Genomic DNA, 115,343 nt, shown 5'->3' with positions numbered 1-115,343 from the left:
GAAAGGCATTGGCCATGGCGGCTGGCGTGAAATTTTTGGCCTGTACAGTGAAGAGTTTGCCCACGATTTGAATCGTAAAGCCACTAGTTATGCCTGCCTGGCGCTGCTGGTGATGCTATTACTGGCTCATGTGCTGGCCGACCCCATTTTTCTCAGTAAGCTCGGTACCACCATGCAAGCTATATTCAGCCTGAATAATTTTAGTTTGTTGCTGTTGTTAGTCGCCGGAGTGGTGTGGGCTGTAACTGTACTGCTCAACCTGCGTGATGAGGCTGAAGATTAATGGATGAATTAACCAATCAAATTGCGCTGTTAAGAGCAGGGCGACAGATCTCACAAACAGAGCTGGCCGAAGCAATTGGGGTGTCACGCAAAACCATCAGTACTGTAGAAACGGGTCGGTTTACCCCTTCAGTGGTAATAGCACTAAAACTGGCGCAGTTTTTTGCAGTACCTGTAGAGCAGATTTTTAGCCTGAATAGCAATGAATAAGCCAAAAACAACAATGCCAGTTCGAAAACTGGCATTGTGCTATTGCGGCAAGGCTGCGGTATTAGCCGACTATCAAACCATAATCACGGCCCAAAACCTCAATGATTTCAGCTTTAGGGTTGGCGGCTAATTCAATTTTGCGCCCTGTTACTTTTTCCGCTATGCCAAGGTAAGTGCGGGAAATATCCATCATTACTTCCGTAGGCAGAGCGTTGTCGCGGGCTAAAGCGGCGCGCTCTGGCATACGATCTTTATTCAGCAAAATATCCGGATCCGGGAAGTTACTCAGCAGCCACTGGCGGAAACCTTCTTTTGATTGCTCGACAATGCTGCCATTGCGCCAGCTGGCGCCATCCCAAATACGTGAGCTGTCTGGTGTGCCCACTTCGTCCATATAAATCAGTTTGCTTTTACCGTTAGCATCGTTGACATAACCAAATTCAAACTTGGTATCAACAAACATCTGATCCAGCGCGGCCAGGGCGTCACTTATCACGCCAAAACCTTGTTTTAACAGGGTTTCATACAAACTGATATCGGATAACTGTTCAAAACCAAAGGCAGTACTATGGCGTTCAATATCGGTGCGGGAGATGTTTACGTCGTCTGCTTCAGGCACACCGGCCAGGCCAGTCAGAATACCTTTGGTAGACGGAGTAATTAAAATTTCCGGCAGTTTTTGATCTTTTTGCAGGCCTTCAGGCAAGGTAATGCCACAGAATTCGCGTTCGCCTTTGCTGTAAGCGCGCCACATAGAACCAGTAATGTACTGACGGGCTATGGCTTCAATTTTCAACGGACGGGCTTTTTGTACTATCCACACCAGCGGGTGCGGAATATCCAGAATATGGCTGTCGGCCAGGCCATGTTGTTTAAACAAAGCAAACCAGTGATTGGAAATAGCGTTTAGCGCCGCGCCTTTGCCTGGCACACCATTTAAGCCATTTTCGCCATGCCAGATGCAGTCAAAAGCCGAGATGCGATCGCTGATCACCATAATGGCCAGCGGCGTGTCTGGTGCTACAGGGTAATTTTTTTCCCGGATCAACCGCTCGCTGTCAGCGGCAGTCAGCCAGTACACACTGCGAACTTTGCCTGAATGAACAGGTAAATCTGTACGAATGGGCAAGTCGTCATTGACCGCCAGGACCTGAGTTGCAAGAGTCATCTTCACTTCTTCTGTGGCTGAAAAAAGGCGGGGCAGAGTTTAACAGAAACTGTGGGTGAACTGAATCGGCTTAGCTGCACTGGCCGCAGTTAAATCGGTGATGCAGGGCTAAGAAGTTCGCACTTTGCAAACTAAATGGTAAAAACGAGCTTTGGTGCTGTTCAGCCCAAGCTGAGTCGCTAAGCAGCTGCATGGCGTTATGGTGTGTAGGATGTGTAGGATGTGCTTTATTCTACCGCAGGCCGTGTTGCTGTCAGGGTCAACCCACGTCTTAACTTCTGCTATGATCCACCGTCTTTTTTAGTGCAGGTGAATCATGCAGTTAATCTCCTTACGTGAACGGCCAGAAGCCATACCCCTGATAGCACAGTGGCATTTTCATGAATGGCATGCTTTATTTCCTGGCCGAACTGAGGCGGACTTTGCGGCCGAGCTAGCTTTATGTTTAGGCGATGCTAAAGTGCCGCAAACCTGGTTAATGCTGGACGAAGCAGCTGAGGTAGCTGGCACTTGTTCGTTGCTGGTGCACGATATGACCATACTGCCACAGCTGATGCCCTGGCTCGCCAATATTTATCTAAGGCCGGATTTAAGAGGTAAAGGGCTGGGCCAGCAACTGGTGCGGCATGTGATGGCCGAAGCGGCCAAACTGGGTATTGCGACCTTGTATCTGTTTACCGAAGACCAGCAGACCTTTTATCAGCGTTTGGGTTGGCAACTCTGGGCTGTGCAGCAGTACGAAGGCCATCAGGTCAGTGTGATGTGTTTTCCCAAAGCTGATCCATTGTTTCCGGCTCTCGGGGCAGCGGATGCACTGTAAAACCATCTAAAGGGATTTCACCACAGTGGTTACAGGCCTGGGAAGCTATGCAAACTGCAGCCTGTCAGTGACTGAGTCTGCTGCATTGCTGTGCAACTTTGGTTTGGTGTTTAACACTTAAAGCATTAACGCCGCTCTTCTCGCAGCAGTTCTCCCTCACCGTTTAACACTATAGTGGCAGGAAAGAAGAAACATCTGAGTTCTGGCTCATCGCAGATGATTTTTAAACGCCCGCCGCAGTCATGCTGAAAGTTGTAAGTGAGCCGCTCTTCTTTAGTAAAGCTCAATGGAGTTGTGTTATCTGACCAGCAGTTTAGGCAGCGGGCTTTGGCTTTGCGGCTTTTTAGCAGCTTGAATAAGTCATTTATCTGTTGGATCTGATGGTCCAGTGCTGCCAGTTCACGCTGTATTTCGCGTATTTCAAACCAGTTCCACAGCTTGGCAAAGAGCCCTTGACTGGAAGCGTGCAGCCGCTGCTCTGCGTTCAGCCTTTCGTTTTGCGTGCCTGCTAATTGTTCGCCCCAGTTTTGTGGATCAAGCTGTTTTATACCCAAGTAACTTCAAGATGCAGAATTCAGCGGGAGATAAAAGCCCTTTAGGCAAGGCAGCTGTTGGAAGCTTTAGTGGCTCTAAAGCGACAACAGTTAACGCGGCATAAAGCGCTTTTAAGCCCGCCCTTTGGGAGTCGCAGGGCGATTGCACTGCCGTGTTAGCCTGTCTCGCAAGGTATCTACATTGCTTCGCCAGGCTGCCTTGCATTGCAAGCGCCCTGCGGCTCTGAAACTCGCATCTTGAGGTCACTTGGGTATATGTCTGCGTAGCCAGCACAGTGATAACACCATCCTTTACTGCGATAGCTTTTGATGATGTGGCCGTCGCTGGTTTGGTATTCCAGCGATAGGGGCCGAAACGGCTCAAATGTTTGGTAATTGCACCCGGTGCAGATAATTTTTGCCGCATCCATCGACATATGAATTTCCTTTTTATAACTGGGGTTGAGTTGAGACTGGGTATGACGCAAAGTCCATACCTAAGATTTTGATCTTGTTTAATGAGTCGCGCCGAAGTTTCAAAATAACAAGGTTCGTGGTTATTCCGCTATATTTTTGTAGGGGTAGACCACAAACTTACACGAACGCACAAATAACTTAGCTTTATAGTGCGAAGGCCAGACTCCGCGGCACAGCACAAGGCATTGAAAGGCACAGCCACAGAAAACCTATATAAGCCCAAAACAGCTACTCACGGGACAAATTACTGTTTTACATCTTTTTTTTATCACACTAAAGGAGTAGTTTGTCTGGCGATATTTTAATGCTGTATTTGTACTACTATGGTAGCAGCTAAGTGCAATTCTATTGAAGCATGGACTAAATGGAGTTTTTATGCCTGTCAATGATGACGTGATCAGCAGAAATAATGTCAAAATAATAGGCTCGGGGCAGCAGGTTATGTTGATGGCTCATGGGTTTGGCTGTAATCAGCTGATGTGGCGTTTTCTTACTCCAGAGCTGAGCAGTCAGTACAAAATTGTGCTGTTTGATTATGTGGGATCAGGCGCGTCCAACCTGGCTGCCTACTCCAGACAAAAGTATTCAGACCTGGAAGGTTATGCCCAGGACATTATTGATATTTGTATCGCCCTCGATTTACAAAATGTGGTAGTGGTTGGCCATTCGGTCAGTAGTATCATCAGTTTAATTGCCGCACAGCAGATCCCGGAACGGATCCACAGCCTGGTGATGGTGTGCCCATCGCCCTGCTTTTTAAATGATCCTCCGCATTATATGGGTGGTTTTAATCGCGAAGATTTAAATGAACTCATTGATCTGATGGATAAAAACTACATCGGTTGGGCTCAGTATCTGGCGCCTCTGGTCACTGGCACTACAGAGAAAAATCTGGTGACCGCTGAGCTGACGGACAGTTTTTGCAGCACCAACCCTATTACCGCTAAAAACTTTGCCAAGGCGACATTTTTTTCTGATTATCGCAGCTTGTTGCCTCTGAATAGCCACCCTGTGTTGTTGTTGCAAAGTGAAACCGATGCGCTGGCTTCGTTGTTTATTGGCGACTATATGCACAAAAATACGCCAAAGAGTTGTTTGCAAGTGGTGCCGGCCAAAGGTCATTGCCTGCATATGACGCATCCAGAAAAAGTGGCCCGGCATATTCACGATTTTATGCAGTCGGTTCAGGCTGGTGAAAGTATTTTATGACAGCCGAATTTCCTCTGGACAACTTTCCTTCTGGTCTGGTGGTCACCACAGTGGAAGATCGTCAAATCCTGTTTGCCAATCAGTACTTTTATAAAGTAAGCCAGCAAGAGCCACAAAGTGTGGAGCGTATTGGTCTGATATTTACGGCTGCATCCAAAATTGTGATTGAAAGTTTTGTCATGCCTATGCTGTTGCATCAGGGGCATTGCGAAGAAATACAATTAACTCTTGAAACCAAATCGGCTGGACGAGTGCCGGTATTGGTCAATGCCCGTGTTGCGAAAGGCGACAAAGCTGTCATTTATTGGGTTATCAGCACAGCACAGCAACGTGATGCTTTGTATCAGGAGTTGGTGAATCTTCGTAACGACTTAGAACAAAGAGCCGAAAAGCTGGAAGTCTTATCGCAAACCGATGAGCTGACCGGCTTAATGAACCGAAGGGCTTTTGTTGCCAGAGCTACAGCTATGATCAAACAAGCGCTGCGCAGTAAAATGTCGTATTCGTTTTTTATGCTCGACATCGACCACTTTAAGCAAATCAACGATCAACACGGTCACGATGTGGGCGATGAAGTACTGCAGGAAATGGGAAAAATTCTGGCGAAAAACAGCAGAGAAAACGACGTGCTGGCACGCATTGGTGGTGAAGAGTTTGCAATTGTTACCATAAATCAGGCCAGCGATTCACCTGTTAAATTTGCTGAAAAACTGTTGGCAGCAATACGCGCCGAAAAAATCCACGGTGTGGATATTACCCTAAGCCTGGGCCTTGCCATATCGGCAAAAGCATCCTTTGAGCAATTGTACAAAGGCGCAGATATTCTGCTGTACGAAGCAAAAAATCAGGGGCGTAATCAGCTGGTTTGCAGGGATATTGATCAGAGTTGATCCTGTTTTTGCGTGCCAGTGGTATGTTGTTTTTTTATTGAGAAATCACTCATACATAATTAATGTCGAAGATTAAATTTTTGATATTTAAGCTATTTTTTTGTGGTGTGGGTTTACATGTTGTTATAAATACAGTTGAATGCTGTGGAGATTCATTGCGGCCGGGGCACGTCACAGTACAGGCGCTGATTGAAGAGTTGATTGCATTTATGCACCTGAAAACTATAGTTTCCAACTAAGTTAACTGTAATAAGTAAGGTTGAGTCACTAAGCCATCCCACAGTATGGCAGATTGAATCAGGTTAAAGCGCTATCAGTGAAAAGCCGTACATTTAATCCAGTCTGTTCTGAGCTGAATCTTTATTCAGTGGAGCAGATAAAAAACTGCCTGAGCTCGATGATAAGTAAATGCAGAGATAGGACAGATAGAAGATATAGCTTGTAAAAAGCTGTTCAATAAAAATGCAATCTGAAAGGACTTGAACATGGTGGACAACAGATGGTTTTGTATCCCTCGTCCAGTGAGGCAACCAAAACTACGACTATTTTGCTTCCCTTATGCTGGTGGCAGCGCAACAACCTATTATCCGTGGGCAGCTATGCTTAGTTCGGAAGTGGAGTTGGTTGCCATACAACCACCCGGACGCTCCAGCAGAATAAACGAAACGGCCTATAGCGATATGCGCCAACTGGTTGATAACTTGATTGAAAATATCGTGCCTTTGTTGAATGTGCCCTTTATCTTTTTCGGTCATAGTTTGGGTAGCCGGGTTGCTTATGAATTGGCCACCAGATTAAAGGCGCGCCAACTGCCGACGCCGATGCAGTTTTTTGCTTCTGGTAGTCGCGCCCCTCATATAGCCGGGGAGAAAAAACAGCTTTATGATTTGCCAGATGATGCATTCATCAGTGAATTACAAAGCTTAAACGGAACACCGGAAGAGGTGCTGCAAAATAGAGAGCTGATGCAGTTGTTCTTACCTTTATTAAGAGCAGACTTTCAGATTGCCGATACCTATGTATCAGACAAGACCGTTTTGAATTGTCCTATTACTGTTCTGGCTGGTACAGAAGATGTGGGCATTAAGCCTGGCCATTTAGAGAGCTGGAAAGAACTTACATCCTGTGCTGGCGAGATCCATTACGTTCCGGGCGATCATTTTTTTATTGAAAAAAATAAGCAACTGGTTTTCCATATCCTATCTGAAAAAATAGAGTCTACTCTGACAAAAAGTGCACCAGGAATGCTGGCCGGTTCTGTAGCTAGCCAGCCGAAGATGGCTACGAATCATTGAAAAATGTTATTTGTGACTGGTATACAAGAGTTCTCAGAACATAGTGGGAGTCACTAAAAGCCATGTCTTTTTTTACCCGATCAGAATCTCTTGTTGTCCCTGATGGTGCAGAGCATTTTCTGTTGTCCGTAAACATGGAGGTATTGGGGCAGAACTTTTATTTGGTGTATTGCCAATTTAACCCTGAGGGGTTCAAGCCAGAGATGCATCAGTATCTGCAGGTTGCAGCAGAGCCATGCTTAAACAAGGCTGTGCTGAAACGCCGGTCTGAATTTCTGGCCGGGCGTTATGTTGCATGCCTTGCATTAGAGTATTTAAATATCCGGTCTTTTGAGCTTGGTATCGGCCAACATCGTCAGCCTTTGTGGCCTGCGGGAGTGGTTGGAAGTATTTCTCATACCAATACCCTGGCTTTGTGTGTGGTTTCTCCTTCACTTTGTTATCTTGGCATTGATAGTGAATTACAGTTGGCACCTGAGCAGGCAAGGGAGATTTCTACCAGTATTGCCACTATGGGGGAGTATCAAAAAATCACTGAAAAGGGGATGGAGTTTAGTCTCGCGGTAAGCCTGCTGTTTTCTGCAAAGGAGAGCTTGTTTAAGGCGATTTTCCCCCGAGTAGGCCGTTATCTGGACTTTTCTACCTCAACACTGGTTGATATTGACACAGAAAAAAGACGGCTCAGACTGCGACTGCAACAAGATTTACAGCAGGAAACTGGTTTTTATCATGATTTTGACTGCCATTACCTTGTGGGATCTGCTGATGTGTTGACACTGGTTTATGGGCCAGACTGATGTCAGAAATCAGGGGGTAAAATTAGTTTATTAAAGTGGCACAGATCAACCTTTAAGGTTTTTCTGGCTTGAATTTTGAACATCCCGACTCTCCTGCCAAAGGAGGTATGGCAGTAAGCATCGTTATGATGCCCTTGCCCGAATTGTCTTTCGGTGTTATAAGACAATTTTAGTTTATAGGTGGTATCAATCCCTTGCAGTCAATACCTTTAGAGCTACAGCTATCTGCAGCGTTAAACACCGATGAATTTGACGGTTTACTGATTGATCAGCAATACGACTATAAATCTATCTTTATTAGTAAAATACTGCCTGATGAAAGCAATCCACGGTTTTTTCCCTGTGTCATTATCTCTGATTTGCATGCTCACCAGTTGGTGACCAGAAAGTTGTCTAAAGCACAGCTTGTTGCTTTATACGATGCAAAAGACAAAGTGGCCATTGGTAAGTCTTGTCTTGTGAACTGTTTCACTCAGAATACTCAAGAATGGAAAAAAGCGAATCGTAGTATTGAGTCCATACTGGATCTGGCCCGCAATGTAGCTGTATCTGAGATTATACAGGTGCCCACAATCTATCCTGAACATAATGGTACTTACAGAGTACTGACTGGTCATCGTAGATTTTTTGCAATGGTGTACGCCAATGGCATTAATGGTGCAGCTTATTTTAAGGTGTACAACGAAAAACCTATATTGCCGAAAACAAAGCAATTTCAGGAAAATGCCAGTCGGGAAGATTTACCTCAATACGGAAAATTGCAGGCTTTTCAGGATGCAATGATGGAAGTGGAGACGTTGTCTACCAGCAGAATACGTTTAGGTAAAAAACAACTGACAGTCAGGGAGACTGCTAGCATGTTGGGCGTATCTATGGGGGCTTATGACAACTACAACGTGTTAGTTCGTTATCCTGCAGTGATGGATGCGTATAGCAATGGCAACACCTTGCCATTTTTGAAAATGAAAAATATCGTTCTTACCACTGAGGCGAACTACAAAAAAAAGAAAGGGTTGGCACTGCTGTCGAACGTTCACAAAAGAGCAATTAACGCAGAAATCAAATTGTTGTTGCAAGGTGACAAGCTTGCGAAAAACACCGGAGTAAAACCTTACAAAATTGGCGCTATTAAATCGCCGCAGGTGCTTAAACAGTTACTGACAGCCAATGTCACAGAGCTGGATACAGGGGTGGACTGGGAGTCACTGGATTGGGAGTCAGCTTCTGATGTGAATCAGGCATTGAGTCTGGTTCTTAGTTATTTGGAAAGCAAGGCAGAATAAGTGATGCTTAGTGAGCGACTAAACAAAGGTTAAAGCATGTTGATACGTATGACCTATAGAATTTGAAGAGGTCCGGGGACGTTATGAATCAACAAAAGAACCCCATCAGGCATAAAACGATAAGCTTGAATTAAAGCTAAGAAGATTGAAACGATCATCTGTGATAAACAGCCATTTACTGGAGCAGGTACATCACTTTACGTACACAGATGTACCCTTTATGCTTAATTTGGTGGATTGATTTAATCATACGATATTAAAAATCAGGAGGTTAGTGGAGGTCGGCAGCTTTTTCCCCAGGATTGGGGGCGGATAAAAAAGCTAGCTCAGATAATTTTGTTGCAATATTTTGGTCAATTATAAAGCGGTCTAGGACTAACTTAGGCTCTATGTAGAGTCCCTCTAATCCATCTTCCCTGCCTTGCAGATAAGCGGCTTTGTATACTTCATTTATAAAATATGTAAGATCTTTCATTTTCCTACCTTAGAAACTGCGAATTTATTTTTTGCTACAATTACTGAAATCAAAATCAAATATGCGCCTTCCAAGCTCTCAGCGCCGAGAGAGAGGCTAGGCAGGTCAAATTGAATGTATCTGATTTTTAGTAATAAATTCGTTAATATTTGATTATCATTGTGTGAGATAAGGTAAATAAAGTTAAGTTTTTTGTCAATATTAATGGGTTTATTTCTTCAAATATCTTTAAAAGTTGTTTCTGGACTTCCTGTCTGGCAGCATATCTTGCTGCTTAAAATTCAACCAGTCTGGGCGTTGAAGTTTGATTGTGTTTCGTTATAGTGAAAAACGTAAACGGCAGATTTTGAAAAAATTATTACCTTCTCCGAATAAGACTATTACTGAAGTATTCAGCAGCGAAGAGATGGGGCTGTAAACTTTGTATAAGTGGCGGGACAAAGCCAATCAACAAGGTCGTCCTGTGTCCGGAAGTAAATCAACACCAGAGCCATGGTCCGCAGAAGCTAAGTTTGCCACAGCGCTTGAAACCGCCAGTTTAAACGAAGCTGCCGTGAAAAGGCTTCTATGTTGAATAAGTGAAAGTCAGGAAAGCGGATGTGCTCAGAGGCTTGATGGGCTCCACTTAATGGAAACAGGAAGCCAAACGGCAACGACAGGCCGACCCTAGAGAAATCGAACAATAAAAACGTGAGATTCGGGAAAAAGGCACTGGTAGAAACCGCAGCTATCCTGGTGCTCAGAAAAAAGTTAAATGAGCTTTGGGAAGGTGACCACGAGGACGATTAACCTCAGTCCTGCCGACGATCGATAAAGCGACAGGGCCTGGTCAGGTATTTTGCTGGGATATCAAATGCTTAAACAACAGGGTGCGTGGACAGTTTTGCTACCTGTACATACGGGAAGATTTGTTCAGCCGCGAGAAGTCTTTACACTGTGGTGATATTGCACTCAGATAACGGTGCGCCTGTGTGACCTGCAACGCTGAATCCGGAAAAACAGCCCACCTAAAACGATTTATGGTTACAACTAACTTGGAAAACGCCGACTTCACTTAACTTAGACTTACTTGTAAGGGGATTTACGCTCACATAAGGTAGTCATTGATTGGTATGATAAACAGCTACTTACACTAAAAAATTTTATAGTTTCCACTTGTTGACTATTTGAATGGTGACTGTGTAGAATCCGGAAACTCGAAATTGTTCTCACGTATGAGACGATTATTTCGCACATGACACTAAAGCTTTTGTCTTGGTACTGAAGAAATTTTGTTGTGTGAACATACATAACTCATTTGTCTGGCTTGACTAAAGAGGATGGCTTCGGCAGGTAGCAAGGTTAACGTCCCAAGTTGTACAGTAAGAGGTGGGTATCCACTTTAATCTTAAGTTTGGCGCATGAGCAATAATTTACCCATTGTGTTCCGGGAAAGTTTAAAAAGCAGCACTGGTAATCCAGAAGCATCACTTTATGTTGCTATTAACGATCTAAAACCCTTGGCAGGCGCTAGCTGAAGCAATAACGTGAGCCCATCAATTTAAGAAGGGTGATGATGAAATGGACACATTGTGCCATTTTATTCATGCTGCAATACCGTCTTCCAATGACAAATATTGCTTGATATAAGTGCACTACATTTCATAGCGTTTATTTTTTCTAGAATTATGAGTATTGATATTTTTATCCGGCCGCAATGCAGTTTTTTTTCCGGCCTGGTTGAAAACCAAAATCAGTGAGTTCAGGGTCTTGAACACTTTGACCGCATTGGAATGTTCTCTAATGCCATATATTGAGTTTGCAGGACGTAGTCAGGTCCAAAATCGTTATTGTTAGTCTAATAGTTTTATATCTTTTTTGTAATCATTTAGTCTATGTAGATGGCTGATAAAACGGGCCAAATGCAAAAGGAAAAAATAATGCAGAACATTAACTTGTTTGAACGACAAGAATCACGTGTCAGATCATATTGCCGCACTTTCCCCGTTGTATTTTCAAAAAGTAAGGATAGTCAGTTATTTGACGAGAATGATAAAAGTTATATAGATTTTTTATCAGGTGCCGGTGCTTTAAATTATGGGCATAATAACGATGTGATCAAAAATGCAGTATTAGAATACCTTGAGTCCGATGGTATTTTAATGAGTCTTGATTTGCATACAAAAGCCAAACGAGATTTTTTACACGTCTTCCAAAACAACATTTTGAATCCTCGCGATCTTCATTACAAAATACAGTTTACTAGCCCCACCGGAACCAGTGTGATTGAGTCTGCAGTGAAGCTCGCCCGCAAATTTACCAAACGCGAGAATATTATTTGCTTCACCAACGCTTTTCACGGCATGACTGGGGTTTCATTAAGTCTTACTGGAAGTAATCACCATCGTCAGAATCATGCATATTCACAGGTATCACGGTTCCCCTTCGAGGGTTATCTTGGCAATGAGACGGATTCCATAGCCTATTATCGAAAATTATTAACGGACCCAAGCTCTGGCATTGACTTACCCGCAGCTGTGATTGTTGAGACGATTCAGGCTGAAGGTGGTCTGAATGTTGCCAGTGTAAAATGGTTGCAAGAGCTCAGAAAAATGACCGAAGAGTTGGGAATATTATTGATAATCGATGATATCCAGGCTGGCTGTGGGCGCTCAGGGGCTTTCTTTAGCTTTGAAAGAGCGAGTATCAAGCCTGACTTAGTTTGTTTGTCCAAATCAATCGGTGGTATTGGCATGCCATTTGCCATCTTGCTAATTGATGATAAATTGGACATCTGGTCTCCTGCTGAGGATAACGGAACATTCCGGGGTAATAATCTTGCTTTCGTTGCTGCAACATCAATGATTAACCACTACTGGGGCGACACCAAATTCGAAGTGCGTTTAAAAGAGTTTTCTGAGTATATAACCCAGCGCCTTGATAACATTGTGCATAAATACCCTTTGCTGCTGGTACAACGCAAGGGGATAGGTTTTATGCAGGGTATGCAGTTTAGAGAGCCCGCAGTGGCTGAATATGTGGTTAATCAGTGTTTCGCAGCAGGCCTCGTAATAGAGCGTTGTGGTCCCATAGATGAAGTGCTCAAGTTAATGCCCGCTTTAACCATTTCAAAAGAGCTTCTGGATAGGGGTATTGATATTGTTGAAAGCACATTAAAAAAATTGGTTATCCAGACACCATCACAAATCGAAATAGCAGACTGCTAAGGGCACCTGAAGGTTTAGCTTATGTTTATAAAGGAATTGACAGCGACGGAATTTGCTAAAGATCCTCGTTTGACCGCTGATTCTGTGTTACTGGTGAAAGATGCTATTAGTCATTGGCCTGCAGTAGGGCGGTGGACACCGTCCTTTTTTGCCAGGCAGTGCGCAGACATTAGGGTTACCGTTAAGTATTTTACCAGTGCGGGTATCACCAGTCAGTTTCTTTCAATGAAATATTTTGTTGAGTTGCTGCAGGCTTTTAATGAAAACCCTGAGAACAGAGATATAGCGCCATACTGTCATGACGTGCCCATTTTTTTGCAAAACCCAGATTTGATTGCTGATATTGAGGCCTTTCCTAGTCATTTGTTGCCTGAGTTTTACCGCGCAAATTGGTGGGAATATGTACAGTTCTTTATTTCACCGTCAGGCGCCACCACCCCTCTGCACTTTGATACCCTGCGGACACATAATTTATTCTTTCAAGTAATGGGTGATAAGGACTTTTACCTCATTCCATGGCAAGATCGCAATAAATGTAAGCGCAGAGGTTGGCGCTGGTTTGATTGTGATCCCTCAGCTTCGGAAGACTTGTGTCAGCTGGAATCTTCAGGAGTTACAGTAAGGAAAGTTAAAGTGAGTGCCGGAGACATGTTTTATATGCCCGCAGGTACTCTCCATCATGTGAAGAGTAATGCTGATTGTATTTCATTTAACTTAGACTTTCATAATAAGACATCTGTACTTAAAAGTTTTATGGGGATAAAAGAGGGGATGCCCCGAACCAACTTATTTTATAACTGGTTGACTTTCAGAGCCTTATTTTTGGGTATGGATAGAAGTGAATTTTTTAAAAAGTATAGGTCCTACTTAAATTTTATTTCCTGAGAATATCAGAGTCGCTCGTAGACGCGTGGCTTTAAAAGATCTCTGATACTCAACCACATACAGCAAGAACCGTATGAATCGATATAGTGCATAGTTCTCTGATTGTTGGCGAGTAACGTCAGCCAGGTGATTAGGAGATGGATACGGTTTAAGCGAAACATGGTACGGGTACAGTGATTGGAGTCTGATAGCAAGCAGTACTGATTGCGCACTGTTATTGCAAAAAGAGCTGTAAAAGCCCGATAGGCAAAAACTAGTGCAGTATGGTGTCATCTTTGAAGCGTGTTACTACTTTATTCGAAGGTAGTTGCGTTGAGTTCTGTAAGAGTGGCCAGCTTGTAAGAATGCAAAATACGCTTGTTTGCTTTGCTAATCCTTTTGCAAGATGGGCTGTTGTAATTGAAGACTTTCGAAAGGTAATCCAATGAGCAAGTTACGCACTTCGGAGTTTAATGCGCGAATAATAGAAGCCGCAAATGTCCGATATGAACACTGTCTGGCATCAAATCGGTTGCATAAACTAGGATAATTTAATGCTAATTGAAGATCAAAAATCCAATCTTATCCCTCTCACTCCACAGCAACGAGAGATTTACATAGACCACATCAACAAAGGTGAGACTCCGGCTTACAACATAGGTGGTTATGTTGATATAAAAGAACTCGTTAATATCGCCAAAATGGAGCAGGCGATCCAACTGAGTTTGCGCCAGAATAAGATATTAAATTGCCGTTTTCCATTGGGTCTCAAGGATATTTGTCAGGTTGAACAACTATCTGAGTTCAATTTGGAGATGATAGACTACTCGTCTCTGACCGAACCTCAGCGAGTTGCAAAAAGCAGGGTGCAGGAGATTTTCCAAAAGCCATTTCGACTGGATACTGAATCATTGTTCAGGATAGGCTTAATAAAAATCTCAGAACAGCATTATTGGTTATACTTTATCTCTCACCATATTGTTATTGATGGTTGGGGCTATGCAAACTGGATCCGCCAAATCTTTTCCATCTACGCCAAACTGTGCCGTGAGGAATCTTTAGACTTCGAACCTTTGCCTTGTTTTCTTGAAATAGCCCGGAGTGGTGAACTTGTTACATCCCCGGATAAAATTGAAAAATCCAAGGAGTTTTGGCAGGAGATCTTTAGTGATATTAAAGGGTCTATGTTGCAACAACAGTCAGGAGGGGACAGTTTTAGCACTAAATTAATTAAGTTCATCACTCCAGAGCAATATCAGAGGTTTCTTAGCAAAGCCAACGAAAACAAACTCGCAGTTTTACCTTTATTCATGACAGCACTCAGTCTGTTGTGCTGTAGTATTGCCAGAGGCTCAGGTATCACTTTGGGAACCCCATTACACAATCGCGCCACAAAAAAGCAACGCGCTGTGGTGGGGGTATTTATGTCCATGCTGCCAGTGCGCATCGAATACCAGGCAGCTGACACTGTGGCTGATGCTGTTGCTAGAGTTACCAGGGATCTTCAACGCTCTTTCAGACACAAGAATTATCCGGTAAGTCGTATATTCAGTGATGCTTTGACACATAATAAGCAGCTAAGCAAACTGTTTGAGGCTGCATTTAATTATCAACAAATTGATTTCGATTTTCGTGAACAAGGTATTAATGCTGAAACCTGTTATTTAAACCATGAACAGGAAACGCTCCCTTTGATCGCAACATTGTGTGAGTATGGAGAGCAGCAATCCACTCAATTGCAACTGGATTTCAGGCATGATTATTTCAATGAGTATCAGGCGCAGAATTTACTTGAGTCTCTTTGGTGGCTGGTAAATCAAATGGTGGAAGCCCCTCAGAGTCGATTGGACCAGTTAACCCTTATTTCTGACCATTTACCTCTTCCAGACACAAAGAGCAATGTTGAACCGGTACTAACCCTGTTTGCGCAACAGGTTAATCGCGTCCCAGAGCATACTGCGATTGAGTTTGACGGGCATACTGTGACCTATCAGCAGTTGGACCAATTGAGTGATGCATTAGCAATCGTCTTGCAGCAGCAAGGTTGCAGAAAGGGGAGTCTGGTTGCAATCTGTTTGCCTAGAAGTATTGAGATGGTGGCTTACATCCTGGCGACCCTGAAAGTTGGAGCAGCTTATGTTCCGATTGACTATGAGTATCCGAAAGATAAAATTCACGCCATGTTGCAGGATATTGCTCCTCAACTATTGGTCATTCTGGAGGACGAAAAATCCCAACTGACAGATCTTGCCGATAAGCTACTGAGTGCGTCAGATTTTAGCTTACAAGCATTGTTGGGTCAGGCGCCAGTGACCAAATTTCAAAGGGCGGAGTCTGCACCTGATGATCTGGCCTATATTATGTTTACCTCTGGTAGCACAGGGCGTCCCAAAGGCACTATGATTGAGCATCGTTCTCTGAGTCATTTTGTAACAAATATTAAGGGCACTTATCAACTGACCTCCGATGACAGGATACTGCAATTTTCTACATTCAGTTTTGATATCTTTGTGGAGGAGTGTTTTGGTGCTTTGTGTCATGGTTGCACTCTGGTGCTGCGGTCGCCTGAAATTACTAGTGATGCTGACGCTTTCTGGCGGTTTATTGAGGATAAGTATATCTCCGTGATGAGTTTGCCAACGGCATTCTGGCACCAACTAGTAGCAAGCTCTGCGATTGTGTTACCTGAGTCTTTGCGACTGGTGATCTTGGGGGGGGAAGCGCTAAAAGCGGAACTGGTAAAACGTTGGTTTAACCTGGAGTCTGCACCAGTACTTGTCAACACTTATGGCCCCACAGAAACGACAGTTACCGCGACAACCTATCTCATCAGGAATAATGACGATGTTGTATCACCTTTGCCGATTGGTAAGGCCAATCCTCAAACCGAGCTATATATCCTGGATGCGGATAAGCGTCGGGTTCCACGTGGATGCGTCGGAGAGTTATATATAGGCGGTATATCTCTTGCCAGAGGTTATTATCAAAATCAGCAGGACACAGGTAAAGCCTTTAGTGACAATCCATTTGCACCGGGACGTCTTTATAAAACCGGTGATTTGGTTTGTGAACAGCCAGATGGTAATTTGCAATTTTTAGGGCGTATTGATAATCAGCTGAAAATCAGAGGTTTTCGTGTAGAGCCAGATGAAGTTGCAGAGCACCTTATGCAATGTGGTGCAAAAGAAGCGGTGGTAACAAGTTTTCAGAGCGACTTGAAAGGCAAGCAACTGGTTGCTTACGTTACAGGAATTGCTAATACGCAACAGCTGCGGCAGAGAATGAAACAGCGGGTTCCTGCCTACATGGTGCCAGCAGCGATTATTGCTTTGGATAGCTTACCCCTTACCAGCAATGGTAAAACAGATTTCCGGCGTTTGCCTGAACCAGGTATCACTGCTCAGGAGCAAGGTTTATATGTAGCACCTAGTACGCCGGAAGAAACTGTATTGGTAGAAGTTTGGCAGCGTTTACTGAGTGTGTCCCAGGTGGGGGTGCACGACAATTTCTTCGAGTCTGGTGGCTTCTCTTTGCTTGTGATTGATATGATGAGTCAGTTGCGAGACCAAGGTTATCAGATGCAGGTGGCAGATCTGTATCGGAGCGAAGTGCTAAAAGATTTTGCTCTGACTTTAAAGAGGCTTGATCATAAAGTTGTAAATACAGTAGTGACGGAAGATCGCTTCTCTGTTTCTGCGGATTGCAGGCAAACTATTAGCCAACGTATTCCTGGTTCAGAGCAAAACATTCAGCGTTTGCTTCCGTTGTCACCCTTACAGGAAGGGATTTTCTTTCATCATCGATTGAATCAGACCAATGACCCTTATGTTATTCCTGTGTTGCTGGAGTTTGCTGACAGCAACGACATTAGTAGTTTTTTTGATGCCTTGCAGGTCACTATCAACAGGCATGAAGCCTTGCGTACAGCTATTGTTTGGAAAAATCTGGATTCGCCTGTGCAGGTGGTATGCCGACAGGCGAGTATTAACCCTGTTGTCCGTACTTTTGACAATCATGAGCAAGCCAGAGAGTTTTGCCAGGCACAGCTTAAAGGTCAGCGATTCATCTGCCTGGAGGAAGCGCCTTTAATCGAATGTATTCAGGTAAATGTTGCTGGGCAGCAGCGTGGCTATGTGATTTTTAAACAGCACCACCTCATTAGTGACCACGTATCTATTCTATTGCAAATTCAGGAAATTACACGTCACATGGCTGGCGAAGTTGCAGATGCAGCTAATCCATACCAATATCGGGATTTTGTAGATCATTGCCTCAACATCGCTGATTTGCAGGGTGCCACAGAGTATTTTGCTAGCCTGCTCAAGGATGTTACCGAGACGGTTGCTCCATTTAGAATGTTAGATGTACATGGTGATGGCAGTGATATTGAGATTTTGCGGCAACGCATCAACCCTGCGTTTTCGCAACAGATCAAGGATGTTGCCAGTAAGTATAATTGCAGTCCGGCGGTGTTATTTCACATGACTTGGGCGCTGCTGGTGGCCAAGACTGCCAGAACCAACAAAGTGGTGTTTGGTACTTTGATGTCTGGTAGGTTACAGCCAGTCAAAGGAATTGGTTCAATGCTGGGGCTGTTGATTAATCAATTGCCCTTTGTTTTGTCTATATCAGATGAATCTGTCGCTGCCATATTGAAAAAAGTGGATGTGGCTCTGGCAGAGCTGGTTAACTATGAGTTTTTCCCTCTTTCCGCGGCGCAGGCTCTCAGCGATATTCCGGCGGGTAGACCACTGTTTACTAGTATTTTGAATTATCGTCACAAAGGCGAACAGCATTTTGTTGATGGTGGCAACCGATTCAAGCTGAAAGAAGTGATCGAATATACTAACTATCCTTTGGAGATTGGCGTAGATGTTGAGGATAAGTTCTTTGAGTTGGAGGTACATTCTCACAAGTTAATTGGCGCTAGACTGGTTTTAGAGCTGTTTGAACAAACACTGTATAACCTTGTGCACACCTTACAACATGCGCCAGGAAGTAAATTTTTGAGCATTGACATTCTGTCTGAATCTCGTAAACAGCAAGCTGTGGCTCTAAGTACAGGTAAATCAGTGCTCTACCCAGGAACTCAGCTGGTACATCGCCGTTTTGAGCAAATGGTTAATAAGTATGCCGACAATATCGCAGCGGTATGTGGTGACCAAACCATTAGCTATCGTGAGTTGAATAGCAGAGCTAACCGACTGGCCCGATATCTGATAGAAAATGGTTTAAGCCAAGGTAATCTGGTAGCAATACATTTGCCGCGTTCGATAGATTTTCTCTGTGCTATTTTAGCCACGCTTAAAGCTGGTTGTGCCTATGTGCCGGTAGACAACAACTGTCCGGATGAGCGGCTGACCTTTATCCTGCAACATTCCAGTGCACAATTTGTGCTGGTAGATGACAGGTTTAATACTGAGCTGACAGCGCCATTGGCAATCAACGTAATTACCAGTGAAAATGTGTACACCGGACTGGCGGATTTTCCTGAGCATAACCTGGATGTGCAGCAAGAGGCTGGAAGTGCAGCCTATATGATTTACACTTCAGGTTCCACTGGCAAACCCAAAGGGGCTTTGGTACATCATGCTGGCGCTCTGAATCACATTGACGCAGAGTTCGATGTGCTTGGCTACCTGACACAGGATTTGTCGGCAACACCCAGGAACTTCTTACAAAGTGCTGCAGTGTCGTCAGATGTGTCAGTATGGCAATTTTTAGCGCCAGTTCTGAGTGGCGGGAAAACTGTTATTTTGCAGGAGGTCACTGATCTAAAAGCATATCTGCAAACCTTACAACATGAAGATGTAAACCTTATTCAAACTGCACCATCGGTATTAGGCTTATTGATTGAATATTTACAAACTTTATCTCCACAGGAACGACAGTTGCCAGCGTTGCAGTGGTTAATGATTATCGCTGAACCTTGCCCTGTTAGACTGGTAAATCAATGGCTTGAAATGTACCCGAGAATTCCGGTGATGAATGGTTATGGGCCATCAGAAGCCTCCGATGATATAACCTGGTACATTATTGATAAAGCACTCGATGAAAACTGGAAAACTGTGCCGGTGGGGACTGCCCTGCCGAACTTATCTATGTATGTCGTTGACGACAACTTGTGTTTGATGCCACCCAATGTCGTTGGAGAATTGTGTGTGTCAGGTGTGGGGGTTGGCCTTGGATATTGGCAAAATCCTGCCAAAACTGAAGCTGCTTTTAAAGCTAACCCATTTATAAAATATGGCGGTCATGGTGAGCGTTTATATCGCACGGGAGATCTGGGCAGAATGTTACCTTGTGGCACCATCGAGCTGCTTGGGCGTACTGATAACCAGATAAAAATCCGAGGCTTCCGGGTTGAGCTTGGAGAAATAGAAGCTGCATTCACTGCTCTGGATGTCGTAAAAGATGCCGTTGTGCTGTTGCGAACAGACAATATTGGCAACAAGTTCCTCGCGGCCTGGTTGGTATTGCACCATCAGACAGATGCTTCCAGTAAGGTTATGGTGGGCGAAATACTGCAGGAACTGAGACAGCAACTTCCTGACCATATGATCCCTGCTCACGTAGAGCTACTTGACGCAATGCCATTAAATGCCGCAGATAAGATTGATCGTAAAGCGCTACCGGAGATTAAATTAAACAGACAGCTGTTGGATGACTTCGAAGCTCCCGAGTCAGTGCAGGAACGCCAGCTCGCGGTAATTTGGTCAGAGTTATTAGGTCCTGAACTTATCAGCCGCAATGATAACTTCTTCCAACTCGGCGGCAACTCCCTGTCGTTGATGAAGCTGGCAGCCAGAGTCAACAAAGTGTTTAAGGTAGAATTGCCAGTAAAATCAATGTTTGACGCGACCAACCTGGCGGAACTGGCGTTACTGGTACAACAGGCTCCGGCGGCAAGAATTGAAAGAAGTGAAAATCGAATTCCTGAAAACTGCCGTCTAATTCATCCAGAAATGCTGGATCTGATGCAGTTGAATGACGCTGAACTCGCTACACTGGTGATGCAGGTCCATGGCCGGGATCAAAATATTCAAGATATTTATCCCTTGATGCCTCTACAAAAGGGCATGTTGTATCAGAGCTTGCTGGATGGTACGTCGGATACCTATATCGAACAAACGCTGTTAACATTTGATTCATACAGCAGATTCCAGGAGTTTTTAGCGGCTTTCAATCGTTTGCTGATGCAATACGATGTGCTCAGAACCGTATTTATCTGGGAAGGACTCAAAGAACCGGCTCAGGTGGTTCTGCGTAAGGCCGAGTTAAAAGTGACTCAGTTGAAAGCAAGTAGTTCAGAAACAAGTTTGCAACTAATGCAAGACTTGCTGGCATCAGGTGCGACTGCAATGGACCTTGCTACAGCGCCGTTAATTGAGGTGGTGTACTGCACAGATGGTACAGGATGCAATGCGCTGGTGAGAACGCATCATTTATTGCTGGACCATGTTTCCACAGAAATCCTGTTTTCCGAACTTGCGCAACAATTGGCGGGTAAACAGCCGGCTATCCCCACAGCTGGTAAGTTCCGTGAGCAGGTTGCTGCCTATTTGAGGACGCATGATAACAGCAGCGCTATGGCGTTTTATCAGGAAAAATTAGGTCAGATACAAACGCCAACTTTGGTCTTTGAAGGATTCAACGACGCCGCCGCTCCGATTCGGCAAACCGAACACAGTGATATGCTGGATACTCAGGTTGTTGCGCAAATAAGGCAAGTGTGCCGACAACTTAAAACTACCCCTGCGACTTTGTTTCATGCCGCATGGGCTGTGGTGCTGGCAAAATGTACCCGACAGCAGCAGGTGACCTTTGCTACAGTATTGTTGGGCCGAATGCAGGCGACGGATTTCTCGGAAAACGTACTGGGTATGTTAATTAACACATTACCAGTGCATCTGATTCTTGAGCAAGCATCAACGCTGGAGCTGGTGCAGCAAACCCATCAGTATTTATCAGATATGATGACATGGGAGCATGCTTCACTAAGCGAAGTGCTCAGGCTTACTAATATTCCGGCCGGTACTAAGCTGTTTAACTCATTATTAAATTATCGAAATATTGAGGTTCAGGCCATCCAGACAGGTGGGGCTGAACTGGCTGACGGCATCAGGTTGTTAAAAAAGCTGGACAACAGTGAGTATGATGTGGATGTCAACGTTAGTGATCTTGGTGGCGATTTTCAACTGCATATCGCCTCCGCGACAGTCATGCCAGCCAGGGTGTTAGTAGGACTGTTGCAAAATACCATCAACGATCTGGTCAATACCCTGCAGAATGAATCAGGAAAATCCTGGAAGTCTTTGTCTATACTAACGGAGCAGGATGTCACTCAGCAGTTGCAAGCCTATCAGTATCCACAACGTCAGTGGTGTATTGAAACCACATTGCATCAGCGTTTTGAAGCCATGGTTTTGTCTTTCCCGGATGAAGTGGCCGTGGTCCATGGGCAACAAGAACTTACTTATCAGCAACTTAACTTTAGAGCCAATCAACTGGCTGACTATTTGCGCGCCAATGGAGTGGCTGAAGGCCAGAGAGTGGGCATATATATGCCTCGTTGTTGTGATTTTCTGGTGAGTATTCTGGCAATTATGAAAGCTTCGGCGGCCTACGTGCCTTTTGACCCGGTAAACCCCAAAGGTAGATTAGAAACTATGCTGGCTGATGCTCAGCTGTCAGTATTGATCACTCATCAGGCGCTTGACGGAACAATTGTTACCACTGATGTACCCTGCGTTTTGCAGTACTCAGCATCTGAGTTGCAAGATTACAATGGCGAAAATGTGCCTCACAAACTGGCGGCTACAAGACCTGCTTACATGCTTTACACTTCGGGCTCCACGGGCAAACCCAAAGGTGCGCTGGTGCATCATGCCGGGGCGATGAACCATATCTTTGCAGAGTTTCATGTGCTTGGATTTATCGATGATCAGGGGCAGCCGCAGGCAAAAAACTTTTTACAGACTGCTGCTTCGTCTTCCGATGTTTCAGTGTGGCAATTTCTGGCCCCTCTCATGTGCGGTGGTAAAACGGTTATCATAGACGACACTAGCGACATAAAGGCCGTGTTTAACGCGCTGTATGAGCATCATATTCACTTGATTGAAGCCGCTCCGGTTGTTATTGGATTGATGTTGGATTACGTTCAGTCTGACCAGATAAATACCGAAAGCTTGTACTTACAATGGTTGATGACCACAGGGGAGGCTACCACGTCAGCTCTGATCAAACGATGGTTTGAATGCTTCCCTCAAATCCCGGTTGTCAATGGCTATGGGCCGACGGAAGCTTCTGATGATATTACTTACCATATTCAGCGGGATGCGCTTGCAGAGGGTTACGAAACGCTGCCTATTGGCATTGCTTTACCAAACCTGGCGGTATACGTCATGGACGAGCAGCAACAGTTACTTCCGCTGGGTGTGCCAGGCGAAATATGTGTTGCTGGCATAGGAGTGGGTCTTGGCTACTGGAAAAATGAAGAGAAAACCAGACAGAGCTTTGTAAACAACCCTTATGCCGATGGTAATATACAGGGAGAAGTACTGTACCGCACTGGCGATTTAGGACGTTGGGAAACTGATAATGAGGGGCAAATAAAACAATTGCACTTTATTGGTCGATTTGATGATCAGGTTAAAATCCGAGGATTCCGTATTGAACTGGGTGAAGTGGAATCAGCGTTAGCGAAAATCCAAGGTGTGGGCAGCGCAGCAGTTATTGTTGTGGATGATCATCAAGGACAGAAAGCGCTGGCTGCTTATCTGGTGGGCTTGCCGGGCAGTAATTTGCAGGTTAAAGAGGTACGCAGTACGTTATGTGACATGTTACCGCCCCATATGATCCCTGCCAACTTCACTGTGTTGCAATCCATGCCCATGAACGCAGCAAATAAAATCGACAGGCGAGCTTTGCCTGTGCCTGACTTCAGTGTTTTTGATGAGCCGCTCAGCAAGCCTGAAAGCGCCATGCAGATCACTATTGCAAGAAGCTGGTCAAAACTTTTTGGTATAGACCAAGCTGGTCTGGGACTGGAAAGCAATTTCTTTGAGTTGGGTGGGCATTCCATTCTGGTGGTACAGCTGTTGTCGGAATTACGCAGCCAACTAGCACTGCAATTAACTGTGTCTGAAGTTTTTGTTAATCCAACGATTGGACAGTTGTCGGAACTTTTAGAAGAAAAATTAACTTATGTGCAGTTAAACGAAAAACAACGCACGACTGAAATACTAAGTGAGGGTGTACTGTGAACATTGCCGGACTAATCAAAAAAGCAACGAATGCAGGCGTGTTTTTACACATCGACAATGGCAATTTACGTTTTAAACTTTCGGTTACTGAATTTCCAGCGGATCTCAAAGCTGATATTCTGGCTAACAAAGCCAAGATCATAGCGTTTTTATCCAGACAGGATGTCGCAGCTGTGGCTTCAGAGGCTGAGACTATTAGTCCCTTTGAGGGAGACCGAGAAACAGCTCCGCTATCTTTTTCTCAGAATCGTTTGTGGTTTATCGATGAGCTACAATCGGGTCACTCTACCAATTACAATATGGCTATAGCGTTTGATGTGACAGGTCCATTTGATGTCAAAAAAGCGGAAACGGCCATACGAAAGATCATTGATCGCCATGAGGTGCTGCGAACCAGCTACCGGAAAGATGAAGGACAGCCGATACAAATTATTCAAAAGGATGTTCTGTTTAATCTAACCTGTGAAGATGTTTCTCACCTGGATGGGCAGACACAGCAGCGGTATATCGAATCGCTTATCAAAGCTGATATTAATACCCCGTTTAATCTTCAAAGAGATCTGATGATTCGGGCAAGCTGGCTAAAAATTTCATCCGTCAATGGTGTCTTGCTGTTTAATATCCATCACATCGCTTCTGATGGCTGGTCGGAGAAGGTTTTGTGGGGTGAGTTCCAGCACTTTTATCAATCAAAATCGGGTGACCAAAAAGCTACTCCGTTGCCTTTGACAATACAAATTCAGGATTATGCTCGCTGGCAACGGCGACTCGAAAATAAGCCGAACTGGCAAACGCAAAAACAGTTCTGGGCGGATTACCTGACTGGAATTCCAAATGTGCATCAGTTGCCCCTGGATTTTCCAAGGCCTGCTGAGTTTAATCCGCAAGGTGGTCTGGTTATTCATCAGGTGCAACAGGTTAGTAGCAATCAGTTGACTGCGTTTGCAGCGCAGCAGGGTAGTACCCAATTTATGATGTTACACGCTGTGTTTGCTATTCTGCTGGCAAGATACAGTGGTCAGGCTGATATTGTTATGGGCACACCAGTTGCAAATAGAGCTATCCCAGAACTGACTGGGCTGATTGGCTGTCTGGTGAACACGGCTGTACTTCGCACTCAGGTAGAGGCTGATACAGACGTAAGTTATTATCTGAACAGTGTGACGCAAAGCGACAGCGAGGTAATCACTCATCAGTCCTTTCCTTTCGAGAAACTGGTGGAAATTTTAAATCCAGCCAGAAGCAACAGCTATCATCCTGTGTTTCAGATCATGTTTAATGTTGAAAATGAAGACGATGATGGCGTAGCGACTGTTGACGGTGTTTCATTTACAAAACGAACCCGAAATACAATTCAGGCGCAGTTTGATCTATCCCTCACCATCAAACTAGGGACATCTGGCATAGTGCTCTCTTTCGAATACTGTGCTGCGTTGTTTAATTCACAAACCATCAAGCAAATGGCGAAACACTTTGAACAGTTGTTGCTGGGTGTTGTCAGCGGTGCCAGCGGCAGTGTTGCTGAACTTGAAATGCTAACCCCTGAAGAAAAACAGGCGCTCATTTTCGATATGAACAAGACAGAGGTTGCTCTGCCAGAAAACGAGAATGTGATCTCCTTGTTTGAACGTCAGGTGATTGCAACCCCTGACGCAGTGTCTTTGAGGTTTGAGAGCAGCTCGCTAACTTATCGGCAGTTGAACGAAAATGCCAACAGAATGGCCAACAGGCTACGGCAACTAGGCGTCAAATCCGGGGATAAGGTAGCTTTACAGTTGCCCCGTAGTTTTGAACTTGTGGTTGCAATATATGGAGTTCTTAAAGCCGGTGCCGCTTATTTGCCATTGGATCTCACTTTACCTCCAAATCGTCTGCAATACATTCTGGAAGATGCCCAGCCTGCGCTGCTGATCAGCAACAATAAAGCATACGAAACTAAACAAGCTGAGGTCTTACACTTTGACAGCCTAGATCAATTGCAGGCCTGGTCACCTGAGTTTCAGACAGACACAATGATCAAAGGCGAAGATCTCGCTTATGTCATTTATACTTCTGGTTCCACCGGGCAACCCAAAGGGGTACTGTGTCACCACTTAGGTTTATTTAACCGTATTCACTGGATGCAGGAAGCTCTGCGACTGCAAGCAGATGACGTGGTACTGCAAAAAACTCCTTATTCCTTTGATGTGTCTGTGTGGGAATTCACCTGGCCACTTATGTATGGCGCCACCTTGGTCATCGCTAAGCCTGAAGGTCACAAAGATCCTGAATATTTACAGCAGCTTATTGCCAGGGAAGGTGTGACAACTCTGCATTTTGTACCCTCTATGTTGTCGGTGTTCCTGGAATCTCAGAGTCATCAAGATACTGTTAATCTAGCGTCCCTGAAACGCGTCATTTGTAGTGGTGAGTCCCTGAGTAAGGAGCTGGAAAAGAATTTTTTCAACTCAGGTTGCTCAGCGCAACTGATCAACCTTTATGGCCCTACAGAAGCCGCGATAGATGTAAGTTATTGGTTTTGTCAGAATGATAAACAACACTTTGTACCCATAGGTAAGCCTATTCAAAATACCCAGCTTTATGTGGTAAACGAACAGTTGCAACTTTGCCCTGTGGGTGTTCATGGCGAGCTTCTCATCTCAGGAATGGGAGTGGCTCACGGCTATCTAAATAAGGGTGAGCTTACAAAAGAAAAATTTGTCCCTCATCCCTTTATTGATGGTGCAATAGCCTATCGCACTGGCGATCTTGTACGCCGCTTACCTGATGGCAATATTGACTATATTAGCCGCATAGACCATCAAGTTAAATTACGTGGTTTCAGGATTGAATTAGGGGAGATTCAATATGCTCTGGATCAGCATCCACAGGTAAAGGAATCGCTGGTTATGGTGCGAGAAGACATGCCAGGATGTAAAGAACTGGTGGCTTACCTTGTGACCTCCCATGGCGCTGACTTGTCGGTGACTGAACTCAGGCAATTTCTGACCTCATCGTTACCTCAGTATATGCTGCCCGGCGCGATCGTATTTATCGACGCCTTTCCAGTCACTGCTAATGGTAAGGCAGATCGCAAGGCGTTGCCTGCTCCAGATGGTAAAAGTTATCTGCAAAAACAATACAGGGCACCTGAGGGTAAGCTGGAAGAGATACTTGCTGAGGTATGGCAGACGCTATTGCCGGCACAACAACCTGGTAGAGATGATAACTTTTTTGACTTGGGCGGCCACTCATTGTTGGTGACAAAAATGATTAGCTTGCTTGCAGCACAAGGCTATCAAATGAAAGTAAGCCAGCTCTTTAACTCTCCGGTACTTAAGGATTTAGCCTTACAACTGCAACTACAGAAAGTCCTGTCTACACCAGAAAAATCAGCGGCGTTTTTGCCGGATAAATCCCAGTGTTTGGCCGCATTAAATGGCGCTGAGTTAGAACGCATTCGTCACAGTATTAATGGTGGCCTGGATAACCTTCAGGACATTTATCCTCTGACACCACTGCAGCATGGTATTTTGTTCCATCATACTCTGGTAAAGAATTCCGACCCTTACATTACAGTACTGCCTTTTACCTTTAATTCCCGGGAAACCATGCATCAGGTACTGGCAGCTTTGCAAAAAGTGGTGGACCGCCATGATATCTTGCGTACCAGCTTTGTCTGGAATGGTCTGGCAGAACCATTGCAATTGGTTTGGCGGCAAGCCCCCTTGAGCATCAATGAGCTGGCCCGAACCTCTGAGGTCAGCTTCGATGAGCAGATTGCTGAGCTGTCCAGTTCCGATAACCTCACAATGGATGCCAGCAAAGCTCCTATGTTAACTGCGGAGTATTTGCTGGATGATGGCTCGCAAAAATGCGTATTGTTCTTAAAAATCCACCACTTGGTGCATGACAATATTTCGTTGCAAATCATAGAAGCAGAATTACTGGCATTTCTAACCGGAGAAGAAGAGCGGTTACAAGAACCTATTCCGTTTAAAAAGGTTTTCGAAAATGGACTGGTGAGCAAAGAACTCAGTGTTGAAGCCAAAGACTACTATGGCACATTATTATCTGATTTTTCAGAGGTGACAGCGCCTTTTGGTTTAACCGATACTCTTTCTGATGGCAGTAGCTTGGTGGATGATACCCATGTTCTTGATCAGATGTTGGGGCGTGAAATCCGGCAGTTGGCTATTGCTCACAAAATCTCTCCAGCAGCTATTTTTCATCTTGCCTGGGCAATAGTGGTATCCCGTTGCAGTGGTGAAAATGATGTTGTTTTTGGCACTGTTCTATCCGGGCGTCTTGGAGGGATAGTAGGGGCGGAACAAATGCCTGGCATGTTTATAAATACCTTGCCTATACGCATTGATGTGAGTCAGCAAAAGGTGCATAGCGCCTTACAGCAAATATTCCAGCAAATCATGGAGCTAACCCGCTTTGAAAATGCCTCATTATCTGACGTTCAACAATTAAGCTCAATTGAAAGCGGCACACCTTTGTTTACTACCATGCTCAATTATCGCCATAACCTGCAGCAGAACAATTATGCTGCGTTAGATATTTATCAGCAAATGGGCATAAAGCCAGTCGAGGTATCTGAGCGTTCTAACTTCCCTTTTGCTATGTCCGTGGATGATGAGGGTGAAGAATTCATTCTTACCAGCCACATTCATCATGATATTGCCGCTTCGCGAATTACCCAATACATGGTTAATGCTTTGATTGGGATAGTAGCTGCCTTATACAAATTGCCTTATAACCTTGAACATGCCGATTCAGCGCAAGGCGTTTCTTTACTTGATATCAATATACTGCCGCAACAGGAACGTAACTGGTTGGTTGAAGGGGCCAATAACTCAGCTCGTGTGCTACCACAGGGACTGTGTGTGCACCAAATGATAGAACATTACGCGCACACTCAGCCATCGCATCTGGCGATTCTTGGGCACGATGCCAGTGCAGAAACACAAAGCCTGACGTATGCGGAGCTCAATCAAAAAGCCAATAGTCTGGCGCAGACACTGATTGTTCAGGGAGTGGTTGCCGATAGCTTGGTAGCTGTGCGTCTGCATCGAAGTATCGATATGATGGTGGCGGTACTGGCGATTCTGAAAGCGGGTGGTGCTTATTTGCCAGTGGACCCGAATTACCCAGAGGATCGCCAGCAGTTAATCATTGAAGATGCTAAACCTAAAGTGATTTTGAGCGTCTCTGATATTCCTGCCTCGGACAGTCTCTGGCAGTGTGCCACACTGAATCTGGATACCTTTCCGTTTGAACAGGTAACTGAACTGAATCCAGTGCACGTCAATGAGGAGCATCTGGCTTACGTTATGTACACTTCTGGCTCTACCGGTAAACCTAAAGGTGTGATGGTGGAGCACCGTAATCTAGTGAATTTGGCGTTTGCGCTGAGGGAGTTTTACGAGTTTACTCCCGAAGATAGGGTATTGCAGTTTGCTTCCCTGAGCTTTGATATGTCTGTGGAGGAAATCTTTGGTGCCTTGTGTAATGGCTCCACACTGGTGTTGAGGAACGAGGACTGTATCGGCGACGTGAGAAGTTTCTGGGACTTTATCTCTTCCCATCAAGTTTCTGCTATCAATATACCAACAACTTTCTGGCATCAGATAGTGGCGGCTGAACACCTCAGCATCCCGGGGTGCTTGCGGCAGATAAGTGTTGGTGGAGAGCAGTTAAATCCTGCAAAGATTAAGGCTTGGTATGAACGAAAGGGCCACCTGCCAAAACTGCTGAACGCCTATGGACCGACGGAGTGCACAGTTAATGTTTCCGTTGGCGACAACCTCTATGAACGTAGGTTATCCATTGGTGAGCCAATTGCCAATATGCAAATGTTTGTGCTTGATGCACAGGGCGCTTTATTGCCTAAAGGAGTGACAGGCGAATTACATTGTGCCGGGGCAGGTATCGTCAGAGGGTATTTAAACCGCCCGGAATTAACAGCAGAACGTTTTGTTAACAGCAAGGCGTTGGATGGCCGACGTCTTTACAAAACCGGAGACCTGGTAAGATATGGCAAACACAATAGTCTTGAATATCTTGGACGTAACGACAGTCAGGTAAAAATACGCGGTTACCGTATAGAGTTAAGTGAAGTTGAAGCTGTTCTTGGCAATGTGCCACAGATAGAGCAGGTTGCAGTTATTACACATAAGACCTCAGAGGGGCACCTACAATTACTTGGCTACTACACCGCTGAAGCTAAGTTAGCTAGTGATACTGTGAAACAGCAACTGAAACGTAATTTACCTGACTACATGATTCCGGCCTTTCTGATACAGTTGGCGTCTTTCCCAAAGACGCCCAATGACAAAATTGACCGGAAAGCTCTGCCATTACCTTCGGCACAAAACATTCAGACTGATAATTATCAGGCCCCTATAGGTGAGACTGAATCTGTTCTGGCTGATGCATGGCAAGAAGTATTTAAGTTGCCAATACCAGTGAGCCGGGGAGCACACTTTTTTGAATCCGGTGGCCACTCATTACTGGTGATGCAACTTGTTTCTCAGGTATCGATGCGTGGCTATAAACTGTTGGCCAAAGACGTATTTCGGTATCCTGTATTGCTAGATTTGGCAAAAACGCTTAACAGCAGCTCACCTCTGGCAGAAAAAGCTAATTCACTAATCCCTGAAAACGCCAAGGTCATAACTTCTGAAATGGTGCCATTGCTGTCTCTGTCAAATGAAGAGTTGCAGCAACTTGTAGCACGTGTGCCGGGAGGCTCTGCAAATATTCAGGATATGTATCCTTTAGTGCCGCTTCAGAAGGGGCTGCTGTTTCATCACATGATGAATGAGTATTCGGATATTTACGTAACTCCGATGCTATATCGCATCGCTTCTGAACAGCATCTTGCGGACTTTATATCAGCTTTTAAGCAGGTTGTTGAGCGTCACGATGCTTTGCGAACCGCAATTTACTGGCGAGATTTGGCTGCACCAGTACAAGTGGTGATGCGCCGGGTTGAAATCCCGCTTACCTATAAAACCAGTGAATCTGTCGGGCAGCATCAACACATCATTGATGAGCTTATGTCCGTACAAAAACAATGGTTGGACGTGGAAAAGGCACCTATGATCGCAATGACCGTGGTGCAGGGAAGTGACGATATTCACTTGGTTATACAAGAGCATCACCTGATTTCGGATCATGTATCTTTAGATGTAATCCAGCAGGAGCTGGTATTAGCTTTACAGGGTAAATTGCAACAGCAGCCTGAAGCTGTGCCTTATCGAACCTTTGTGGAGAATTTAAACCAGAAACAGGATGAAATCCAAGGCAGACAGTTTTTCCGCGAGCTACTGTCGGATGTGACCGAAGTTACCTCGGCATTTGATCTTGCCGATGCCCGCAGTGATGGTACTGCTAATATTGAACTGCAAACTCTGCTACCAGAGTCTGTCACTGAAGCGGTTAACAGACTTTGCCAGCGCAGCGATATTAACTCCGCTGGATTATTCCATCTGGCCTGGGGCATTGCGATGTCTCACTGGAGCAATCGCGATGATGTTGTGTTTGGCACAGTATTGTCTGGTCGAATGCAAAGCATAGCGGGTGCTGACCGTCTGGTGGGATTGTGTATCAATACCCTTCCTGTGAGGATCAAGTTTCATCAAAAACCACTGCAACAAGTGCTTCAAGACGTGCAATTGCAGTTACAGGAGTTGGTGGCTTTTGAACACCTGCCTGCCATGATTGCGGAAGATGAATCTGGTCTGGTTTCAGGTAGTCCTTTGATCACATCTTTGTTTAACTATCGCCATTCAGAGCATGAGCATGAAGACAGTAAAGCCCTGATTCAATGGCAGGAGACAGGCATCGAACTGCAGAAAATCTATGACCGCACCAATTATCCGGTGAACATTTCTGTGGATGATTTAGGACAAAAATACAATCTAACGTTTCAGGTTGATGCTGCTGTGGATGTGCAGCGGTTGAGCCAGCACTTCTTGCATATATTCGAAGTTTTATTGTCCGAACTGGAGCAAGGGGGGGCTAAACATAGCGAGCAGTGCAAATGGTTGTTGCCCTCAGAAGAGCAGTACATAGACTCCCTCTTGTCCGGAGAATTGACAGTAACTGATACACAAGATTCGGTCTCAGAAAATCTGGCTTCCCAAGTGGAAGCCACCGCGAAGCGCATGCCAGATGCTATTGCGGTATCTTTCGGCTCTGAAACTCATTACTCCGAGATACAGGATTCCGTTTCTCTGAAGAACCAGAAGCTTAGCTATCAACAGCTAAATTCTCAGGCTAACCAACTGGCCAGGCTGCTTATAGAGCGGGGAGTAAGCCCCGGCAACAGAGTTGCCGTGTGTTTGCCTCGTTCTGTTGAGCTGGTGGTGTCTATTTTAGCCATATTTAAAGCCGGTGCCGGATATGTTCCTCTGGATGTAACCCTTCCAAAGGCTCGACTTAAGGCTATTGTTGATGACTTACCGGCCTGTCTGGTAGTTACCCGGAGCAGTTTACAGGCACAATTACCTGTGGATCCTATAAGACTGGTTTTACTGGATGATGCCGAAACTATCGCTCAAAAAGATGATCAAGCGGATAACAATCTGGAACTGGCCTTGCCACAAGGTTTGCCTGGTTATGTGGTTTATACCTCAGGCTCTACCGGAATACCCAAGGGCATAGATATGCCACAAAAGGCACTGGTGAACTTGCTTGCTGCGACAAAAAATTGCGAACCAGAACTTACTCAACCGAGACGCTGGTTACAGTTCTCTTCTATTGGCTTTGATATCAGTTTTGTGGACATATTTTTACCGCTGGTGACAGGTGGTACTACATGTCTTATTCCGCAATCTTTACAGCGTGACATTGCATCCCTGGTGACGTTTATACATGGGCAAAACCTGGAAGTACTGAACCTGCCATATGCCGTATTGGAAGCTATGGCTGAGTATTGCAATTCTGCCAATGAGTTGCTGCCCGGGGTTAAGTTGATTATTTCCACAGCGGAAAGGCTCAAAGTGACGCCCGCTATCAGGAAATTCTTTATCAATCATAAACATATTCGATTTAGCAACCAATATGGGCCTGCCGAAACTCATGTTGTGAGTGCTTATAGGCTGAATGATGATCCCCTTAGTTGGCCAGAATTACCCTCAATCGGAGAGATGCTGGCGGGAACCAAAGGGTATGTTCTTGATGCTGCCATGAGAAAAGTACCTCATGGAGTTGCCGGAGAGTTATATATTGGCGGAGTCTGTGTTTCCAACGGTTATCTGAATCAGCCAGAACTTAGCCAACAAAAATATTTGGATAACCCCTTTTTACAGGGCTCTAAGATTTACAAAACCGGTGATTTGGTGAAGCTGAATACTAGTGGACAACTTCAATACCTGGGGCGTAATGATGAGCTGGTGAAAATTAGAGGATTTAGAATAGAACCGGGTGAAGTAGAGTCGCAAATCAGCAATATTCGCGGTGTAACACGCGTAGCCGTTTTGCCGAGGCAAAATCCTGCTGCACAGAGTGTTCTCGTGGCGTATATTCAGTGTAATAATGAGCTGAATGCAACCGAGATAAGATCCTTTCTACGCAGCAGAGTGCCAGAATATATGATCCCCGGGCACATTGAATTTCTGACGCAAATGCAGTTAACGGTGAATGGTAAAATTGATCGAAAAGCACTTCCGCAGCCTCAATGGAAGAATAGCTTTGAAGCGCCACAGGGTGATATTGAAACCCGCTTGGCTCAGCTGTGGCAGGAACTATTAAATATCGCTGAGATAGGGCGAACTGATAACTTTTTCATGTCTGGTGGTCATTCTTTGCTGGCTACCAGATTACAGTATCAGATCAAACAAACCTTTAATCTTGATATTCCTATCAACAACATATTTGAAAAACCTGTGTTGCTTGAGTTAGCAGCCTGGTTGCACGAAGAGCAAACCGTAGCAAATTTAGAACATTTACAAAATCAAATTGGATCCAGCTCTGAGGCTGAAGAATTGGTATGGTAAACATGGACAAGATTAAATCTTTCATCAATACGATGCATGCTCAGGGTGTGCTGGTGACACTGGACAATGGCAGCCTCAAAACCAGAGGGGCAATTGCTACCATTAATTCAGATCAGGCTAACTTTATTCGCGCCAATAAAACTGAAATTGTTGAGTTTTTGTCAGAGCTTAACGCTCGCAAACAAAGGAATGCGCAGATTGAGGCGCTAAATCAAAGCAGCGGTCCCTTGTCCTATGCACAACAGCGGCTTTGGATGATGCAATCACAGGATAAACAGAGTAATCAGTACAACATAGCCTTTGGTTTTGAAATCAAGGGGGATTTCTTCCCGGATATCGCAGAAAAGGCACTGCAGCAAATCATTAACCGGCATCAGATTTTGCGCACCAATTATGTGATTGAGCAGGACAAGCCAGTACAAAAAGTACGGGACAAGGTAGAGTTTAGCTTGTCTGTGATTGTCATCAGCGAGCAATCGGAAGGACTTACTCAGAACAAGATTGCGCAGCTCACCAGAGAGTTTGAATTAGCAACCTTCGATTTAAAACAGGATCTAATGGTAAAGGTGCAATGCCTGCAAATGTCAGAAGAGTACCATGTACTGCTTTTCAATATTAATCATATAGCCTTCGATGGCTGGTCCGCGGGTATCTTCCAGCAAGAGTTTGAAGCAATTTATAATGCAACCCGGCAAGGCCAGACAGCGCAATTGCCGCAGCTCAATATTCAATATTGCGATTATGCCAACTGGCAATTGACCCAGTCTGAACATAGCAAACAGCAGCAGGCCATTAAATATTGGACTCAACAGTTGACTGGTATGCCGCTGGTGCATAGTCTGGTGCTGGATAGACCTAGATCGGCAAAGCAAAGCAGTAACGGTGATTTGGTTAACTTTGATTTCGACACCAGACTGAGTACGCAAATTAAGCATTTTTGCCAGCAGCAAGGTTTGACCACAGCCATGTTTTTACAAAGCGCCTTTGCACTGTTAGTGGCGAAAAAGTCTCATCAGTCGGACGTGGTGCTTGGTGTGCCGGTGGCCAACCGGGAACATCAGGATCTGCAACCCCTTATCGGTTTTTTCGTCAATATGTTAGTTATGCGCAGTAACTGTGCTGCTGAACAATCTGTGGCTGAGTTTTTGGCACAGGTCAAAAATAATACGGTTAATGCCCTGAAATATCAGAATGTACCTTTTGATCAACTGGTTGAAATTATAAACCCGACGCGCAACAGAGCAATTGCACCCTTAGTGCAGTTGGTGTTTTCAATGCATCAGCGCTCTTCCTCAACACTGAATCTTGGCAATGTGCAAGTGAAGAGTCTCGATTCAGATCTTGTGCGCAGTCAGTTCGAACTGCTAATGAATGTAATTGAAGGAGATAACTTCCACGTTTCTCTGGAATTTAATACCGATTTGTTTAACAAAGATACAGTCCAGACCCTGTTGGCTCAGTATCAGGAAACCGTACAATTTTTACTTCAGGACAGCACAAAACCTTTATCTGATTGCGTTTATGCTGCATCTTCGGTTGGAAATAAAGCTTGGTCTGTATGGACAAGCGGAACTCAACCTGCCGAGGTAACGCAAAACGAATTACCCAATGTGTTACAGCTATTTGATGCAAGGCTGGCCTCAGATCCAGAGCGCATCGCGCTGATATTCAATGAGCAGGCATATAGCTACCAAAAGGTGGATGAACTATCCAGGAAATTAGCTGGACAGCTGGTTAGCAAGGGGGCAAAGCCCGGTGAATTGGTAGCCTTGTACGGCACTCGCTCAGCATGGCAGATTATGGCAGTACTTGCTATTTTGCGCAGTGGTGCGGCCTATTTACCAATGGATGAGTCATGGCCCTTGGGACGGGTAAAGCAGGTACTGGGATTATCTTCGGCCTGCTGCATTGTTGCTGACCTGAATAAATTGGAAAGTATCGAACATATTGGCGTGCCTGTAATTGGCTGTGCACCTGAGCAGTGGCAGCAAGGTGAGATTTTTCGGGATGCGGATACAACAGATCCCAAGCAGCCCGCCTATGTTATTTATACTTCAGGCACCACAGGTGAACCTAAAGGAGTGGTTATTTCCCATAGAAGTCTTGCCGACTATGTTAAGACTGCAACCGACTTGTATTATCATGATGTGGTAGGTGGTGTGATCTGCACATCTCTGAGTTTCGATGCCACGGTGACCAGTTTGTGGTTGCCTCTGTGTAACGGCGGAAAAGTGATCATAGTGCCAAAGACAGGTGATGAAATTTCCTTGTTGCAACAACTGTTGCAAAACTCCGACTCTCAAAACTGGCTATTTAAGCTAACACCTTCTCATCTTAAGGCACTACACCAGACCATGTTAGGTAGCAGTCTTTCTGCTCATATGCAGCACCAGATAGTGGTGGGCGGGGAAGCGCTGGCGGTAAGAGATGTTGAGCTATTAACAGCTGATTCGTTGCAGCACAGCCACATTTATAATGAGTACGGTCCTTCTGAGGCCACGGTTGGCTGCACTGTTTACAAAGTACCCCGGCAAAGTATCTCAGGGGATAGCTTACCAATAGGTATCCCAATGAAAAATACTCAAGTCAGGATCATGAATGAGCAGGGTATTCTTGTTACGCCAGGAGAAATAGGAGAGCTTTACGTGGCGGGGGTTTGTCTTGCTACTGAATATCTCAATAATCCTGACAAGACCAGTTCATCTTTTGTGAATGTGACTACTGAGTCAGGCAAGGCTGAGAGATTTTATAAAACGGGTGATTATGTTCGCTGTCTGGAAGATGGAAATCTGATATTTATTAACCGTATTGACGAACAGGTGAAATTTAACGGTTACCGTATAGAAACAGCCGAAATTAAACAGGTGGTTCTGAAAAACAATGCCGTGTTGGACTGCGTAGTAGTTCCTGAAATAGTGAATGGACAGATCAATAAACTAGTCGCTGCTTGTATTTTGACGACAGAAGCTTCAGAGCCACAAACAGTACTGCGGGAAAGGGTAACAGAGCAACTGGTCAAGCAGTTAAAACACTCGCTGCCTGCCTATATGGTGCCGGGAGTGATAGGTTTTGTGGAGACATTTCCTATGACTATCAATGGTAAATTGGATAAAGTCCGTTTACTGCGAGATATACAGGTGCAGACGAAAGTACACATTGCTCCTGAATCAGAAGAAGAAACAAAAATGCTGACGCTTTGGGCGCGACTATTAAATCAGCAGCCGGAGGCCATCAGCACCGATGCCAGATTCTTCGAAATCGGTGGACATTCGCTGTTGGCGGTTTCGCTACTGCATGGAATAAAGCTGGAATTCCAGGCGGAAGTGGGCCTTGACACCCTGTATGACCTGACTTTGAGAGAGCTATTAGGTGAGATATTTAAGTTACGGGTTACTCAGTCATTGGATGCTGCTGAAAAAGAATCGGGTAGACCTATGTTTGAAATGGAAATTTAACGATGTTTGATACTCACGCATTCATCACCGAACTGGCTGATGCAGGTATTCAATTGTCACTGGTTGACAGTAATTTAAAGTTAACCTCAGCAACTGGTGCTCCACCTGACAGTCAGTTACTGGCCCGAATTAAGCAGCAAAAACAAGTTATTATTGGTTATTTCAAAAGCTTAGGCGGGTTCAATTATTCTGAACCTGTGGTGGAAAAGGTTACCCTCGCGGAAGGAGCCCTACTGAGAGAAGAAAAGCTACAAGAACAAGATGGGCAGCAAAACCAGTGGGCAAACATGCAGCTGAAGCAGTTAAGCTCTGATTCTGCAGCACTGCTTATGGTTACTCCAGCAGTAGAGGACATCTCAACCGGGAATACATGGCAGCTTTCACCTCCGGAAAAAGAACACTTGCTATACAGGCTTTCCCGCCATGGTGCATTATTGTTTCGGGGAACAGGTCTGGACAGTCCGGAGAAAGTCAAACAGTTTGCTGAACAGTTTATTACTGAACTCTATGTGAGTAATACAGAACATCAGGAAATCGCTAACATAAAAGGAGTACAGTCTCCGGTAGAGTATGCTAACGAACAATTTTTGTTGTGGCATAACGAGAATACTTTTAATCATAGCTGGCCTTCAAAAATCGCCTTTAGCTGTCTCAAGCCTGCACCGCTAGGTGGGCAGACGCCCTTAGTGGATACTCGACAGTTTTGCGCCAGATTGCCGGAAGAGTTATTGAGCAAATTTGCCGAACTTGGGGTGATGTATGTGCGTCATTATCACAAGACTGACAAGTTTGGACTGGGGTGGCAAACGGTATTTAATACTGATGATAAAGAGGAAGTGGAAAAAAAATGCCAACAGCAGGGAATCGTTTATCAATGGCGTGATAATTGTCGCCTGATTACCAAAGCTGTCAGACCCGCATTTATGGAGCACCCTGTTACCAGGGAAAAATGCTGGGTGAGTCAGATTACTCATTGGCATCCATTGTGCCTTCCACAACAGGTGTTGGGATCCATGCAGGCCATGTTTGCGGTAGACGAGTTCCCCAGAAACTGTCTATTTGGTAATGGTGAACCCATATCTGGCGAAGATATTGCTTTGATTGTAGATGCATACATGCAGGCACAGTTTGCCTTTGACTGGCAGGCTGGTGATTTTCTATTGGTGGACAATATTGTAATGGCCCATGCCAGAGCGCCCTTTGCAGGAGATCGCAAACTCTGTGTTGTTATGGGCGATATGGTGACTTTCTAACAATTAACTATTTTGTTTTATTCACCCGTAGAGGGGGTAAAGCAGCGACGTTTTAAATATTAACTTATTTAACCACACAAACCCTCAAGGACGAGATTGTCATGGAAACAGATATGTCTAAAAAAATTGCGGATTTTCTAAAGCAACTGTCAGAAAACGGAATACTTGTCTCGTTAGAGAACGGGAAATTAAAAATCAAATCTCAACATAACGATGTCCCCACAGAGATACTTGAAAAACTTAAGGCTCAAAAGTCAGATATAGTGGCTTTTTTATTGCGTTACTCTGTCGGCAACGATAGTACCAGTGAGTTTGCGATCACCCCTGTGCAACGACACTCAGATGAGGGGTATCCTCTGTCTTTTGCTCAGGAGCGTATGTGGACGTTGAATCAACTGGAGGGTGATGAGGCCGTATATAGCATTCATCAAGCATTTACTGTTTCTGGTGACATCAATCTGGATCACATTGAAACCGCTATTGCCCGCATCGTGGAGCGCCACGAAGTATTACGCACAGTTATTAAAAATACACCTGCCGGCCCCCGCCAGTTTGTTAAAGACGACGTTAAATTTCATCTTAACAGACAAGATCTGAGTCATCTGAGTTTGCAACAGCAGCAGCAAGAAGTGATGCTCAGAATCCAAGAAGATGCCACCAGACCATTTGATTTAAAGAGAGATCTTATGGTGCGCGCGACTTTTCTTAGCTTAAAAAACGGCAGCCAGCAACAGCAGGGTGTACTGTTGATTTGCATGCACCACATTGCCTCTGACGGTGTGTCCGGTAACTTGTTAGTGACAGAGTTTGCACATCATTATCAAAACTTAAAGACAGGACAGGAAACAGAACTTTCCCTGTTGCCTTTTCAGTACCTGGATTTTGCGGTAAGTCAGCGTCATCATTTTAATGAAGCTCAATTGCAAAAAAAAATAGACTACTGGCGTCAGCAGCTGCAAGACGCACCGGTTTTGCATACTCTGCCAACAGATTACGAACGTCCGGTACATGCGTCTCATAAAGGAGCTGTGTACAGTGGACAACTGGATAAGGAGCTGAGTCAGAACTTACATGCTCTGGCACTCCAGCAAGGCGTCTCTATGTTCATGTTGTTTCATGCTGCCCTTAGCCTTCTGATGGCACGTCTTGGTGAATCTGACGACATTGTGATCGGGACGCAACTTGCTAACAGAACTAACGCTAAAACCCAGTTTCTGATTGGCTGTTTTGTGAATACTATTGCATTGCGCTGCCAGTTAGATCAGAACTGGACATGTGCAGAACTGTTGCAGCAAATTCGACTTATTAACCGGGATGCGCAGATTCATCAGGATTTGCCTTTTGCCACCTTGGTGGAAAAACTGAATCTTTCCAACAATCCGACTCATAATACCTTGTTCCAGGTGGAGTTGACTTTGGAAAGCGAAGGAGATCAAGCGCAAAGTGAGCTGCAGGGCATTCATATAGAGCCTCTGGATACAGAAGAAAATACCGCGCTATTTGATTTCTCTTTAGACGTTTTACTGAGCCAGGAACAGATTAAATTCAACTGGATATACAATGTATCCTTATTTAAAGAACAAACAATCAAGACTTTTGAGTGTTATTTAACGGCTCTGTTAAAGGCATTTGTGAGTTCACCAGATAAGCCGCTCAGTCAGATAAAAATGTTGTCTGATGATGAAATTAAGAGTTTGCTGATAGCCAGCAATAACAGCCATGAAACGCCTGAGTTAAAGGCTGATACTTTGGTCGACTGGTGGCAAAAGGTGTCTCTGGCACATCCCAACAAACAAGCCATTGTTGGGCCAGGTGGACGTTTGAGTTACCAAGTGCTGGAAGAAAAGGCTAATATTCTGGCGATGCATCTTGTGCAGGTCAGAAATGTTACTCAAGGAGAACGGATCGGTGTTTGTATGACGACCGATGTCGAGTTTTTCATTGCCATGTTTGCGATATTTAAGGCTGGGGCGGCACTGGTGCCATTGGATCCTAACAGCCCTATTGAACGCATTACAGATATAGTAACAGACAGTGAAATGCGCTTGCTTATAAGTCAGTCTAATGTTTACGGGCTGGAACAGTTGCAAGACTGTGAAGTACTCAAACTGGACCCCACCTTCTTACCTCCGGTTGCTGTGGGTAAGGTGTCAATGCCAGTTGTGCAAGGTTCTGATATCGCTTATGTGATTTATACGTCAGGTACCACAGGTAAGCCCAAAGGTGTACTGGTTGAGCATCAGGCTATTTGTGAACATATAGCGGCAATAATCAGTTATTTAGGTATTAACGAAACTGATCGCGCCTTGCAATTTACATCCCCTGCATTTGATGCATTTTATGAGCAATGCTTTGCGGTGTTATTTTCTGCTGGCACCCTGTGCTTACGGAATCAGTCATTACCTGGACCGGCCGAGTTTTTTGAGCTTCTGAAGCGTTATGAGGTTAGCATTACCGACCTTTCTCCGGGTTATCTGGAACAGTTGATCAATGGTTCAGAAGAAGGCATGTGGCAAAATAGCGGATTGCGTCATATCGTCATCGGTGGTGAAGCGCCAGCACCAGAATTGTTAAAACGTTGGCTGCAGCTTACGTATAGCAAGCAATGCGCTTTATACAATGCTTATGGCCCCACAGAAGCTGTAATAACCAGTACTATCAAGAAAATTGACTATAGCGATATTGGATCCGTTCAACTGGGACAGCCTCTGGGGAATCGTAGGCTCTTTATTGTAGACCGCTACAACAATATTTGTCCTGCGGGAGTGCCTGGTGAGCTACTGATCGCTGGCAGTCCATTAGCCCAGGGTTATCTGAATTTACCCCTATTAAGCAGTGACAAATTTATCGATTTTGAGGGAGCCGGAAAGCCTGCACAGCGCTGTTATCGCAGTGGTGATAAGGTGATACAAAACTGCAATGGTGAACTCACCTTCGTCGGACGTATTGATAACCAGGTTAAGGTGCGAGGCTACCGTGTGGAGCTGACTGAAATTGAGAATAAGCTTACCATGTACAAGGGAATTTCCTCAGCACTGGTACAACTGGTGACCACTAAGGAAAGTTCAACACAGGGCTCTAACTCGCAACTGGTGGCTTGGCTTATTACCGAAAGTGAAAAACAAGTATATGTGGGTGAGCTGGCGCGTCAACTCAAAATATTCTTAAAGTCTAATCTGCCAGATTACATGATTCCCAAAGCTTTTGTATTTATGAGTAAATGGCCTTTAACCCTGTCAGGAAAGATTGATATTGAAGCCCTACCTCAGCCTGACATGTTAGCGTTGCAAACGGGTTATGTTTGTCCTTGCAATGATATTGAGGCACAACTGGTAGGCATTTTTGCGAAGTTATTAAAAATTGATAGTAGCAAGATGAGTGTCACGGAGAGCTACTTTGAATTAGGGGTGCAATCTTTGATGGCAATTCAGTTAACCGTCGCCATCAATAAGGCATTCCATATTCAACTTGATGTCAGAAAACTGTTTGAAAACACCACGGTGAGAGAGTTATCGTCGGTGATTAGTGATTTGTTAATGCATCAGCATCTGGTGAACAACCTGGAAAATATGAATAAAGAAGAGCTTGATGAGGTAGAACTATAATGAACATGGAACAGTTGATCAGCCATTTGGCCAAAGATGGTATTATCGTTAGTCTTAATGAAAGCAAGCTTAAAGCTAAAGCGGCTAAAGGAGTATTGTCAGAAGATAAACTGGCCCTTATCAAAAGTTATAAAGAAGAACTTATTGTCTGGTTGCAGGAAAACCCGCCAATCGCAGCGAGCACCAGTAGTCAAAAAGCAATAGTGCCTCGCGAGCAAGATCTGCACATCCTGCCGCTTTCGCATGCGCAGCAGCGTATGTGGTTGATGAGTAAGATGAACCCTGAGTCATCGGAATACACTATGCCAATGGCCTTCACTGTTAGAGGTGACTTTGAACACGCCATTGCCCAAAAAGCCCTTAGAGAGATTATTGCCCGCCACGAAATCCTGCGCGCTCGTATAATCGAAACAGATGGCGAACCTACCCAACAGATACTTAATGATAGTGAGTTTCAACTGAGGTATCTGGACTTGTCTGAGTCGCCAGAGGGCACGGACTCTGAAGCGTTTAAGCAGGAACTGAACAAAAATGCAACCAAGGTGTTTGATTTTAGTAGTGGGACATTATTGCGGGCTACTTACATAAAACTTAAGCCTGTTCAGGAATCGTCCGGCCAGTATTATCCTTATGGGGCCTTGTTGTTCAACATACATCACATCGTCTCTGATGGCTGGTCAATGGGACTGTTAATTCAAGAGTTTGTGGCATTGTATCAGGCGTTCTTATCCGGAACTGCTTCTCCGTTGCAGGAACTTGCTATTCAATATGGTGATTATGTGATGTGGCAGCGCCATGCTCTGACTCATGATAAGCTGCAAAAACAACTGGATTACTGGCATCAGCATTTGCAAAATGTGCCAACATTGCATTCTATTCCTCTGCAAACCAACAGACCGAAAATCAGAAGTACCAGCGGTCGCATTGTCGAACGCACCTTGAGCCTGAGTCAAACCGAAGGCGTCAGACAAACCGCCCAACATTATGAACTTACGCCATTTATGTTGATCCATGGGGTGTTTGCTTTGGTGCTGGCAAAACATGGTGGTAACAATGATTTGGTTATCGGAACGCCGGTGGCAAACCGTCAAAAACAGGAACTGTCTCAGTTGATTGGCTTGTTTGTCAACACCCTGGTGCTGCGCAGCAATACAAATCACCTTTCCTGGGGAGACTACCTCAACCATATTCGTCAGATTAATCTGGATGCGCAAGCTAATCAGGATGTCCCCTTTGAACTGCTGGTTGAACTGTGCAATTTACCCAGAGACAAGTCACATACACCGCTGTTTCAGATCATGTTGAGTATGGATGATACCTTAAGTGAAGAGGGCGATTTACAAGGACTGGAGTTACAACCTCTGGAAGAAGACGAAGCCACAACCCGCTTTGATTTAGATCTTACCGTTGAATTTACCAGAGAAGGTTTGTATCTGGAGCTGCTTTATGATCATGGTTTGTTTGATGAGCACCGTATGGCAATCATGATGGATAACATTTGTCATGTGCTTACCAACCAGAGTCTGACAGCCCAAACACCAATGTCGGATATATCTCTGTTAAGCGGCCTTGAACAGAAACAGGTAATTTTAAGATCTCAGGGACACCATCATGATATTGGTGAAGTTAAGAGTGTGCTTGAACTGATAGCCGCCAATGCTATGCAAGCACCACAACAAATCGCTGTGGTGTCAGAATCTGGGCAGTTAACTTATGCAGAGTTACTGCATCAGGTGAACATTCTGGCACAGAAAATAACAGAGCATGGCGTCTCAACAGAAAGCATAGTTGCCATTTCTATGGGGCGCACTCTTGAAAGGATTATTGCTACCCTTGCGGTGTTGCAAGCCGGGGCTGCCTTTTTACCGCTGGATAGTATTTTACCGACTCAGAGACTGGACGACATACTGTCGGATGCACAGCCGCAGTTGTTATTGCTGGATGCATCAGCACAGCAAAATTTTGTCGACTTTAAGCTACCTAAAATGCTGCTTCAGCAGAATGACTTTGAGCAGGCAACAGATGAAGCATTACCAGAATTGCAAACTTCCGTTAGTCGTAACGATCTTGCTTACCTGATGTATACCTCTGGCACAACAGGAAAGCCCAAAGGAGTGCAGGTTGAACATGGACAGCTGCTGGATTTTGTCGTAGGCATCACAAAAGACTACGGCCTGATACCCAGAGATTCAGTGCTGCATTTCTCATCCTTTAGCTTTGATATCGCTATAGAAGAGGTCTTTGGTGCGCTCGCGGCTGGTTCTACTTTGGTGTTGCGCAATGAGCTTGCTGGACGAGATTTAAAACATTTCTGGCAACTCTGTCAGCAATATAATGTGACTGTGGTAAGTTTACCCACTGCTTTTTGGGAGCAACTTTGTTTTGAACATTCTATTCCTGTAGCGAAGAGTTTGAGGCTCGTTATCATTGGTGGTGAAGCGGTTAATCTTGAAAATGTTTCAGCCTGGTTTAACAAACCGGGACAGATGGCAGCCCTTTATAATACCTATGGGCCGACCGAAACCACTGTCACCGCCAGTAGTTATTTGATGTCTGGTGTTCCTCAAGGGTATGCGACTGTCCCTATTGGTCGAGCCACACAAAATACCCAGCTATATGTCCTGGACGAGTATCAAAACTTGTTGCCTAACGGTTGTGTGGGTGAGCTTTACATTGGTGGCAAAGGAGTTTGTCGCGGGTATTTGAACCGTCCGGAGTTAAATCAAGAGCGTTTCATTCCTGATCCTTTCTCGTCTGACAAAAATGCGAGATTGTATCGTTCTGGGGATTTAGTGAGATATCACAGTGACGGCAACCTAATATTCATTGGACGCACTGACGACCAAGTGAAAATCAGGGGCTATAGAATCGAAATAGCTGAAGTGGAAGTCCAGCTGGCAAAATGTGATGGGGTAGGTGTCGTTGCTGTAATACCGCAGGAAATTGATGGCGAAAAACGCCTGATTGCTTACGTAACCCTCACAAAGGAAATTACGAAATCTGAAATTGTGACAAGCCTGTCTGCCAATTTGCCGGACTACATGCTGCCGCAGGGGATCGTATTGATGTCGCAACTGCCGGTGAACAGCAACGGAAAAATAGATAAACGACAACTACCTGCACCTGAAGCTGAGGCTTTTATTTTTGATGAACAGGTGGCACCACAAGGTCCTGTTGAGGAGGCTCTGGCTGAGATCTGGGCCAGTTTATTGAAAGTTCACAGCATCAGTCGTAATGAACATTTTTTCAGAAAGGGTGGGCATTCCTTATTGGCGATTCGACTGATCAGCGAAATCAGGTCTAAACTTGGCTGGAATGTTGATATAGCGGCTGTTTTTGATTATCCCGTATTCCATGAATTTGCTGCTAATCTTGAACAGACACCACGAAGTTCCCGTTCCGAAGTTATTCCGGTATTGCCCCGCGACAACAATTATTTTCCCCTGTCTTACGCCCAGACTCGTCTCTGGTTTATTGACCAACTGGAAGGTGGCTCTCCACAGTATAATATGCCGACGGCATGGAAAGTGTCAGGTGAGTTCAATGTTGAACAAGCTGAGCTGGCTCTTGCCCTGCTCATTGAGCGCCATGAAACACTGCGGACCGTGTTCAGAGAAATGGAAGGGCAACCCTGTCAGGTTATACTGGATGAACACTCATTTAAACTCAAGCGTCTGTGTTTAACTCATCTGAGTGAGGCGGAGCAAGCTTCAGAGTTAGCGGCTCAGCTGGTGCTGGATGCAAATTTGCCCTTCGACCTGAGTCAGGATCTCATGTTTCGCGCTACCTTTGTTAGCCTCAATAATCTGGGCGATAAAAAGCAAGGCGTGTTACTCATTAATACTCACCATATTGCTTTTGATGGCTGGTCAGACGGTATCTTGTTGACAGAGTTTAGCACTCTGTACAGGCAACTGGCAGGCGGTGAGTTGGCTCAGCTGGCACCATTGCCATTGCAATATGTTGATTATGCTGCATGGCAAAAAGACTGGTTGGCAGGTGATAAAATGCAGCAACAGTTAGCGTATTGGGGAGAGCAGCTTGCAAATGTGCCTATCCTACATGGTATTCCTTTGGATTATCCACGGCGCACGGTTGACGAGCATAAGGCTAAATGGTTTTTTGCTTCTGTACCACCAGAAATACTCCGCTCTTTGGAACAGGTTGCACAAAAGTATGATCTTACAATGTTTATGTTGTTGCATGGCATTCTGAGTTTGGTCATTGCCAGACACAGTCATAGCGATGACATAGTAGTGGGAACGCCAGTTGCTAACAGACGCAATACTCAGTTGGAGTCCATTATAGGTTTTTTTGTGAATACCTTAGTATTGCGTGTTAACACTGACTTTCAGTCTCTGGAAGACTATTTTAGTCATATTCGTGAGGTGAACTTACAAGCGCAGCGACATCAGGATGTGCCTTTTGAAACAGTTGTTCAGCACTGCAAGGTATCAAGAACGGCTTCACATACACCACTGTTCCAGATCCTGTTTACTATGGACACTAACGAAGAGACGACTATAGAACTGGAAGGCGTAAATTTTGAGCCACTGGACAGTGGTGAGAGCTATGCCAAATTTGATCTTGATATTGGTGCGAAGATTGATGAAGAGGGGCTGCATTTTAGCTGGACCTATGATGCTTCTATCTTTAAAGAAGAGCGCATCAAGCAAATGCAGAGACATTTGAAAAATGCTATAGAGTCACTATGTAGCAAGGTAGGCTCTAAGTCTTCTGATACAATTCCGGTGGCTGATATTGAACTCTTAGATGAAGCGGAATCTCACCTGCTATTACATCAGTTTAACCCGGCAACCCCACTCCAATCCTGTGAGCTCACTCTGGACAAAATGATTGCGCAACAGGCGCAGCAGACACCAGATAAAATTGCAGTGCGTTACAAGGATGAACTGCTTACTTATGCTCAGTTAGACAGGCAAAGTAATCGTCTTGCTATTACCCTGCAAAGAAGAGGGGTTGGAAGCGATGATTTGATAGGCTTGTGTATAGACCGGGGTATTGACATGGTGGTGGCGTTGGTGGCTATTTTAAAAGCTGGCGGCGCTTACGTGCCATTTGATGTTGCTCTGTCTGAAGAGATTATTAGAAAACGCTGGCAACAAATCACACCTAAAGTGACTCTAGTGAGCGAAAATACTGCGTCTATATTTCCTGAAGAACATTGTTGCTTAATTAATTCTGCATTAAACAGTGAAGTTGCGGGCGATACTTATGACGCCATAAGTCATATGGATTCGCTGGGTTATGTGTTGTCAACATCTGGGTCTACAGGCGAACCAAAGCATATTGCTATGCCACACCGGGCACTGGTGAACTTGTTACAGTGTATGCGGAATGACATGACTATAGACAATAAGGATATAGTCACATTGCAATTTGCTTCTATTGGTTTCGATATGAGTTTTGTCGATATCTTTTTACCTCTGGTGCATGGTGGCACTGTGGTCATGTTGTCAGAAGTGCATCGTCTTGACGTGAACTATCTTATACAGCTTTATCAGGATAATAAGGTGACGGTAAGTAACCTGCCATATGCCATGTTAAATACCATCAGTGAATACTTACGAAACAAATCGTTGCGCCTGACGGATTTGAAATACATATTCTCGACGGCTGAAGCTCTGAAAGTGACTCCTGCCATCAGGCACTTCTTTAAGGAACATTCTCAGGTAAGACTTTTTAATCACTATGGACCGTCTGAAACTCACGTTTGTACGGCATTAGCGTTAAAAGGCGAACCGGACAGCTGGCCTGAGTTTCCCACAATTGGTAAACCCCTGATGAATACCAGAGTTTATGTATTAGATCATCATCAGCGACTTACTCCATTCGGTGCGGTAGGCGAGCTTTATGTGGCCGGGGAATGCCTGGCAAGAGAATATTTAGGCAGAGAAGACTTAACTGCTGAACGTTTTGTGGCGGATCCATTTTCAGCAACTCTTGGACAGAAAATGTATCGCACAGGAGACTTGGTACGATTTAGTTCTGACGGAGAGTTGCTGTATATAGGTCGACAAGATAATCAGGTGAAAATCAGAGGTTTCAGGGTAGAACCAGGAGCTGTAGAGCAACAGTTGACCTATTGCCCGGATGTGCAGTCCTGTGTAGTTGTCGTGGTTAAGGCAGCTAATGGTGAGAATAAGCTGATTGCATATGTGGAACCAAAAACTCAGCAGAATAATTGGCAAGAAACCAGCTTGCATTACAAAAATTGGTTGTTGCAAGAGCTCCCAGACTATATGATTCCATCCGCGTTTATAAAAGTGACGGACTGGCCGCTAAATACCAACGGAAAAATTGATCACAAATGTCTACCCAAAGTAGCCATGGACTATGAGTTGGTTGAATACAAAGCTCCTCAAAGTGAAACAGAACGTGATCTTGTGAGCATAATTGCAGGGCTGTTACAGCTTAATCAAAGTGAGCTCAGCATTCGTGCTAATTTCTTTGAGCTTGGAGGTCATTCATTGATGGCGGTTAGGTTAGCCAATGAAATAGAGCACCACTTCTTAAGCGGCAAAGAGCGATTCGACATCAAAACGATTTTCGATGTCGAAGACCTGGAAGAGATGGCTTATAAAATTGATCTGGTAGTCTTTAAACTCAATAAGCTAATACTCGCTAAAGAGATAGTAAAAAGTAGTTCCGAAGAGTTTACAGAAGAAGGGGAGATCTAGTCTGGTCTTTAGCTCTTCGGTGTATGAATCTTTTCGTGGATAACAAGGTAAATGGAAACGTCTCACGCGTAAGACGTTTCCAATCGGTTTTATATTATTTGTGCTTAACTGGCGTAGTTTTAATTCTAAATTAATGCGTTTTAAATGCTAAACAGCCAATAAATCACGGTGTAATAATAGGTATTTGTCTGAAAAATTTCGTGTTGTAGATAAGTACAAAACATCTGGCAATTGAGCATGGATAATTTAAAAAGAAGCTGTAGCAAATGTGTTGTTTCACATGGGATGAACAAACAACAACAGGTCTGCAAGAGCATTGAAGATATTGCGCAATGCGCCGCTGTTCTGAGTAAAACCTCAACATTGCAAGGGGAAAAATAATGGGAACTAACGAGGTTATTAACCTTGCGACTTCAAAAGGGGTTTACCTCTATTTAGACAATGAGAAACTGAAGTTTAAGTCAAAGAAAGGGGCTTTAAGTGATGATCTTTTGCAGCTCATAAAGCAGCACAAAGAGACCATCATCAGTTCATTGAGAGAGCAGGATAGCGCTGTTGATGAATCCCGGTTCACCACAACGCCACTGCAGGCCAACTCTGACAGATCAAACAGGTTATCTTCTGCACAGCAGCGAATTTGGTATATCGATCACCTGAACGGTCAAAGTCCCGAATACAATATTACCGCTGGTTTCTGGGTTCAGGGCAATCTGGATAGTGAGGTTGTCGAAAAAGCGTTTGCCTACATCATTAATCGTCATGAGGTACTCCGCACTGTATATAAAGATGAAAGTGGTATTGTCATCCAACACATTTTGGAGAACGTTACCTTTAATTTAAAGAGAGAAGATTTTAGTCATCTTTTTGAAGATGCTCAAAAAAAGGCTGTGGCATCGAGCATGGATTTTCATAACTCGCAGCCATTTGATTTGTCAAAGGACCTAATGCTCAGAGCAAGTTTAATCAGACTTGGTCACTCAAAAAGTGCCTTGCTGTTAAGCTTGCATCATATTGCTGCTGACGGCTGGTCAATGGAATTGCTGTTTAATGAGTTCGCCGAGTGTTACCGCGCGTTTTCACTGGGCGAGGAGGTGCTGTTACCCAGTCTTGATATTCAGTATGCTGATTTTGCTGATTGGCAGTACAACTTGCTGGAGTCAAATAAGTTTGCAGCCCAATTGGAGTTCTGGCAACAGAACCTCGAAGATTTACCTATTCTGCATAGATTGCCTTTGAAGGGGTATCGGCCTGATACCAAGGGAATCGCAGGTGATGTAATTCAGCAGAGCTTCGATACTGAATTAACACAAGGGATCCTGATTGCAGCCAGAAAGCACAAAATGACGCCTTTTATGTTTATTCATGCAGCTCTGTCATTAGTGATATCCAAGTTTAGTAATAGCACTGATATTGCTATGGGAACCTCCGTTGCTAATCGAACAGATAAGAAACTGGAAAACTCAATTGGACTTTTTATCAATAGTCTGGTGCTTAGAACAAAAATACAGCAGGAGGTATTAGGTGAATATCTGAGCTATGTCAGAAAAGTCAATCTGGAAGCGCAGCGGAATCAGGATATATCATTTGACCAACTAGTAGGAATGCTAAAGCTATCAGGTTCTAAGTCATACAATCCACTGTTTCAAATCCATATTGGAATGGCGGATAATTTTGGTGTATTCAACTCTGCTGATAAAAATCAGCAATTTTTGCAGTTGGCAGGAGACATCGAGCTGTCCCCGATAGAAGAAACCGACACCCAAACAAAGTTCGACTTAGAAATCGATATTGAGATCAATGAGCAAAGTGCTGCCATCAGCTGGACCTTTGATGTGGAGCTGTTTTCTAAAGCCTTCATTGAAAGCCTGGGCGCTAGCTTGAGCAGAGTATTGGCTGAAATGGTAAGCCATGACGACATTAGCCAGCTAAAGATTTCACAGCTACCCTTTTTGTCCTCTCTGGATTTTGCTGACCTCACAGAAAATAATAACGATATAGTACCGGAGAAAAACAACTCGCTTATACATCATCTATTTGAAGCGGTAGTTTCTTTGCACACTGATAAATCTGCCGTGGTTTTCGGTGAAACTAGTTTAACTTATAGGGAGTTAAATGAGCGAGGAAACCAGTTGGCCCGCCACTTGCTGGATTCAAAAGCGATACAAGAAAATAGCCGGGTGGGGATTTGCGCAGAGTCCTCTTTGGATGTTGCCATAGCTATCTTTGCTATTTTGAAAGCGGGCGCTGCTTATGTCCCCCTGGATCCTAACTATCCTGCCGAACGCCTCTCCTACATAATGGAGGACGCTAAGCTCGATTTAATACTGACACAAAGTAATAGTAAGCATGTGTTGCAATCCTATAAAGGCCAGGTCATCTCACTGGATGGCTTGAGTGACAAATCGCAAAACCAGCACACCTGCGCTGGTTACTCAGTAGCCAATTTAGCACCGCAAGAGGTTGCGAATAGATCTCCTGGCTTAGCGTATGTCATATATACTTCAGGCTCTACAGGGAAACCCAAAGGTGTCATGATTGGCCATCAGGCTTTGGTGAATTATCAGCTTCATATAAGCAAAGAATATAGATTTTCGGATACAGACAGAGTATTGCAGTTCTCCAGCCTGAGTTTTGATATCTTTGTTGAGGAGTTTTTCGGCGCTTTGTGCAGTGGTGCGACCCTGGTAATTAAAGATAAAGAATGTGTTCAGGGACTTGCAGCGTTTAGTGAGTTTTGTAATCGCCACAAGATTACAGTGGCATCTCTGCCTACAGCGTTTTGGTCATCAATGGTTTCATATCCTAAGCATGCTGAGATAATGTCTTTGAGAATGGTTATTGTTGGCGGTGAGGCACTCTCTGTGCAAGCAGCGCGTAATCATATGGAAAAGTTTGGTGACTATACTCAATTGGTGAACACCTATGGCCCTACCGAAGCGACCATTACTGCCACGTCTTATCCAGTATCTGCTCGTAGTTTAGACTTAGATGTCATACCGATTGGCAAAGCCAACATCAATTATGCTGTGTACATTATTAATCATGATTTGACATTAACTCCCAAGGACTGCGTCGGTGAGCTGGCTATCAGTGGGCCGGGGCTGTCCAGAGGTTATCTGAACAAGGATCGCCAAACAAATGCCAGCTTTGTCGACAATCCTTTTTACCAGGAGAACATGCCAGATAGCTATCGTAAACTATACAAAACTGGCGACCAGGTTCGCCGGTTATCTGACGGTAATCTTCAATTCATGGGGCGACTGGACGATCAGGTTAAAATAAGAGGATTTCGGGTTGAGCTTATTGAGATTGAAGAAACGCTGGCACAAAATGTTCTGGTTGACTCTGCAATCGTCTTAACCAAAGAAATTGATGGAAGTCTTAATCTGGTAGCCTATGTTAAGAAACAAGGCGCGAAAGAATTTGACACTGATAAAGACTTTAGCAGGGCATTGAAGTCTGCACTGAGCGAGCAGCTACCAGACTATATGATTCCCGGCCAGATTATTATTGTCGAAGACTGGCCACTCACCATAAATGGTAAAGTTGACAAAAATGCGTTGGCGAAGTTAACCGGGAATGAGAGTGAATCACCCTTTGAGTTGATGGAGCCTACAACTGAATTAGAAACTCAGTTGGTTGATATCTGGGCAAGTGTTTTACGAATCCGCCCGGAAACAATAGATATAAACGACAGTTTTTTCCAATTAGGTGGTAGTTCTATACTTGTCATCAAAGTGATGTATGAGGTGAAAGAGAAACTACAAAAATCAATTCTTGCGTCAGAATTTGTGCGCAATCCAACCATAAAAGGCCTAGCCGATTCATTGCAGAAAGAAAACCTGGCGAACAAGAGCATACTGGTACCAGTTTGTAATATTGCGCGAGATAAACCTCCTCTGTTCCTGGTGCCCGGTGCTGGCATGTCCTCGATTTCGTTTTACGAGTTTGGTGTGGCACTGGCAGAGCAGTATGAGTTATTAGTCTTTGAAGACCCGGCGTTAAACGGAGAAGAAGGATTTGACTCTTTTGAAAGCATGATTGCCGTGTTTACCAAGAGCATACTAGCGTCATGTCCAGACGAAGAAATCACTCTGTCTGGATTTTCCGTAGGTGCCAACATCGCTTTTGAAATGGCGCTTGCTCTGGAAGCTGAAGGTCGACGTGTCAGGGTTGTAATTATTGACTCCATGTTAATGGGGTATCAGGACGAACCTTGCTCAGATGACGAATTAATTGAATATTTTGAAGATGAAGGCATTACTGACTCTGATTACACTGATACAGTGATTAATGCTTTCAATCGTCAATCAGAGTTTGCCAGCGATTACGAACCCAGTGGTGTTTTATCAGGTGAACTACTGTTAATCTTCGCAAGGGAAAGCGATTTGATTAGTAAACGCGAGGTCATCCGCCAACAGATCCAGGCTTATTGTAAAGAAGAAGTGAAGATGGAACTGATTAATGGTGGACATTTTGATCTCTTCTCTGGTCGTGAAGCAATTGATTTAGCGAGAGTCATTTGTAGCGAGTGTGTGGTGCACCGAAAGACAACCCCACAAGAGATCACCGATCTTGACTCTTTGATTGTAGCAATGAAGAGCCGCTGCAAAAACTATGTTAGCGATATAGATGCGCCTTGCCGGCATTTAGTCAACCTGGAAGGGCGAGATTTTTTACTTTTAACTGAACATAAAAATAATGTTGAAGTTATCCGCGTAGAAAACAGGGCAAATGAAGAATTTGCCAGTATTCTGAGCACATCGCTGGATTGTGTGATTGCGTGCAACCAGCATGACAATGCCACTGATGCTTTAGCGAGAGCCTTATTGGCTGATGATATTCATATTGAATTTGGGGTTGACGCAGCCAAACACACATTAAATCTTTACTCTAAAGTTCTGTTTGGAGTTGAGGATGATGATGTGTTTTTACAATTGGATCAGATTTCTTCCAATACAGAGCCTGTTATTTGTGATTCGGATGGCATAGTTGCAGTTGGTGATCAGTACAAGCAGATTTCTGACGAGAAGATTGTGCGCTATATGCCTACCCTTTACAACGTGATAAGAGGGGCTATTGAAATGTTACAAGAAGAACAATCCAGCCTGAATTTTGTCGACTTAGGGTGTGGTAAAGGTCGGGTTTTGTTTACCGCCATGCAATATCCTTTTGCGAAAGTAATGGGTCTGGAATTGTTTGAAGAATTAGCTGTCTCTGCGAAAGAGAATTTGGCAAAGCTCCCTGCTGAACATGTGAAAGCCAGATCCCATGAAGTGGTGGTGACGGATGCTACGCTGTATCAATTTGCTGCAGCAAACACCGCTGTTTATTGTTTTGACAGCTTTGAAATGGAGACGAAGAAAAAAATACTCGACAATTTATACCATGATGTAGTGTCGAAAGGGTATCGGTTATATTTCTTAAACGTGACCGGTTCCACTGAATTACTGGAAAATACATCTTGGCTGAAAAAACAGCAAACCAAAGTGTTTGTCGGTGGTGTTTGGACAGTTACCTGTTGGTGTTCTGTTTAAAATCTTATCCAATAATATTTTCCCGCTGAAGAGCGGGAAGCCTATAACATAAAGAAGCGTTGCTATGGTTATTGAACTTATTAAGAGAAATAAATATAAAATAATTGCAAACAGTATTATCGGTGCTGCCAGTGCCTTTTTTGGTCTTTGGTTGATAACTCTGTTGGCAGATAATTCGATTGAGAGTATTAATGCTGACCTTTCTGGTTGGATGATTAAGTTTTCTCTAGGCTTGGTATGTCTTTTTATAGTGAGTAATATTGCAAACTATTTTATGACTAAACTAAGTATTCACATAAAGTCTGAAGTGCGTAGTGCGCTGGTGAAACGTATTTTAAATACACCATTTAATGTGCTGGACAAAATGGGAGGGCATAAAGTACAGGCGAGCTTAACCACTGATGTTAGCGATATTTCCGGTGGCATCGCTACTATGCCGCGATATATTTATAACTTTCTTACCACTGTTATTTGTCTTGGTTTTTTGGCGTTCAAATCTCTAAGTCTATTTTTAGTGCTTATAGTGGTGCTGCCCTTGGGATTGCTGGTATCGGCGCTATTTATTAACCGGGCAGAAGAGTATGACGAGAAATATCGTGAGGATTACGATGAGTTGCACAAGCAATTTAAATCACTGGTTGATGGTGTAAAAGAACTCAACAATAACAGTAATCGTAAAAAGGCCTTCTATCAGAACGATGTTACACCTTCGCTAAATGAAATAAACAGCTCTGATCTTAAATCTGAATGGTTCTGGAATTTGACGGAAAGTTGGGGGCAAATCTTATTATTTCTCTGTCTGGGTAGTGTGATTTTTGCACATAGCGCATTTGGCCTGGGTGAAAGCACTGATATCTTGAGCTTTATCTTTATTTTGACATTCCTGTTAGGGCCGATCGACTACTTATTATCTTCCCAAGAAGATATAACTAAAGCGATGATTGCAATACGAAAATTAGATAAGTTGGCATTTTCTGATGAACAGTGTATTGATTTCGAATCCAAAGAGAAATCCCTTCCTGATAACTGGTCTACAATTTCCTTTAGACAAGCATCTTTTCACTATGAACAGGAAGACAATCATTTTGTTTCAGGCCCCTTTAATATCGACATTCATCGTGGCGAAGTAGTGATCATTAAGGGGGGGAATGGTAGTGGTAAATCTACATTTGCGAAACTATTAATTGGTTTGTATCAGATTGATTCTGGGACTATTCAGGTGAACGAAACCAAAATCACCCCCGACTTGCTAATAGGATACCAAAATCTGTTTAGCGTCATACATTCAGATTTTTATCTGTTTGATTCTGTGATAAATCGCAATGGGGAGTTGGTTTCAGATGACGACATCAGAAAATACCTCGAAAAGTTGCAACTATCCGACAAGGTCCAGGTTGAGAATGGTAAATTTTCTACCACTAAATTATCTCATGGCCAAAGAAAACGTTTAGCGCTGCTGCTAGCCTACTTGGAAGACGCACCTGTTTATGTATTTGATGAATGGGCTGCGGATCAGGACCCCTATTTCCGTAGATTCTTCTACGAAGAGTTACTTACGGAGCTAAAAAATAAAGGTAAAACTGTGATTGTGATTAGCCACGATGATAAATATTTTTCAGTGGCTGACAGACTGGTCACTTTTGAAGAAGGAAATATTGACAGCATTGAATACACAAGACTGAATCATATTGATGCTACAACCACAGCTGCATCAATGAGTAGTTCTGTGTCTGTCTAAGGTATAACTGAAGTTCAAGAATAAGGACAATATGATGTTAGATATGTTTGAAGACAAATTGCAGGGTATAAAAGCAAAGTACGGTCAGGATTGTCTGGATCGTGTGGCTGAAATGTTCGATGCTGGCCCCGAAGACCGTCATCCCTTACAAAGCGGGGCAAAATATATAATGAAAGGCTTGTCTACCACTCCTTGGCTGGACATTGAGAATATGTGTGAACTCAAGCCTCTGGTCCAAAGATTGGAAGCTGTAGCGCCAGCTATCAAGGAAGAAGTGCGTGAAGCTGTTCGGCAAAAGTCTTCGACTCTTGTAAATTACGAGCATTACTTGGGGGCGCAAAAGGATTGGAGTGCGCTGTATTTGTATCGGAATGAAAAACCGAAACCGGAAGTTCAGCAGGTAGTTCCGGTGACTTGGGATGTGTTTCAAAATGAACTGCGTGATTGGCATTGCCCTTTATTAGAAGTCCATTTCTCATTGTTGCACCCAGGTGCAGAAATAAAACCTCACTCTGATCTATGGAACTTTACTTTGAACTTGCAACTGGCAGTTGATATTCCTGAAGCAGGTTGTGAGATCACAGTGGCCAATGAACCCAGAAACTGGCAGGAGGGTAAATGCCTGATATTTGATTATTCCTATGAGCATCATGCCCACAATCACTCAGATCAAAACCGGATCTGTTTATTGATGGATATCTGGCATCCTGACTTGACGGCAGCAGAAAGAGAAGCGCTGCACATTGTATTTTCAGAAATCAGGCGACTGACCGGCATGTAGTTCCCGAAATACATAAGGAAAGCGAACTTTAACGTAGCTGCGAAGGCACCTAAAGTGTGTAGTAGAACAAAAACCCCACAGATTTCAGTTTGTGTTAAATGGCCCCCATACGAGGCGAAATAATGAATAAAGTCATGTTGCTAGTCATGTTGTTTTCTGTAGCATTGTTTGTTAGAGCAGTTCAGGCACAAGACAAACCTATGAATAAAGAAAATTATAGTGCAGAACTGGTAAGAACAACCCATGGCATTGCCCATATTCGTGCCGATAGTCTTGCTAACCTGGGGTTTGGCAGTGGCTATGCTCAAGCTGAAGATCACCTTTGTACATTGGCGGATAACTACCTTCGTATTCAGGGGGAGCGGGCGCGCTTCTTTGGTGCCCATCGCAACGAAGCTGGCGATAATCAACATATCATCGAAGACTTCGGCTACAAAGCACTGGCCTTGGTAGATAATGCAGAAGCTCTCTGGTCAGATCTGAGTCCTGAAGCCCGAGCCTTGATTCAAGGTTTTGCTGCAGGGTATAACAAGTATCTGGCAGCAGCTAGGAAGGTGAAAGATAAACCTCACAAATCCTGTATTGATGAACCTTGGGTACGTCCTATAAAGCAATATGATGTGCTCGGTTATTTATTCTCTATTGCGGTTTTTCCTGGCGCCATGAACTTTTTGGAAGATTACTATATTGCCAGCCCCGACGACGAAAGCGAATCTCTGGTCAGGTTAACCACCCATAGAGATTTGCCTTTTAATATTGGTTCAAATGCTTGGGCTCTAGGTTCTGAATATACCAAAGGCAAATCTGGTATGTTACTGGCAAACCCACATTTTCCCTACGAAGGTGATCTGCAATTCTGGCAATCTCACGCCATAGTGGAAAATGATTTTGATACCATGGGGGCTTCATTAATTGGCTTTCCTGGCGTGATAAACATTGGTTTTAATAAGGATATTGCATGGACTCATACTTTTTCTTCTGCAGAGCATTTTGTTATCTACCGTATGAGTACTGGCCCTGATTCACTGCAAACTTATGAGTTTGACGGACAGATCATGGATGTTCAAAAGCGCTTGATTGAGGTTGTGGTCAAAGTAGATGATGGATACCAAACTTTGTCCAGACCCATGTATTTTACCCATATCGGACGGATTGTTGAGAACGATATGATGCCTTGGGATAAGAGTCATTTTTACGTTATCAAAGATGCTAATGAATATAACATCCAAATGGTGGATCACTGGCTGGCACTGAACCGGGCTGATAGTTTGCAAGCAGTTAAAGACGTTTTCAAGCAACATAATGGTCTGATTTTCAACAATACTTTGATTACCGGTAAGGAAGGTAAAGCCCTTTTTATAGGTGACGCTGCTGTACCTGCATTGCCGGCCGAAGCCTTGCGACTAATAGCTGAAAGTGAAGAAATTGCGTCCGTACGAGAGAACCATAATTTAACCATGCTGCCTGGGCAGTATTCACATATGGTATTTGATGACTACATCAGTTACGAACAAATCCCAATTCTAAGCACTCGTAGCTATGTGCAAAATGCAAACGACTCTCACTGGGCCACTAATGTGGATAAACCATTGGAAGGCTTTTCACCACTGCTGGGCAAAGAAAAATCAGAACTGTCGTTCAGAACTCGAATGAGTCTGACTCTGTTAAAAGAAGAGCGAGGCGAGGACCAGAGGTTCTCTATGGAGGAACTTGAGGCAACGATGTTTTCTACCCGCTCTTACTTGGCTGAACTGATTCTGCCGGACTTACGCAGCATGTGTAAAAACTCAGCGTTGCTGGCAAAGGTGCAGAGTTTGAAAGCTGAATACAGTACTGTTTTATCGCCGGCGTGTCAGGTCATTGCAGCGTGGAATGGGAGATTTGATAAGTCAGCGAAAGGCAGTTTATTGTTACGGGAATTAGCGTTTATGATCAACTCATCAGAGGATTTTTCCGTACCATTTTCCGCGCAAGATCCACTTAATACCCCACGTAGCTTCAAAGCGACTGTTGAAAGTCTTGCAAAACTTGCCCATGTTGCGGTAAACCTTAGCAAGGCCGGAATAAGTTTAGATAGCAGCGTTGCAGACTATCAATTTTTTGAAGCCTCTACGCCACAAGGAAATTCTGCAGGGCAAAAATTGTTTTGGCCAGGATTATTTGAAGAGGAGGGCGGCTTTAATATGATTGCCGCGTGGACATGGGACAGAACCCTGCAGCCCCGCCACTATTATGATGCAGTGTTTGATCATGAGTCAGAAGAAGAATTAGAGTCAGGTTTGACAGAATCAGGCTATCATATTCGGTTCGGTTCCAGCTGGATTATGGCGGTGGAGTATATTCAGGACAAGGTCATTGCCAGGGGGATCTTGACTTATTCCCAGTCCTCTGATGGCAGCTCAGATTACGCCCATCAACAATCTCGTTTGTATTCGCAAAACGCTGGCTTGCACGAGCTGCCCTTTACGAAGAAAGAAATTGAAAAAGCGGAGATTTCAAGGCTGAGTCTTGGCAACTCAGACACACTTGCGAATAAGGCAATTCACTGACCAGCTCTAAGTGAGTATGAATATGCAGTCAGAGCTTAAAAACACTGAAAATGACTTGTTTTACGAGGAAGTTTCACCATGCAAGAATTTGATGCCTTTTAGTCTGTTACCCCACGCGCACGACGGGCGTGTGGGATTGCTTGCCAGTGACTTTAAACCAGATCACCAACAATAGGGCAATGCCATTGTGCGTGATGAGAAGCCTGCAGCGAGGCAGTTGATGCTCATGCACAGTGAGCATATTTGATTTTATAAACAGAGGCTTACAATTTTTCAGTCTCTCTTATTGACTGTTTGATAGAGCACTGTGTAGGATCGATCAATCAATATTGATCTCACACGTGAGGGCAATATTTTAAATACCTAATATGTTGTGTTCTTTCTGGAATTTACATTTTTTATAGACTTGTAGCTGGTCTTAACCGGAAATAAATACTGGTAAATTAGCAGAATTTTGATCAAGGGTAGCGGTTATGCTAATGCAGTAATCCACGGTGCTGCCATTTATTCGAGTATCTGATAACAGTGAAACACAGAGTATAGCCACATTTTATTGTACTCATGGGATTTGGACTCAAAGCGAGTAAATCTTAACAATTTATATAGGGCGCAATTTTGTAACCAAGGAGAGCGCTCAGAATCAGATTAAGTCTGAGTGCTAATTCATAGTCAAACACTATTCCCAATGGAGTGCAGGATAAGTCAGCATGAACACGCAGATATTACTTAAAACAGCCACAAATACATTATTTGATAATGCACTGTCTTTTACTGAAGAGCTTGTTGCATTCGAATCAGTGACTCCTGATGATGCAGGATGCGCTAAATGGTTAGCGGAGAAGTTGGAGCAAATGGGAGCTGAGGTTGAGATACTTCAGCAAAATGGCGTTACTAACCTGCTTGCATCTATTGGTCTTGGATATGGTCCAAATGTGGCATTTTGTGGACATATAGATGTTGTTCCTGCTGGTAATCTCTCCAAGTGGATACGACCGCCGTTTCGTGCCATCCGAAGTGACGATAAGCTTTATGGTAGAGGGGTTGCTGACATGAAAGGTGGTGTAGCAGCGGCATTGGCTGCAACACATGCGCTACTGCAAGAGTATGGTCAATTCAATGGTCGATTGTGGTTTTTAATCACCAGTGACGAAGAAGGTGAAGCGGAATATGGCTCAAAACTTATCGTTGATTTACTGTCTAAACGAGGCGTGAAACTCGACTATTGTGTGATTGGAGAGCCAACCGCCATTAACCACACAGGCGATATGTTAAAAGTTGGACGTCGAGGGGCATTGAGTTTCGATGTATCTCTATGTGGCAGGAGTGCTCATGTAGCTTATCCTTCGCAGGGAACAAACGCTATTCATATTGCTTCAACTGTCATCGAGAAACTAAAATCAATCACCTGGGACAGTGGCAGTGACGATTTCCCCGGAACATCACTGCAAATCACCCACATTGATTCAGGTAAGTGGACTGATAACGTTATCCCCGACAAGGTGTCATTGAGTTTCAATATTCGTTACTCTGCTCAGTATCGGGAAACAGAGCTGATTAAGATGGTGAACCAGATAGTTTCAGAGGTGACTTCTGACTTCACCCTGAGTTCCTATCGAAATTGCGATCCTTATTTATCATCCTGCTCTGAGGGCCGTCTTTCTCTTATTAAAGAAGTCGAAACTGTGATCCATCAACAGTTAGGGCTTTTTCCAAGAGTCTCTACTTCAGGTGGCACTTCTGATGGCCGGTTTTTCAAGGATATTTGCCCTCAGATTGTGGAGTTGGGTTTGCCTAACAAAACGATTCACCAAGAAAATGAGCATGTTACTACTAAGGACATCTGCGTATTAGCCGAAATCTATAAAGCACTATTTCAACGCTTACTAGAGGAAGAACCTCGTGCAGACTAAACGGCTGTGGCCTTCAGCAGTGTTCATATTGCTACGACTATTTTGTTTCCTTCTACTTACAAATACGTTTGTAGTAATTCAGGCTGCAGAAATCACAATTGACGGTAAGTTGGACGAAGTCCAATGGCAGACCGCCCAAATTATTGACGATTTCGTCTTTACGGATCCCGACACCGGAGAGCCTGCCGATGAGAAAACACAGGCGAGATTTTTTACTGATGAAAAAGGTCTCTACATTGGTTTTGTTAATCATCAAAATTGGGATGAACGTACCCGAATCTATAATCGCCAGGACCAACTGGTTCGTTCTGATTTCAATAGAGTTGTAGTGGACTTTGAGGGGAAAGGCTCCAGTGCTTTTGAGTTTACTGTTGCATTGGGGGGCGGCTTTGGTGAGGGTATTTATGTTAATGGCAATCAGTTTAGTGACGATTGGGAAGGTCACTGGAAGTTTGCTGTTTCAGAAGATAAGCAGGCATGGTACAGCGAGATATTTTTACCTTGGAATATCGCACTTTACATTTCCAAGGATGGGGATAAATCAAAAAAAATGGGTATTTGGTTCAATCGAGTCATTAGTAAAAAAGGTTCTGATTACTCCTTTCCTAATACTCATTGGAGCAGAAGTAATTTTTTAAGGGAACTGTATCCAATACAGTCCGAGGCGGTAGATGTTGCCCCTAACTTTACTTTTATTCCCCAGCTCACGCTTCAATATGACACTCAACGGCAAAAGCAGGAATATAATCTTGGAGGCGATCTGCTATATCGCCCTTCAACAGACAAGTTATTTATGGCAACAATTATGCCAGACTTTGGAACTGCCGATGCCGATGAACTGGTCGCAAACTTTTCACCCGTAGAAGTTTTTTTTCCGGAAAACAGGACTTTTTTCACAGAAAATCATAGTCTTTTTGACTTAAAAGATAACAAGAATAAGTTTGTTCTAGTTAATACTCGTAGGATCGGTGCTGCTACAGATGGAGCTGTTAGCGTTCCAGCCAAACTAGAATATGCCGGAAAATTTGTGTCTGTAGGAACTACTGTAGATAGTGGGTTAATGTATGCTTCAGAAAAGGATGTTGGTGCGGCACAAGGTAAAACCTTTTTCGTTGCTCGAAGTAAAGCCCATTTACAGGAGGGTTATGTTGGGAGTCTACTTACTGTTACCGACCGCCCTGAGATTGAGCGCAAAGCATACTCTGTCGCTATCGATCTTAGTTTGTGGTCGCAGGAAGGAGTATTTGATGTCTTGCTACTGGGGTCTCGTATTGATGATCAACTTTGGAGTACTGGGACAGGACTATATCTGGATGGGAAATATGCTCTCAACCGAGGCAGCAACATTTCGGCGCAACTAACGTTGTTTGACGCACAGCTTGACTTGAATGATGCTGGTTTCATTGAAAGGAACAACACTAAGAAACTGGAGTTATCGGCTGATACTACTCTGTACGACTTAAATGACAATGTTTATGAACTTTATCTGGAGGCTGGTACTGCATTCAATCGGAACTTTGATGGTGAGCAGCTTGCAACTAGTCTAAACGTGGCGGGGACGCTAAAAGACTATGATGCCTGGGAATATCTGTTTGAACTGAACTATAAGTTGTCTGGAGTAGACGACCTTATTTCTTTCGGTTTTGGTTCCGTTAACTTACCGTCACAAAAAGATATCGTTGGACAAATAGCAACGCCTTCGGGCAGTAATACGCAGTTTGTTTTTGTATGGAATTACTATCAAGAGGGTTTGAGTGGTTGGACTCATGCTGTCGAACCTATCATTCGATATGCATTTAATGACAGCGTCAATATGGAGCTGAGCGCTAATTTACTTGAGAGTAATGACTGGTTAATAGGTAATGGGCTAGGGCAATTAGAAAGGTTCAAACGTAGTTTTAGAGAGCTGGATTTAAAGTTCTTATGGTTGATTTCGCAGAATCAGGAATTAAACATGCGACTTCAGTGGAACGGTTTGTCGGCAAAAGGTCTTGAGTTGTTTAATATCTCGGAACAGGGATTAGTTTCGCAAGGTCGTGCTGAGGATTTTGCAGACAGCCAGTTGTCTATGCAGTTGAAATATCGCTACTTTTTTGCTCCTTTTTCGGACGTGATGGTGGTTTATTCGCGTCAGGGAAGTATTTTTACTGATGATTTGTCAAAAGCAAATTTTGGCAACTTATTTGATTACTCTTTTAGGGGGGTCAAAGAAGATTTAGTTACTCTAAAAGTCAGATACGCTTTTTGACAAATGGCTTCTCAAAGCCACATTAGCAGTTGTAAGCCGTGGCTACAATGAGGCGTCTTTAAAGTCTTTTAGCCTGTTTGGATATGTCATCCGATTTTTTAAGTTAGAACCAAGTGGCTATTATTGTCTGGCCAAAATTTTGCGATTGAGGATCAAAATGGAAAAACTCGAAATAGTTAATGAAATTAGGGAGCAAGGATTCATTGTTCTAACCAATTTTCTATCTGGTGAATACGTCGATAAAATCAATGACAGACTAGAGAAATATATATCGGAAAGACATGATGGCGTTGCAATGGAGGACGATGGTGAGACATTGCGTGCACTGCACGGGTTACACTTATACGATGGATTCTTTCTAAGTCTTTGTGCTAACGAGAAATTGTTGAGTTTGGCTGAATCTTATATTGGGGAGCAGTGTTATGTTCACCAGTTTAAAATTAATGTTAAGAAAGCATTGAAGGGGCAGGCATGGCCCTGGCATCAGGATTTTGTGTTTTGGCAAAAGGGGGACGGTATAGAGCGCCCTCAATTACTCAACATTGGTATTATGTTACATGATGTCAGTATGTTGCATGGTCCGTTGTGTTTTATCCCAGGTAGCCATAAGTTGGGTGACTTGTGTGAAAAAATGGTTGAGCATACAGCTTGGGAATCTGATATTTCGTCTCAGCTAAGCTATCAGGTAAATGGAAGTACAATTGAGACGTTACTTTACGAAAAAGACGTTAAGTTTATAACAGGTAGCGCTGGGGACTTAATACTTTTTGACCCGCTTTTGGTGCATAGCTCCTCCGGAAATCTATCACCCAAAGACAGGCCGCTCCTACTCATTACCTATAATGCGGTTTCAAATGCTCCTACCATTTCCCCGGGAAATTCAAGACCTGAGTTTCTTTGCGCATCAGATAACAGCCCACTGACAGCAACTTGTGAAGGGTTTTAAAAAATTTAAACTGAGTAAAGAACAATGGTAGAAAAAAGTAGATTTAAATCATTCAAGCCATGTCTTGAGTTAAGTAATCCGAGTATCGATAGAGTACTTCAATGCATAGGCAATATGGAACCCTTTATCATAAAAGGAGGTGCCTCTTCATGGGAGGCTATTAGTAAGTGGACATGGGAATACTTCAGAAAAAATTTGGGTCATTTTCGTTTGCAGGTTTTTCGTACTAAGAATCGACATGACTACCGATACATGTCGATTGCCGAATATGTGGATTACATCGTCAATTGTGAAGAATCAGATCCCTATTACGCAACCGCCTGGCAGTTTTCTTTGGCGTTTAAACAATTAGTGAATGATTATCAAGTATCGGAATCTTTCGATTGTCTGATAAAAAGACGCATCCCCGATGACATCTTACATTCTGACGCCAAATTATTATTATTGCGCTGGATCTACATGGGGCCGAAGAATAGTGGCTCTTCTATGCATTTAGATATTTGTTCGACCCATGCGTGGAATGCAGTAATATCAGGTAAAAAGGAATGGGTATTTTTTGGGCCTGAGTATACCGCGCATGTCTACGATGGCGAAGTTGACAGTTTTATACCGGACTATGATCTACACCCCAAGTTCAGAGACGCCATAGGATACCACTGTTTTCAGTATCCTGGAGATATCATCTTTACACCTTGTACACACTGGCACCAAGTCCGGAATCTTGAGGCAGGTATTTCGATAACAGAGAATTTTGTTAATCATTCGAATTTAAACTACGTGAGAAGATCTATGCAAAATAGCGAAGACCTTAGTGATGAACAAAAGGTTTTTATTCAGACTTTTTTACCTGAACTATTTTCGCAGAAACAAGAAAATGAATGATAAACATTGAGTAGGAGTTTTGTTACTTTTTTCCCGTGAATAGTTATACAAAAATACTAAATGCGAGTGATTTGTGATTTATAAATAAGTTAGTAAATAATGGGTTTTTTAAGTCTGGAATAGTTGGAGGAGCACTAAATTGACAATAACGTTACGAGCTGTGACGCACAGTAATTACGAAGATGTTTGTGACTTAGAAGTGTTAGAGGAACAAAAAGAATTTGTAGCTGATAATACTTGGTCGATAGTCGAAGCAAGTTTCAATCCGCACTACCAAACGAGAGCAATATATAATGATGACGAACTAGTCGGATTTATTATGTGGGTACCCGAAACGGATACAAGAGTCTCTATTTGGAGGTTGATGATTCATTATACTCAGCAACAAAAGGGGTATGGTAAACAAGCTATTATGTTGGCGATAGAGGAGATAAAACAAATTTCTACAGTTTCAGAGATTGAGGTCTGTTATGACACAGAAAATGTTCAAATAAGCAAGTTTTATCAGAAGCTCGGCTTTGTTGAAGAAGGTATGGACGAAGATGGTGATGATATGTTAGCAGTGTTGAAAGTCTGAGCAACCGATAGTATGTGTCATTGTAAAACGTGTCTTCAAAATACGTGGATAAGCTGGCTGGATTTCAGCATCTTTAGAGCCGTTGTCTTACTGATTCAGAGCACGCTTTCAAATAATAATTTTGAGCCCCGCAAGTAGTTATCCAAGTTTGAAGAAACTTAACGGATAAAACTACACACCCGTAGGGCCGAAAACGCTGATTTCAGAAAACAGTTGATTGAACATGTTCTTGCAACGTTTGTTGGTGATAGTCAGCTCGAGAAACTCAAATGGATTGGTATTTTGAAACTGAATTCTGTTATTTGAAGGGAAAAATCTGTGATAGAGAGCATTCAAGACTTACAGGAAATCAATATAAATGATTATGCTGCTGATGAAATTTGTCTACTTAATAATGAGAAGTCAATTTCCGACAAACGGCAAAAAAATATTGTAGTTCATAAGTTTGGAGGCAGCAGCCTCGCCACTTCGGAACGTCTTCATGCTGTCGCTGATACGTTAGTGCGTCAGAAAGAGACCTCATCAATTGTAGTAGTATCGGCTCCTGGGGATGTAACCGATTTTTTACTTGAGCTGATTGATAGCGTTAATGACCCCATAATTTTTGAGCGGAATTTGCGAGAGCTCTCTTGGAATTTATCTTCGTTGGTTAATCAAACGTTGCAGCCAGCCAGCGCGGAAAAATTAACCAATAAGTTGAATCTATGGATGTCGGAAGTTCCATTCAAAATTAAAGCACAGATGAGCAACGAAGTGTTGGCTATTGGAGAATTACTCTCCTGTCATTTGCTTGCAAATTTATTACATGATCGTGGGTTTAAATCAAAAGCAATTGATGCAAGGGATTTTTTGTATCTAAACGTGCAAGTAGGTGAAGATGCGCAAGTCAATTGGCGGCGATCAGAGGAGCTGCTTAAGCCATTAATAAGTAATGGTTTTCAGATTATTACTGGCTTTATTGCACGGGATCAATTTGGTAATAGCATCAATTTGGGTCGTAACGGTAGTGATTTCTCAGCTACGATTGTCGGCCGACTGCTGGACGCCAGCATTGTACAAATTTGGACCGATGTCGAAGCTATTTTTAGTGCCGATCCACGCAAAGTTCCATCAGCACGAGCTTATAGACAAGTACCATGGGAATTAGCTGTTCGACTTGCCGAGCTAGGTAATCCTGTGCTGCACCCGAAGACATTCATTCCTTTACAAGGACGTTCTGTTGAACTAGTGGTTCGTTCGAGCTTTGAACCTGAAAAAACAGGTTCTAGTATCTGTCGTCAATACTCGCCGGAAGTACAGTTTGTTACTGATTTGGACGAAGTCAAGCTTGTAACTGTACTACCTGGTAATCGAATTAGAGCTGAGCAAGTAGCAAGTGCTTTACAGTTTATAGTTTACGCAGTACCAGGCACCAACGGCGAGCAATGGATCGTATCAGAAAAAAATTTAGGAGCCTTGTTGCATTTTTTGAACTCTCAAAATGTAAGTTCAACTGTGGCGTCAGAGCAATTTTACAGTGTAGCTTGGGTTAAACCAGTAATAGGGCATTATCGCGAACTGTCCCAGCAAGTACGTGATTGGTTAAATTGCCAGCGGCCGCTGTATAGTTTTAATGATGACAATATCTCGCTTTGGCTATTTCCATCCAGGCTAACAACAGCTGAACTTAGCGAACTGCACCAACTGTTGCTGTCAGGTATATTAGAAAATTTCAACATGAAAAGGTAGAGAATGGAGCGAGGTACTTAACTTGAACTTGGGATAATGAGCGTCGAATTATCTGGTCTTATTGAATTTAATCAATAAGACAGGTGTGGGTAATGAAAAAGCTATTTCCTGACTGAATGCGCAGATTTTTGCACCTATAAAGGCGCTTTGTGGTACGCCATAGCGAGCTATGGTTAGGCAAAGCAACGCAGAGAGGCCCGAAAAGATGCTCGTTCAGCGGCGCTGTTTATCACGGGTTCAGGTTACTTAGTGCTTAATTAGAAAATTAGGTGGTGTCCGAAATTCGTTGTCATTTCATTAAGCTACGTTAAAAAGAGATGAGAGATGACCATCCGGCATTCGCTATACAAGCTGCTATTCAGGCATTGTGTGATGGTAAAGGCCTGAGGGGTAAAGTGGGTATACTGACGCCGCCGATTAAACAACTGACCGAAGCAACGACGCAGGTTGAGCTTGCACGGGATGGTAATCCACAGCAGAATGCCTACGCGGAGCTGTGTAACCCAACAGTTCGGCAGGCGTCGTATTCAGCAGTATTGCCGAAGTACAAGAGCTAGCGCCAGAGTTGCTCTGGTTTTACAAAAATAAAGGATCAAACAAAGCAGTTGGTGGCATGCCAACGAAATACAAACAGGCTTTAATAACACAACTTTCTACTTCTAACGTCCATTTAAGAATGGGTTAGTACCAAACAGGGGGCTCACGCCCATCTCTGGAGTTCGCCTGCTTCGCAGACCAGCTAAAGCTGTCCAAAAACGTTCCAGACGTTTTTGTGACTCGGTACATCCATGTACCTCACCCTGTCGAACGGCGCGTTCAAATCGGGCTGGGTGCCAAAACACAAAAACCACCTGAAAAGGTGGTTTTGATGTTTTGTGGTGCACCCGCCGCGATTCGAACGCGGGACCTTCGCCTCCGGAGGGCGACGCTCTATCCAGCTGAGCTACGGGTGCGCAACGGCGGCCATTTTATGGGGCTTTGTGGTTATTGTCCAGCCAGCATTTGGCCTAAATCCGATACTGTGGTTTAACGGCATAAAATTTAACCAATCAGCCTAGGGTTGTATCTAACACCATCATCACTGCAAAGCCCACCATTAAGCCTAAAGTGGCAGCTGTTTGATGGCCGTTGCGGTGGGTTTCGGGGATCACTTCGTGTGACACGACAAAAATCATTGCGCCTGCAGCTAAACCCAAACCTATAGGGTAAGCGATGGCAAAACCGCTGGATAAACCTACGCCTATTAAAGCTCCTATAGGTTCTAAAATGCCGCTGGCTGCTGCAACAAAAACGGCAAAACCCGGTTTAAAACCTGCGGCGCGCAAGGATAAAGCCACAGCTAAGCCTTCGGGAATATCCTGCAGCGCTATGGCGGTGGCCAGTGGTATACCCACCGATAGATCACCATTGGCAAAACTAACACCTACCGCCATACCTTCGGGCAAGTTGTGCAGGGCTATGGCGAAGACAAATAACCAGATCCGGTCGCAAGCCTGAAAACCCGGGCCACAAGGGCCTGTTTTGTCGTGTTCGTGTGGCGTAAAAGCGTCAAGTCCCAGCATCAGCAATACGCCTAACGACATGCCAAAAACCACCACTAAAGCGCCTAAGGTGTCGCTTTGGAATAGCTCTGTTCCTGCTTCAATACCGGGTAATAACAAGGAAAAAGCACTGGCCGCCAGCATCATGCCTGCTGCTATACCTAATAAGCTGTCTTCCATTGCCTGCGGCAAACTGCGTAAAAACAAAGCGGGTAAAGCACCTAAAGTGGTGGCAACAAAACCTGCTGTGCCGCCCAGTAAGGCCATTTGTAAGTTGTCGGATGAAGGGGAGTTGGACAAGTGCACTATGCTCTGAGCCAGCAGCACCAATACGGCTAATAAACCTAAAGCTAAACCCACAGCGGCCAGTTTGTGTTCGCTGGCATGTTGTTTAAGTTCAAAGTACCAGGCTGGGTGTGCTGACAACGGTTGAACCTGATCCGACATAACAGTTCCTTATGGTCCTTGTGGGTCCCTTGGCCAATGTATTGTTGTCAGTAGAACAAGTACAGAGGCCAACTGCAATAGCGAAACAGACCGAACTGCGGCTTTTTATGCCGCAGGTTTTAGCTTATGAAAGCCATTGCTGCTTAAGATCAATAAAACTAAAGGCAGCAAAGTCAGGTAAAAGGCGGTTTGGCCACCTAAAGCAGCAAAACTATGGCCTGTGACTATAGAACCCGTAGTGCCACCTAAAGCAGAGAAGACTACGATCAGCCCTGTCATAGCGGCATGTTGTTGCTGCGGCAGGCTGGTTAAAATCGCCGAATTTAACATGGGGTAAATAGGCGCCATAAAAAAGCCAATCAAAGGCAGCAGGTAAGCAGCCAAAGGCGCAGTCCAGATAGTAACCTTTGGATCAGGCTGAATTTCGTGGGTTAAAGGCAAAGTTAACAATACTAAAGCGGCCATCGCCAGCAAGCAGATGTTGCAGAGGATGTGCCAGGGAATAAAACGTAAGATAAAACCGGCAGATAAACGCCCGGCAGCCAAAGAAGCGGCAAAAATACTGGTGATTTGCACACTCAGCTGGCTGGGTAAATGCAGCACCTCGTTGTTAAAAGTAGGCAACCAGCTGCCAATGCCTTGTTCAATCAACACATATAAGAAGGCTGAAATCACGAACACAAATACCAAAGGTTTGGCTGTTAATTTCAGCATGGCGATAAAGTCTTTTAAACCTGTGCTTTGTGGGTCCAGCTCCACAGCCGGGAACTCGGTAGAGCTGACTAATAACAACGCCAGCAGGCTTAATCCGGCCAGATACCAGTACACATCCAGCCAGCCGTGGCCTGAACCTTCTGTCATAAAGGCGGCGAAAAACCAATAGGCCGTCAATACACCCAGCATAAAAAAGCCTTCAATAAAGTTCAGCACTGAAGCGTGTTCGGCTTTGCTTTTGGTGATTAAACCTAAGGTGGCGTATACCGACACTTTGGTCAGCGCAAAAGCCACACCTACACAGAAAAACAATAACTTACTGGTGTCAAAAGCAGGGAATAAAGGCATCAGCACCGAAGCGCCGGCTATCAGCACCAAGGCAAGTTGCAGTGCTTTTTTGTAACCCAGTTTGGGCAAAGCCGAAGCCACCAGAAAAGACACTATGGCAATGGGCAGATCTTTAAAACCTTCCAGCACGCTGGCGGCTTCTTTACTGACCTGAAAATTCTGGATCACTTGCAGTATCACTATGCCCACGCTGTTGAGCAGCATAGCGAAAATAAAATAGATCAGCAGCAAGGCTGCTTTGATGCGGATGTTATGCATAGATGCACCTGTTTTAATTTTTTTTGTTGATTTTTTACCCTGTCTGAAAATCATAATACAGCTATTGCAATCGATTGCAATACTTGTATTATTAGAAATAACAGCCCATTCATACGATCAAAGGTAGAACCGTGACTATATCCGCAGTAACCAGCAAAACGCTAAAGCATGCCCTTGAAATTGATGAGTGGCAGCTTCTCGATCAGCAGTTTGATCCACAACAGTTGATGTTAAAGGAAACCTTATTCAGTCTGGCTAATGGTTTTATTGGCAGCCGTGGCACTTACGAAGAAGGCTGCAGTGAGGGTGCCAGCTGTGAAGGCAGTTACTTAAACGGTGTCTACAGTTCTGAACCTATAGTTTATGGCGAGTCGGCTTATGGTTTTGCCAAAAACAACGACAAAATGCTGCAGGTGCCAGATGGCAAAAGCCTGCAATTGTCGCTGGACGGTGAATGGCTGGCGGTGTCGGCAGAGCAACCGGGTATGCGTTGCTTAGATTTACGCACTGGTATCTTAAGTCGCGAGCAGTTATTTACCAGCGCTTCTGGCAAGCAACTGAAATTGCAAAGTCGCCGTTTAGTTAGTTTTCAGCGCCCTGAACTGATTGCGATTGAATGGACCATCACAGCGCTCAATTTCTCTGGTGCTGTGTTGTTAAAGTCTTGTCTGAATGGTCAGTACAAATCGGTATTTAAACCAGACGATCCGCGAGTGGGGGATATGGCGCTGGAAACCAGCCTGAAGCCAATGGCACAGCAGGGTATTAAAGATCAATCTGACAGCAGTTATTTGCTGCATCAGGTGCATGGCGCTGATTTTCAGCTGCTGTCAGCTATTCAGCATCAGTTTACGGATGATGTGCTGTTTATCGAACAGCAAGTGGAAGCCAATCTGTTAGCCCAACTCTTTGAACTGACGTTACAGCAGGGCCAGGCAGTTACCTTCTGCAAATACATCAGTTATCAGGTGGCCTCTAAACAAGCTGAAACTCCTTTGCCTGCAGCGCAAAACCTTTTACAGCAAGCAGCCGCAGATGGTTTTGCCGTACTTGCAGCTGAGCAACAGCAGTATTTGGCAGATTTTTGGTTGCAGTCGGATATTCAAATCAGTGACGACCCGGCCTTGCAGCAAGGTTTACGTTTTAATTTATTTAGTCTGGTACAGTCGGCTGGGCGTAATGGCGTCAGCAATATAGGCGCTAAAGGATTAACCGGGCCTGGTTACGATGGTCATTATTTTTGGGATACCGAAATTTATGTGATCCCCACTTTAAGTTTTTGTCAGCCAGACACTGCCCGTCAGTTGTTATTGCAGCGCTTTAGTCAGCTGGATCAAGCCAAACACAGAGCACGACAAATGTCGCATGACAAAGGTGCTTTGTATCCATGGCGCACTATAGGCGGTGATGAATGTTCTGCCTATTTCCCGGCAGGCACAGCTCAGTATCATATTAACGCCGCTATAGCTTATGCCATTCGAAGCTATGTATTAGCGACAGACGACTGGGCTTTTATGCAACAAGCCGGTGCTGAAATGCTGGTGGAAACTGTGCGTTTATGGCTGCAACTGGGCTTTTTCAGTAAGCAAAGTGGTCGCTTTGAAATTCACCTGGTAACAGGGCCTGATGAATACACGGCTTTGGTGAATAACAACTTTTACACCAACGCTATGGCGCAGCTGCATTTAAGTTTTACTGCGGAGGTGTTGGCAACACTTGCGATACAAAACCCTGAGTTTTATCAGAGTTTTTGTGGGAGGCTGGGTGTAACGCCAGAGGAAATACAGCAGTGGCAACAAGCTGCAGAACTGATGTATTTACCTTATGACGATAAGCTGCAAATCAGTGCTCAGGACGACAGCTTTTTACACAAAAAACCATGGGACTTTGCGTCCACACCGGCAGATAAATACCCGCTGTTGCTACACTTCCACCCGCTGGTGATTTACCGCCATCAGGTGTTAAAACAAGCCGATTTAGTGTTGGCGATGTATTTACTCGACCAGCAATTCCCTCGTGATTTAAAAGCACGCAATCTGGCCTATTACGAGCCTTTAACCACTCATGATTCCAGCTTAAGCAGCTGTATTCATTCAGTAGCTTTTGCTGAAACTGGTCAAACGGAAAAGGCTTATCAGTTTTTTGCCAATACAGCCCGGATGGATTTGGATAACTACCATCACAATACCGAATACGGTGTGCATATTGCCTGTATGGCTGGCAGCTGGTTGTCTGTGGTTTGTGGTTTTGCCGGTATGCGCAGCCGCCCTGAAGGCTTGTATTTTGAACCTAAGTTGCCAGCCGCCTGGCCAGAGCTGAAATTTAAGCTTAATTACCGGGGCCGGGTGTTGCAGGTGCAGGTCAGTCAAACGCAGGTGAGTTATCAGTTGCTAAGCGGCGTCGATTTAACTTTGCAGCATCAGGCTGAGTCTTTTAGTTTAACTGCAGGCCAAAGCCAGCACTTTGTATTATCAGCAGATTTAGCAGGTGTTCAGTTATGATCCAGGCCTTTATTTTTGATTTGGATGGTGTGCTGACCGACACTGCTGAATACCACTTTTTAGCCTGGCAACAACTGGCGACCCAACTCGGCATCGACTTCAGCCGTGAAGACAATGAGTTGCTAAAGGGCGTGGATCGTATGGGGTCGCTGGAGCTGATTCTGAAGCTGGGCAAAGTTCAGCTTAGTCAGGATGAAAAGCTTAAACTGGCGGCGCAAAAAAATACCGACTATTTAAAGCTAGTGGAAAGCATGTCGCCTGCTGATTTATTTCCCGGAGTATTACCCCTTTTTAGCAGTTTAAAAGCCGTTGGTATTAAAACAGCTTTGGCTTCGGCCAGTAAAAATGCCGCTTTAGTGCTGCAAAAACTGGGTATTCCGGATTTATTTGATTATGTTGCCGACTCGAATTTTATTCAGAACGGCAAACCCGATCCGGAGATCTTTTTAACCTGTGCCAAAGCTTTAGGCATTGTGCCAGAGCGTTGTATTGGGGTGGAGGATGCACCTGCAGGTGTGACAGCTATTAAAGCTGCTGGTATGTACGCTTTGGGCATAGGCGAAACCAGAGCTTTGGCTCAGGCCGACTTAGTGATCCCTGCTGTTTCCGCTATTGATCAGCGCTTGCTGACCAGGCTGCTGACGATGTGAAAACCGGCCGTCTGAAATGCCTGAAATAAGGTTATCCTCACCCGTTCCGGGCAGAACTTTGACGGGTCAGGAGGCGCACAGGCAGCAGTTCAGATTCTGCCTGTTCGCCGTCCATTTGCTGCAATAACTTAGACACCAGCAATTTGCCACCGTTGATGGTGTCTTGTTTGACTGTGGTGAGTGCTGGTGAGCAATAGGCCGACATCGCTATGTCATCAAAACCTGCAACGGCCAGCTGTTGTGGTACTTGTACGCCATGCTCTTGCAGGGCTTTCATCGCCCCTAAAGCTATGGCGTCGCTGGCGGCAAAAATACCATCCAGCTCTGGCAACAGCGGGAATAATTGCTGCTGGGTTTTTAAATAACCATCCTGAGCGGTAAAGTCGGTTATGAGTTCGTAATCTGCATTAAGAGCAAGACCGGCTTTTTGCAACGCATCCTGATAACCCAGATAACGTTGTTCAATTTCGTTGTGGCGATAATCACCAAGGAAGGCGATATGTTTGCAGCCTTGAGCGACTAAATGACTGACCGCAGCTTCAGCACCGCTGCGGTTTTGACTGCCGACTACAGTAAAACTGTCATGACCTGAACTTGCGCCCCAGACCACAAAAGGAACCCGGCTGTGTGACAGTTGTTCAATTCGCTGGTCGTGTTCGCCCTGACCTATGATGATTAAACCGTCGGCTCTTTTGGCGTCTATGTAATAATTTTTCCAGTCTTTGTCTTTGGTTTTGCTGGTGCTTAGCAGCATGTCATACCCTTTGTGGGTTAATTCATCTGCTATCACACCTAAAATTTCCAGTAAAAATGGGTCAGAAATAGCCTGCTGGCTTTTGGCATCAAATAAAATGATCACAGCTATGGTGTAGCTTTTTTGTGTACGTAAACTGCGGGCTGTAGGGTTTACATTAAACTGATACTGCTGAGCAATTTGCTGCACTTTTAAGCGGGTTTCTTTGTTCACCACAGGATTGTCGCGCAATGCTCTGGAAGCTGTAGATTCAGACACTTCAGCTAAAGCTGCAATGTCGGCCAGCGTCATCATTTTTTTTCCTGAATTCACAACTGATTTTCCATATTCAACCGCAGTAACCCCTGCAACGCACCAGATTATGACAAAAGGAGCATGTCAAATCGAGCCCCTTCTGTGACGTGGTAAAACCCTAACACATAATCTTTTTGCAAACGATTGCAAAAGTTGCTGTTTTGTCATTGCAATCGATTGCAGGATGGATTATGTTTATTTAAGCAGCAATAAATACACTAGCGTCATAGCTGCGTAATCCAAGACAACGGGGAGAGATCAGATGAATTTACGGCTCACTAAGCTGGCGTCAGCCATGCTCGTTACCTTACTGCCAGTGACTATGGTGCAGGCTCAGCAGCAAAGCGAAGACACTCAAAAAGTTGCAGCAGCAAAAAAACCAGCAGAAGAAAGTCAGATTGAACAAATAGTTATTACAGGTAAAGCCAGCGGTATTGCAGGTTTACGTGTAGATGCCAGCTACGCCATCACCAATGTGTCGGCAGAAAATATTGAACGACTGAATCCAAAAAGCACGGCCGAGTTGTTTACTCTGGTACCGGGCGTTTGGTCTGAAAGTTCAGGTGGTGTGGCAGGGGCTAACGTTTTTGTCCGTGGTTTCCCAGGTGGCGGTGATGCGCCCTTTTTAACAGTGCAACTGCAGGGTGTGCCGGTTTTTCCACCGCCAACTTTGTCCTTTTTAGAAAACTCCTCTATGTTCCGGCTGGACGAAACAGTCGATTTTATGGAAGCGCTGCGTGGTGGTTCAACGCCGGTAATTTCTAATGGCCAGCCGGGTTTAACCACTAACTTTATTTTAAAAGAAGGTTCGGAAGAAACTGAAGGTTTGGTCAAAGTATCCACCTCAGATTATGGCCTGCAACGTGTGGATGCATTACTGAGTGGCGAGCTGGCCGAAGATCTGTATTTTATGTTGGGCGGTTATGTCAGCAGCTCACAAGGCATTCGCGATGCGGGTTTTAACTCAGAACAAGGCCATCAGTTAACGCTGAATATCACTAAAGAGCTGGATAATGGCCGTATCAACTTCTACACCCGCCAGACTGATGATCACGGGGTCTGGTATCTGCCAACGCCTTTAAATGTTGCTGGCGTGGACAATACCTATACCCAGATTGGTCCGAATAACAGACAAGCCACTATCGAATATGGTCCCAATGGCGAAAGCCGCAGTGTTGATTTTGGTGATGGCCGTGGCTGGAAAGGTTCAGTGTCGGGCGGCAGCGTAGATCTGGATTTAGAAAACGACTGGAAACTCTTGTATCGCTTTAACTATACCCAGGGTGATGCCAATACCTTAGGTTTAGTGCCGGAAGGTCGCGCTGTGCCTTTAGGCACAGTGGCGGATAACGGTTTAAATGCAACTGGTGTTGCCACTGGTACTTTATATGATGCCGATACCACAGTGCAGCAAATTGGCCGTTGGGTGGTGGAAAAAGAGCTGGATTCTTTTACCAATGATTTAGCTGTGACTAAGACTGCTGACAGCGCTAAATACACTCTGGGTGTGTACAGCACAGCGTTTTCTGTCAATGACTGGTGGTCTATTGGTAATCAGGCATGGCATGTTGTGGAATCAGGCGGTGAAGTCTTAACTGGCATCAACTGCAACGACAATGACGACAGTTGCAGCTGGAACTATGACATAGATGCCACTGGCGATGGCACAACCCGGGCTTTATATGCCGCTGTGGAAGTTGCATTAAACGAGCAATGGACAATGGATCTGGGCTTGCGGAATGAAAACCACACTATTGATTACACAGTAGATGAAGGTTTAACAGGTCAGGTCAGCAAAGCTGTAAGTTATGACGAAAGTAAAATTGCCTGGACTGCCGGTGTGAACTGGATGTGGCAAAAAAATATGGGTGTATTTGCCCGTGTGAACAAAGGCAATAAAATGCCATTTTTTGACGATTTCCGCGATAACTTCGGCGCTTTTAGCAATGGTGAGAAGCTGATTAAAGAAGTGACTCAGTTTGAGTTGGGTTATAAATGGGCTGAACAAAATTACAGCTTCTACGCCACCTCTTTTTATAACCAGGTAGAAGGCGACACTTTTGTCCGTCTTCCTGGCGATCCGGCTGAAGTAATGACCAACAGAGCTTATGGCGTAGAGCTGGACTTTAACTACTTCACCAGCGTAGGTTTTTCACTGAATCTGAACTCAACGCTGCAAAAAACCGAAATCACCGAAAGCCCAACCAACGAAGGCAACAGAGCGCAGCGTCAGCCTAAATGGCAAGTGCGCTTAACCCCAAGTTATGGTTTTGAGCCTTTTGAAGATACCTTCGCTTCTGTGTACGGCACAGTATCTGCGGTCTCTGATCGTTATTCTGATAATGAGAATACAGTCACTTTACCTGGGTACACTAAAGTGGATTTGGGTGTGCAACTGGAGTTAACTGAGCAGTTAAAAACTCAGTTATCGGTAGATAACCTGACGGACAAAAAAGGTTTAACTGAAGGCGACCCACGTGTGACAATGTCAAATAACGGCCGTTATATTCTGCCGCGCTCAGTGACTTTAAGTATGACTTATCAGTTCTGATGAAGTAGCATTTCTTCGGGGGCATCGTCGCAACAGGCTTCCGGCCTGCGCCAGAGGCGAAGGCGTGATAACGGTTACGACATACCGTCCTTCCATGGACATCGTCGCAAATATGCTCCTGCATTTTCGACATACCGTCCTTCCATGGACATCGTCGAAAATATGCTCCTGCATTTTCGACATACCGTCCTTCCATGGACATAAAAAAAGGCCAGCAATTTGCTGGCCTTTCTTCTCCCCGTCAACGTCTATCGTCCCCTGTTGTTTTTATTCTTTTTGCCGCTAATTTTTTATTAGCTTAGGCAAATAATGCACAACCGTCAGTGATTGACTGAGGGTACAAAAAATCAACAGCACTAGTTATATCTAATTTAAGCGGTAATCGCCACCATCTTTTGCACGAAAGCACGGACTATTTTGTGTACTGGCTATACAAGGTTGGGCTTGAGCATTGCCGCGGATCATACTGAACCAGCCCGCCTGCTCACCTGTCAGTTGCAACTGAATATCTTCGATGCCAGCTTTATCCAGGGAGCCATGAGCTCCTTTATGGCAAAACAATAATTCGACATGGCGTTCGCCATCTTTTAACAGCAAGGACTGCGGCTGCTCTGGATGACCACCAAAAGCGACAAACTGCGCTGGTGTTTTTAAACCGCTGTTGCTGCCATCGGCAAAAAACGCCAATACATGCTGGTAATACACCACATAACTGCAAACATCTTTGTGAGAGCCGCGGTCCAGTGGAAAAACTTTATCAAGGAAGGCTTTGGAGTAATCCATGATCTGACGGACATAACTCTGGTTCAGCCCGGCGATGTAGCTGATCTCTTCCCGGATATCATGGTCCTGGTGTGAGTTTTGGGTGGCTGTCATGTTCATGATTTTTGTCCTGTTGTTTGTTGCTTGTAATAAGTTCTTAGGCTGTAGGGCCAATAAAGCAGCATTGATGTTGCTTGATATTTAGTCTATGTTAGTTTTCTGAATAATTTCACAATAAAAACTTCACAGTGTGAATTTTACAAAATGACAGCAAATAAAAGTTTACTCAGAAAGTCGCATTTCCTTGGTACTAAGATCAGAAACCTTAGAAAGCGCAATAACTTAACTATGGAAGACTTGTCGACCCGCTGCATCAGAGTGAACTCTGAGTACGCGCCGTCTGTGTCTTATCTATCAATGATTGAACGCGGAAAGCGGGTGCCCAGCCTGGATATGCTGCAGGTCATTGCTGAAGTCTTTCAAAAAGAAGTCGAATGGTTTCTGGATGGTGAAGAGCAGCAACTGGATATCACACCACAAAAAGGCAGCAGGGGCGGTGTATCTGGTATGGCGCTGGAACCGGGCTTTTTGTTTTCCAATGATATTCTGCAAATTGCTATTCCTGAGATGTTGTCACAAACCGGTATTAGCGGCCGCCAGTTTGCTCAGTTGCTGATCCGGGCGCATCAGGAGCATCATCAGAACCACTTTCCTGAACTGGAACGAGCCGCTGAAGAAGTGGGCCTGAAGCGCATGCCCTTGTCGGTGGACGATTTAATGCACATAGTGCAACAGCTTGGTTTGAAGCTTTGCTGGTTTGAGCAAACACCCAAAGAAGTACTGGACGAGCTGGGCGTGTTGTCAAAAAATGTACCGACGTCCTATTTTTTACCGCCAGCTACTTTGCATTTAAATAAGCTGCTGCAACAGTGGCCCACCCGGTTGAAGTACGAGCTGGCGGTGCATATTGGCCATGCAGTGCTGCATAACAAAGATGGCGTCAAAAGCGGCATGATGGTGGGTGGTGCTTTTGAATCTGTGCCGACAGACGACAGCGCCGTGGCGCCTCAGGATATTTTGCATGCCTGGCGTGACTTTGAATCCAGCTTTTTTGCCGGTGCTTTGTTGTGTCCTAAAATGCCGTTTCGTCAGTTATTAGACAAACAAGGCTATGAAATCAGTTCACACCATTTAGCTGGTGTGTCAGCTTCTGTTGCTATGCGCCGTATGACAGCAGTGTCGCCTTACAGTCATTGGCATTATTTTGATGCCTATACACCGGGTAAATTAAAGGCCGTGTATCGTGGTAATGGTATTCCGCTGCCCTGGGGCAATATGCGACAGGTGGAAGATCCATGTCAGCACTGGGCGGTATTTCGTATGTTTGAAGCTGCTGAGTCAGCGCATTCTGCTCAGTTGTCTATTTTGGATGTGCAGGGACAGCCACGGATTTATTGCTGTGAGTCGACCAAAGTGTCGGATTTAGCAGGCAATGCTCATGTGCTTTGTGCAGGTATCGACTTAAACCCGGCTATTGAAGCTCAGGGTATGGATGTGGACACTATGGCGCAGGAGTTAAAACAGTTATGCCGCACTCAGGGGGGCTCTGCAGTAGTGCCTAAAGCTATCCGGTCTACTTTAACTAGTGTGTCGAATATTTTGAATATCAACTGGGTGGCCCGCAGTTTAGATAAACCAGCCCAGCTGATTTGTTCACGCGGCAATCACTGCCCACGCGAACCTGGCTGTTATCAGAATTGCTCCGCTAAGTAGTAAGCACAAAAAAGGGGCCAAACCGGCCCCTTGATAAGCTTATAAGCCTTGCTTCAACTGCCAGCTTAATTGCTGTTCGGCGAAAAACGGCACTATAGGGCTGCCATCAGGTAAGGTGATTTCAGCTGGTACTGTCCAGTCTTGTTTCACTAAAGTGATGGTGCCGCTGTTGCGTGGCAGGTTATAAAAATCCGGGCCATAATGGCTGGCGAACCCTTCTAACTTGTCTAAACAACCTAAGTCTTCAAACACCTGAGCGTACAGCTCAATGGCACTCCAGGCGCTGTAACAACCGGCGCAGCCACAAGCTGCTTCTTTACGGTGTTTGGCGTGTGGGGCTGAGTCTGTGCCTAAGAAAAATTTGCTATTGCCACTGGCGACTACAGCACGCAAGGCTTCCTGATGGGTGCGGCGTTTTAATACCGGCAGGCAGTAGTTATGCGGGCGTACACCACCGACCAACATATCGTTGCGGTTCAGCAGCAAATGTTGAGGAGTGATAGTGGCGGCAACACGATCTGGCGCTGCTTTGACAAACTCAACCGCATCGGCTGTGGTGATATGCTCAAACACCACTTTAAGGCCTGGGATGGTATCTATCAGCTGAGTTAAATGCTGATCGATAAAAACTTTTTCGCGGTCAAAAATATCGATATGACTGTCGGTCACTTCACCATGCACCAGCAGCAGCATCTGTTGTTCTGCCATCACTTCCAGTACAGGATAAAGTTTGCTTAAGCTGCTGACACCAGAGTGAGAGTTTGTGGTCGCGCCTGCCGGATACAATTTAGCGGCGACAACACCTGCGGCTTTGGCGGCTTTGATGTCTTCAGCTGACGTTTTGTCTGTTAAATACAACACCATCAAAGGTTCAAAGCTGCTGCCTGTTGGACGGGCGGCCAGAATACGTTCTTTATAGGCTAAAGCTTCTGAAGCATTAGTAACAGGAGGAACAAGATTGGGCATCACAATAGCGCGTTTAAAACAGCGGGCAGTGGCTGCCACAGTTTCTTTGAGCATATCGCCATCGCGAAAATGTAAGTGCCAGTCGTCCGGGGTTTGCAGAATTAATTCAGTCACAGCGCTCTCCTCTACTGATGCAGTGTCATGCCGTCAGGGCGTCGCAGTTTAACACGGCTGGGCGGGATACTCAGTAAGCGGATCAACTTTTATTCTGTTGCACTCTGTGATGGGGCATAGAGTAATAGCTGCTGTATAGGTTATAGTCACTGACGATACCAGAAGATGTTCAACAGGTTACGAACCATGGAACAGAGCAATGCGTTAAAACAACAATCTCACTGGCTGTTGCCCTGGCAATGGTTAGTGCCGCTTTTCTGTTTATGTTGTGCCGCAATTATTACCGAGTATCAGGCCAGGCAACTGGTGGAACAACGGCAGAATCAGGCGTTACAACAGTTAGTTGGTTTATCCGGTCAGTTGCGTTCTTTTGTCGAATCCGAATTAAACACCTCCTTGTATATGAGCCTGGGTCTGGCGTCTCACATTCGCGCCAGTGACGGCAAGCTGGCCGAAAAAGAAATGTTATTTTTGCTGCACAGTTTGCTGGAGCAGGGCAAGCATATCCGCAACATAGGTCTGGCGCCGGACAATGTGTTGACGCTGATTTATCCGGTGCAGGGCAATGAAAGGGCTTTGGGCCTGAACTACCAGAATGTGGCGCAACAATGGCCTGACATTAAACAACTGATAGATGACAAAGAACCCAGGTTAGTGGGTCCTGTCGCCCTTATTCAGGGCGGAGATGGTTATGTGTACCGGCTGCCGTTATTTCTGAACGATGGCCGTTATTGGGGCATTATCAGCACAGTACTGGATTTAACTGCTTTTAATCAGATGCTGTTGCAACAAGCCAACAGTTATCAGGTACAGGTCGGGATAAGGGAAAAAGGCGCAGGCTCTGGTCAGACGTTGTTTGGTTATTCACATTTATTCAATGAAGAAGCCTTGATCCTGGATTTAAATATCAAAGGCGCAGACTGGCAAATTGCTGTGCGTTTTATGGAAGAAGCCACAGGCTGGGGCTTGTGGCAATGGCGTTTAGCCGGAGCATCCTTGTCTGTTGTGTTTTGTCTGATGTTGGCCTGGCTGCTTTATTCTTACCGGCGCAGCGCCTTATTTGCCGATGCCTTGCAAGACAATGAAATCTACTCACGCCGTATTATGGACAGTGTGCTGGATGTGATAGTCACCACAGATCCGGATGGCACTATAGAGCGGGTGAACAGCGCTGTCAGCACTGTATTTGGTTACTTGCCGGCTCAGTTAGCGGGGCGGCCTTTTAGTATACTTTTGGCATCGGGGCAGGCGGATGTGTTAGCCACTGTGGATCCGGGAGACGGCACTGCAATAGAATTGCTGGGGGCGCGCCATACAGGTGAAGTTTTTGCGATGGATTTATCACGCAACAGCACAGAGCATCAAGGCCAGGTGCGCCATGTCTGGCTTATTCGTGATATCTCAGAGCGAAAGAAAGTAGAGCAGTTAAAAAATGATTTTGTTTCTACTGTCAGTCACGAACTGCGTACACCCCTTACTGCGATCAGTGGCGCCTTAGGTTTGGCTGTGGGTGGTGCTTTGGGTGAGCTGAACGATAAGCAGCAGCATATGTTGATGCTGGCGCAGCAAAACAGTCAGAGGTTAGGTAAACTGATCAACGATTTATTGGATATAGAAAAGCTGGCCGTGAATAAAATGCAGTTTAAGTTAAGACTCTGGCCTTTGGCTGAATTACTCAGACAAGCGATAGACTTGAACCAGCCCTTAGCTTTGCAGCGTCAGGTAACACTTGAATTGTCATCTGCTGAGCAGGATGATTTATGGGTGGAAGTAGATGAAGTCAGAGTGCAGCAAGTGATGGCCAACTTATTGGCGAATGCGATACGGCATTCCCCGGTAGGCGCTTCGGTGCAGGTGACTATGGAGTTATACGCCAAAACAGTCAGGGTCTCTGTGATTGATCAGGGGCAGGGCGTGTCTGACAGCTTTGAACCCAGATTATTTGAGAAATTTTCTCAGGCAGATTCGTCCGATCGCAGGCAGGTGGCTGGCACAGGATTAGGCCTGGCCATTTGCAAAGATCTGATCAAGGCTATGCGTGGTGAAATTGGTTATCAGCGCTCCGTCACAGGTGGCGCTTGTTTTTATTTTAGGTTGCCACTGGCAACTGAATTGTCTCTGGAATAAGGCTTGTTATGCTGACTTTGCTTGATTTAATAGCTGTAATTTGGTTTTTGTCGCTTTGGATAGGGTACACAGTAGTGGCCAAACGCAAAGCGAAAACCTTGAGCTGTTTATCCTTTGAACTGCGCCGTAAGCGCAATGACTGGATGAAACAAATGCTGAACCGCGACAACAAAATGGCCGATGTGGCACTGATTTCAACGCTGGAGCGTAATGTATCCTTTTTTGCTTCCAGTACCTTGCTGATTTTGGCGGGTTTATTAACGGCTTTGGCCTCAAGTGGCAGCATCAGCGAAGTCTTAAGTTATCTGACTCCATGGACAGCACAAAATAAAGAAACTGTGCAGGTAAAAATCTTATTTCTGGCGGTCATCTACGTTTTTGCTTTTTTCCAGTTTACCTGGTCATTACGCCAGTATGGCTTTGGTGGCGTGCTGATAGGCGCAGCACCAGATGGCCGTGAAATGACATCTGAAGAACAAGCTTTGTATGCCAACAGAACAGCAAAAGTGATCGATCAGGCGGGGCATTCATTTAACTATGGTTTGCGGTCAATTTACTTCTCGTTAGCCACTTTATCCTGGTTCCTTGACCCCAGATTATTTATGGCCACTTCTGTTTTAGTATTACTGATTATGAAACACCGTGAATTTCATTCCAAAGTGCTCAAAGCTTTGCAGGAATGCTGAAAGGTCAGAGCCGAAGCTCTGACCCGATATCTAATTAGTTTTTATATTCAAATGCTTTAATGACACGTGCTACGCCGTCGACATTACGAGCCAGGTTGACTGCTCGGTCTGCTTCTTGCTGACTGACTAAACCCATTAAAAATACTTCGCCGTTTTCAGTCACTACTTTGATATTTAAGCCACTGACGTTTTTATCGGCCAGAAATTTGCCTTTAATACGGGTCGTGAGCCAACTGTCTTTGCTGCCTGTGCCAAAACTGATTTCACTGCCAACACGCAGCTGATTGTGCACATCTTTTACGCCATCCACTCTGGATAGTTCAGCGGCCACTTCACGCACACGCTCATTCGGCACCTGACCTGTTAACAACACTATGCCGTTGTAACTGGTCATATTGATATTGCCTTTGTCCTTGGTTTCCGGATTTTCGCTCAGTAAGCGGCTTACTTTAATTTGAATACTTTTATCGTCAATCTGACTGCCCAGAGTGCGTGGGTCGCCCGCTGATTTAACGGCTGTAGCTCCGCCTGCCAGTACAGCAGCGGCACAACCTTGCAATAGCCAACTGGTAAGTAACACCAGCATTATTTTTTTCAACATCAGAGATCTCCTTGTTGCGGAAACAGAGTTATGTCGATGAGTTCACATAACGCATGCAGTAAAAAGGTATAACACTCAAATACCCGGGCCGGTCTGTGCGCTGGCACCTTCAATTCAGTATCCTGATTGCCCAGTAAACCAGACAATTCACCACTGTTATCCACAGTGAAAGCCACCACAGTCATATCTTTGGTTAAAGCCGCTTCAACCGCTTTAATCAGATTATGTTCTTCGCCTGTCATCGAAATCGCCACCAGCACATCGCCGGCCTGGCCTAAAGCCCGGACCTGACGGGCCAGATGATCAGGGTTAACCTGATTGCCTGGTTGTAAGCTGGAGTTGTTGGTTGATAAGGCAAAAGCCGGTAAACAAGGCCGTTCTGCTTCAAACTGATCCAATAACAGCTGAGCAAAATGCGTGGCCAAAGCAGCAGATGCGCCTTCACCACAACAAATCACTTTACCGCCATTGATCAGGCAGTTCACCAGACTGACGGCTGCGTTTTCGATAGGGGCAGACAAAGCTTCGCCTGTCGCTATCATGGTTTGAATATTTTCAGTAAAAAGTTGCCTGATATGGTCTTGCATTAGTTAGCTGTTCCTGCAAAAGCGTTTTTAATCCAGCAAATGTCTGCTGGCTGTTCGGTAATAGCCACTACATCAAAACGGCAATGCTGCTGGCCATTACTTTGTAAATAACATAAAGCGGTGCGGCTCAACTTTTGCTGTTTGGCTGAAGTGACAGCTGCAGCAGCACCACCAAAGTTGTTGCTGCGCCTGAACTTTACTTCAACGAAAACCAGGGTTTGTTGCTCGCGCATCACTAAATCAATTTCACCAAAGCGACAACTGTAGTTTTGCTGCACCAGTTGTAAGCCTTGTTGCTCTAAAAACACTAAGGCTTGTTGTTCATAAAACTGCCCTGTGCTTTTACTCATTTATGGGGTCCGTGGTGTCAGCAAACCATCCTTACTGTATTTGCCCCAGGTTAACTGCCGCTGAACCTGTCCGCCTGCAGACAACGCCAGGTTGCCCGTTAAGCCCTGATAACGCAGAGCCGGAAATTGTTGCTGCTGCTTTAAACGGTACACTAAGTGGTAGGCGTCGTAGCCCATAGCAAATAAACGTTGCAGAGTTTCATCCTGCTGTGGAAACAGCTGCTCAAACTGCTTACGGAATTCTTGTTGCTGACCTGTACTGAGCATCCAGGGCATTTCGGTAAAAGTTAAACCCAGTAAGTCGCGCCTGTCGGTAAACTCAGTGGCTTTTTGATGACTGCGTGAACTGGCGTACACTGGCACTGTTGTTTTAGTCGGGGCGACGGACACATCAATGTAAGGTTTCAGTAACCGGGTTTGCGCTGGGTCGGCCAGCAAATAAATGGCATCTATATCCTGACGACTATGAGGTTCAGCTTTGACACTTTCCCCTGCCAGTTTGCTGATATCACGAATACGTTGTTCGCTGGCTGCTGTTTCCAGTAACTGCTTAATGGTGCTTTCCATGCCGGCTTGATCTGCAAACCAATAAGTTTCAGGTTCTTTACCTGCTATTTGTTTCCAGTCACGGCTGAACTGTTCGGCCATACGCTGACTTAAGGGGTTACGGGAAGCCATCAGTACAGGCTGTTTATAGTTTTTCTGTTTGAACAGCATCGCCATTTGATGAGCTTCATCTTCCACACTTAAGGAGAAATAAAACTTATCGGCAGCTTGTTGCACCAAATCGGTTTTTCCATTTAAAAACAGCGTAGGGATGCTCCAGTCGGCTTGCTGTGAAATGGCATCCACTTGTTCTCTGAGCAAAGGCCCAATGACAAAATCCACTTGCTCAGCGGCCAGTTGTTGCTGCAATGCTGCAGTGTCTGTCTGGCTGTCGATAAAAATCAAACGGGCTTGCTGGTTGGCGGATGCAGCCAGAATACCTTGTTGAATAGCTTCAGCGTGCTGACGGAAGTTGCTGCTAAATGGCAACAAGACAGCAATAGTTTGAGGTGAAAAGGCGTCTACTGCACTTAATTGCTGAATTTCATCTGGTAATTTCTGGAAAGACGGCAGCTGCGCGTACTGTTGCTGCCAGTCGCTAATCGCCTGAGTTAAAGCCGCTCTGTTGCCCAAATGCTGTTGATGCAATTGCAGTAACTTAGCCCAGCCTTGTGTGGTGTTATCGCCGCTTTGGCTCAGGTTTTGTAATTGATCTGGCGTCAGCATGCCCAGCTGTTGCCACAACGCACTTTGATATGTACTTTGTTCTGGTTGCAGTGCCAACAATTGCAGATAGGTTTTAACGGCTTTGTCCGACTCTCTTCTGCTGCTCTGATACTGAGCCAGGCTTTGTAAATAAGCAGTTTTGTCTTCAGCTCTGAATGAGCTTAACGAATACTGACTGCTGAATTTCTGAATATCTTCATGATTATCAGCTGCGATCAGGCCCTGAAAAAAAGGCAATAAATTGGCTTGCTGCACTTCAGCACTAGCTTGTTGTGCCAGCACCCGGCTGATCGCTAAGGCTTGTTCAATTTCACCTTGTTGCAAATGTGCTTTGGCCGCTTCCAGTAACTGCCATTGCTGCTCTGAACCTTGTTGCTGACCCGCCTGTTCAATAAAGTCGGCGCCGGACAAAGGCCTTTCGATTTTAACGATTTCGACCTCATCTTCTGCCTCAACGGCAGGCTGGACTACAGGTGTCCGTTTGACCGGAGCTGCCTGTTGTGGCGAGGAAGAACAACTGGCTAACGCTATGGCGCTGCCCAAAAGAATAAGTGGCTTCAGTTTGCTGGATTTCACAATGCACAGGTACAATGAAGGAAACATGCAGGTATCTTACTCAGTGCCGTGCCTAAGCTCAATGAATTCCAGCCAAAGTAATTCAAGTACAACGGAATAAGCGCCATATGACTGCACAAAGCGGAAATTTATACATAGTAGCCACACCCATCGGCAATTTAGACGACATCAGTCAACGCGCTATCAAAACCTTAAGCTCTGTGGCCTGGGTGGCAGCGGAAGATACAAGGCACAGTGGTAAGTTACTCAGCCACTTAGGTATTTCAGCCAAAATGCTGGCGCTGCATGATCACAACGAAAAGCAACGTGCTGCCACTTTATTGCAAAAGTTGCAGGCCGGTGAAGATGTTGCTTTGATTTCTGATGCAGGTACACCACTTATTAGCGACCCGGGTTACAGCCTGGTGCGTTTATGCCGCGATGCTGGTGTGCGTGTCGTGCCTATCCCTGGCCCTTGTGCCTTGATCAGTGCTTTATGCTGTGCTGGTTTACCTACAGATAAATTCCATTTTATTGGTTTTTTACCGGCCAAAAGCCAGCAACGCCAAAATGTGCTAAGCGCCATTCCACAAGGTGTGGGCACTTTAATTTGTTATGAAACCGCCCGTCGTATCAAAGACTGCTTAGAAGATGTGGTAAAAGTCTTTGGCGCCGAACGTGAGCTGGTGCTGGCAAAAGAGCTGACTAAAACCTTTGAAAACTTTGTTTATGGCACAGCAGCAGAAATCACAGCCTGGCTGGACGAAGACCCGGCTCGTTGTCAGGGCGAAATGGTGCTGATGATAGCGCCGACTTTAGCGGCCGAAGAAGAAATTAACCCTGCCGCTCAGCAAACTTTAAAGTTGCTGATGAGCGAATTGCCGCTGAAAAAAGCCGCAGCTTTAACCGCAGAAATCCATGGAGAAAAGAAAAACGCCTTGTATAAGCTGGGGTTGAGTTGGGGCGCTGAAGACTAATTTTTTGGCTTTGGAATTAATGCCGGGCGATTAAACCTTATTCCCCTTTAGCCAAATTCATCGGAGTTGCAACGCGGCGGTTTTGTAGGGGCGTGGGCTTGTCCCCGCCCGTGCCGGTGATTATATCTACACCCGTATAGTCATAACGCAGCCAACAACCTTGCAGCTTCGAGGAAGAAGGGTATAATGCGCGCCGTGAGTTGGCCCAGACAATCGCTGCCTGCGTAAGCAGGGGGAGGAAAGTCCGGGCTCCATAGGGCAGAGTGCCAGGTAACGCCTGGGCGGCGCGAGCCGACGACTAGTGCAACAGAGAGCAAACCGCCGATGGCCCTTGCGCAAGCAAGGGATCAGGTAAGGGTGAAAGGGTGCGGTAAGAGCGCACCGCGCGGCTGGTAACAGTTCGTGGCACGGTAAACTCCACTCGGAGCAAGACCAAATAGGCCCCCTTTGGCGCGGCCCGCGTTGGGGGCGGGTAGGTTGCTTGAGGCGTACGGTGACGTACGTCCTAGAGGAATGATTGTCCACGACAGAACCCGGCTTAACGGGCTAACTCACACCTTCTTGTATCATGCCCTTTTTACCGGTTAAAGATCGGTAAGAAGTGGCTTGTCACTTGCACAAAAACATTTTCTCCTGAATAAATTCCTTTTTTAAAAAGGCTGCTTGTCCCTTCTATTTTATTTAATGTTTTATTTATGTTGATGTTTTGTATTTTATTTGTTTGAATTCGCTCCTGTGTAAAACAGGGATAAATAGATGAATTCAAGGACGTTTAGCGTTGTGGCTCCAACTGATTTTTTCTCAAATTTTCAGTATACAGCCTGTAGTGATGCCCTTTTGGCAGGCAAAGCTCAATGAAAACCAGTCATGTATTAATTATTTCCGGTCAATTTCAGTATGGTGTGGCCAGTAATTTCTTGCAGGAGCTGGCCATTGAACTGGGTCAACTGAACTACGAAGTTTTGTGGTTTCCTTTATCTGCGGAGCAAAGCCATGAACAGCATTTACTGCGTTTATATAACCTTATCGCAAAAAAAATATAAAGTTTATATTCGGTATCAATGGTTTAGGTTTGGATTATGTGAGTTGTCTTGATGCTCTGAACCAGTTGCCTTGTTTTAGCTGGTTGTTGGATCATCCGGTGCATCACTATCAGCGTTTTGCCGCACATAAAACCTGGCTCAAACTCTTATGTGTCGACCAAAGTCATGTGAACTGGCTAACCCGGCTTGGTTTTGACGCTGAACAGTTTCTGCATGCGACCAAAGTACGTTGCCTGGCCCCCAGACCGCCTACAGACGTTGGGATTTTATTTCCTGCCAGCTACTTTGATGAAACTGCACAGATTTCAGCTTTGCATGCAGCGCACCCTAAATTACTTGAATTGCTGATGGATCCGGCAATCGACAGTTTGCCGACCTTATTATCTGTACTTCGTTTTGGTGAAAAGGATGGTGTATTAGAGGCTGACGCCAATACCCTGAATTTTTTGCGGCTGGCCGATCTGTTCCTGCGTGGCCGAAACCGAAATCAACTGGTGCACGACTTTGCAGAAGCGGGCATTCAACTGGCTATTGCCGGGCGGGGTTGGAATGAGGTTGGTGCAAGCTCTCATTTGATATTACGTAGTATGACCTGGCAAGAGTTAAAGCAATTGTTTAGCCGTAGTCAGTTTGTTTTGCATGATCACCCGGGTTTCAGCGCAGGATTGCATGAGAGAGTGTTGGCCTCACTGGCTGCAGGCACTGCGGTATTAACGCGGCACAATAGCTTTCTTGAGCAGCAATTCAGCCTTGCTGATGGCGTATACGGTTTTCATCAGGCTTCAGAGTTATTGCAACTGGGATTGGATGAACACAAAGCTGAACACATAGCTCAATCCGAAGCTTTGCTTCGTCATAGCTGGTCCTGCAGGGCAAACCAATTGCTACAGCTGGTTGGAAAGGATCATTCTGACATTGCTGAGCTGGTGATGGGGTAAGTTGCAGACAGACACTTTGTTTGTATTCACTCAGGCAAGGTAGCAAGCTTCAGCTGAATTTTGTTAACCTCTGCCTGTTCTTTCCTTGCAATGAGCTGTTATGACGCCCACAGAGCCATCACCATCGATCAGTATCCCCTTTTGGCAAGCCTTTTGGTTTTGGCTGAAGCTCGGTTGTATCAGCTTTGGTGGGCCTGCCGGCCAAATTGCTCTGATGCATAACGAGCTGGTGGAAAAACGCCGTTGGATCAGTGAAGGGCGGTTTTTGCATGCGCTGAATTATTGCATGCTGTTGCCCGGGCCTGAGGCGCAGCAGTTGGCCACTTATTTAGGTTGGCTGATGCACCGCACTGCGGGTGGAATCATAGCGGGTTTGTTATTTATTCTGCCGTCTTTGCTGTTGTTGGTGCTGCTGTCCTGGGGGTATCTGGTGTATGGCGAGCACCCCTGGGTGGCGGCATTGTTTTATGGGATCAAACCTGCGATAGCCGCCATAGTGTTGCATGCCGCCTGGCGTATCGGCGGGCGGGTCATGAAACATCCGCTGCTGTGGGCTATAGCCGTCGCCGCTTTTGTGGCTATTTTTGCCTTTAAACTGCCTTTTCCGCTTATTGTCTTGTCTGCCGCCTTGATTGGTTTTATCGGCAGTAAAGTTGCGCCTGCAGTATTTTCGCAGGACAGTCATAGCGCAACACAAAAAAGTTATGGCCCTGCATTCATTGACGATACAACGCCCACTCCTGCCCATGCCTTATTTCGCTGGAGTCGTTTTGTCTTTGTGATGAGTTGCGGTCTAGTACTTTGGGCTGTGCCTGTGCTTTTGCTGGTTTTCACTTTTGGCTGGCAGCATCAACTGACACAAATGAGCTGGTTTTTTACCAAAGCAGCCTTATTGACCTTTGGCGGAGCTTATGCCGTTTTACCTTATGTGTATCAGGGCGCTGTGGATAAATTTGGCTGGCTGACGCCTGGGCAAATGATGGATGGCCTGGCTTTGGGTGAAACCACACCTGGGCCGCTGATTATGGTGGTGGTTTTTGTCGCTTTTGTGGGGGCTTATGTTCAGGCCAGTTTTGGAGCTGATTTAATGCTTGCGGCAGGGGTGACAGCTGCGCTTTTGGTCAGTTGGTTTACTTTTTTACCTTCCTTTATTTTTATTCTTGCAGGCGGCCCGCTGGTGGAATCTACCCAAGGCAAGTTGCAACTAACAGCGCCATTAACAGCAATAAGTGCTGCAGTGGTGGGGGTTATTGTTAATCTGGCGCTGTTTTTTGCTTACCATGTTTTATGGCCAACAGGTTTTGCCGGTGCCATCGACTGGCAAGCTCTGCTTATCACTGTGCTGGCTGCTTTAGCTTTATTTGTAGCCAAACAGGGCTTGATGCGTGTGATAGCGGGAGCTGCTGTGTTGGGGTTGATCTTGTCTTTTTGGAGTCGTTATTAATGTGGATTGATTTACAGCAGTTGGAACCTTCAGCTGCTTATAAGCTGTTAACCAGCACTATTACTCCTCGTCCTATTGCCTGGGTATCGAGCTTGTCTGCTGATGGAGTGCTGAATTTAGCGCCTTTTAGCTTTTTTCAGATGGTGACGGATCAGCCGCCTACTTTGATGATCTCCACCCAGCATAAAGCTGATGGCAGCAGAAAAGACACCAGTTTAAATATTGAAGCTACTCATGATTTTGTAGTGAATCTGGTGCCTTATGCACTGGCGAATGAAATGAATATCAGTGCGGCCGCTGTACCCGCTGATCAAAGTGAATTTGAACTGGCCAGCCTGGAGCAGGCCGCGTCCAGCCAAATCAAAGTGCCGCGGGTGGCTTTGGCTCCGGTGGCTCTTGAGTGCCGGCTGGCAAAGTTGCAACCTTACCCACCTGAAAATCCAAGCTGCGAAGTTATTTTTGCACAAGTGCTGGCTCTGTATATCAATCCTTCGTTATTGGATGCCAATGGCATGCCTGATCCTCATAAAATGGATTTAATCAGTCGTATTGGTGGTTCAGGTTACAGCAGGGTAGCAACTGATATTTTTCAGTTAGCCAGACCTGCTTCGGCAGTGCGCCGCTGATTTCCCTGTTTTGTGCCCTGGAACTTTAATTAGCGCCAGGGCTTTTTTAGGTCTGTTGTGAGCACTCGCTTACTCTGTGAGTCCTTCTGATACTGATTTCTTCTCATGTCTAACCGCGTTTTACTCTGCTTTTTTTGTCTTCATCCGAAACCGGGAAGCTTTTGCAGTTATTATCGTTTATAGCCAGCTCTTTTAGAGTCCTTTGGATGGCTGTTGGTTTTTGTCAAATAAAATCATAAGGTTATCGAGATATTCCGTTCAAAAAGTTGACTGTTATCAGTTTGGTAACAGCACCTTAGTCGCATGCGGCTGGCCTTTAGTCTGAATCGTCAGGTTATGCGTAACTAAATAAAAAATTTCAAACTATTTTGTGGTTTTTTTCTTCCACTTTTTCCCACAGAAATCAGGATCTTCGCGCTAAGCCGCGTTTTTACTGGATCTGAGATGATCAAACAAAGGGGTTTTCACCTTGACAAGCTTTCTTCTGCGGCCCTAAACTGTACATCAGTGGGAAATTGTGGGTATTTGTGGATCAAATATCAGGATCAAACAACAATGAAGTGGGATTAACATGTTCCGTGGGTCGTTTTCTTTAACATTAGATGATAAGGGTCGGTTAGCGCTTCCTACGCGTTACCGCGATACCTTATTTGCTGATGCCGAAGGAGCCATGGTTTGTACTATTCACACCAAAGATCCTTGTTTACTGCTGTACCCACTGCCTGAATGGGAAGAGGTTGCAGAACAATTGCAGCGTTTATCCAACCAGAACCCACAAGAGTTGCGCTTTAAACGTTTATTGATAGGCCACGCGTCGGATTGTGACATGGATAAAAGCGGCCGCATTCTATTACCTGCGCCACTAAGAAGCCATGCCAGCCTGACAAAAAACATCCGCTTAGTCGGACAACTTAACAAATTCGAGATCTGGGACGAAGAGACGTGGAATAAACGTGTTGCCGAAGATATGGCAATTGAACGTGATATGTCCGTCGACGCCGAGATCTCAGAGCGGCTGCAGGATTTTGTACTCTAATGGATCAAAGCGCCCATATCTCTGTCTTATTGGCTGAGACCATAGACGGATTAGCCATCAAACCCGACGGGATTTATCTCGACGGTACCTTTGGCCGCGGTGGTCACAGCAGAGTGATCCTATCCAAACTCGGTGAGCAAGGCCGTTTATACGGTATTGATCGCGATCCTGCTGCTATTGCGGCAGCTGCGCCTTTACTAGCCGACCCACGTTTTTCTATTACCCATAGCCCTTTTGCTGCCTTAGCCCAAATTGCTGAAGACCACGGCATTACCGGTAAAGTAGACGGTATATTGCTGGATTTAGGCGTGTCTTCACCACAACTGGATGATGCTGAGCGGGGGTTCAGCTTTATGCGTGATGGCCCGCTGGATATGCGGATGGATCCAACTTCTGGTATTTCAGCCGCCGACTGGCTGGCGAAAGCTGATGTCGAAGACATTACTTTTGTTTTACGTGAATACGGTGAAGAAAAATCAGCCTGGCGTATTGCTAACGCCATAGTGGATAGCCGCAGTGAGCAACCACTGACCCGTACTTCTCAACTGGCCAGCTTAATCAGCACAGTAGTACCAAAAAGCCACAAAGAGAAAAAACATCCTGCGACCCGCAGCTTTCAGGGTATTCGCATTTATATCAACAGCGAATTGGATCAGATCAAAACTGCGCTGGAAGCTGCTGTACATGTATTAAAACCAGGTGGTCGTTTAACTGTGATCAGTTTCCATTCGCTGGAAGATCGGATGGTAAAGCAGTTTATGCGTTTAAAAAGTAAAGGCGCCGCCATTCCTAAAGGTTTGCCTCTGACACAAGACCAACTGAACCTGTACACGCCGTTAAAACTGATTGGCAAAGCTATTATGCCGTCGGATGCAGAGCTGGAAAATAACGTCAGAGCCCGTAGCGCTGTATTACGCATAGCGGAGAAAACCGCATGAGCGCCATCAAACTGAACCGTCTGATCATCAGCGATATCTGGCAGCACAAGTTTCTGCTTGTGCTGATGCTGTGTTGTTTAGGTTCAGCCCTGGCTGTGGTGGAGTTCACTCATATGAACCGCCAACTGACAATGTACGAGGATAAAATACTGCAACATCGCGACACCCTGGAAATGGAGTGGCGCAATTTGTTGCTGGAACAAAGGGCATTGTCCGAGCACAGCAGGGTGGAAGAGCTGGCATCGACCAAACTCAATATGGTCAGGCCCAGTGGCCCACAAGATGTGGTGGTGCAGCAGCCATGATAAAGAAACCAGCAGCACCTAGAAAGCAGGCGAAAAAGAATCAACAGCCGACTGTCATCAGTTGGCGTTTTGCTTTTGTAATAGTGTCTTTGTTTGCGGTGTTCAGCGCTCTGATTATCCGAGCGGCTTATTTACAGGTGCTGGAGCCTGAAATGCTGCTCGAACAAGGTGATATGCGCTCACTCAGGGTAAAAGCTGACGCCGCGATGCGTGGCATGATTTTAGACCGTAACGGCGAAGAGTTGGCGGTCAGTGTGCCGGTCAAATCGATTTGGGCCGATCCACAACTGATACTGCGTAACAGACATAAAATTGAAGAACGTCGCTGGCATGCGCTGGCTGACATGCTGCAAATCAGCCCGCAGCAACTGTCGGACAAAATTGGTGCCGATGATTCCAAACGTTTTGTTTATCTGCAACGTCAGGCCAGTCCTGCCACTGTAGATTACATCAGACAGTTAAAAATTCCGGGAATTGCCTTTCAGGAAGAGTCCCGCCGTTATTATCCGGCTGGTGAAGTGACTGCCCACTTGTTAGGTTTTACCAATGTGGATGATCAGGGCATGGAAGGTATTGAACGTCAGTTTAACGACGTTTTAACCGGCAAACCTGCGTTAAAAACCATCCGCAAAGATGCCAAAGGCCGTGAAGTTGAAGTCTTGTCACACACTGAAGGTCAGGCGTCGAACAATATTCAACTGAGTATCGACCAGCGTATTCAGGCGGTGGCTTACCGTGAACTGAAAAAAGCTGTGATGCAGTTTGGTGCTACTTCAGGTTCTGTAGTGGTGGTTGACGTACACAATGGTGAAGTACTGGCCCTGGCCAACGCACCTTCGTATAACCCAAACAACAGAAAAAACAGTGACAGCAACAGATACCGCAATCGTGCTATCACAGACACCTTTGAACCAGGTTCCACTATTAAACCTTTGCCTGTTTTAGCCGCATTGGAAAATGGCACTGCCACTATGGATACTGTTATTTCTACAGGCTATGGCCCTGTGCGTATTGGCGGCCGCCTGGTGCGTGATGTCAATGGGTATGGTGATCTGGACCTGACTGGTATTATGCGCAAGTCCAGTAACATAGGGGTCACCCGTTTAGCTTTAGGTATGCCTACCGACAAATTCCTTGATATGTATTACAAGATGGGCGTGGGTTCAGAAACAGGTTTAGGCCTGACTGGCGAAACTTCTGGTGTATTACGTGAACAACGCCGCTGGGGTGAACACGCTTTAGCTACTGTTTCTTTTGGTTATAGCTTTACGGTTAATGCAGTGCAGCTGGCCCGTATTTACGCCACCATCGCTAATGGTGGTGTGGCTTACCCATTATCTATTTTTAAAACCACAAAAAAACCACAAGGTGAGCGGGTGATCAGCGAAGAGCATGCCGACAATATGGTCGCTATGTTAGAAGCTGTGGTTGGCCCGGGTGGCAGCGCTAAAAGAGCCGCGGTACCAGGTTATCGTGTAGGTGGTAAAACCGGCACTGCAAAAAAAGCTGGTATCCGTGGTTACAGCGATGACTATATTGGCTCCTTTGCTGGGGTAGCGCCAATTTCTGACCCTCGTATTGCAGTAGTGGTTATTATCAACGAACCAAGCGGTGATTATTATTACGGCGGCGAAGTTGCTGCTCCTGTGTTCTCTGCTGTGTCGGGTGCTGCGATGCAGTTACTGAACATTGCGCCTGATGCCAACGACAGCCGTATCAGCAAAATCAGTGAGGTGCCCAATGCCGGCTAACTCACTTCAGCTATGGCTGACACCTTTTGCAATTGACCTGCCCACTGCTGTGGCAGCTTTGCCGTTACAGAATTTACGCATCAATAGTCTGGAAGTACAAAACGGTGATGTGTTTTTAGCTTTGCCTGGCACTAAGACTCATGGCAATCAGTTTATTGAAAAGGCATTAGCTGCCGGTGCTGCGCTGGTGTTGACCGATACCCAGCCTGCGCTGAATGATCAACGTATTGTGGTTGCACCTGATTTAGTTCAATTGTTGCCAGCCTTGGCTGCTGCTTTTTATCCGCACCAAGCGCAACAATTGCTGGGTATTACCGGCACCAACGGTAAATCCAGCACTGCAATTTTTGTCAATCAGTTGGCTGTGTTATCAGAGCAACAAGCCGCTGTGATTGGCACTTTGGGTTATGGCGATTACCGCAGCCTGACGCCACTGAATAACACTACACCTCATCTGGTGGATATTCACCGTATTCTTGCTACCGAAGCCGACAAAGGCTGTGCTTTGGTGGCGATGGAAGTGTCCTCTCATGCCCTAGTGCAACAGCGTGTAGCTGGTTTGCAGTTTGAAGTGGCTGTGTTTACCAATTTAACCCGCGATCATCTGGATTATCACGGCACTATGCAGGCGTACGGCGAAGCCAAGGCCTTGCTGTTTAAAGCTGCTTTAGCCAAAAAAGCTGTGATTAATGTATCGGATGACTTTGGTCGTCAGTTGGCTGCTGACTGCACTCTGCCTGTATTGGCTTATGGTCAGTTAACAGACTGTGCGGGCTATAGCGACTATTTAGCCTACGACCAGCTGGAAATTACCCCTTTGGGTTATCAGTTCCGTTTAAGCAGCCATTTAGGCCAACAGCAGTTGCAGCTGAAAGTGCTGGGTGAATTTAATATTCAAAACGTTTTGGCGGCCATGGGTGCTATGTTGCAGCTGGGTCATAGCTTTGACACTTTAGTTGTGGCAGCAGAGAAGCTTAGCAGTGTGCCGGGTCGCATCGAACAATTTTATCAACCAGGCCGCAAGGTGATGGCTGTGGTGGATTACGCCCATACACCAGACGCGCTGGAGCAAACATTAATCGCAGTTCGCAACCATTGTCAGGGCCAGCTTTGGGTGGTCTTTGGTTGTGGTGGTGACCGTGATAAAGGCAAACGACCTTTAATGGGCGCTATAGCCGAACGTTTAGCCGATCAACTGATTATTACTGCTGACAATCCACGCACTGAAGATGTGAAAGCGATTTGTCTGGATATAGCGGCAGGCTGCACTGCAGGCCAGTATCAGCTAATCACCGACCGTAAAACGGCAATACGTACAGCTTTAGAACAAGCCAAAGCTGGTGATCTGGTGTTGATCGCCGGTAAAGGCCATGAAGATTATCAAATCATTGGCCATGAAGTTTTGCCATATGACGAACGTGCTTTTGTTCGACAACTGGTAACGGAGACTGCGTTATGATCCCTTTACAAACAAAAGAAATAGCACAGCTAGTGCAGGGACAGCTGATTGGTGCTGATATTCAAATTCAGAGCGTCAGCACAGACAGCCGCAATATTAATCAGGGCGACTTGTTTATTGCTTTAAAAGGCCCGAATTTTGATGGTCATCAGTTTGCTTCCGATGTAGTCAGAAATGGCGCTGTCGCTTTGATTGTGGAGCAGCAGCTGGATCTGGCGGTACCGCAAATTATTGTGGCGGACTGTCGGTTAGCTTTAGGTGCTTTAGGTGCAGCCGTAAAGCAAAAAGTCAATCCGAAGTCTGTGGCTGTGACCGGCAGTGTGGGTAAAACCACGGTCAAAGAGATGATGGCCGCCATTTTGGATCGTATTGGTAATGTGCTGGCGACTGCCGGTAACTTTAATAACGATATAGGCGCACCTCTCACTTTATTGCGTTTAACAGAGCAGCATCAGTACGCTGTGATGGAACTGGGCGCCAATCATTTAGGTGAAATTGCTTATACCTCCTCTTTAGTCAAACCTGAGGTCTCTATTATCACCAATGTGGCGGCAGCCCATCTGGAAGGTTTTGGTGATTTGTTTGGTGTAGCTCGCGCTAAAGGCGAAATTTATGGCTCTTTAGGCCCTGCTGGGGTTGCTATAGTGCCGCTGGACAGCGAATTTTCCGATTACTGGTTAAAACGTTTGCAGAATAAAACTGTGTTGACCTTTAGCAGCACTCAGGCCGCCGATTTTACCGCTGAACATATAGTGCTGAATGAGCAGGGTTGCGCCAGTTTTGACTTAGTCTGCCCACAAGGCCGTATTTTTATTCAGCTGGTTTTGCCAGGAAAACACAACGTGGCCAATGCTTTAGCCGCAGCAGCTGCGACTTTAGCCTTAGGCGCCAGCCTGACCGATGTGCAATTAGGTTTAGCGGCGATGAAACCGGTCAAAGGCCGGATTAATGTTACGCAGGCCAGCGACAAATTACGGCTGATTGACGATACCTACAACGCGAACTCTGAATCCACTAAGGCGGCTATCGATTTGTTAGCGACTTATCCTGGTTTCAGAGTACTGGTGTTTGGCGATATGGGTGAACTGGGCGCTGATGCCCGTTTGTACCATGAAGAAGTAGGTTTATACGCCAAACAAAAGGGAATTAATCTGTTATTCACCTTGGGTGTGTTATCACAGAGCGCCAGTGATTTATTTAACGGCCAAGGGGCCCATTTTAGTTCCCGTCAGCAACTGATCCAAAAGTTAAGCCCGATCCTTGATGAACAGTCGAGTAGCACAGTACTGGTCAAAGGTTCGCGTAGCGCAAAAATGGAATTGGTCGTGCAGGACTTGCTAGAAAGATGTCAGCAGGAGATCAGCTCATGTTAGTGTGGTTAGCCGAGTATTTAACTCAATATATCAATGCTTTTAACGTATTCAGTTACCTGACTTTCAGGTCTATTCTGGGTATTTTAACGGCCTTAATGCTGAGCTTGTATTTTGGCCCCAAGCTGATCGCCAAGTTACAGCAACTGCAAATTGGTCAGACGGTACGGGATGATGGCCCACAAAGTCACTTCTCGAAAAAAGGCACCCCTACTATGGGTGGTTTGCTGATCTTAGGTTCGGTGTTGGCCAGTATTCTGCTGTGGGCTGACCTTGGCAATAAATACGTCTGGGTGGTGATTTTTACGCTGATAAGCTTTGGCTGGATTGGTTTTATTGACGACTACCGCAAAGTGGTTCGCAAAGATCCAAAAGGTTTAATCGCCAAATGGAAATACTTCTGGCAATCCTTGTTTGCCATTGCTATCGCCTTTTTTCTGTATGCCACAGCTGAACGCCCGGTTGAAACCAGTTTAGTCGTGCCCTTTATTAAAGATGTACTGCCACAGCTGGGTTTTATCTACATTGCTTTGTGTTACTTCGTGCTGGTCGGTACCAGCAACGCGGTGAACTTAACTGACGGTTTAGATGGTTTAGCCATAGTGCCAACCATTATGGTGGCTTTTGCTTTTGCCATTATTGCCTATGCCAGCGGTAACGTAAATTTTGCCAACTACCTGAATATCCCTTATTTGCCTCATGCCAGTGAACTGGTGGTGGTTTGTGCTGCTTTGGTCGGAGCAGGTCTTGGTTTCCTTTGGTTTAATACCTATCCGGCTCAGGTTTTTATGGGGGATGTAGGTTCTTTAGCTTTAGGTGCTGTATTAGGTGTGATTGCCATTTTAGTCCGTCAGGAAATAGTGCTCTTTATTATGGGCGGCGTGTTTGTGATGGAAACTGTCTCTGTAATTTTGCAGGTAGGTTCGTACAAACTGCGTGGTCAGCGTATTTTCCGCATGGCACCTATTCACCACCATTACGAATTAAAAGGTTGGCCTGAGCCCCGCGTTATTGTGCGGTTCTGGATTTTGTCAGTCATTTTTGTGCTGATTGGTTTAGCTACTTTAAAACTGAGATAAAAAATGAACGCTAAGTTGTTCCAGGGAAAACGTGTTGCTGTGATAGGACTAGGCCTTTCAGGTCTGGCCACAGTGCGCTTTTTGCTGAAACAAGGCGTGAAACCAGTACTGATGGATACCCGCTTAAAAGTGTCAGGACTGGATCAAATTCCGGCAGACAAAGTGGACGGTATTTATTTAGGTGAACTGGACGCAAATCGTTTAGCTCATATGGATGTGTTAGTAGTCAGCCCAGGCTTAGATCCTAAACATCCTGCTATACGTTTTGCTTTAGCTCAGGGGGCCTTGTTGATTGGTGATGTAGAGCTGTTTGCACTGCAAAACCAGAAGCCAGTGCTGGCCATTACCGGCGCCAATGGTAAATCCACTGTCACCAGTTTAACTGCCCATATGCTGCAATGCTCCGGCTTACGAGCTGTGGCTGCAGGCAATATTGGTTTACCTATTCTGGATGCACTGCAAAGCGACGCCGACGTCTTTGTGCTGGAGCTATCAAGCTTCCAGTTGGATACCACTCATTCTTTACGAAGCAAAGCCGCCTGTATTTTAAATGTGACTGAAGATCATATGGACAGATACGGTACTATGGCCGCTTACGCTGCTTCCAAGCAAAGGGTGTATCAGGGCACTGATCTGGCGATTTACAATAAAACCGATGAGTTAACCACACCAAAAGCTGCAGTTCCTGCTCTGGCTATTGATTTAGCGGGTACAGACTACGGTGTCGTGCAGCATAAGGGCGAAAGCTGGTTGCTGGTTGCTGGCGAGCCTTTAATGCCAGCACGAGACATGACCATAGTGGGTCTGCATAACCAGTTTAATGCTCTGGCCAGTTGCGCTTTAGCTTTAGCCGCTGGTGCCTGCCGCAGTGGTTTAATTGATGCATTAAAAACCTTTACCTCTTTACCACACCGCTGTCAGTTAGTGCTGGATCATAAAGCCGTGCGCTGGGTTAATGATTCCAAAGCCACTAATGTAGGAGCCACTTTAGCTGCTATTGCCGGTTTACGTGCCGAAGTGACAGGTCAACTGATTTTAATAGCGGGTGGGGATGGCAAAGGCGCTGATTTCAGTGAATTGGCCACAGTACTGAATCGTGACGTGGATCATTTAATTACCTTAGGTCAGGACGGTCCCGCTATTGCTGCACTCAAAGCAGGAAGCTTTGAAGTGAAAGATTTAATAGCCGCAGTAAAAACAGCTGCTCAGTTAGCAACAGCAGGGGATCTGGTGTTGTTATCACCTGCCTGTGCCAGCCTGGATATGTTTAAAAATTACGAAGACCGTGGCCAGCAATTTGCTGCCGCTGTGCAGAAGGTGTGGTTATGAAGCAAATGCTGATGAACCTTATGCCTTCACCCAGCGAAGCCATTGCTTTGTGGTGGCAACGTGATGAAGCCAACAGCTACGACAAGTTGTTTCTGGTGTTGCTGGCGCTGGTGATCTGCGTTGGCATTATTATGGTGACCAGTGCTTCAGTGCCTGTGGCTGAGCGTTTATTTGGTAACCCGTTGCATTTCACTATCCGTCATCTGGTGTACCTGGTGATCGGTTTAGGGGCCTCTTATGTGGTGCTGAATGTACCTGTCTCCTGGTGGCACAATACCAATATTTTATTGCTGATGCTGGCGCTGGCATTGCTGATCGCTGTGTTGCTGTTTGGTCGCAACGTCAATGGTTCAACCCGCTGGCTGGCGCTTGGTCCTTTTAATATTCAGGCGGCTGAGCCCGCCAAATTGTTCTTTTTTGTTTATCTGGCCAGTTATCTGGTGCGTCGCCATGAGGAAGTACGGGAAAACATTAAGGGTTTTATCAAACCACTGATTGTTTTGTTTGTGTTGGCGGTCTTGCTGTTGATGCAACCTGACCTGGGCACAGTGATTGTGATGTTTGCCACTGCGGTAGTGTTGCTGTTTTTGGCCGGTGCTAAGTTATGGCAGTTTTTCTGTTTAATTTTCACAGGTTTAGCCGCTATTGGTGTGTTGATTGTGTACAGCGAATACCGTTGGCGTCGTGTCACCTCCTTTTTAGATCCATGGGCTGATCCTTTTGGTAACGGCTATCAGTTGACCCAATCGCTGATGGCTTTTGGCCGTGGTAGCTGGTTTGGGCAGGGCCTCGGCAACAGCGTACAAAAGTTGGAATATTTACCAGAAGCTCATACCGACTTTATTTTTGCTGTGATTGCAGAAGAAACCGGCTTGGTGGGTGTTTTTGTCATTTTGAGCCTGCTGTTTTTACTGGTCAGCCGCGCTTTATGGATTGGTAACAAAGCTTTGTTTAAGGGCATGAGTTTTCATGGCTTTTTAGCTTATGCACTGGCGATTTGGATAGGTTTTCAAACCTGCGTCAATGTAGGTGTAGCAAGCGGCGTGCTGCCAACCAAAGGTTTAACTTTGCCTTTTATCAGTTCGGGCGGCAGTAGCTTAATTATTATGATGGTGGCCGCAGCTTTGTTACTGCGAATTGATTTTGAAGTGCGATTGAAAGGTCGACATGCCATTAGCGGAGGTCCTCATGCCTGAGCTGATTCAGACTGCAGACCAAAAGCAGAAAACGGCGCTGATTATGGCGGGTGGCACTGGTGGTCATATTTTTCCTGCTAAAGCTGTGGCTGAACTGTTGAAGCAACAAGGCTGGAGCATTCATTGGCTGGGTACCGCCGACCGCATGGAAGCGACCTTAGTGCCGCAGTTTGGTTTTCCGTTTCATAGCATTGCTGTGGCCGGTTTACGTGGCAAAGGTTTAAAAAGCTTGATCAAAGCGCCGCTGATGTTATGGCGCTCCATCAGTCAGGCCCGTGCTTTAGTCAAGCAACTGAACCCTGATTTGGTGTTAGGTTTTGGTGGTTATGCCAGTGGTCCAGGTGGTTTAGCTGCATGGTTAGCGGGCAAGCCTTTAATAGTGCATGAGCAAAATGCAGTAGCTGGCACCACCAACAGGTTATTAGCCCGTATTGCCAATAAGGTCTTGGTGGCTTTTCCGCAAGCTTTTGCTGATCGCAAAGACAGAGTGGTGGTAGGCAATCCGGTGCGTGCTGAAGTACTGGCTGTGTCGACACAAAAGCAACTGCAGGCGCCAGGTGAAAGCTTAAAAGTATTAGTGGTAGGTGGCAGTTTAGGTGCTCAGGTGTTTAACCAACAGTTACCTGGCATTTTTGCTCAGGCTGCCAATACTGGTGCGCTGGAAATACGGCATCAAACCGGTAAAAACATGGAGCTTCAGGTGCAGCAGGCTTATGCCGCTTTACCTGAATTAGCAGCCAGTGCCAGTGCTTTTATTGAAGATATGGCTGCGGCTTATACCTGGGCTGACTTAGTGATTTGTCGTGCCGGTGCTTTAACCGTCTCTGAAGTGGCTTGTGCAGGTGTGGCGGCAGTTTTTGTGCCTTTGCCATCCGCTATTGATGATCACCAGACGGCCAATGCCAGCTGGTTAGTGCAAAAACAAGGGGCAGTCTTGCTGCCACAAAACGAATTCAGTAAAGGTGCTTTGTTGCCTTTACTCCAGTCCTGGTTACAGGACAAAAGTGCACTGCGTCATTTGGCAAATAATGCCCGCAGAACAGCAATAGATGATGCCGCAGAACAAGTTGTAAGAGTCTGTGGTGAAGTAACAGGTAAGACTAAATGAGCAATACAAAACAACAAAAGAAAAATGCTATGCGCCGTGTCGAGCGGATCCACTTTGTGGGCATCGGCGGCGCTGGTATGGGTGGTATTGCCGAAGTATTAGTCAATGAAGGTTATAAAGTTTCAGGTTCTGATATAGCGCCAAACCCTGTGGTCGACCGTTTAAGCTCATTAGGTGCTTGTATTGTGATTGGTCATAAGGCCGAAAACATCGAAGGCGCCAGTGTGGTTGTTGTCTCCAGCGCTATTAAAACCGATAACCCTGAAGTAGCTGCAGCGATAGAACACCGTATTCCGGTAGTGCGCCGTGCTGAAATGCTGGCTGAACTGATGCGTTTTCGCCATGGCATCGCTATTGCCGGTACCCACGGTAAAACCACAACGACCAGCCTAATAGCTTCTATTTTTGCGGAAGCGGGCACTGATCCTACTTTTGTGATTGGTGGTTTACTGAATTCTGCGGGTACCAATGCCCGTTTAGGCGCTGGTCGCTATTTAATTGCTGAAGCGGACGAGAGCGACGCCTCTTTCCTGCACTTGCAGCCTATGGCTTCGGTGATCACCAATATTGAACCTGATCATATGGAAACCTATCAGGGTGACTTTGAAAAAATGAAAGCCACCTATCTGGAGTTTTGCCATAACCTGCCATTTTATGGTGTCGCTGTGATGTGTATCGACGATGCTGTAGTGCGCGAGCTGATCCCACAAATTGGCCGTTTTGTCATTACCTATGGTTTTAGCGAAGATGCGGATTATGTGATCAGCGACTTCGGACAGACAGGTACCCAGAGCCATTTTGTTATTACCGATAAAGAAGGTGTGGCCAGCCAAATTGAGTTGAATTTAGCTGGTCGTCACAATGCATTAAATGCGACCGCAGCTTTTGCTGTAGCAAAAGATGAAGGTATAGCCACGGATTCTATTTTGGCTGCGCTGCAAAAATTCGAAGGTATAGGCCGTCGTTTTGAACAGTATGGCGAGTTTGAAACAGGCCGCGGTAAAGTGCTGCTGGTGGATGACTATGGCCACCATCCAAGTGAAGTTGCTGCCACTCTGGCTGCAGCGCGTAACGCCTGGCCAGAGCGTCGTATTGTGATGGCCTATCAGCCACACCGTTACACCAGAACCCGTGATTTATACGAAGACTTCGCCAAAGTGCTGTCGTCTGTCGATTTATTGTTATTGCTTGAAGTCTATGCCGCAGGCGAAGCCGCTATTCCTGGTGCAGATAGCCGCAGTTTATGCCGCTCTATCCGCGCTCGTGGTCAGTTGGACCCTATTTATGTGGCGACTCCTGCCGACTTGCCTGCAGCTTTAGCTGATGTGTTGCAGGACGGTGATGTACTGCTGACTCAGGGCGCCGGCAATATAGGCGCGCTGGCCAAACAACTGGCGGCGACTAAATTAGCAATTTCTGCATTAAAACCAAACGAGGGAGCTTGAAGTATGAGCAGCAAATTTGGCAAAGTGGCGGTGATGTTGGGTGGAACCTCGGCAGAACGTGAAGTTTCATTGCGTTCTGGTGCCGCAGTTTTAGCTGCTCTGCAAAAGCAAGGTGTAGACGCCCATGCTTTTGACCCTAAAGATCAGCCCTTAAGTGCTTTGACTGCAGCTGGTTTTGACCGCGTATTTATCGTGCTGCATGGCCGGGGTGGTGAAGACGGCACTATGCAGGGCGCATTGCAGTTAATGGGTTTGCCTTATACCGGCAGTCGTGTTTTAGGTTCAGCTTTGGCGATGGATAAAATCCGCTGCAAATGGCTGTTTCAGGCACAAGGTTTGCCTACGGCGAAATTTTTGGTAGCTGAAGCTGGGAAGCAACTGAATTATCAGGATATTTTGCAACAATTAGCTGGTAAAGTGATGGTGAAACCAGCGAATGAAGGGTCCAGTATTGGCATGAGTGCAGCAAGCACCGCACAAGAGCTGGAACAGGCATTGGCTGTGGCATCTAAGTACGATGCGGATGTGCTGGTAGAACAATGGATCCAGGGCCGCGAATTTACCGTGACTGTGCTCAATGGCAAGGCTCTGCCAGTCGTTGAAATGCGTACTCCCCGCTCTTTTTATGATTACGAAGCCAAGTATCAGTCCAATAGCACTGAATACCTTTGTCCTGCGCCTTTAACAGCTGAGCAGACGGCGTTTTTACAGCAAGCCGCTGCCGCAGCTTTTACTGCTGTGGGTGCTTCAGGTTGGGGCCGTGTGGATGCGATGCTGGATGAGCAGGGTAATTTTTATCTGCTGGAAGTGAATACTGTGCCGGGCATGACAGAAAAGTCATTGGTGCCTATGGCCGCCAAAGCAGCAGGTTTGAGTTTTGAACAGTTAGTTTTACAGATTTTAGAACAGACCTTATGACTAAAAACGGCAAGACAGTAACAACACCTGTGAACAAAGCCTTCTGGGCTGGTGTGGTGTTTTTCTGTTTTTCCGTCTGGTTTGTCAGCTGGTTAGGCTATCAGATCTGGCTCTGGAGCCAGGATCAACAAAGTGCGCCTATTCAGCAAGTGAAGGTTTATGGCGATTTTTCTCAGATCGAAGCGGCAGGGTTAAACCAAAAGCTGCAACAACAGTATCTGGGTAACTTTTTTAATTTGAACGTGGATCAGGTGCAGCTGTTTCTGCAGCAACAACCCTGGGTCGCTCAGGCAGCCGTGCGCAAACAATGGCCTGATACGCTCGTGGTGGTGGTGACTGAACATAAGCCAGTGGCGATATGGAATGACCAATATTTACTCAATCAACAAGGTCAACTCTTTGTCGCTCCTGTAGCTGAACTAAAACAGTCATTGCCAAAGTTACAAGGTCCGGACGGGGCCGAGCAGGATGCACTGACCATGTTCAATCAATTGAATCAGATGCTGACCGTCCATCAGCATATGGCAACAGGATTAACAGTGTCAGCCCGTCAGGCCTGGCAACTGAATTTAGCAGAGGGCATTCAATTGACTCTGGGCCGGGAAGATACGGCAAAGCGGGTGCAGCGGTTTATCGATTTGTACCCTGTGATTAGTAAACATAAAACTCAGGCAGTTGCCGAAGTTGATTTGCGTTATGACACAGGCGTCGCTGTACGTTGGGTCGAAGCGCCAGAACAAAGAGAAGAAGATGACAAAGTCGACAGAACGTGATCTTATCGTTGGCTTAGATATAGGCACAGCACAGGTGAAAGCCTTAGTGGGTGAAATTACCGCTGACAATCAGTTAAGTATTGTTGGTGTAGGTACTCATGTAGCCCGTGGTATGGACAAAGGTGGTGTGAACGATCTGAACCTGGTGGTGCAGTCTGTGCGCCGCGCTGTGGAAGAAGCTGAACTGATGGCCGATTGCCGGGTGTCTTCTGTGTATTTAGGTATTACCGGTAAACATATTCGTTGTCAGAACGAAAGTGGCATGGTGCCTATTAATGACGCCGAAGTGACAGCTGAAGATGTGATTAACGTCATTCATGCCGCCAAATCTGTGCCTATTTCGGCCGAACGTCGCATGTTGCATGTGCTGCCACAGGAATTTTCAGTCGACATGCAGGAAGGCATTAAAAGCCCAATCGGCATGTCAGGGGTGCGGATGGAAGCCAAAGCGCACATCATTACGTGCGCCAATGATATGGCAAAAAATATCGAAAAATGTGCTGAGCGCTGCGAGCTGCATGTCGACCAGCTGATTTTTTCTTCATTAGCGTCCAGCTATGCAGTGCTGACGGATGATGAAAAAGAGCTGGGCGTCTGCGTCGTCGATATGGGCGGCGGCACTATAGATATCTCGGTATTTACTAATGGTGCTTTACGTCATACCGCTGTGATCCCTGTGGCCGGTAATCAGGTCACCAGCGATATTGCCAAAATTTTCCGCACGCCTTTAGGCCATGCCGAAGATATCAAAGTGCAATACGCCTGTGCGCTTCGCAGTATGGTGGGTAAAGAAGAAAATATTGAAGTGCCAAGCGTGGGTGGTCGTCCGGCTCGCAGCATGTCACGTCATACCCTGGCTGAGGTGGTTGAACCCCGCTACCAGGAATTGTTTGAACTGGTGCTGGAAGAAATTCGCAGCTGTGGTCTGGAAGAGCAAATTGCCGCAGGCATAGTGCTGACCGGTGGTACCGCCAAAATGGAAGGTGCCATTGAGTTTGCCGAAGATATTTTTCAGATGCCGGTGCGTTTAGGTTATCCGATTGGCATCAGCGGTTTAAAAGAATATGTACAGGACCCGGCCTACGCCAGCGTAGTGGGGTTATTGATTTATGGAAAAGACATGCGGACCCAGCAAAAAAAAGCTGTTGCTGCCCGCGAGTCAGTCGGCGGCATGGTGAAACGACTCACCAGCTGGTTTAAAGGCGAATTTTAACTTTTTGAGTAAGCGTACTAAAACGGAGAGAGAGCTATGTTTGAGTTAATGGAAAGCCACAGCGAAGAAGCTGTAATTAAAGTAATAGGTGTTGGTGGTGGTGGCGGTAACGCTGTTGAGTATATGGTTGCAAGCAACATTGAAGGTGTTGAATTTATTGCTGCCAATACGGACGCGCAGGCGCTGCGTAACTCTTCTGCACATATGACTCTGCAACTGGGTGCTGGCGTGACTAAAGGTTTAGGCGCTGGTGCTAACCCTGAAGTGGGTCGTCGTTCTGCAGAAGAAGACCGTGAGACTATTAAGAAAACGCTGCAAGGCGCAGATATGATCTTTATCGCTGCCGGTATGGGCGGTGGTACTGGTACTGGTGCTGCCCCAATAGTAGCTGAAGTAGCCCGTGAAATGGGTATTTTGACTGTTGCTGTTGTGACTAAGCCATTCCCGTTCGAAGGTAAAAAGCGTTTAGCTTATGCGGACGAAGGTATTGCTGAACTGGCAAAACATGTGGATTCACTGATCACTATTCCTAACGACAAGTTGTTAAAAGTCTTAGGCAAAGGCACCAGCCTGCTGGATGCGTTTAAAGCGGCGAACAACGTATTGTTAGGTGCAGTGCAGGGTATTGCAGAGCTGATCACTCGTCCTGGTCTGATTAACGTCGACTTTGCCGACGTTCGTACTGTCATGTCAGAAATGGGTACTGCGATGATGGGTACTGGCCGTGCTTCTGGTCCTGACCGTGCTGAAGAAGCCGCTGAACAAGCGATTTCAAGCCCGTTACTGGAAGATATCGATTTGTCAGGTGCTAAAGGTATTCTGGTGAATATCACGGCTGGTCTGGATATCAGCATTGAAGAGTTTGAAACTGTAGGTAATGCGGTTAAAGCTTTTGCCTCAGAAAATGCAACTGTAGTCGTTGGTGCTGTAATTGACCCTGATATGTCGGATGAGCTGCGTGTGACTGTAGTGGCCACAGGTATAGGTGCAGAGCGTAAGCCTGATATCAGCCTGGTGCCAAATCACCGTCATGAACCAGTTCGTTCAGCGCACGTTTATGGCAATGCTGGTACAAGCTATGCTCATCATCAGGGTAACGCCGCCCGTGATATGTCACAGGCGCAGTTAGAAGTACCGAATGTGCAAAGTAAACCTGTAGCGGAAAAACAAGCGAACATCGATATTTTCGATATTCCGGCGTTTTTACGTAAACAAGCTGACTGATTTTTAGTCAGCTTACAAAAGGCCCAAAGGTTGGCATAGCTGGTCAGCTATGTTATGCTTCGCCGCCATTTTGGATTTGTTCAAAATTTGAACAGGAAAAAATATGATTAAACAACGTACCATTGCAAAATCAATCAGCTCGATCGGGGTAGGTTTACACAAGGGAGAAAAGGTTACGCTTACTCTCCGGCCTGCTCCTGATAATACCGGTATTGTATTCCGGCGTGTCGATCTGAACCCGATCGTTGATTTTAAAGTCAGCCCTGAATTAGTGGGCGACACTGTGATGTGTACTTGTTTGATCAACGACGAAGGCGTACGCCTGTCCACCACTGAGCATTTAATGGCTGCAGTGGCTGGTTTAGGTATCGATAACCTGTTTATCGAAGTCGATTCTGCTGAAATTCCAATTATGGACGGCAGTGCCAACCCTTTTGTTTATCTGTTGCTGGAAGCCGGCGTCAGTGAACAGAAAAAAGCCAAAAAGTTTATCCGCATTAAGCAAAAAGTACGGGTTGAAGACGGTGATAAGTGGGCCGAGTTTGTGCCACACCACGGTTTCCGTATGGATTTTGCCATCGATTTTGATCATCCTGTGATTTCAGAAACCAAACAGCGCATGAAGCTGGACTTCTCAGCCGCCTCTTTTATTAAAGACATCAGCCGTGCCCGTACTTTTGGTTTCCTGCAGGACATTGAATATTTACGCGCCAATAATCTGGCGTTAGGTGGAAGTTTTGATAACGCCGTAGTGCTGGATGAGTTCAGGGTATTAAACCAGGACGGTTTACGCTACGAAGACGAGTTTATCAAACATAAAATTCTGGATGCAATCGGTGATTTATACATGGCCGGTTACAGCATTCTGGGCGAGTTCCGTTCTTATAAAACGGGTCATGCCTTAAATAACCAGTTATTGTCAGCAGTGCTTGCTGATCAGGCGAACTGGGAATTTGTCAGCTTCGAAAAAGACGCGCAAATGCCAATATCGTACTTAGCGCCACAATTAGCCTAAGTCTTGGGGGCAGAGTCAGGTTTTTGAGCCAGCTCTGCCAGCCTTTGTAGTTTCTGCTTTAACTCACCTTCACTGTTTTGTGCTAAAGCCAGTAAATACACCGCAGCTTGTTCAGAGATTTTAGGTCCTTCAGTTTTGATTTCTTCCGCTTTGACATACTGCAGCTGGGTATTGGGTGACACTTCAATATCGATACCTGCTAAATCCGGCAAGATTTTCTGGCGGAAATTGTCTAGAATGGCCTCTCTTTGCATTTTCAGCCGGGTTGCCCAGGCAGGCGATTGGCATAAAATTACTAAGCGACCAGCTTTTATGGTACTAATTTTGCAAAAACCGGATGGATCCAGTTGCAGAAACTGCGCTAATTCGGTATTAAGTTGGCGCAACAGATCGGCGTGCTGCATGGTAGACAACAAAGAGCTTTGTTGCAGCAACTGACTTAGATCCACTGGTTTCTGAGAATAGCGCGCCATCTTAACTTATGAATTTATACTGAGGTTGCATGAGTGTAACAGTTTTCTATCGTGGCCGACATCGCCACTTCAGCTTTGGCAGCACGCCATCGCAACTGACAGTCACGGCCGTCTTACTTTTTTGTATTGCGTCTGGGGCAGGTGCAGCTTTTGCTAATCTGTTTCAGAAAGGCAATGCCGAACTTGAAAAAGTTCAGCTGAGCCGTGCCGCTGAAACTGAAGAAATAGCGGATATTCGCCGTCGCGCTGAAAATCAGCTGGCTGCGTTGACGTCCAAAGTGGCAACACTGCAGGCTCAGGTGAACCGACTGAATATGGTGGGTGAACGCTTAATTGACGCCGCCAATTTATCGACAGAAGAGTTTAACCTGCACGAGAACCCGGCTATGGGGGGACCAGCACAAACTTCGACAGAGATCAGTCTGGCTGAACTGAATGCCGTATTGTTGCAGCTCAACGAGCTGGAGCAAAATCTGCAATCAGAACAAACCCGCTTTGCGATGCTTGAATCTCTGGATTTGAATCACCATATAGGAAAAAGCGTTCAGTTATCAGGCCGCCCTGTATTAAGTGGTTATTTATCGTCGAGCTTTGGTGTACGCAGTGATCCCTTTAGTGGGGAGCCTTCAGTACACCGTGGGGTAGATTTTGCTGGCAGGGAAGGTGATTCTATTTTTGCGACAGCAGGTGGCATAGTCACCTGGGCTGGAGAACGTTTTGGTTACGGTAAAATGGTTGAAATTGAGCATAGTGATGGCTATCGCACTCGTTATGCTCATGCCAAAGAGACCACTGTTCAGGTTGGACAGATGGTGACCAAAGGGCAAGAAGTTGCCATTATGGGCAGCACTGGCCGTTCAACAGGCCCCCATGTGCATTACGAAGTACTGAAAAACGGGCAGCAAATTGACCCTATGATGTTTGTTAATCGCCGTATCCAATAATATGTACTCACTTTCCTGAAGCAGGAGTTTCTGGGATGTGAGTAAAAAAGGCTCAGGCCGGACTCGGAGTGAGTCTCAACCAAGAAGTGGTATTTATAAAATGTTTGGAAAATTTTTCGCCAAATTAATCGGTAGTCGTAATGATCGTTATTTAAAAAAGCTGAAAAAAACGGTTGATCTGATTAATAGCCTGGAACCTTCTTTTGTTGCCCTGACCGACGAACAACTCAAACTAAAAACCGCTGAATTTAAACAGCGCGTTGCAGACGGCGCCACACTGGATGATTTATTACCAGAGGCTTTTGCCACAGTACGTGAAGCCAGTAAACGTGTGTTTAAGATGCGTCATTTTGATGTGCAGCTGATTGGCGGTATAGTTTTGCATCAGGGTAAAATCTCTGAGATGCGTACAGGTGAAGGTAAAACCTTAACTGCTACTTTGCCTGCTTACTTAAATGCTTTAAGTGGTCAGGCTGTACACGTTATTACGGTCAACGACTACCTAGCCCGTCGTGATGCGGAAACCAACGCGCCTTTATTTGATTTCTTAGGCTTAACAGTCGGTGTGAACGTGCCTGGTATGGGCCATACGGATAAACAAGCCGCCTACAACGCAGATATCACTTACGGTACCAACAATGAATTTGGTTTTGATTACCTGCGCGACAACATGGCATTTTCTGCTGTAGAGCGGGTTCAGCGTCATTTAGCTTATGCCATTATCGATGAAGTGGATTCTATTTTAATAGACGAAGCCCGTACTCCACTGATTATTTCGGGTCAGGCGGAAGACAGCTCTGAGCTGTACCGCGTGATCAATACAGTGGTGCCTCAGCTTGTTAAGCAGGAAAAAGAAGATGAAGAAGGCGCTATGGGTGATGGTCACTTCACCATAGATGAAAAAGCCAAACAAATTTATCTGACTGAACTGGGCCAGATCCGGGTTGAAGAAATTTTACAGGAGCTTGGATTAATCCAACCTGGTGACTCGCTGTTCTCTGCGGCTAACATTACCTTGTTGCACCATACCTATGCTGCATTACGCGCGCACAACCTGTTTAAGAAAGACGTAGACTATGTGATCAAAGATAACGAGATTGTTATCGTTGATGAGCATACAGGCCGAACTATGGAAGGCCGTCGCTGGTCTGAAGGTTTGCACCAGGCCATTGAAGCCAAAGAAGGGGTTCGTATTAACCACGAAAACCAGACTTTAGCTTCTATCACCTTCCAGAACCTGTTCCGTTTGTACGACAAACTGGCTGGTATGACAGGTACTGCAGACACTGAAGCTTTTGAATTCCAGTCTATTTACGGCTTAGAAACCATAGTAGTTCCAACCAACAGACCTATGGTGCGTAAGGATATGCCTGATTTGGTGTATCTGACGGTAGAAGAAAAGTATCAGGCGATTATCAAAGACATTGAAGAGAACCGTGCACTGAAGCGTCCTATTCTGGTGGGTACTGCGTCCATTGAAAGTTCTGAGTATCTGTCGAAATTGCTGCATGAAGCTAAAATTCCGCATCAGGTATTAAATGCCAAGTTCCACGCCAACGAAGCGCAAATTATTGCTCAGGCCGGTCAGCCAGGCACTGTGACTATAGCCACTAACATGGCCGGTCGTGGTACAGATATAGTTCTGGGTGGTAACTTACAAGCTGAACTGGCCGCTTTAGGTGATGTCAGCGCAGAACAAATTGAACAAGTGAAACAAGAATGGCAAAAACGCCATGACGCAGTAATTGAGTCTGGTGGTTTGCATATCATCGGTACTGAACGTCATGAATCCCGTCGTATCGACAACCAGTTACGGGGTCGTTCTGGTCGTCAGGGTGATCCGGGTTCTTCACGGTTCTACTTATCGTTAGACGATGCATTAATGCGTATTTTTGCTTCAGACCGCATGGCGGGCATGATGCGCAAACTGGGCATGGAACCAGGTGAAGCCATTGAGCATCCATGGGTCAGTCGCGCTATTGAAAATGCCCAACGTAAAGTAGAAGCCCGTAACTTTGATATCCGTAAGCAATTACTGGAATTTGATGACGTAGCCAACGACCAGCGTAAAGTGGTGTATGAGCAACGTAATGAGCTGATGGATACGGCTGATATTTCTGAAACCATCAATGCCATTCGTCACGATGTAGTGGCTTCAGTGCTGGATCAATACATTCCGCCTCAGTCACTGGACGAAATGTGGGATATTCCGGGCTTAGAAGCGCGATTCCGCTCTGATTTTGCCATCGACATGCCTATTGCCAAATGGTTAGCGGACGACAAAAAACTCTTTGAAGAGAAGCTGCGTGAGCAAATCCACGAAGTAGTGGATAAGTCTTACGAGCTGAAAGAGCATATGGTTGGCCCTTCGGTGCTGCGTCAGTTTGAAAAGTCAGTGATGCTGCAAAGCTTAGACACACACTGGAAAGAACACCTGGCGGCAATGGACCATTTACGTCAGGGCATTAACTTACGTGGTTATGCACAGAAGAACCCGAAACAAGAATACAAGCGTGAAGCTTTTGAGTTGTTCTCCACTATGCTGGACAACCTGAAACTGGATGTGATTGGTGTGTTGTCACGGGTTCAGATCCGTGCAGCTGAAGACGTCGATGCAGTAGAAGAGCAACGCCGTAAAGCAGAAAGTACCGATATGCAGTTCCAGCACGAAGAAATGGAACAAGTGGCTACTGAAGTTCCACATAGCAGCGCTTCGGCTGTGTTTCGTGATGCTGAAAAAGTAGGACGTAACGATCCTTGTCCTTGTGGCTCAGGTAAAAAATACAAACAGTGTCACGGTAAGTTGGTTTAAACCATGACGCTTAAAGTAGTTCATGTGGCCGTTGGTGTGATTTTAAAGGATCAACAGGTACTGTTAGCGTTACGCCCTGACAAATTACACCAGGGCGGTCGCTGGGAGTTTCCCGGTGGTAAAGTGGAAACGGGTGAAACCACCAGCCAGGCTTTGGCGCGTGAACTGAAAGAAGAAATCGATTTAGATATTGCAGCTTCAAGCCCATGGTTTGAGCTGCAGTATGCCTACCCCGAAAAAACAGTGTTGCTGGATATTCATCTGGTGCAGCAGTTTGAAGGGGAAGCAAAGGGTCTGGAAGGCCAGCCAGTGCGCTGGGTGCCTTTGTCAGAGCTGGATCAGTATCAGTTCCCTGATGCTAATCAGCCGATTTTAGATAAGTTGTTGGCCGAATTCGGCGCCA

At 45.4% G+C, this 115,343-nt stretch carries 70 protein-coding genes, 1 tRNA gene, 1 other RNA gene and 1 pseudogene (1 of these 73 running past the window's edge); 59 read left to right on the top strand and 14 right to left on the bottom strand.

Going from position 1 to position 115,343, the window contains the following annotated elements:
- Positions 1–283: the 3' portion of a hypothetical protein gene (locus tag RHEIN_RS16680; RefSeq protein WP_008900153.1), read on the top strand. 200 nt of this gene lie to the left of the window's left edge; only the last 283 of its 483 coding nucleotides appear in the window; its start codon lies off the left edge, out of view; the stop codon is at positions 281–283.
- Entirely contained in the window at positions 283–492 is a 210-nt protein-coding gene (locus RHEIN_RS16675) for a helix-turn-helix transcriptional regulator (RefSeq protein ID WP_008900152.1), read from the top strand. Before RHEIN_RS16680 ends, RHEIN_RS16675 begins: the two co-directional genes overlap by 1 nt.
- A 61-nt stretch (positions 493–553) precedes the next feature.
- On the opposite strand, the gene RHEIN_RS16670 is transcribed toward RHEIN_RS16675, so the two are convergent.
- Positions 554–1,660 carry a phosphoribosylaminoimidazolesuccinocarboxamide synthase gene (locus RHEIN_RS16670; RefSeq protein ID WP_008900151.1) on the bottom strand — a complete coding sequence of 369 codons (1,107 nt, stop codon included), beginning with the start codon at positions 1,658–1,660 and terminating at the stop codon, positions 554–556.
- A gap of 316 nt (positions 1,661–1,976) precedes the next feature.
- On the opposite strand from RHEIN_RS16670, the gene RHEIN_RS16665 reads away from it, so the two are divergent.
- Complete coding sequence (locus tag RHEIN_RS16665) at positions 1,977–2,480, top strand: GNAT family N-acetyltransferase (RefSeq protein ID WP_008900150.1); 504 nt, start codon at positions 1,977–1,979, stop codon at positions 2,478–2,480.
- A gap of 125 nt (positions 2,481–2,605) precedes the next feature.
- On the opposite strand, the gene RHEIN_RS20965 is transcribed toward RHEIN_RS16665, so the two are convergent.
- The gene (locus RHEIN_RS20965) at positions 2,606–3,034 is read right to left on the bottom strand and encodes a hypothetical protein (protein WP_040555315.1); all 429 of its coding nucleotides are present in this window, start codon (positions 3,032–3,034) and stop codon (positions 2,606–2,608) included.
- Positions 3,035–3,865: 831 nt separating this feature from the next.
- On the opposite strand from RHEIN_RS20965, the gene RHEIN_RS16650 reads away from it, so the two are divergent.
- The 5 genes from RHEIN_RS16650 (at position 3,866) to RHEIN_RS16630 (ending at position 8,964) form a co-directional block, all read left to right on the top strand.
- Entirely contained in the window at positions 3,866–4,699 is an 834-nt protein-coding gene (locus RHEIN_RS16650) for an alpha/beta fold hydrolase (protein WP_008900148.1), read from the top strand.
- Positions 4,696–5,589, top strand: coding sequence for a GGDEF domain-containing protein (locus tag RHEIN_RS16645; RefSeq protein ID WP_008900147.1), 894 nt, complete (start codon positions 4,696–4,698; stop codon positions 5,587–5,589). Before RHEIN_RS16650 ends, RHEIN_RS16645 begins: the two co-directional genes overlap by 4 nt.
- Before the next feature lie 485 nt (positions 5,590–6,074).
- Positions 6,075–6,884 (top strand): thioesterase II family protein, encoded by an 810-nt coding sequence (locus RHEIN_RS16640; RefSeq protein WP_008900146.1) that lies wholly within the window; start codon positions 6,075–6,077, stop codon positions 6,882–6,884.
- Positions 6,885–6,946: 62 nt separating this feature from the next.
- Positions 6,947–7,681 carry a 4'-phosphopantetheinyl transferase family protein gene (locus tag RHEIN_RS20500; RefSeq protein WP_008900145.1) on the top strand — a complete coding sequence of 245 codons (735 nt, stop codon included), beginning with the start codon at positions 6,947–6,949 and terminating at the stop codon, positions 7,679–7,681.
- Between the two features lie 194 nt (positions 7,682–7,875).
- Positions 7,876–8,964 carry a hypothetical protein gene (locus RHEIN_RS16630; protein WP_008900144.1) on the top strand — a complete coding sequence of 363 codons (1,089 nt, stop codon included), beginning with the start codon at positions 7,876–7,878 and terminating at the stop codon, positions 8,962–8,964.
- A 271-nt stretch (positions 8,965–9,235) separates the two neighbouring features.
- Here the strand turns inward: RHEIN_RS16630 and RHEIN_RS16625 are convergent, their stop codons facing one another.
- Positions 9,236–9,439, bottom strand: a complete 204-nt coding sequence (locus RHEIN_RS16625) for a hypothetical protein (protein ID WP_008900143.1) — start codon at positions 9,437–9,439, stop codon at positions 9,236–9,238.
- 421 nt (positions 9,440–9,860) lie between these two features.
- Here RHEIN_RS16625 and RHEIN_RS21085 point away from each other — a divergent pair, with 421 nt between their 5' ends.
- The 20 genes and pseudogenes from RHEIN_RS21085 to RHEIN_RS21475 all read left to right on the top strand — a co-directional run.
- Complete coding sequence (locus RHEIN_RS21085) at positions 9,861–10,013, top strand: hypothetical protein (RefSeq protein ID WP_158005494.1); 153 nt, start codon at positions 9,861–9,863, stop codon at positions 10,011–10,013.
- 1,345 nt (positions 10,014–11,358) lie between these two features.
- Entirely contained in the window at positions 11,359–12,645 is a 1,287-nt protein-coding gene (gene ectB / locus RHEIN_RS16615; RefSeq protein WP_008900142.1) for a diaminobutyrate--2-oxoglutarate transaminase, read from the top strand.
- Between the two features lie 21 nt (positions 12,646–12,666).
- Entirely contained in the window at positions 12,667–13,530 is an 864-nt protein-coding gene (locus RHEIN_RS16610) for a cupin-like domain-containing protein (protein ID WP_008900141.1), read from the top strand.
- Positions 13,531–14,063: 533 nt separating this feature from the next.
- Entirely contained in the window at positions 14,064–23,774 is a 9,711-nt protein-coding gene (locus tag RHEIN_RS16605; protein WP_008900140.1) for a non-ribosomal peptide synthetase, read from the top strand.
- Positions 23,771–33,763 (top strand): non-ribosomal peptide synthetase, encoded by a 9,993-nt coding sequence (locus RHEIN_RS16600; RefSeq protein WP_008900139.1) that lies wholly within the window; start codon positions 23,771–23,773, stop codon positions 33,761–33,763. Before RHEIN_RS16605 ends, RHEIN_RS16600 begins: the two co-directional genes overlap by 4 nt.
- Before the next feature lie 2 nt (positions 33,764–33,765).
- On the top strand, positions 33,766–37,218 hold the full coding sequence (locus RHEIN_RS16595) for a non-ribosomal peptide synthetase (RefSeq protein WP_158005493.1): 3,453 nt from the start codon (positions 33,766–33,768) through the stop codon (positions 37,216–37,218).
- A 2-nt stretch (positions 37,219–37,220) separates the two neighbouring features.
- Positions 37,221–38,471, top strand: a complete 1,251-nt coding sequence (locus RHEIN_RS16590; protein ID WP_008900137.1) for a TauD/TfdA family dioxygenase — start codon at positions 37,221–37,223, stop codon at positions 38,469–38,471.
- Positions 38,472–38,584: 113 nt separating this feature from the next.
- Positions 38,585–42,076, top strand: coding sequence for a non-ribosomal peptide synthetase (locus RHEIN_RS16585; protein ID WP_158005492.1), 3,492 nt, complete (start codon positions 38,585–38,587; stop codon positions 42,074–42,076).
- The gene (locus tag RHEIN_RS16580; RefSeq protein WP_008900135.1) at positions 42,076–48,777 is read left to right on the top strand and encodes a non-ribosomal peptide synthetase; all 6,702 of its coding nucleotides are present in this window, start codon (positions 42,076–42,078) and stop codon (positions 48,775–48,777) included. Before RHEIN_RS16585 ends, RHEIN_RS16580 begins: the two co-directional genes overlap by 1 nt.
- A gap of 380 nt (positions 48,778–49,157) precedes the next feature.
- Positions 49,158–54,314, top strand: a complete 5,157-nt coding sequence (locus tag RHEIN_RS16575) for a non-ribosomal peptide synthetase (protein ID WP_008900134.1) — start codon at positions 49,158–49,160, stop codon at positions 54,312–54,314.
- A 64-nt stretch (positions 54,315–54,378) separates the two neighbouring features.
- A complete protein-coding gene (locus RHEIN_RS16570; RefSeq protein ID WP_008900133.1) occupies positions 54,379–56,052 on the top strand; it encodes a cyclic peptide export ABC transporter in 1,674 nt (557 codons plus the stop codon).
- Between the two features lie 34 nt (positions 56,053–56,086).
- Positions 56,087–56,833 (top strand): aspartyl/asparaginyl beta-hydroxylase domain-containing protein, encoded by a 747-nt coding sequence (locus RHEIN_RS16565; protein WP_008900132.1) that lies wholly within the window; start codon positions 56,087–56,089, stop codon positions 56,831–56,833.
- A gap of 122 nt (positions 56,834–56,955) precedes the next feature.
- Positions 56,956–59,382 carry a penicillin acylase family protein gene (locus RHEIN_RS16560; protein ID WP_008900131.1) on the top strand — a complete coding sequence of 809 codons (2,427 nt, stop codon included), beginning with the start codon at positions 56,956–56,958 and terminating at the stop codon, positions 59,380–59,382.
- A gap of 707 nt (positions 59,383–60,089) precedes the next feature.
- Entirely contained in the window at positions 60,090–61,292 is a 1,203-nt protein-coding gene (dapE, locus tag RHEIN_RS16555) for a succinyl-diaminopimelate desuccinylase (RefSeq protein WP_008900130.1), read from the top strand.
- Positions 61,282–63,540: a DUF5916 domain-containing protein gene (locus RHEIN_RS16550; RefSeq protein WP_008900129.1), complete on the top strand. Its 2,259-nt coding sequence runs from the start codon at positions 61,282–61,284 to the stop codon at positions 63,538–63,540. Before dapE ends, RHEIN_RS16550 begins: the two co-directional genes overlap by 11 nt.
- Before the next feature lie 157 nt (positions 63,541–63,697).
- On the top strand, positions 63,698–64,486 hold the full coding sequence (locus RHEIN_RS16545) for a phytanoyl-CoA dioxygenase family protein (RefSeq protein ID WP_008900128.1): 789 nt from the start codon (positions 63,698–63,700) through the stop codon (positions 64,484–64,486).
- Between the two features lie 24 nt (positions 64,487–64,510).
- Complete coding sequence (locus RHEIN_RS16540; protein ID WP_008900127.1) at positions 64,511–65,368, top strand: cupin-like domain-containing protein; 858 nt, start codon at positions 64,511–64,513, stop codon at positions 65,366–65,368.
- A gap of 139 nt (positions 65,369–65,507) precedes the next feature.
- A complete protein-coding gene (locus RHEIN_RS16535) occupies positions 65,508–65,945 on the top strand; it encodes a GNAT family N-acetyltransferase (RefSeq protein ID WP_008900126.1) in 438 nt (145 codons plus the stop codon).
- 318 nt (positions 65,946–66,263) lie between these two features.
- Positions 66,264–67,673, top strand: coding sequence for an amino acid kinase family protein (locus RHEIN_RS16530; protein ID WP_008900125.1), 1,410 nt, complete (start codon positions 66,264–66,266; stop codon positions 67,671–67,673).
- Between the two features lie 317 nt (positions 67,674–67,990).
- A pseudogene (locus RHEIN_RS21475) lies at positions 67,991–68,128 on the top strand (IS256 family transposase); the annotation flags it as partial.
- A gap of 421 nt (positions 68,129–68,549) precedes the next feature.
- Here RHEIN_RS21475 and RHEIN_RS16520 read toward each other — a convergent pair.
- From RHEIN_RS16520 to RHEIN_RS16510, 3 genes are all read right to left on the bottom strand, one after another.
- Positions 68,550–68,626 (bottom strand) — tRNA-Arg (locus RHEIN_RS16520).
- Positions 68,627–68,722: 96 nt separating this feature from the next.
- Positions 68,723–69,661 (bottom strand): ZIP family metal transporter, encoded by a 939-nt coding sequence (locus RHEIN_RS16515; RefSeq protein ID WP_008900124.1) that lies wholly within the window; start codon positions 69,659–69,661, stop codon positions 68,723–68,725.
- A 105-nt stretch (positions 69,662–69,766) separates the two neighbouring features.
- Positions 69,767–70,981 carry an MFS transporter gene (locus RHEIN_RS16510; RefSeq protein ID WP_008900123.1) on the bottom strand — a complete coding sequence of 405 codons (1,215 nt, stop codon included), beginning with the start codon at positions 70,979–70,981 and terminating at the stop codon, positions 69,767–69,769.
- 131 nt (positions 70,982–71,112) lie between these two features.
- Here RHEIN_RS16510 and RHEIN_RS16505 point away from each other — a divergent pair, with 131 nt between their 5' ends.
- Positions 71,113–73,482 (top strand): glycoside hydrolase family 65 protein, encoded by a 2,370-nt coding sequence (locus RHEIN_RS16505; RefSeq protein WP_008900122.1) that lies wholly within the window; start codon positions 71,113–71,115, stop codon positions 73,480–73,482.
- Positions 73,479–74,132 (top strand): beta-phosphoglucomutase, encoded by a 654-nt coding sequence (gene pgmB, locus RHEIN_RS16500; RefSeq protein WP_008900121.1) that lies wholly within the window; start codon positions 73,479–73,481, stop codon positions 74,130–74,132. Before RHEIN_RS16505 ends, pgmB begins: the two co-directional genes overlap by 4 nt.
- A gap of 37 nt (positions 74,133–74,169) precedes the next feature.
- Here pgmB and RHEIN_RS16495 read toward each other — a convergent pair whose 3' ends face one another.
- Entirely contained in the window at positions 74,170–75,198 is a 1,029-nt protein-coding gene (locus RHEIN_RS16495) for a LacI family DNA-binding transcriptional regulator (RefSeq protein WP_040555312.1), read from the bottom strand.
- Positions 75,199–75,442: 244 nt separating this feature from the next.
- Here RHEIN_RS16495 and RHEIN_RS16490 point away from each other — a divergent pair, with 244 nt between their 5' ends.
- On the top strand, positions 75,443–77,731 hold the full coding sequence (locus RHEIN_RS16490; RefSeq protein WP_008900119.1) for a TonB-dependent receptor: 2,289 nt from the start codon (positions 75,443–75,445) through the stop codon (positions 77,729–77,731).
- A 366-nt stretch (positions 77,732–78,097) separates the two neighbouring features.
- Here the strand turns inward: RHEIN_RS16490 and RHEIN_RS16485 are convergent, their stop codons facing one another.
- Positions 78,098–78,613 carry a hypothetical protein gene (locus RHEIN_RS16485; RefSeq protein WP_008900118.1) on the bottom strand — a complete coding sequence of 172 codons (516 nt, stop codon included), beginning with the start codon at positions 78,611–78,613 and terminating at the stop codon, positions 78,098–78,100.
- A gap of 144 nt (positions 78,614–78,757) precedes the next feature.
- Between RHEIN_RS16485 and RHEIN_RS16480 the strand changes: the two genes are divergently transcribed.
- Positions 78,758–80,266 carry a DUF3612 domain-containing protein gene (locus RHEIN_RS16480; RefSeq protein ID WP_008900117.1) on the top strand — a complete coding sequence of 503 codons (1,509 nt, stop codon included), beginning with the start codon at positions 78,758–78,760 and terminating at the stop codon, positions 80,264–80,266.
- Between the two features lie 39 nt (positions 80,267–80,305).
- Here the strand turns inward: RHEIN_RS16480 and pyrC are convergent, their stop codons facing one another.
- Positions 80,306–81,346: a dihydroorotase gene (gene pyrC, locus RHEIN_RS16475; protein WP_008900116.1), complete on the bottom strand. Its 1,041-nt coding sequence runs from the start codon at positions 81,344–81,346 to the stop codon at positions 80,306–80,308.
- Between the two features lie 186 nt (positions 81,347–81,532).
- On the opposite strand from pyrC, the gene RHEIN_RS16470 reads away from it, so the two are divergent.
- Both RHEIN_RS16470 and RHEIN_RS16465 read left to right on the top strand, forming a co-directional pair.
- On the top strand, positions 81,533–83,473 hold the full coding sequence (locus RHEIN_RS16470) for an ATP-binding protein (protein WP_008900115.1): 1,941 nt from the start codon (positions 81,533–81,535) through the stop codon (positions 83,471–83,473).
- A gap of 8 nt (positions 83,474–83,481) precedes the next feature.
- The gene (locus RHEIN_RS16465) at positions 83,482–84,159 is read left to right on the top strand and encodes a DUF599 domain-containing protein (protein ID WP_008900114.1); all 678 of its coding nucleotides are present in this window, start codon (positions 83,482–83,484) and stop codon (positions 84,157–84,159) included.
- A 34-nt stretch (positions 84,160–84,193) separates the two neighbouring features.
- Here the strand turns inward: RHEIN_RS16465 and dolP are convergent, their stop codons facing one another.
- From dolP to RHEIN_RS16445, 4 genes are read right to left on the bottom strand one after another with little or no spacing between them, the layout of a single operon-like run.
- Positions 84,194–84,760, bottom strand: a complete 567-nt coding sequence (gene dolP, locus RHEIN_RS16460) for a division/outer membrane stress-associated lipid-binding lipoprotein (protein ID WP_008900113.1) — start codon at positions 84,758–84,760, stop codon at positions 84,194–84,196.
- On the bottom strand, positions 84,760–85,347 hold the full coding sequence (locus RHEIN_RS16455) for a D-sedoheptulose-7-phosphate isomerase (protein WP_008900112.1): 588 nt from the start codon (positions 85,345–85,347) through the stop codon (positions 84,760–84,762). The genes dolP and RHEIN_RS16455 overlap by 1 nt, the downstream gene beginning before the upstream one ends.
- Positions 85,347–85,697, bottom strand: coding sequence for a YraN family protein (locus RHEIN_RS16450; RefSeq protein ID WP_008900111.1), 351 nt, complete (start codon positions 85,695–85,697; stop codon positions 85,347–85,349). Before RHEIN_RS16450 ends, RHEIN_RS16455 begins: the two co-directional genes overlap by 1 nt.
- Positions 85,698–87,572, bottom strand: coding sequence for a penicillin-binding protein activator (locus tag RHEIN_RS16445; RefSeq protein ID WP_008900110.1), 1,875 nt, complete (start codon positions 87,570–87,572; stop codon positions 85,698–85,700).
- Positions 87,573–87,652: 80 nt separating this feature from the next.
- On the opposite strand from RHEIN_RS16445, the gene rsmI reads away from it, so the two are divergent.
- From rsmI to lpxC, 22 genes are all read left to right on the top strand, one after another.
- Entirely contained in the window at positions 87,653–88,501 is an 849-nt protein-coding gene (rsmI, locus tag RHEIN_RS16440) for a 16S rRNA (cytidine(1402)-2'-O)-methyltransferase (RefSeq protein WP_008900109.1), read from the top strand.
- A 197-nt stretch (positions 88,502–88,698) separates the two neighbouring features.
- Positions 88,699–89,058, top strand: an RNA gene (gene rnpB / locus RHEIN_RS20530) — RNase P RNA component class A.
- Between the two features lie 297 nt (positions 89,059–89,355).
- On the top strand, positions 89,356–89,544 hold the full coding sequence (locus RHEIN_RS16435) for a hypothetical protein (protein ID WP_008900108.1): 189 nt from the start codon (positions 89,356–89,358) through the stop codon (positions 89,542–89,544).
- A 38-nt stretch (positions 89,545–89,582) separates the two neighbouring features.
- Complete coding sequence (locus tag RHEIN_RS16430) at positions 89,583–90,482, top strand: glycosyltransferase family protein (protein WP_008900107.1); 900 nt, start codon at positions 89,583–89,585, stop codon at positions 90,480–90,482.
- Between the two features lie 100 nt (positions 90,483–90,582).
- Positions 90,583–91,926: a chromate efflux transporter gene (chrA, locus tag RHEIN_RS16425; protein WP_008900106.1), complete on the top strand. Its 1,344-nt coding sequence runs from the start codon at positions 90,583–90,585 to the stop codon at positions 91,924–91,926.
- The gene (locus RHEIN_RS16420; RefSeq protein WP_008900105.1) at positions 91,926–92,552 is read left to right on the top strand and encodes a flavin reductase family protein; all 627 of its coding nucleotides are present in this window, start codon (positions 91,926–91,928) and stop codon (positions 92,550–92,552) included. The genes chrA and RHEIN_RS16420 overlap by 1 nt, the downstream gene beginning before the upstream one ends.
- Positions 92,553–93,123: 571 nt before the next feature.
- Entirely contained in the window at positions 93,124–93,588 is a 465-nt protein-coding gene (gene mraZ / locus RHEIN_RS16415; RefSeq protein ID WP_008900104.1) for a division/cell wall cluster transcriptional repressor MraZ, read from the top strand.
- The gene (gene rsmH / locus RHEIN_RS16410) at positions 93,588–94,526 is read left to right on the top strand and encodes a 16S rRNA (cytosine(1402)-N(4))-methyltransferase RsmH (RefSeq protein ID WP_008900103.1); all 939 of its coding nucleotides are present in this window, start codon (positions 93,588–93,590) and stop codon (positions 94,524–94,526) included. The genes mraZ and rsmH overlap by 1 nt, the downstream gene beginning before the upstream one ends.
- Positions 94,523–94,831 (top strand): cell division protein FtsL, encoded by a 309-nt coding sequence (gene ftsL / locus RHEIN_RS16405; RefSeq protein WP_008900102.1) that lies wholly within the window; start codon positions 94,523–94,525, stop codon positions 94,829–94,831. Before rsmH ends, ftsL begins: the two co-directional genes overlap by 4 nt.
- Positions 94,828–96,582 (top strand): peptidoglycan glycosyltransferase FtsI, encoded by a 1,755-nt coding sequence (locus RHEIN_RS16400; RefSeq protein ID WP_008900101.1) that lies wholly within the window; start codon positions 94,828–94,830, stop codon positions 96,580–96,582. Before ftsL ends, RHEIN_RS16400 begins: the two co-directional genes overlap by 4 nt.
- Positions 96,572–98,041, top strand: a complete 1,470-nt coding sequence (locus RHEIN_RS16395) for a UDP-N-acetylmuramoyl-L-alanyl-D-glutamate--2,6-diaminopimelate ligase (protein ID WP_008900100.1) — start codon at positions 96,572–96,574, stop codon at positions 98,039–98,041. The genes RHEIN_RS16400 and RHEIN_RS16395 overlap by 11 nt, the downstream gene beginning before the upstream one ends.
- Complete coding sequence (locus RHEIN_RS16390) at positions 98,038–99,414, top strand: UDP-N-acetylmuramoyl-tripeptide--D-alanyl-D-alanine ligase (RefSeq protein ID WP_008900099.1); 1,377 nt, start codon at positions 98,038–98,040, stop codon at positions 99,412–99,414. The genes RHEIN_RS16395 and RHEIN_RS16390 overlap by 4 nt, the downstream gene beginning before the upstream one ends.
- The gene (gene mraY / locus RHEIN_RS16385; protein WP_008900098.1) at positions 99,408–100,490 is read left to right on the top strand and encodes a phospho-N-acetylmuramoyl-pentapeptide-transferase; all 1,083 of its coding nucleotides are present in this window, start codon (positions 99,408–99,410) and stop codon (positions 100,488–100,490) included. The genes RHEIN_RS16390 and mraY overlap by 7 nt, the downstream gene beginning before the upstream one ends.
- Before the next feature lie 3 nt (positions 100,491–100,493).
- Positions 100,494–101,819 (top strand): UDP-N-acetylmuramoyl-L-alanine--D-glutamate ligase, encoded by a 1,326-nt coding sequence (gene murD, locus RHEIN_RS16380; RefSeq protein WP_008900097.1) that lies wholly within the window; start codon positions 100,494–100,496, stop codon positions 101,817–101,819.
- Positions 101,816–103,015 carry a putative lipid II flippase FtsW gene (gene ftsW, locus RHEIN_RS16375; RefSeq protein ID WP_008900096.1) on the top strand — a complete coding sequence of 400 codons (1,200 nt, stop codon included), beginning with the start codon at positions 101,816–101,818 and terminating at the stop codon, positions 103,013–103,015. The genes murD and ftsW overlap by 4 nt, the downstream gene beginning before the upstream one ends.
- Complete coding sequence (gene murG, locus RHEIN_RS16370) at positions 103,008–104,123, top strand: undecaprenyldiphospho-muramoylpentapeptide beta-N-acetylglucosaminyltransferase (RefSeq protein WP_008900095.1); 1,116 nt, start codon at positions 103,008–103,010, stop codon at positions 104,121–104,123. The genes ftsW and murG overlap by 8 nt, the downstream gene beginning before the upstream one ends.
- Positions 104,120–105,568 (top strand): UDP-N-acetylmuramate--L-alanine ligase, encoded by a 1,449-nt coding sequence (murC, locus tag RHEIN_RS16365; protein WP_008900094.1) that lies wholly within the window; start codon positions 104,120–104,122, stop codon positions 105,566–105,568. The genes murG and murC overlap by 4 nt, the downstream gene beginning before the upstream one ends.
- A gap of 3 nt (positions 105,569–105,571) precedes the next feature.
- On the top strand, positions 105,572–106,486 hold the full coding sequence (locus tag RHEIN_RS16360; RefSeq protein ID WP_008900093.1) for a D-alanine--D-alanine ligase: 915 nt from the start codon (positions 105,572–105,574) through the stop codon (positions 106,484–106,486).
- A complete protein-coding gene (locus RHEIN_RS16355) occupies positions 106,483–107,259 on the top strand; it encodes a cell division protein FtsQ/DivIB (RefSeq protein ID WP_008900092.1) in 777 nt (258 codons plus the stop codon). The genes RHEIN_RS16360 and RHEIN_RS16355 overlap by 4 nt, the downstream gene beginning before the upstream one ends.
- Positions 107,237–108,472, top strand: a complete 1,236-nt coding sequence (gene ftsA / locus RHEIN_RS16350; RefSeq protein WP_008900091.1) for a cell division protein FtsA — start codon at positions 107,237–107,239, stop codon at positions 108,470–108,472. The genes RHEIN_RS16355 and ftsA overlap by 23 nt, the downstream gene beginning before the upstream one ends.
- Positions 108,473–108,508: 36 nt before the next feature.
- Positions 108,509–109,696 carry a cell division protein FtsZ gene (ftsZ, locus tag RHEIN_RS16345; RefSeq protein WP_008900090.1) on the top strand — a complete coding sequence of 396 codons (1,188 nt, stop codon included), beginning with the start codon at positions 108,509–108,511 and terminating at the stop codon, positions 109,694–109,696.
- A 103-nt stretch (positions 109,697–109,799) separates the two neighbouring features.
- Positions 109,800–110,711 (top strand): UDP-3-O-acyl-N-acetylglucosamine deacetylase, encoded by a 912-nt coding sequence (gene lpxC / locus RHEIN_RS16340; protein ID WP_008900089.1) that lies wholly within the window; start codon positions 109,800–109,802, stop codon positions 110,709–110,711.
- Here the strand turns inward: lpxC and RHEIN_RS16335 are convergent.
- Positions 110,708–111,184: a DUF721 domain-containing protein gene (locus tag RHEIN_RS16335; protein ID WP_008900088.1), complete on the bottom strand. Its 477-nt coding sequence runs from the start codon at positions 111,182–111,184 to the stop codon at positions 110,708–110,710. The two genes, lpxC and RHEIN_RS16335, sit on opposite strands and share 4 nt — an antisense overlap.
- A 29-nt stretch (positions 111,185–111,213) precedes the next feature.
- Between RHEIN_RS16335 and RHEIN_RS16330 the strand changes: the two genes are divergently transcribed.
- The 3 genes from RHEIN_RS16330 to mutT form a co-directional block, all read left to right on the top strand.
- Complete coding sequence (locus RHEIN_RS16330; RefSeq protein ID WP_008900087.1) at positions 111,214–112,128, top strand: M23 family metallopeptidase; 915 nt, start codon at positions 111,214–111,216, stop codon at positions 112,126–112,128.
- 100 nt (positions 112,129–112,228) lie between these two features.
- Entirely contained in the window at positions 112,229–114,940 is a 2,712-nt protein-coding gene (gene secA, locus RHEIN_RS16325; protein ID WP_040555316.1) for a preprotein translocase subunit SecA, read from the top strand.
- A gap of 3 nt (positions 114,941–114,943) precedes the next feature.
- Positions 114,944–115,343 (top strand): 8-oxo-dGTP diphosphatase MutT (gene mutT / locus RHEIN_RS16320; protein WP_008900085.1); only part of this gene is annotated, 400 nt, incomplete at its 3' end.

Origin of the sequence: Rheinheimera sp. A13L (assembly GCF_000217935.1) — a bacterium.
In the GTDB taxonomy this organism is placed as follows: domain Bacteria; phylum Pseudomonadota; class Gammaproteobacteria; order Enterobacterales; family Alteromonadaceae; genus Pararheinheimera.
The sequence above is the reverse complement of the archived record's forward strand: the minus strand, read 5'-3'. Positions and strand labels throughout refer to the sequence as shown.

Bases quoted from the DNA above. Each gene is read 5' to 3' on its own strand.
- RHEIN_RS16490 (WP_008900119.1), top strand. From the start codon at position 75,443: ATGAATTTACGGCTCACTAAGCTGGCGTCAGCCATGCTCGTTACCTTA.
- mraY (WP_008900098.1), top strand. From the start codon at position 99,408: ATGTTAGTGTGGTTAGCCGAGTATTTAACTCAATATATCAATGCTTTT.
- ftsW (WP_008900096.1), top strand. From the start codon at position 101,816: ATGAAGCAAATGCTGATGAACCTTATGCCTTCACCCAGCGAAGCCATT.
- RHEIN_RS16665 (WP_008900150.1), top strand. From the start codon at position 1,977: ATGCAGTTAATCTCCTTACGTGAACGGCCAGAAGCCATACCCCTGATA.
- RHEIN_RS16540 (WP_008900127.1), top strand. From the start codon at position 64,511: ATGGTAGAAAAAAGTAGATTTAAATCATTCAAGCCATGTCTTGAGTTA.
- RHEIN_RS16330 (WP_008900087.1), top strand. From the start codon at position 111,214: ATGAGTGTAACAGTTTTCTATCGTGGCCGACATCGCCACTTCAGCTTT.
- chrA (WP_008900106.1), top strand. From the start codon at position 90,583: ATGACGCCCACAGAGCCATCACCATCGATCAGTATCCCCTTTTGGCAA.
- ftsL (WP_008900102.1), top strand. From the start codon at position 94,523: ATGAGCGCCATCAAACTGAACCGTCTGATCATCAGCGATATCTGGCAG.
- dolP (WP_008900113.1), bottom strand. From the start codon at position 84,760: ATGTTGAAAAAAATAATGCTGGTGTTACTTACCAGTTGGCTATTGCAA.
- RHEIN_RS16480 (WP_008900117.1), top strand. From the start codon at position 78,758: ATGACAGCAAATAAAAGTTTACTCAGAAAGTCGCATTTCCTTGGTACT.
- RHEIN_RS16610 (WP_008900141.1), top strand. From the start codon at position 12,667: ATGTTTATAAAGGAATTGACAGCGACGGAATTTGCTAAAGATCCTCGT.
- RHEIN_RS16625 (WP_008900143.1), bottom strand. From the start codon at position 9,439: ATGAAAGATCTTACATATTTTATAAATGAAGTATACAAAGCCGCTTAT.
- RHEIN_RS16645 (WP_008900147.1), top strand. From the start codon at position 4,696: ATGACAGCCGAATTTCCTCTGGACAACTTTCCTTCTGGTCTGGTGGTC.
- ectB (WP_008900142.1), top strand. From the start codon at position 11,359: ATGCAGAACATTAACTTGTTTGAACGACAAGAATCACGTGTCAGATCA.
- RHEIN_RS16580 (WP_008900135.1), top strand. From the start codon at position 42,076: ATGAACATGGAACAGTTGATCAGCCATTTGGCCAAAGATGGTATTATC.
- mraZ (WP_008900104.1), top strand. From the start codon at position 93,124: ATGTTCCGTGGGTCGTTTTCTTTAACATTAGATGATAAGGGTCGGTTA.
- dapE (WP_008900130.1), top strand. From the start codon at position 60,090: ATGAACACGCAGATATTACTTAAAACAGCCACAAATACATTATTTGAT.
- RHEIN_RS16445 (WP_008900110.1), bottom strand. From the start codon at position 87,572: ATGTTTCCTTCATTGTACCTGTGCATTGTGAAATCCAGCAAACTGAAG.
- RHEIN_RS16640 (WP_008900146.1), top strand. From the start codon at position 6,075: ATGGTGGACAACAGATGGTTTTGTATCCCTCGTCCAGTGAGGCAACCA.
- RHEIN_RS16360 (WP_008900093.1), top strand. From the start codon at position 105,572: ATGAGCAGCAAATTTGGCAAAGTGGCGGTGATGTTGGGTGGAACCTCG.
- RHEIN_RS16355 (WP_008900092.1), top strand. From the start codon at position 106,483: ATGACTAAAAACGGCAAGACAGTAACAACACCTGTGAACAAAGCCTTC.
- RHEIN_RS16565 (WP_008900132.1), top strand. From the start codon at position 56,087: ATGTTAGATATGTTTGAAGACAAATTGCAGGGTATAAAAGCAAAGTAC.
- murC (WP_008900094.1), top strand. From the start codon at position 104,120: ATGAGCAATACAAAACAACAAAAGAAAAATGCTATGCGCCGTGTCGAG.
- RHEIN_RS16675 (WP_008900152.1), top strand. From the start codon at position 283: ATGGATGAATTAACCAATCAAATTGCGCTGTTAAGAGCAGGGCGACAG.
- RHEIN_RS16450 (WP_008900111.1), bottom strand. From the start codon at position 85,697: ATGAGTAAAAGCACAGGGCAGTTTTATGAACAACAAGCCTTAGTGTTT.
- RHEIN_RS16590 (WP_008900137.1), top strand. From the start codon at position 37,221: ATGTTTGATACTCACGCATTCATCACCGAACTGGCTGATGCAGGTATT.
- RHEIN_RS16420 (WP_008900105.1), top strand. From the start codon at position 91,926: ATGTGGATTGATTTACAGCAGTTGGAACCTTCAGCTGCTTATAAGCTG.
- ftsA (WP_008900091.1), top strand. From the start codon at position 107,237: ATGACAAAGTCGACAGAACGTGATCTTATCGTTGGCTTAGATATAGGC.
- RHEIN_RS16545 (WP_008900128.1), top strand. From the start codon at position 63,698: ATGGAAAAACTCGAAATAGTTAATGAAATTAGGGAGCAAGGATTCATT.
- RHEIN_RS16570 (WP_008900133.1), top strand. From the start codon at position 54,379: ATGGTTATTGAACTTATTAAGAGAAATAAATATAAAATAATTGCAAAC.
- RHEIN_RS16560 (WP_008900131.1), top strand. From the start codon at position 56,956: ATGAATAAAGTCATGTTGCTAGTCATGTTGTTTTCTGTAGCATTGTTT.
- RHEIN_RS16470 (WP_008900115.1), top strand. From the start codon at position 81,533: ATGGAACAGAGCAATGCGTTAAAACAACAATCTCACTGGCTGTTGCCC.
- RHEIN_RS16485 (WP_008900118.1), bottom strand. From the start codon at position 78,613: ATGAACATGACAGCCACCCAAAACTCACACCAGGACCATGATATCCGG.
- RHEIN_RS16395 (WP_008900100.1), top strand. From the start codon at position 96,572: ATGCCGGCTAACTCACTTCAGCTATGGCTGACACCTTTTGCAATTGAC.
- RHEIN_RS16400 (WP_008900101.1), top strand. From the start codon at position 94,828: ATGATAAAGAAACCAGCAGCACCTAGAAAGCAGGCGAAAAAGAATCAA.
- RHEIN_RS16605 (WP_008900140.1), top strand. From the start codon at position 14,064: ATGCTAATTGAAGATCAAAAATCCAATCTTATCCCTCTCACTCCACAG.
- secA (WP_040555316.1), top strand. From the start codon at position 112,229: ATGTTTGGAAAATTTTTCGCCAAATTAATCGGTAGTCGTAATGATCGT.
- RHEIN_RS16455 (WP_008900112.1), bottom strand. From the start codon at position 85,347: ATGCAAGACCATATCAGGCAACTTTTTACTGAAAATATTCAAACCATG.
- ftsZ (WP_008900090.1), top strand. From the start codon at position 108,509: ATGTTTGAGTTAATGGAAAGCCACAGCGAAGAAGCTGTAATTAAAGTA.
- RHEIN_RS16515 (WP_008900124.1), bottom strand. From the start codon at position 69,661: ATGTCGGATCAGGTTCAACCGTTGTCAGCACACCCAGCCTGGTACTTT.
- RHEIN_RS16465 (WP_008900114.1), top strand. From the start codon at position 83,482: ATGCTGACTTTGCTTGATTTAATAGCTGTAATTTGGTTTTTGTCGCTT.
- RHEIN_RS16595 (WP_158005493.1), top strand. From the start codon at position 33,766: ATGGACAAGATTAAATCTTTCATCAATACGATGCATGCTCAGGGTGTG.
- RHEIN_RS16390 (WP_008900099.1), top strand. From the start codon at position 98,038: ATGATCCCTTTACAAACAAAAGAAATAGCACAGCTAGTGCAGGGACAG.
- murD (WP_008900097.1), top strand. From the start codon at position 100,494: ATGAACGCTAAGTTGTTCCAGGGAAAACGTGTTGCTGTGATAGGACTA.
- RHEIN_RS16335 (WP_008900088.1), bottom strand. From the start codon at position 111,184: ATGGCGCGCTATTCTCAGAAACCAGTGGATCTAAGTCAGTTGCTGCAA.
- lpxC (WP_008900089.1), top strand. From the start codon at position 109,800: ATGATTAAACAACGTACCATTGCAAAATCAATCAGCTCGATCGGGGTA.
- rsmH (WP_008900103.1), top strand. From the start codon at position 93,588: ATGGATCAAAGCGCCCATATCTCTGTCTTATTGGCTGAGACCATAGAC.
- RHEIN_RS16670 (WP_008900151.1), bottom strand. From the start codon at position 1,660: ATGACTCTTGCAACTCAGGTCCTGGCGGTCAATGACGACTTGCCCATT.
- pgmB (WP_008900121.1), top strand. From the start codon at position 73,479: ATGATCCAGGCCTTTATTTTTGATTTGGATGGTGTGCTGACCGACACT.
- RHEIN_RS20500 (WP_008900145.1), top strand. From the start codon at position 6,947: ATGTCTTTTTTTACCCGATCAGAATCTCTTGTTGTCCCTGATGGTGCA.
- RHEIN_RS16510 (WP_008900123.1), bottom strand. From the start codon at position 70,981: ATGCATAACATCCGCATCAAAGCAGCCTTGCTGCTGATCTATTTTATT.
- RHEIN_RS16585 (WP_158005492.1), top strand. From the start codon at position 38,585: ATGTCTAAAAAAATTGCGGATTTTCTAAAGCAACTGTCAGAAAACGGA.
- RHEIN_RS16575 (WP_008900134.1), top strand. From the start codon at position 49,158: ATGGGAACTAACGAGGTTATTAACCTTGCGACTTCAAAAGGGGTTTAC.
- rsmI (WP_008900109.1), top strand. From the start codon at position 87,653: ATGACTGCACAAAGCGGAAATTTATACATAGTAGCCACACCCATCGGC.
- RHEIN_RS16650 (WP_008900148.1), top strand. From the start codon at position 3,866: ATGCCTGTCAATGATGACGTGATCAGCAGAAATAATGTCAAAATAATA.
- RHEIN_RS16435 (WP_008900108.1), top strand. From the start codon at position 89,356: ATGAAAACCAGTCATGTATTAATTATTTCCGGTCAATTTCAGTATGGT.
- murG (WP_008900095.1), top strand. From the start codon at position 103,008: ATGCCTGAGCTGATTCAGACTGCAGACCAAAAGCAGAAAACGGCGCTG.